This window comes from Roseobacter sp. AzwK-3b, from assembly GCF_000170875.1.
In the GTDB taxonomy this organism is placed as follows: Bacteria; Pseudomonadota; Alphaproteobacteria; order Rhodobacterales; family Rhodobacteraceae; genus Roseovarius; species Roseovarius litoreus.
Map to the genome: position 1 here is coordinate 55535 of NZ_ABCR01000008.1, position 110875 is coordinate 166409.

The following is a 110875-nucleotide window of genomic DNA, read 5'->3' on the forward strand; positions in this document are numbered from 1 at the left end:
CCTGAGCGTCACATGGCCCAGGTCGAGCGGTGCGAGAAGGTGGCTATAGTCAGTCATGGGGGCCTCCGGTCATTCGGGGGCAGGATGACCTGCGCGCTGCGTCTTGTCATCTGGAACGCTGCGTTAAGCGGTCAGCCCGACTGTGTCAGGCCGCATCGCTCGCGGCCCAGTCCCAATACATCTCTAGAACACGGCGTGTCACCGGGCCGACCTGATAGCTTGTATCATCGAAGGCCGTCACAGGGGTGACCTTCATCATGTTGCCCGACAAGAACACCTCGTCCGCGTCATGGAAATCCTGAAAGCTCATCACCGTCTCGTGCACTCGCACGCCATCTGCGCGAAGGTTCGTGATATGCCGCGCGCGGGTGATGCCCGCCAGAAACGTGCCGTTGGCCACCGGGGTGAACACCTCGCCGTCCTTGACCGCAAACACATTGGCCGTGGCGGTTTCGGCCACGTTGCCAAGCGCATCGGCAACGAGCGCGTTGTCGAAGCCTTTGGCGCGGGCTTCAGCGATCATCCGGGCGTTGTTGGGATAAAGACAGCCGGCCTTGGCGTTGACAACCGCATCCTCCAGCACAGGCCGGCGAAAGCGTGTCCGCGTCAGCCGCGCCGAGGCGCCGGGTGGGGCCATCGGCACCTCTTCGAGGCAGATGGCAAAGCCTGTTTCGCCGCCAACCTTGGGCATGACCCCGAGCGGTCCGCCCTCGATCGCCCAATACATGGGGCGGATATAGACGGCCGCATCGCGCGCATAGGCGCCGAGACCTTCGTGGATGATATCGACCATGTCCGAGGCGTCCATGGTGGGGGTGATCATCAGCGCCTCGGCCGAGGCGTTGGCCCGCGCGCAATGGCGGTCGAGATCGGGCGTTAGCCCATGGGCGAAACGCGCCCCGTCGAACACCGTGGTTCCCAACCACGAGCCGTGATCCGCCGCCCGCATGATCGGCAGGTCCCCGTCATGCCAGGCGCCTTGAAAATAGGTTCGAATATTGGTGCCGACCGCCATATGTCCCTCCAGATATATGCCCGCAGGTTAGGCGGGTTGCGCGACAGGGTCCAGAGGGGGCGGGGTGGCTTGTGTTGCGAGGGCGAGGGGCCAGCCCCTCGCGCTCCCCGGGATATTTGAGGCCAGAAGAAACGATCACGGGGCCTCGGCCAGAAGGGCCGCAATATCGAGCGGCGCATTCGTCATGGCGAGGGCGCCTGAGGCATCGCGCGGCCAGTCTTCGGGCGCGCGGTCGCGATAGAGTTCCACCCCGTTGCCGTCCGGATCGCTGATATAGATCGCCTCGCTGACGCCGTGATCGGCGGCCCCCTCGATCTTGATGTCGGCGGCCATCACCCGGCGCAAGGCATCGGCGAGCTGTGCGCGATCGGGATAGAGAAAGGCCGTATGATAAAGGCCGGTATGGCCGCGCGGTGCTGCCGTGCCGCCGAGACTGTCCCAGGTGTTCAGCCCGATATGGTGGTGATAGCCGCCCGCGCCGAGAAAGGCGGCACTGTCTCCCCAACGCTGCTGAAGGGTGAAGCCGAGCACCCCGGAATAGAACGCGATCGCCCGGTCGAGATCGCCGACCTTGAGATGCACGTGCCCGATCCGGGCCTGCGGATGGATGGGTTGGGTCAAGGCGGCTCCTTTCGCTCAGGGTGGAGCAAAGCTAAGGGTGCCATGGACCTTCCGGCAATTGGGCAGAAACGGGCAGGTTATGTGCGGTGATGCGCGAGTGGTCAGTAAGGATTGCGCGGCGCGCGGTCGGCGGACAGCGATTGCTGCCTGCGCTGCACCAGACGTTCGAGCGCGTCGGCGAGGTGGATTTCCGCGATGTTGTAATCGCCGCGTTCCACGCGGATGCGGTGCGCCTCGATCATCACATCGGCATGTGAGCAGCCGAAGGGCGGCTCGAACCGATAGCAGGCCAGTTCGATCAGAAGCCCGAGCGGATCCTTGAAATAGATCGAGTCCATGAACCCGCGATCCTTGGGCCCGGAATGGCCGATGCCACGCTCGTTCAGGCGTTCGACCACCTGGGAGAATGTCGCGTGGCTCACGTTGAAGGCGACATGATGCACGCAGCCCGGGTCCGTCGGCGTGCGGTTGTGAACGGGTTTGCGGGTCTCGTTGGTGAAAATGGTGATCAGCCGCCCGTCACCGGGATCGAAATAGAGATGGCCCTCGTCAGGATCATCGAGATTGGGCTGATCGAAGATGAAGGGCATTCCCAGAACCCCCTCCCAGAAATCGATCGAGGTCTGCCTGTCGGCGCCGGTCAGCGTGATATGGTGCACGCCTTGTGTCTGCAGCTTGCGCATCGGTGTCTCCTTTTTTACGGGCGCCGCGAGGCCTTTGCAGAGGAGGCGATCGTCAGGGCATCGCGCCGACCATTCCCATGATCTGGTAGGTTTGCTGGAGGATCGGCTGGGCAATCGTGCGGGCGCGCGCGGCGCCATCTGTCAGAATGTGGTCGATTTCCGACACATCTTTCATCAGGCGGGCCATTTCATCGGAGATCGGTGCGATCCTGTCGACAGCAAGATCGGCGAGCATCGGCTTGAACTCGGAAAACGGTTTGCCGCCGACCTCACGCATCACATCAGCGACGCTTCGATCCGACAGGGCGGCGTAGATATTCACAAGGTTGCGGGCCTCGGGCCGGTCCTCCAGCCCCTCGGCGTCGGAGGGCAATGGCTCGGGGTCGGTCTTGGCCTTGCGGATCTTCTTGGCGATCGTATCGGCATCGTCGGTCAGATTGATGCGGCTCATGTCCGAAGGGTCGGATTTCGACATCTTCTTGGTGCCGTCGCGCAGGCTCATGACGCGGGTGGCTGCCCCTTCGATCACCGGCTGGGTTTCGGGAAAGAACGCCACACCGTAGTCGTGATTGAACTTGCGAGCGATTTCCTGGGTCAGCTCCAGATGCTGTTTCTGATCCTCGCCCACCGGGACATGGGTTGCGTGATAGACAAGGATATCGGCGGCCATCAGCGCAGGGTAACCGAAAAGCCCAAGGCTGGCCTGCTCGGCGTTCTTGCCGGCCTTGTCCTTGAATTGCGTCATGCGCTTCATCCAGCCCATGCGCGCGACGCAGTTGAAGACCCATGCCATCTGGGTGTGCTCGGGCACCTGGGACTGGTTGAACAGGATGGATTTCTGCGGATCCAGCCCCGATGCGATGAAGCCGGCGGCCAGTTCGCGTGTGGCATGGCGCAGTTTCGCGGGATCCTGCCACACAGTTATCGCGTGCAGATCGACCATGCAGAAGATCGACTCGACCCCCTCGTTCTGGCTGTTGGCGAACCGCTTGAGCGCGCCAAGGTAATTGCCAAGCGTGAGGTTGCCCGAAGGCTGGATGCCCGAAAAGACACGCGGGGTGAAGGCTGCCTCGGCCATGGCTGATCTCCGTTGTGGATTTCTGTGCCTGCCTCGCTTACCCATGGGCCAAAGCCCCGTCAAGGATACCCGGCATGAGCAGCGCCCCGCATGACCACCCCGTAAATCCCTTGCCACCCGTTATCGTCGCGCTTTTCCTGCTAATTGTCGGGATTGAGGCGATGTTCTTACTGGGCACACGCGGGATTCTGGGAGGGCCGGAGGCTGTCGGCTGGCGGCAGGCGGCGATACAGGATTACGGGTTCAATGCCGAGATCTTTGCCTGGATGCGTCAGCAAGGCCTGTGGCCGATGGAGCATCTCAAGCGGTTTGGGACGTATATTTTCATCCACGGCTCGTTCACTCATGCGCTGATTGGCGGTGTGATGCTGCTGGCGCTTGGCAAATTCGTGGCCGAGGTATTTGCGCAATGGGCGACGCTGGTGTTGTTCGTCGCGTCCGCCGTAGTGGGGGCGCTTGTGTTCGGGTTTGTCGGACCCGAGCGGCCCTGGCTCATGGGGACATTTCCGGGGGTTTATGGGCTGATTGGCGGGTTTACTTACCTGATGTGGCTCAAGCTGGGGCAGATGGGGGCCAAGCAATACCGGGCCTTCACCCTGATCGGGTTGCTGATGGCGTTGCAGCTGGTGTTCGGTTTGCTGTTCGGTGCGAACAGCACCTGGGTGGCGGATGTGGCGGGGTTCGCGTCAGGCTTCGTGCTGTCGTTTTTCCTGGCGCCGGGGGGCTGGGCCAAGATCCGCGCCAAGATCAGGCATCGCTGAATGCTCAGCGGCGGAACGCTTGCCGGAACTCGGACAGGCGGAACGCGCCGATCAGGTGGCCGATGCCGAAATAGCTGATGATCCCTGCGAGGATCATGAAAACAAGGGCGATCCAGCGCAAACCCGACATGCCGAACATCGGCAGTAGAAGCAGGTTTACCCCCCAGATCACTGCGCCCATCGCGACCGAGGCCAGCCCGATGCGCCAGACGCGGCGGCGGAAACGGTCGTCGACGCGGGCCACCTCGCCAAAGGGGTGCGCACCGCGAAACAAGAGCCAGACCATGACCCAGCCGGCGATCGTGGTGGCGATGGCGGCGGCGATCCAGCCGATCACGAAAGCAAGGCCAACGGCGAGAGCCGCGTTCACGATCATGGCCACAACGGCATAGCGGAAGGGGCTTTTGGTGTCTTCGCGGGCGAAGAAAAGCGGTTGCAGGATCTTTTGCAGAACGAAGGCCGGAAGCCCCAGCCCGTAGATCGCCACGGCAAGTGCGGTGGCGGCTGTGTCGTCGGTGGTAAAGGCGCCACGCTCGAACAGGACCGAGACCAGAGGCAGCGGCACAGCGACAAGGGCGACCGCGCAAGGCACTGTAAGGGCGAGGGAAATTTCGGCCGCGCGGGAATACGCCTCGCGCGCGCCGGACTGGTCATCGACCTTGAGACGGCGCGACAGATCGGGCAGCAGCACGATGCCCACGGCGATCCCCACCACGCCAAGCGGAAGCTGATAGAGCCGGTCCGCCGAGTAGAGCCAGCTGACCGCCTTGTCATAGTTCGAGGCGACCTGCTGGCCCACCAGAAGATTGACCTGCATGACCCCGCCGGCAAGGGCTGCCGGGATGGCGATCCGGACGAGGCGGGCCATGTCGGGCGTCCATCTGGGGCGGGTCGGCAGGATGCGGAACCCGGCGCGGCGGGCCGCGTTCCAGACCAGTGCAAGCTGAGCTATGCCGGCAAAAGGTATAGTCCAAACAAGGGCTTGCGCGACGGCGCCGCCGGTTTGAGCGGCGACAACCATGGCCGCCACCAGCATCACGTTCAGCAGCACGGGTGCCGCGGCGGCGGCGGCGAAGCGGCCTGCGGCGTTGAGCACGCCCGAGAACAGGGCGGCGAGAGAGATGAACAGGATATAAGGAAAGACGATGCGCCCGAACTCGACCGTGAGATCGAAGCGCGCGTCGCCTGCAAAGCCCTCGGCGGTGGCCCAGACCAGCGCGGGCATGAAGATCATCGACAGCCCGGTGAGCGTCAACAGCACAAGGGCAAGACCGGACAGCGCCTGCGAAGCAAACTGTTCATGATCTTCGTGGCCTTCGTATTTCTTTGAAAACATTGGAACAAATGCCGCGTTGAAGGCGCCTTCGGCAAAGAAGCGGCGGAACATGTTGGGCAGGCGGAAGGCGGCGACGAATGCATCCATCAGCGCGCCGGGGCCGAGATAGTTGGCGATCAGCACGTCGCGGACGAAGCCCAGAACCCGGCTCAGAAGGGTCCAGCCGCTGACGGTCAGGACACCGGAAAGCAGGCGGACGGGTTTCATGATGGCTGGCCTCGGGTTGGGGCGGGTGGGGCAAGGAGTAGCCCATCGCAGGAAGGGGGGGAAGGGGGAGACGCGGCGGAGACGGGCGAATCAGGGTTAATCGCCTGAAAAGGCGGCAAAAAGCCGGCTCAGTATCACGTCGGTATAACGTCGGTATCGCGTCGGTGCAGGATCGGTGCGAAGCGCCGGACGATCAATGATTAACGCATCGCGCGGCCCGAAGCGGGCCTGCGCGGAATGCAGGCCCGGTCGGGTCGGGTACACGCAAGCCCTGTCAGAGGATCTCGCAGAGTTTGCGGCGCTGGATCTTGCCCGAGGGTCCCTTGGGCAGTTCCGGCAGGAAATGCACCCGGTCGGGGGATTTGAAGCCCCCCAGCTTGCTGGTGCAGATCGCGATCAGATCGGTCTCGGAGAGGGTTGAGCCCTGACGGATCGCCACCGCCGCTTCGACGCGTTCGCCATAGCGGTCACAGGGGCGTGCGAAGGCGGCGGCCTCGATGATGTCGGGATGGGAATAGAGGGCCTCGTCGACTTCGCGGGGGGCGATGTTTTCGCCGCCCTTGATGATCAACTCCTTGAGGCGGCCAGTGACGAAGAAGTAGCCATCCTTGTCCTGCCGCCCCAGATCGCCGGTACGCAGCCAGCCATCGGGGGTGAAGGTATCGGCGGTGGCTTGCAGGTTCTTGAGGTATTCGAGCATCACATTCGGCCCGCGCACCGCGATCTCGCCTTCCTGACCGGGGGCGATAGGCTGCAGATCAGGGCCGAGGATCGCCGCCTCGTTGCCGAAAGCGATGCCCGGAGAGCCGATCTTGCGCACACCGGGAGGCAGGGGGTTCGACAGGATTTGCGCGGCGGTTTCCGTGAGGCCCATGGTTTCCACGATGGGCACATCGAAGCGGGTTTCGAACGCGGTCTGCACATCCGGGGCCAGAGGAGACGAGGCCGAGCGCCCGAAGCGCAGGCGCGTCTTGACCGAAGCGGGCGGGTCAATGTCGGAATGCAGCAGGTGGGAAATGATCGTCGGGACAACGGAAAACCATGTGGCTTTCGACTGTTCGGCCCAATCCCAGAAGCGGCTGGCCGAGAACCGCGAGCACAGCGCCAGCGAGCCGCCTGACACCAGAGATCCCATGACCGACACGCACAGCCCGTTGATATGGTAGATGGGCAGCACGCAAAGCCCCCGATCATCTGGCGAGAGATCATGGGCGATCGATGGCGTCCAGCCGCCCGCCAGAAGGCTGGCATGGGTATGGACCACGCCCTTGGGCCGTCCGGTGGTGCCCGAGGTATACATCAGCAGCGCATGATCGGAGGGCGACAGCGGCGGCAGGTCCGGGGCGGTGTCGGTGGCCGTATCGGGGACATTCGCCGGGGTGAGCCGGGTCACCGGGAGGCCTTGGGCCGCATCGGTGAAAAGCTCCATCGCGCTGTCATCGACGAAGGCGAAGCGCGCTTCGGAATGGTCGAGCGCATAGGCGATGGCATCGCGCCCGGCGGCGAGGTTAATCATCGTGGCGCGGAACCCTCCGACCAGCGTGCCGTAGAGCGCCTCGATGGCGGGGCGGCCATTGGGCATGACAATGGCGATGCTTTCGCCCTTCTGCGCGCCGCTCGAGAGCAGCAGACCGGCAATCCGGTGGGCGGTGGCGCGCAGCGTCGGCCAATCGAGCGTGTCGCCGGTTTCGGGAAAGACGAAGGCGGTGCCGCCTGTCTGTGCGCGGGCGTCGATCCAGTCTCGGACCGTGCCGGCGGGCGGAACGGTAGGGGACAGGATCATTTTCCCGCATCCGCCCAGTAACCGGAGAAGATGTCTTCGACCGAGGGTTCGACAGGGGGGATTTCGCGGACGATCTTGGTGGTCTGCATGAAATGCCGCCAGTTCAGATTGTCGTCGATGGAGTTGCCGCCCCAGCTTCCGCAGCCCATCGACAGGGAAAAGGGCATGCCGTTGTTGAAGGCGCCGCCGGTGGCGAAGCAATGCGCCTGATTGACGATGACGCGGCAGGTGGGGATCGTCTCGCCCAGATGGAGCGCGCGGTTTTCATCGGCGCTGTGCAGGCCGATGGAATGGCCGGCACCCTGATGTTCGAGGACGCGGCTGGCGATGTGGGCGGCGTCGGAGAAATCGGCGGCGCGATAGAGCGCGACCACACGGCTGAGCTTTTCGCCCGACAGGGGGTGGTCCGGGCCGATGCCCTTGGTTTCGACGGCGAGGAATTGCGTATCGGCGGGCACCTGCCCGGTCAGGCCAAGCGCTTCGATCATCACATCGGCGTCCTGAGCGATGACCGAGCGGTTGAGCTTGCCGTCGGGCCAGAGCCGTTCGACGATCTGCGCCTCGCCGCTTTCGGGGATCAGCGCGCCGCCATGCCGGGCCATTGCGGCCACAAAGGCGTCATAGATCGCGTCCACCACGACCAGAGCGTTTTCCGACGAACAGGAGGTGGCGTTGTCGAAGGTCTTGGAGGCGGCGATCTTTTGCGCGGCGGCGTCGAGATCGGCGGTGTCGTCGACGATCACGGTGACGTTGCCTGCGCCCACGCCGATCGCGGGGGTGCCGCAGGTATAGGCGCGGCGCACATTGTCCTGACTGCCGGTCACGACCACCAGATCGGATTGCTCCAGCATCCGCTGGGTTTTTTCCTTCGAGCCTGGGGGCGGAACCATCTGCACGAGGTCATGATCCAGCCCGATCTTGTCGAATTCCGCATGGATGAAGCCGAGAAGCATCTCGCAGGCGGCGATGCCCTTGGGCGAGGGCGACAGCACGATTGCGTTGCCGCATTTCAGGGCGTTGATGATGTTGTTGGCCGGGGTCGCGGCCGGATTGGTCGAGGGAACCACGGCGCCGATCACCCCGATGGGGCGGGCGATCTCGGTGATGCCGGTGGCGGGATCGTCCGAGACGATGCCATGGGTTTTGGCGGTGGCGATATCGCGCATCAGGCCAAGGGTCTTGCGGTGGTTCTTGGTGATCTTGTCGGGCACGTTGCCCAGGCCCGTGGTCTTGACCGACAGTTCCGCGAGGGCACGGTTGCGGCCCGGCTCCATGATCGCCCATGCGGAGGCCTGTGCGGCGCGGTCATAGCGGTCCTGGGTGGCGCCGTCCTCGAAGGTGGCCTGAGCGGCGCGGGCGCGATCCATGATGCGGTCCACGGCGGTGATGTCTTGATGCGCGTTCATAACGGTCTTTCCTTGGTAGGGTGGACAGGGCGGGCGGTCCGCCCTGTCCGGTGGGTTTTGCGTAAGTGCTGCGAGGGTCAGAGACCGGCGAGCAGTTTCTCCAGAGTGGCCTGACGGGCTTTCCACATCTCGATCACTTCATCGCGGCCCATGATCTTCATCGGCGAGCCGCCGGCTTCCATCTTGCTTTGGACGCGGCTGCTCTCGAACATGGCGGGGACGGTCGCGGCCAGTTTGTCGATCACCTCTTGCGGGGTACCCTTGGGCACCATGATGCCGCGGAAGTTCACGCTGGCGTTGTCGATGTCGTAGCCCTGTTCGATCATGGTCGGCACGTCGGGCAGGAACGAGCTGCGCTCGAGGTCGAACACGCCGAGGATCTTGACGTTGCCGGCCTGCGCGGCGCGGAACGCGTCGGAGAGGTTGTTGACCCCACCCAGCACGTCGCCCGCGATCACGGCTTTCATGGCGCCGGCGCCGCCCTGGTTGTTCGGGATATAGGCCAGTTTCACGCCTGCGGCCTGCTCAAGCTGCAGCGCTGCGATGTGGTGACCCACGAAGAGGCCCGCGCCCGAGAAGGTCAGCTTGCCGGGGTTTTCCTTGGCGTAGGCCACGACATCGGCCATCGAGTTGAAGTCGCTGTCGGCGCCGACGACGAAAACCGCCGGGTCAGCGCCCCAGTTGGCGATCGGCTCGAAGCTGTCGATGGAGTATTCCACGCCGCCTTCGATCGACTGGGCGATGAAATGGGGCACGTTGTAGGCGCCAAGAGTGTAGCCGTCGGCCTCGGCCTGCGTGGCCAGCCAGTTCCAGCCCACACGACCGCCCGCGCCGGGCTTGTTGACGATGGCGATGGGCTGCCCGAGGGCATCCTCGTTGCCCGCCGTCATGGTGGCGATGCGCGCCTGAAAATCGGTCGCGCCGCCTGCGCCGTAGCTGACCATCAGCATCAGCGGACGTTCGGGGTAATCCTGTGCCACTGCGGGTGCTGCGGCCAGTGCGAGGGCCGTTGCGACCCCTGTCAGTAGTTTTCTCATCTTGGTTTTCCTCCCTTGGATGACGTTTGAACCGGTTTCACCCGGCTTATTGAAACAGCGCTTCTTTTGGCGTGAATACGCTGAGCACATGGGCGAAGAGGCCATACATGACGGCCACGAAGCCCACGGTAATGATGATCCGCTTGATCCAGCTGCGCATCTCGGAATGAGGGTTGGGATCGTAGATCGACAGCAGGATGAAAAAGACGATGGCTGAGGCGGTGTAGAATCCGAGCGCCTTGGCCGCCCAGAACACGTAGATCAGCGTAACGATCAGCCCCGGCAGGATGTTCACCATGATCCTGCGGCTGATGCCGTCGCCCGCCCGGGACCAGCCCAACACGGCCTTTGCGAAGGTCCACAGCGCAAGGGCCACGAACACGGTGGAGATCAGGCGCGGGAACAAGAACGCCTGAGCGGGTTGCTGGGTGTAGCTGATAAAGCAGATCCAGATACCGGCCAGAGCGACGAGCCCCGAGGGAATGATGTGTTGCCAACGGCTCATGCGCGGGCCTCCTTGTCGTTGCGATCGAGCTTGCGCTGCCGGATTTCCATCCAGACCGAGTAGACGACCGATGCCGCGACGATGAAGATCAGCGTGAGGTTCAGGGCGCCCGAGAAGAAATAGGGCAGGCGGCCGGTGGTGGCGTCGGCGATCATCGCGCCCTGGATGAAGTTGGCTTCCGCGATCGGGCCGAGGATCAGGCCGAGCACCAGGGGTGCTGCCACGAAGCCGAACCTTTCGAGGAAATACATCCCCACACCGAGGGCCGCCATCACATAGACATCACCCATCGAGTTCTGCACCGAATAGGAGCCGAATACCGCCAGCCCCAGCACGATCGCGGCCATGACTGATTGCGGCACCTGCGCCACGCGGGCCGCGAAGCCCGCGACATAGAGACCGAAGATGCACATCAGGATCTGACCGATCAGCATCGAGTTGATGAAGGTCCAGGCCACGTCGGGGTGGTTGTCGAACAGATCCGATCCCGGGAAGATTCCGTGGATCAAAAGCCCGCCCAGAAGCACGGCGGCGGTCGGGCTGCCGGGCACGGACAGGGTCAGAAGCGGCACCAGCGAGGGTCCGACCATGGCGTTGTTCGCGCTTTCGGCGGCGATCACGCCTTCGGAATGGCCGGTGCCGAATTTCTTGCGGTCAGGGCTGAATTTCTTGGCCTGATCATAGGCCACAAGCCCTGCGATCTGCCCGCCCACACCGGGGATCAGGCCGATGAAGGCGCCGATGCCCGTGCCGATGGTAAGCGACCGGCTGCGGCGAAAGGTTTCGCGGATCGCGGCGCCGATCGGGTGGCGCTGAACCTTCAGCACCTCTGCGTCAGGGGCTTTGCGCCCTTGCGCGAACATGGTCATCACCTGCGGAATGGCAAAGAGGCCGATCAGCGCCGGGATGATGTTGATGCCGCCCGAAAGCTCAGGGTGGAAGATGAAGCGCTGTGCGCCCATGATGTCGTCAAAGCCGATGGTGGCGAGCCACATGCCGATGCAGCCCGACAGAAGCCCCTTGACCACCGAGTTGCTGTCCAGCGTGCCGATCACTGTCACACCGAGGATCGCCAGCCAGAACAGATGCGACGGCCCGAAGGCCAGCGCCCATTGCGACAGCGCCGGGGTCAGGAAAATCAGCAGCAGCACCCCGAACACCCCGCCGATGGCCGACGCGATGAACGACAGTTGCAGCGCCTCGGCGCCACGGCCCTGCGTGGCCATGGTATGCCCGTCGAGCGTGGTGGCGATATTGGCCGGCGCACCGGGGATCTTGAGCAGGATTGCACTGACCGCGCCGCCGGCGACGGTGGATGTATAGGCCGCACCCAGAAGGATCAGGCCCTGTGCCGGTTCCAGTTGAAAGGTGAACGGAATGAGCAGCGCCACCGCCATGGTGGGCGACAGGCCCGGCGTGGCCCCGAGGATGAGACCGCCGATTGTTCCGATCAACAAGAGCATGAACGAGATCGGCTGAAAGACCTCGTCGAAATATCCGATGAATTCCAAGAAGTGCCCCTCCCTTGGCTCTTCCCGCCGCGATGGGCGTTTGACAATTTAGGCTAGAAGATGAAAATAGTAATGCAAATGTTTTCATAAAATGCCGGAAAATACGCATTAAATGACTGATATAAAAATAAAAAAGGCAGATATTGTGGCTGTGGCGAACGCGGCGAAAGTGTCGCCTTCGACCGTGTCGCGTGCGTTCAACCACCCTGATCTGGTCAACCCTGCGACCCGCAAGAGAATCAATCGCGCGGTCGAAAAACTGGGCTATATCCGCAACCGTGCGGCACAGGCGATTCACGGGCGCCGGAATGCCACGATCGGGCTGATCGTGCCGACGATCAACCATGCGATCTTTGCCGAGGTGATCCAGAGTTTCTCGGATGCGATCGACGAGGCGGGGTTCACCTTGCTGATCGCGTCGCATGGCTATTCGCTGGAGCGGGAATACGACATGATCCGCAAGCTGATGGAACATCGCGTGGATGGAATCGCCCTTGTGGGGCTGGAGCATTCCGAGGCCACGTTCCGCCTGTTGCGCCAGCAAGACACGCCCTGCATCGCGATCTGGAACTATTCGGGGACGTCGGACATGCCCTGTGTCGGCGCCGATAATCGCGAGGCGGGGCGGTTGGCGGCACGGCATCTGCTGCAGGCGGGGCATCGCGATATCGGGCTGATCTTTCCCAGCATCGAGGGCAATGACCGCGCCCGTCAGAGGCTTGAGGGCGCGATGGAGGAGATCCGCGCTCATGGCGTCGAGGTGCGCGATGGCTGGCGGCAGGAATCGCCCTACAGCATCACGCTGGCCAAACAGGCGGTGCGCGGCATGATGGACAGTGACCAGCGGCCCACGGCACTGGTCTGCGGCAATGACGTGATTGCGCAGGGCGCGATCTTCGGGGTGCAGAGCCGGGGGCTGTCGGTGCCGGGGGACGTGTCGGTGATCGGGATCGGGGATTTCAATGGCTCGCTCGACATGGAGCCGGGGCTGACCACGGTGCGCATCCCGGCCGAGGATATCGGCAAGGTGGCGGGCCAGAGACTGACCTCGCTGATCGTTTCGGAGACGCGCGAGATGTTCCGCTATCGCTGCGATTTGCAATGCATCGTGAGGGGCACGACCCGGCCGCTGACATAGGCGGCCGGGCTTCTTGGCTCAGGTTTCGGCGCGGACGGCGCCTTCGGAGATCGCGGTGCGCAGTTTCTTTTCGAGGGCTTTCTGCTTGGCCTCGGAATGGAATTTCAGGCCGAACATGTCCTTGACATAGAAGGTATCGACCACCTGCTCCCCATAGGTCGCGATCACGGCGGAGTTGATGTAGACATTGGCGTTGGCCAGTGTCCGCGTCAGATCATAGAGCAAGCCGGGGCGGTCGCGTGTGTCGACCTCGATGATGGTGTAGATTTCGGAGCCTTCGTTGTCGAAGGTGATATGGGTCGGCACCTTGAAGGCGCGTTCGCGTTTCTTGAGCTTGTCGCGCGAGCGGATCGCTTCGCCGGCGACCACATCGCCCTTGAGGGTCTTGCGGATCATGTCGCGCAGGCGTTGCAGGCGTTCGGCCTCGTAGGGGCTGCCTTCGGCGTCCTGAATCCAGAAGGCGGCGGTGGCGAATCCGTCCTTGGAGGTATAGGTGCGCGCGTCCACCACATTGGCGCCGACGAGCGCCAGAGCACCGGCCAACCGCGAGAAGATGCCGGGATGATCGGCCAGCGCGAAACAGGCGCGGGTGGCGTCGCGGTCTTCGTCGATGGCAAGGTCGATGGCGATGTCATCTTCGTGCAGGTCTCGCAGAAGGCGTGCGAAGACGACATGCGCCGTCACATGAAGGCCCTGCCAGTAGGGCGGGTAATGGCGCGCGGTTTCACGCTTGAGATCCTTGGCGGGCCAGTCATCGAGGGCGTCACGCAGATTGCGCTTGGCATCCGAGCCGCGCTGTTCGCGGTTGAGATCCTCGAGCCCGCCTTCCATGGCGCGGCGGGTTTGCCGATAGAGCGCCCGGATCAGCGAGGCTTTCCAGTTGTTCCAGGTGTTGGGCCCGACACCGCGAATGTCGCACACGGTCAGCACACAGAGCAGATCGAGCCGTTCCTTGGTCTGCACCGCCTTGGCGAAGTCGCGCACGGTGCGCGGATCGGCGATGTCGCGCTTCTGGGCCATGTCGGACATCAGCAGGTGGTAGCGCACCAGCCATTCGACGGTATCGACCTCCTTGGGCTTCAGGCCCAGACGGGGCGCCACCTTGCGGGCGATCTGTGCGCCGACGATCGAATGATCCTCGTCCCGGCCCTTGCCGATGTCATGCAGCAGAAGCGCCACATAGAGCACCTTGCGGTTGACGCCTTCCTTGAGGATCGAGGAGGACAGGGGCAGATCTTCGACCAGCTCGCCCCGTTCGATCTGCGCGAGGTTCGAGATGCACTGGATGGTGTGCTCGTCCACCGTATAGCTGTGATACATGTTGAACTGCATCAGGGCGACGATGGGTTCGAATTCGGGGATGAAGGCCGACAGAACATCCAGCTCGTTCATCCGCCGCAGCGCGCGTTCGGGATTGCCTTGCTTGAGCAGCAGGTCGAGGAACAGTTTCTGCGCGCCGGGATCGTTGCGCATATCCTCGTCGATCAGCTGAATATTGGCCGAGACGAGGCGCATGGCGTCGGGATGGATCAGAAGGCCGGTGCGCAGACCTTCCTCGAACAGCCGCAGGATGTTGAGAGGGTCCGACAGAAACTGTTTGTCGTCGCTGATGGCCAGGCGACCATGCACCTCTTCATAGCCATCCTTGAGCTTGCGCTTGCGCCGGAACAGGCGCTGCAGGATCGGTTCGGATTTGACATGTGCCGCTTCCAGCTTGGTCAGGAAGATGCGCGTCAGATCGCCCACGGCGGTGGCGTGGCGGAAATAATCCTGCATGAACACTTCGACGGCGCGGCGCCCGGAGGTGTCGCAATAGCCCATGCGTTCGGCCACCTCGACCTGCAGATCGAATGTCAGCTGATCGGTGGGGCGGCGGGTGATCAGATGGATGTGGCAGCGCACCGCCCAGAGAAAGTTCTCGGCCTTGGCGAAGGTGTCCAGCTCCTCGGTGGTGAACATGCCCACGTCGACAAGTTCGGCCACACTGTCGACCCGGTGCAGATACTTGGCGATCCAGAACAGCGATTGCAGGTCGCGCAGACCGCCCTTGCCCTCTTTCACATTGGGTTCGACCATGTAGCGCTGGCCACCCTGCTTGCGGTGCCTCTCGTCGCGTTCCTCGAGTTTGGCTTCGATGAACTCACGCTCGGTGCCGTCGAAGAGCTCGTGCCAAAGGCGTTTGCGGAAGTGATCGGCCATCTGGCGATCCCCGGCCAGAAACCGGTTTTCGAGAAGCGCCGTACGGATCGTGAAATCCTCGGCTCCGAGGCGCAGGCAGTCGCGGATCGTGCGGCTGGAATGACCGACCTTCAGCTTGAGGTCCCACAGGATGTAGAGCATCGATTCGATGACGCTTTCGGCCCAGGGGGTGATCTTGTAGGGGGTCAGGAACAGCAGATCGACATCGGATTGTGGGGCCATCTCGCCGCGGCCATAGCCGCCGACCGCGAAGACGGTGATGCGTTCGGAATTGGTGGGGGTCGCCAGCGGGTGCATATGGTTGATCGCCACGTCCAGCGCGGTCAGGATCACGCAATCGGTGAGCCAGCTATAGGCGTGCACGGTGGGACGCGCCGAAAACGGATGTTCCGCGAAGGCATCGGCGATCACCTGGCGGCCATGACCGAGGGCTTGCGACAGGACGGAGACCACGGCCTTGCGCACGGCCATGTGATCGGAGCCTGCCGAGGCCAGCGCCTCGGTCAGACGGGCGTCGACCGAGGCGGTGTCGAAAATGTCCCGGGCCGGGCAAATCAGGTTGTCCGGCGTGGATACTGCGTCCTTCATGGTATCCTTTCGGCTGGCCCCTGGCCGGTCCTAGAAGCCCGCCCCACCGAAGCTGCGCGGTGCGGGGTCGATGACGACAACCTGATTTTGCCGAATGGTGGCCACGGCCAGCCCGCGTTCGTTGGTTCCGTCAGGGCGGAACCGGAAGACGCCGTTGACGCCCTGGAAGCCTGCGCTTTGGGTCAGAGCCTCGCGCGTCAGCGCATCGCGCTGGCGGGTCTGGGCAAGGGCGCCCACGGCTGCGATCCCGTCATAGGAGAGCCCCGCCAGATCATGCGGGCGCTCGCCATAGGCCGCTTCGAAGCGCTGGCGGAACTGGGCGCTGCGCTGTGGGTCGGGCAGGGCGAACCAGCCGCCCTGAACACCCGGAAGCTCCAGCGTCTGGGGCGGCGTGTCCCACCGGCTGAGACCCATGTATTGAACCGTGTCGGGGCTGAGACCGGCTTCGGGCAGCATCTGCGAGAAGAGCGGCAAGGCGCCGGCAGTGTTGGCGGTGAGGAAGATCGCGTCGGCCCCATTCTGGGTGGCGGCCATTCTGATCTGCGGGACGGCGGCGACCACGCCGTCTTGCGAAAATTCATATCCGACGCTGCCTGCTTGTGTCCCCCCGTGCCGCGCGATCGCCTGCTCGATGGCCTGACGGCCAAGCTGCCCGGAGAGGTTGTCCGAATAGACCGACATGATCCGGGACTTGCCTTGCCGGGTGGCGAAGGAGACGAGCCTGTCGGCGGTGTTGTCGAAGGTCTGTCCCAGAACGAACAGGTTTCCGCCTGCGATCGTCGGATTGTTCGAGAAAGTGAGCACGTTCACGTTGCTACCCGCAACAGCGACCGCAACTGCGTTGGCGGATTCCGCATGCAACGGGCCGATGATGATCCTGGCCCCGTCCGCCACGGCGTTCATGGCGGCGGTCCTAGCCTGAGCGGCCTGCCCGGCGGTCCCGTAGACGCGAAGGTCGATCTGAACCCCGCCGAGATCGGCGACAGCCAGTCGGGCCGCGTTTTCCATGTCACGGGCGAGTTTCTGCTCCTGAGGCACACCCGACCCATGTGGCAGCAGCAGCGCCACAGGCACCGGCGCCGATGGGGCAATCGGTTGCCCGCCGCCGGTGGTCGTCGCCACGGGTTGGCAGGCGGCCAGCCAGACAAAGGCGAAAAGGGCGGCAATCCGTGTGGCTGGCTTGCGGACGAGGGACAAAACGGCGAACATGGCTACGGTCACTCCTTGATTTCCGGTGGGGCCGTAGCCCGATGCGGTCTCGGGTCCGATAATAAACGTCATGCGAGGCGGGTCCAGTGGTGAATCCAAAACGGCAGGCTCTGGCGCCAGGGCTGTATCTGGTGGCGACGCCGATCGGAACGGCGCGCGATATTACCTTGCGGACGCTGGATATCCTGGCCTCGGCGGATGTGATCGCCGCCGAGGATACCCGGAGCTTGAGAAAGCTGATGGATATTCACGGCATTGCCCTGGCCGACAGGCCGCTCGTGTCCTACCACGATCATAACGGGGAACGGGTGCGCCCGCGCCTCATGCGTGCGCTCGAGGAGGGTAAATCGGTGGTCTATGCCTCGGAGGCGGGCACGCCCATGGTGGCCGATCCGGGGTTCGATCTGGCGCGGGCCGCGGTGGAGGCGGGGTACCACCTGATTTCGGCGCCGGGGCCATCGGCGGTGATCACGGCCCTCACTGTGGCGGGGCTGCCGACGGATCATTTCTTTTTCGCGGGGTTCCTGCCCAATGCCTCGGGCAAGCGGAAAACCGCGCTCGAGACGCTGGCAGAGGTTCCTGGCACGCTGGTGTTCTACGAATCGCCCAAACGCGTGGCGGCGATGCTGCGTGATGCCGCCACCGTGCTTGGCGGGGAGCGGCAGGCGGCTGTGTGTCGGGAACTGACCAAGAAATTCGAGGAGGTGCTTCGCGGAACGTTGAACGATCTCGCAACGCTGTGCTCGGAGCGACCTCTTAAGGGTGAAATCGTGGTCTTGGTGGATCGTGGGCGTTTACCGAAAATTCGGGAATTTGATTTAGACGAAAGACTGATGGCGGTCCTGTCGGAGCATTCGGTGCGTGATGCGGCGGATATGGTTGCGGCGGAACTGGGGCTGAAACGGCGGCAGGTCTATCAGCGGGCGCTGGAGCTGGACCGGAAGCAAAAGGATGATGCGGGATGACGGGCGATCTTCTTGGGGATCTGGATGTGTTTGAAACGGACCTGTTCGGCTATGCCGCGACACTAGAGTGCAACGAGGCATTGCCCGAGTTGCCGGTGGCCCTTGGGGGCGATGCCCGCGATACCCGCAAGGTTGGCGATGCGGGTCCTGCGAAGACTGCACGGCGCGATCGTGGGCTGCGGTCCTGGCTGGCAGGTGCGGCTGCTGAAAAGATCGTGGCGCTGGCCTATGACAAAAGGGGTATCGACTTGCTCGAGACGCGGTGGCGTGGGCGTGGCGGTGAGATCGACCTGATCCTGCGCGATGGGTCTGAGATCGTGTTCTGCGAGGTCAAGGCGGCGCGCAGCACGCAAGAGGCGATCCAGCGGCTGCGTCCGGCCCAGATGCGGCGCATTCATGCCGCTGCCTCCGAATATCTTGGCCGGGTGCCCGAAGGACAATTGGCGCAGGTGCGGTTCGACCTGGCGGTTGTCGATGGAACGGGGCGCGCGGACATCCTCGAGAATGCGTTTGGCCATTTCTGATTTGCGCTTGCCGGCGGCTTGGCCCATTTAGGGTGGGCAATGCCACCTTGGGGGAGCCCAATGAAGATCGCTTTTCAGATGGATCCGATCGCGCCGGTCAATATCGACGCAGACAGTACATTCCGCATCGCCGAAGAGGCGCAAGCGCGCGCGCATAGCCTGTTCTATTACACACCGGATCACCTGGCCTATGTGGAGGGGCGCGTCACGGCCCGGGGGTGCGATCTGGAGGTCAGGCGGGTCAAGGGTGACCACTTCAGCCTTGGCGAGGAATATGAGGCCGATCTTGCGGATTTCGATGTTGTCTGGCTGCGTCAGGATCCGCCCTTTGATATGCATTACATCACCACCACGCATCTGTTGCAGCGGGTGATGCCGGGGACACTCGTGGTGAACGATCCGTTCTGGGTGCGCAATTTTCCCGAAAAACTGCTGGTGCTGGATTTCCCGCAATTGATGCCGCCGACCGCCATCGCACGTGATCTGGCCACGATCCGCGCGTTCAAGGCGCGGCATGGGGATGTCATCCTTAAACCGCTTTACGGCAATGGCGGGGCCGGGGTCTTCCATCTTGCGGAATCGGACCGCAATCTGAGTTCCCTGCATGAGCTGTTCACCGGGTTCAGCCGTGAGCCGCTGATCGTCCAGAAATATCTGCCGGAGATCAAGCATGGCGACAAGCGCGTGATTCTGGTGGATGGCGCCCCGGTTGGTGCGATCAATCGCGTGCCGGCGCAGGGCGAGACGCGGTCGAACATGCATGTCGGTGGGCGGCCCGAGAAAATCGGGCTGACGGCACGGGATATCGAAATCTGCGAAACGATCGGCCCGATCCTGAAGGAAAAGGGTCAGGTCTTTGTCGGCATCGATGTCATTGGTGATTACCTGACCGAAATCAACGTTACCTCGCCTACGGGCATTCAGGAGCTCGAGCGTTTCGACGGCATCAACGTGGCTGCGATGATCTGGGAGGTGATCGAGGCCAAGCGCGGATGAGCCTGTGCCGTCCGCTTCTCAATCTGGCGCTGAGGCTTCGCGAAAAGCGATTTCTCGCGAAGGTCGAAGACCCGCAGCAGCTGCGGGACAGGTTCGAGCAGGTGGCGCGTTGGCTGTTCTGGCCGCCCAAGGGCTGCCATTTCTCGACCGCGGTGTTGGACGGGGTGCCGGTGACATGGGCGCGCGGCGCTGGCGCGTCGGAGGATGGCCCCGCGATGCTTTTCCTGCATGGTGGCGCTTTTGTCTTTGGATCGCCGCGCACCCATCGTGCCATGCTGGCGCGATTGTCCGAGCGCACGGGGCTGCCCGCCTGTCTGCCGTCGTATCGGCTGGCGCCTGAGCATCGCTTTCCCGCGGCGCTGGAGGACGCACTGTCGGCTTATATCGCGCTGAGCGCACAGCGCGACGTCATTTTAGGCGGGGACAGTGCGGGGGGTGGTCTGGCCTTGGCGCTATTGGCGGAAATCCTCAAGCATGGATTGCGAAAACCACTGGCGGTATTCTGTTTTTCACCACTGACTGACCTGACATTTTCCGGCGCCAGTATCAAAACCAACGCAAAAGCCGAAGTCGTGTTGCCCGCCGCCCGGACCGGAGAGCTGGCGACGATGTACCTGGGAGATGCCAATCCTAGCGATCCGCGTGCCTCGCCGCTCTTTGCCCGGTTCGCCGGAGCGCCGCCCGTGTGGATGACCGTTGGCGATACCGAGATCCTGCAGGATGACACACGCCGCATGGCGGAGCGGCTGCGCGAGGACGGGGGGCAGGTGACCGAGGTGATCGCGCGCGATCTGCCGCATGTCTGGCCGATTTTCAGCCCGCTTCTGCCCGAGGCCACAGGAACCCTAGATACGCTGGCCGACTGGATCAAGTGTCGGCTGCCGAAGACAGGCGGTAGCTGACCACTTCGGCCACATGGCGGCGCAGCACGGCATCGGAGCCATCCAGATCCGCGATGGTGCGCGCGACACGCAGGACGCGGTGATATCCGCGCGCGGTCAGCCCGAATCGTTCCGCCACCTTGTTGATCAGGGTGCGCCCTTCGGCGTCGGGGGTGGCGACGCGGTCCAGCACCTCGCCCTCGGCATCGGCATTCAGCAAAGTTTCGGGTTGGTCGGAAAAGCGCTCTGCCTGCACGTCGCGCGCCGCCGAGACCCGGGCGGCGACGGTGGCGGAGCTGTCGCCCGATGCGGGCAGGTCGAGATCGGTGAAGGCGACGGGCGGCACCTCGATCCGCAGGTCGAAGCGGTCCATGAGCGGTCCCGAGATCCGGCCCATGTAATCCTCGCCACAGACCGGCGCGCGGCTGCAGGCGCGGGCGGGATCGGTCAGATAGCCGCATTTGCAAGGGTTGGCCGCCGCCACCAGCATGAAGCGGCAGGGATATTTCACATGGGCATTGGCACGCGCGATCATCACGGTGCCGGTTTCGATCGGTTGTCGGAGGGTTTCGAGAACCGTCCGGGGGAATTCGGGGAATTCATCCATGAAAAGAACGCCGTTATGGGCAAGGCTGATCTCGCCGGGCGAAGCGCGGCGCCCGCCGCCGACGATGGCGGCCATTGAGGCGGTGTGATGCGGTTCGCGAAAGGGGCGGGTGCGGTTGATCCCGCCTTCGTCCAGCAGACCGGCAAGCGAATGGATCATCGAGGTTTCAAGCGCCTCGGGCGCGGTCAATGGCGGAAGGATCCCCGGAAGCCGCGCCGCCAGCATCGATTTGCCCGATCCCGGCGTGCCCACCATGATGAGGTGATGCCGCCCGGCGGCGGCGATTTCCATGGCGCGCTTGGCCCGTTCCTGACCTTTCACATCCCGCAGGCACCGCCCCGAGACATCGGCAATCACCTCGCCGGGTTCGGAGGGAGAGAGCGGCGCTTGTCCGGTGTAATGCCGCACCACATCCGACAGGCTGCCCGCACCGATGACACGGGCTGCGCCGACCCAAGCCGCTTCCGCCCCCGAGGCCTTGGGGCACAGCAATGCGCGGTCTTCGCGCGCGGCGGCCATCGCGGCGGGCAGAGCGCCGATGACCGGGATCAAAGAGCCGTCCAGCGACAACTCGCCCAGAGAACAGGTGCATTCGACGGCGTCGGAGGGGATGATTTCAAGTGCCGCGAGCAGGGCAAGGGCAATGGGCAGGTCGAAATGGCTGCCTTCCTTGGGCATGTCGGCGGGCGACAGGTTGATGGTGATCCGCTTGGAGGGCAGGGCGATCGCCATGGAACTGAGTGCAGTACGTACCCGGTCACGGGCTTCGGACACGGCCTTGTCGGGCAGACCCACCAGCGAAAAGGCCGGCATTCCCGGTGTGATCGCGCATTGCACTTCGACATCCCGGGCCTCGACCCCTTCGAAGGCGACCGTGTAGGTGCGCGTGACCATGGGAAGGCGTCCTCGCCGTTAAACAGGGTTAACGGATAGCGCAGTGATGGTTACCGAAGGATTAACGCCTGTTCTTCAAAGCCTCTGATTTCAGGGCAGGTGGTTGATCCGCAGGGCCTGCCAGCTTGCGTTCCGCAAGTGCAATTCGGTGACGGAGAGATTGTCGATCTTGTGGGCAAAGGCCTCGAACGGGGTGACGCCGAGGGCTTGCTGGACCTGGGTGAGGATCGCGCCGAAATGAGCGACAGCGATGATGTCGCGCCCCGGATGGGCGTCGAGCAGGCGCTTGATGGCACGGTTCACACGGGCGGTGATCTCGTTCCAGCTTTCGCCGCCGGGGGGGCGGATATCGCCGGGCTGATCCCAGAAAGCGCGCAGGTGATCCTGATCGGGGATGGCATCGAAGGCCTGCAATTCCCAGTCACCGAAGTGAATTTCGCGCAAGTCACTGTCATGGGGCAGCCGGGTGCGGTTGGCGGATATGGCGTCGGCGGTCGCGCTGGCGCGGATCAGGTCCGACGATATGACGAGCGCCTCTTGGGGCAAATGCGCCGAGAGGCGGGCGATCCGGTCGGCATCGCTCAGGTCGGCGGGAAGATCCGACCAGCCCACCATGGAGCGCGCATGGGTCGGCCCATGCCGGACCCAGAACACGCGGCTCATGGCAGGTCGCCCTTGAGCACTTGCGGCAGCCCGGCGATGACATTGACCAACAGCCCGGCCTTGGCGGCAAGTTTCTGGTTCAGTTCGCCCTGTGCCTGACGGAACCGTCGGGCCAGCGCGTTTTCGGGCACGACAGACAGCCCCACCTCGTTCGAGACGATCACCACGGGCGCGCTGCACAGGGCAAGCCCGGCCATCAATTCGGCCTCGGCCTGCGACAGATCATTTTCGGCGAGCATCTGGTTGGACAGCCACATGGTCGCGCAATCGAGCAGCACGGCTTGATCGCCGCTGATCGCGGCCAGCGCCCGGCCGAGATCGAGAGGCGCCTCGATCGTGCGCCACCCCTGGCCACGCATCTGCTGATGGCGGTCGATCTTGTCGCGCATCTCGTCGTCGAAGGCTTGCGCGGTCGCCAGATAGACCCGTTCGCGACCGGTCCGTGTGACAAGTGTTTCGGCAAAGGCTGACTTGCCCGAAGCGGCCCCGCCTAGAACCAAGGTAAGTCCCGGCAACATTTTTTTATCTTCCCGAATTGATCCGGATGGAGATGCCTTTCGTAACACCTCGTGAAAGACCGCAAAAGGAACAAAACACAGACCGGCAGGTCGGGGGGGCCGAAATGGCACTTGATGCACCGCAGACCAGCAGCATGTCACGCACAGCGATGCGCGCAGAGCTTCTGGATGCAGAAACAGAGTTGAAACTGGCCTATGCGTGGCGCGACCAGCGCGACGAAGAGGCGCTGCACCGTCTTATCACCGCCTATATGCGGCTTGCGATCTCGATGGCGTCCAAGTTCCGACGCTATGGGGCACCAATGAACGATCTGATCCAGGAGGCCGGTCTGGGCCTGATGAAGGCGGCGGACAAGTTCGATCCGGATCGGGGTGTGCGTTTTTCGACCTATGCGGTGTGGTGGATCAAGGCCTCGATCCAGGATTACGTGATGCGCAACTGGTCGATGGTGCGCACCGGGTCGACCTCGTCGCAGAAGTCGCTGTTCTTCAACATGCGTCGGGTCCAAGCGCGGATCGAGCGTGAAGCCATGGCCAAGGGCGAACAGCTTGACGGTCATCAGCTGCGCGAGATGATCGCGCATGAGGTTGGCGTGCCGCTGCGCGATGTCGAGATGATGGAAGGCCGTCTCTCGGGCACGGATTTTTCGTTGAACGCAACGCAATCGGTCGAAGATGAAGGCCGCGAGTGGATCGATACGATCGAAGATGAGGGTCCGCGCGGCGATCAGCTGGTCGAGCAGGATCATGACCTCATGGCGCTGCGCGAGTGGCTGGGGGACGCGATGAGCAAGCTCAACGATCGCGAACGCTTCATCGTGCGCGAACGCAAGCTGCGCGATGTGCCCCGGACGCTGGAAAGCCTTGGGGAGGAGTTGAACCTGTCCAAGGAACGGGTACGCCAGCTTGAGGCGGCGGCGTTTCAGAAGATGCGGAAGCATCTTGAACGTCATGGCTCAGAGGTGCAAAACCTTCTCGCATGAAGAGTGTGATTGCTGCCTTTGCGGTGTTGACCATGGCAAGCTCGGTATCGGCACAGGATGTGCTGATACTGGGCGAAGTTCATGACAATCCGGCCCACCATATCCTGCAGGCTGACCGGGTTACCGCCTTTGCGCCTGCGGCTTTGGTGTTTGAGATGCTGACGCCGGAACAGGCGGACCTGGTAACACCGGACAATCGCGATGATCCCGACCTGCTTGCGACAGTCTTGAAATGGGCCAAGTCCGGCTGGCCCGATTTCGCAATGTACCATCCGATTTTCACGGCAGCGCCGGAGGCCCGCATTTTCGGGGCGCAGGTGCCGCGTGATGCGGCGCGTGCTGCCTTCGAAACCGGGATCGAACAGGCGTTCAGCGGCGATCCGGCGGTTTACGGGCTGGACGCTCCATTGTCCGAAGACGAACAGAAGACCCGCGAGGCCCTGCAGATGTCGGCGCATTGCAACGCCTTGCCCGAGGATATCCTGCCGGGAATGGTGCAGATCCAAAGGTTGCGCGATGCCGAACTGGCCCATGCCGTTCTGCAGGCCATTGCGGAAACGGGCGGGCCGGTGGCGGTAATCACCGGCAATGGGCATGCGCGCCGGGATTGGGGGCTTCCGGTTTATCTTGCGCATGCGGCCCCCGAGCTCGATCTGCATGTGGTGGGCCAGACCGAAGACGATGCGCCCTTGCAGGGCGTCTTCGACGAAGTGGTTTCGGCGCCTGCCGTGGATCGTCCGGATCCTTGCGCGGCGTTCAAGTAAACCCCGCAGTTGCGCACCGGAATATCTTTTGCCGATCACGCCGATCCTTGCCCCCGCAACCTCGCGGGCCATTGGGCCATCCGGTGCAAGGGTGCATGACAGGTCCTGCTGTGCGCTTGCCTCAGACCGGGCAGGCGCCTAAGACTTGGGACGCGCGACACAAGCCTGCAGGTGGTTATCTGTTCTGCTGGATGCGCAACCGGGAAAGGACCGCGGCCCATGCTGGCATCGAAACGCATTCTCTTGATCATTGGTGGCGGGATCGCGGCCTTCAAATCGCTGGAGTTGATCCGGCGATTGCGGGAGCGCGGCGCCGAGGTGACGCCAGTTCTGACCCGCGCTGGAGAGGAATTCGTCACGCCGCTGTCGGTCTCGGCGCTGGCGGGGCAAAAGGTGTTTCGTGATCTCTTCGATCTGACCGATGAGGCCGAAATGGGCCATATCGAGCTGAGCCGCAGCGCCGATCTGATCGTGGTGGCCCCGGCGACGGCGGATCTGATGGCGAAGATGGCGGGAGGGCTGGCGAATGATCTGGCCTCGACCCTGTTGCTGGCCACCGATACCCCCGTTCTGATTGCGCCGGCGATGAATGTGCGGATGTGGCAGCACCCGGCGACGCAACGCAATATCGCCACCCTGCAGGCAGATGGGATCGGGTTTGTCGGGCCTGAGCATGGCGATATGGCCTGTGGCGAGCATGGGCCGGGGCGCATGTCCGAACCGCTCGAGATCGTGGCGGCGGTGGACAGGGCGCTGATGGCGGGCCCCTTGGCGGGCAAGCGCGTGCTGGTCACCTCTGGTCCGACGCATGAGCCGATTGATCCGGTGCGCTATATCGCCAATCGCTCGTCCGGGGCGCAGGGCACCGCGATTGCGCGGGCGGTCGCAGCGCTTGGCGCGCATGTGGTGTTCGTTACCGGCCCGGCCGATGTGCCCCCGCCCGAAGGTGTCGAAGTGGTCCGCGTGCGCACAGCGCGCGAGATGCTGCAGGCTGTCGAAACGGCTTTGCCCGCCGATGCCGCCATCTTTGCCGCTGCGGTGGCTGACTGGCATGTGACGGGTGCAAGTGCGAGCAAGATCAAGAAAACCAAGGGTGGGTTGCCAAGCCTGCAATTTGCGGAAAACCCCGATATCCTCGCCACGGTCAGCGCGATGAAGGCTGGGCGGCCGGGGCTGGTGGTGGGCTTTGCCGCCGAGACCGATGACGTGATCGCCCATGCCACCGCCAAGCGTGAGCGCAAGGGCTGTGACTGGATCGTGGCCAATGATGTCAGCGAAAGCACCGGAATCATGGGCGGGACGGAAAACGACATTACATTAATTACCCAAGACGGTGCCGAGGACTGGCCGCGCATGTCAAAGACTGATGTTGCCGCAAGGCTCGCCGACCGGATCGCACAGGCGCTGGCCTGAGAACGTTAGACCTTTTACCAAGACGAAGGGGCGCACATGGTCCTGATACATATGGTGTGGGAGGATTGGGCCGACACTGCGCTTGGGCTTCCCGAATATGCGACGCAGGGCGCTGCGGGGGCCGATCTGCGGGCGAATTTCGCGCCTGATGCGCGGGGCGGCCTGTGCCTTGCGCCCGGAGAGCGGGCCCTAGTGCCGACCGGTTTGAAGCTGGGCATTCCCGAAGGCTACGAGGTGCAGGTGAGGCCGCGGTCCGGCCTTGCCTTGAAGCATGGGATCACCTTGCCCAACAGCCCCGGCACGATCGACAGTGATTATCGTGGTCCTTTGGGGGTGATCGTCATGAATTCCGGAACCGAGCCGTTCGAGATCACACATGGGATGCGGATCGCGCAGATGGTCGTGGCGCCGGTGCTGCGGGCGGATTTCGCATTGGTGGACAGGCTGCACGAGACCGCACGCGGTGTGGGTGGATTCGGCTCTACGGGGCAAAGCTGATGCTGTTGGTGCTGGTGATGGCTGGCGCGCTGTGGGGCGTAGGCGCGATGCTGGATACGCCCAAGGCGCTGCGCTGGCGGATGATCGGGTTTTTGTGGCTGGGCGTTGTCACGCTGCATCTGATCCTGCCTCAAGGGCATCCTTTGAGATTGGCGACGGGAGAAAGTGCGGCGCTTTGGTTGTTGATCGGGGCGTTCGCGGCCATCGTTCTGGTTTATCGTTGGGGGTTGAAGCGCTTGCGCGGGCAGGCCGAGGCGCGTGAGGCCTCGCAACCCAAGCGCAAGGGCCTGTTTTCCGAGGTCGAGTTGGAGCGTTACGCGCGCCATATCGTTCTGCGCGAGATTGGCGGGCCGGGGCAGAAGGCCTTGAAAGAAGCCAAGATTCTGGTGATCGGAGCCGGTGGGCTTGGCTCGCCCGCGTTGATGTATCTGGCGGCGGCCGGGGTTGGGACGATCGGGGTGATCGACGAGGACACGGTCGACAATTCCAACCTGCAGCGGCAGGTGATCCACCGGGATGCCGATATCGGTCTGCCCAAGGTGCAATCCGCCATGGCGGCGATGCAGGCGCAAAATCCTTATGTCGAGGTGCGGCCCTATCAGCGTCGGCTGACGGACGAGATCGCGGAGGATCTGTTTGCGGAATACGATGTCATTCTGGACGGGACGGACAATTTCGACACCCGCTACATGGCGAACGCGGCGGCGGTGATGCAGGGTAAGCCTCTGATTTCCGGAGCCCTTTCGCAGTGGGAGGGGCAGATCAGCGTCTTTCATCCCCTGCAGGGTGGGCCTTGTTATCAATGTGTCTTTCCCGAACGGCCCGCGCCGGGGCTGGCGCCGTCTTGTGCCGAGGCTGGCGTTCTTGGGCCATTGCCCGGTGTGCTGGGGTCGATGATGGCGGTCGAGGCGGTCAAGCTGATCGCGGGGGCGGGGCAGCCCTTGTCGGGAGAGATGCTGATCTATGATGCCTTGTGGGGCGAGACCCGCAAGATCGCGGTGAAGCCGCGCGAAGACTGCCCTATCTGCATGAAAACAAAATAAAAAGGATCACAGGCATGAGCAATCCCTTACTGTCGGACTGGGCAACGCCCTTCGAGATCGCGCCCTTCGACCTGATTGACGATGCACATTTCGCACCGGCGTTCGACGAGGCGTTGCAGATGGCCCGGCAGGATGTGCGAGAGATTGCCGAACAACCGGAAAAGCCAAGCTTTGCCAATACGATAGAGGCGCTTGAGGCAAGTGGGGATCGGTTGGACAAGGTCCTGTCGGTGTTTTTCACGGTGGCTGGGGCGGACAGCAATGCAGAGCGGCAGAAATTGCAGCGGGAATTTGGGCCGAAGCTGGCGGCCTATTCCTCGGAAGTCACTGGAAACAAATCCCTTTTCCAGCGTGTGCAAAGCCTTTGGGAGGCGCGAGACACACTTGATCTGACCGATGAAGAGGCGCGGTTGTTGATGTTGACGCATCGGCGTTTCGTTCGGGCCGGGGCGGCACTCGAGGGGCAGGCGGAGGCCCGGATGCGCGAGATCATGTCGCGGCTGGCCGAGCTTGGCACGCAGTTCAGCCAGAACCTGCTGGCGGACGAGGCAGAATGGTTCATGGAATTGGATGAGCAAGCCCTTGAAAACCTTCCTGATTTTTTGGTCGATGCGGCGAGATCGGCAGGTCGGGAGAAGGGCGTGGAGGCGCCGGTCATCACCTTGTCGCGGTCGCTGGTGGTGCCGTTTCTTCAGTTCTCCGAGCGGCGGGATCTGCGCGAGCGGGCCTTTCGGGCGTGGGAGGCCCGGGGTGCGATGGGCGGGGAGACTGATAATCGCGCGATTACAGCCGAGATATTGCGGTTGCGGCAAGAGCGGGCGCAACTTCTGGGGTATGAAAGCTTTGCCGCCTATAAGCTGGAAACCGAGATGGCCAAGACGCCGGAGCGGGTGCGCGACTTGCTGATGCAGGTCTGGGAGCCGGCCTGCGCGCAGGCGGAAAAGGATGCGGCGATCCTGACTGAAATGATGCAAGCCGATGGAATCAATGGAGAATTACGTCCCTGGGATTGGCGCTACTATGCCGAGAAACGGCGCCTTGCGGAGCACGATCTGGATGAGGCGGCGCTGAAGCCTTACCTGACGCTCGACAATATGATCGCGGCGGCGTTCGGGGTGGCAAACCGGCTGTTCGGATTGGAGTTTCAGCCGCTTGATATCGCGCTCTATCACCCGGATTGCAGGGCCTGGGAAGTCACGCGAAACGGGCGGCATGTTGCTGTTTTCATTGGAGATTATTTCGCGCGCGCCTCCAAGCGTTCGGGGGCGTGGTGCTCGGCGATGCGGGGTCAGGCGAAGCAACCGAAGGTGCAGGGGCCGGTGGTGATCAATGTGTGCAATTTTGCCAAGGGGGAGCCGGCCTTGTTGGGGTATGATGATGCGCGGACGTTGTTTCACGAGTTCGGGCATGCGCTGCATCATCTGCTGTCGGACGTAAATTATGAAAGCATTTCAGGGACTTCCGTGGCGAGGGACTTTGTGGAGCTGCCAAGCCAGCTGTATGAACACTGGCTGGAGGTGCCGGAGGTGTTGGAGACCTATGCCCGGCATTACCGCACCGGAGAGGCTATGCCACGGGAATTGCTGGATAAAATGCTGAAGGCGGCGAATTTCGACCAGGGGTTCCAGACGGTGGAATATGTCGCCTCGGCGATGGTCGATCTGGCGTTCCACGAGGGCGACGCGCCCGATGATCCAATGACCAAGCAACGGGAAACATTGGAGAAAATGGGCATGCCGAGCGCAATCACCATGCGTCACGCAACGCCCCATTTCGCGCATGTCTTTTCCGGCGACGGGTATTCGAGCGGATATTACAGCTATATGTGGTCAGAGGTGATGGATGCGGATGCCTTTGCCGCCTTCGAGGCCGGCCCGTTTGATGAGGATGCTGCCAAGTCATTGGAAACGCACATTCTTTCGCGCGGTGGATCGGAGGATCCAGAGGCGCTTTATACCGCGTTCCGGGGGCGGTTGCCCGGTGTCGAGGCGCTGCTGAAGGGGCGCGGGCTGGCGGCGTGAGTTTCGTACGATTCGTACGAAACCTACGCGGCTTTGGGACGAAACAGGGAGGGAGGAGCGCGATTTGTGTCCATCCCGTACACAAACGCGCCCCAAACCCGGATTTCAGATCGTCTGGTCGTAGTCACCCACCAAGGGCTCGGTCCGGATGACGGCATCAAGATCGGCGAAGATCGCGCGCATCTCGGCGTCGCTGTCGCTGCTTTCGCAGACCACCACGAGATTGGGGGTGTTGGAGGAGGCGCGCACCAGCCCCCATGAGCCGTTGTCGAGGATCACGCGGGCGCCGTTGACGGTGACCACCTCCTTGATGGGGCGACCGGCGAGCGTGTCGCCGGCATCGGCCTTGGCGACGAGCTTGGCCACGATCCGGTCCAGCACCGCGTATTTCTCGGTGTCGGCGCAATAGGGCGACATGGTGGGGGTCGACCATGTCTGCGGCAGGGCGCGGCGCAGGTCGGACATGGACATGTCGGGATTGCGGTCCATCAGTTTGCAAATCTCGACCGCGACACGCATGCCGCAATCATAGCCCCGGCCCACCGGTTCGGCGAGGAAGTAGTGGCCGGATTTTTCGAACCCGGCGAGGGCGCCGATCTCTTTGACCCGGCGCTTCATGTGGCTGTGGCCGGTTTTCCAGTAATCGGCCTTGGCGCCGTGTTTGTGCAATTCGGGATCGCTGGCGAAAAGGCCGGTGGATTTCACATCGGCCACGAAGGTGGAGCCGGGATAGAGGCGCGACAGGTCGCGGGCCATGATGACGCCGACCTTGTCGGCGAAGATTTCCTCGCCCTCGTCATCGACGACGCCGCAGCGGTCGCCGTCCCCATCGAAGCCAAGCGCGAAATCGGCGCCGGTGGCGCGCACGCTGTCGGCCATGTCGTGCAGCATTTCCATGGCTTCGGGGTTGGGGTTGTAGTTGGGGAAGGTGTAATCAAGCTCGTTATGGGAGGCGATCACCTCGACCCCGATACGCTTGAACAGCTCGGGCGCGAAGGCCGAGGCGGTGCCGTTGCCGGTGGCGCAGACCACGCGCAGTTTGCGGGTCATGCGGAAATCGCCGACCAGATCATCGAGATAGGCCTCGCGCACGCCATCGACGCATTCATAGGACCCGCCGGGTGCGGGCTGACCCTCGCCGCTCAGCACGATGTCGCGCAGTTCGGCCATTTCATCGGGACCGTGGGTCAGGGGACGGTCGAAGCCCATCTTGACGCCGGTCCAGCCGTTTGGGTTGTGGCTGGCGGTGACCATCGCCACGGCGGGCGCATCGAGGTGGAACTGGGCGAAATAGGCCATCGGCGACAGGGCCGGGCCGATGTCGCGCACCCGGATGCCAGCCTGCATCAGGCCGATGATGAGCGCGTGCTTGATGGCCAGAGAATAGTCGCGGTAATCGTTGCCGACGGCGATTTCGGGGCGGATGCCACGGCGCTGCATCTGGGTGCCGAGGCCGAGGCCAAGCGCGGTCATGCCGGGCAGGTTGATTTCGTCGGGGTATTTCCAGCGCGCGTCATATTCGCGAAAGCCCGTGGGTGCGATCATGGCATCGCGCAGGAATTCCCATGTGTTGGGGGTGACGGTGGGCAAGGGTTTGGTCATTGCGAAATCTCTTTGTCAGGCGTGGTCAGATGCTGAGCGGGTTGGCCTTGGCCACTGTGTCGAGCGCCTTGAGGACACGCAACAGCCCGTCCATCTGGGCGAGCGGGATCATGTTCGGCCCGTCCGAGGGGGCTGTGTCGGGCGCTTCGTGGGTTTCGATGAACACCGCCGCCACGCCAAGGGCCACGGCGGCGCGGGCCATCACGGGGGCGAATTCCCGCTGGCCGCCGCTGCTGCCGCCCTGACCGCCGGGTTGCTGCACGGAATGGGTGGCGTCCATCACCACGGGATAGCCGGTGGCGGCCATCTGAGGCAGGGCGCGCATGTCGGCGACAAGGGTGTTGTAGCCGAACGAGGTGCCCCGTTCGGTCAGCAGGATGCGGGTGTTGCCGGTGCTTTCGATCTTGGAGATCACATTGGGCATGTCCCAAGGGGCGAGGAACTGCCCCTTCTTGACGTTGATTGCGGCACCCGTCTCGCCGGCGGCGATCAGCAGATCGGTTTGCCGGCACAGGAAGGCGGGGATTTGCAGCACATCGGCCACCTGCGCCACGGGGGCGCATTGATCGGGCAGGTGAATGTCGGTGAGCACGGGCACGCCGAGCGCGTCCTTGACCGATTGCAGCACCTTGAGCCCCTCCTCCAGACCAAGGCCGCGCCTGCCGGACAGCGAGGTGCGGTTGGCCTTGTCGAAGCTGCCCTTGAAGATGAATTGCAGCCCATGCGCGGCACAGGCCGCCTGCATGGTGCCGGCGATCATCTGGGCGTGATCGGCGGATTCCAGTTGGCAGGGGCCTGCGATGAGGGTCAGGGGCTGGTCGTTGCCGACATGCAGCCCTTTGATGTCGACCTGTCGCTGCGTCATTGAGATACCTGTTCGCGGAGGATGGATGCGGTGAGTGACAGCATCAGGTAGATACCGGCGAAGATCAGGAACGCAAGGATCGTATTTTCGAAGGACCGCGGATAGGAGGGATCCTGAGACGCGACAGGGCGCACGCTGACGGTGAGGTAGCGGACCTGTTTGTTGGCCTCGATCTCGGACTGGCGCTTGGCTTCGAGGGCGGCCTGCAACACCATGTCGGAGGTGGCCAGATCGGCCTGTGCCATCTGGATCGCGGCGGCCTGAGAGGCGAGCGAGGCGTTGCCGGCGGAGGCTTCGGTCAGGCGGGCCTTCTGTTTGGCAAGCTCGACTGTGAGCACCTCGACCTCGCTGCGCAGGGCGTCGACGCGGGCCTCGTTGGGGCGCGGGTTGTTGAGCTGCGTGTTGAGAGCCAGTTGTTTTTCCTGCAGCTGCATTTCGGCGCTGCCGATCAGCTGGCGGATATTGGCCACCTCGCCTTCGGGGTCGAGAATGGTGCCTTCCTGCAGGCTGACCAGCCTCTCCTGTGCGTCGCGGCGTTCGACCTTGGCCTGTTCCAGGCTTTCGACCGCGGTGCGCACCGCGTCCTGACGTTTTTCGACGCTGAGCTCATCGACGCGTTCCTCCGCATAGTCGATGAGCTGCTCGGAGAAGCGCGCGGACAGTTCGGGATCGGCGGTGGACAGCTCCATGCGGATCACGCCTTCGGTGGGGTCGTAGCCCAGCTTGACGTATTTCTTGTAGAGCTTGTACGCATCCTCGTTCGAGGCGTCGGGGGCGAGGCGCTGGATCGGGTCGATCCAAGGCTGGCTGAAATGGTCGCGGAAGCCCAGATCCTCGTCGAGGCGCAGCATGGCGTCCTTGGATTGCAGATAGGATTGGGTGGCGATGGAATCCTGTCCGGTGGCGAACTGGCTGGGCAGAAGGCCGCCAAGCCCGCCTCCGCCACCGCCGCTGCCATCGGCGGTGAGGATCAGGAATTCGGACTTGGTGGAATACATCGGTGTCGCGACGGCATAGAAATAGTAGCCGGCGATCAGGGTGGGCAGGAAGACGAAGGCCATAAGCCGGGTGAAGAGCAGCGCCATCTTGCGGCGGCGGCGGCGGGCGATGTCGCGCTGGATGCTGGTGATCTCGGCGGCGCGGCGATCCGCGGGGCTGAGGCCGGGGGCGGGCAGGGTCTGTTTTGCGGTCTGGGGCAGCTGGACGCGGCCGCTGTCGCCCGGTTCGCTGTCGGGATGGCCGCTCAGAAGTTGCGCGCCGCCGTCGTCATTGCCGCCGCCGCCGCTGCCGCCCAGACCAACCTTGGCGGAGACCAGTTCCAGCATGGAGCCGCGTTGAAACGGGTCGATGCCGCGCGCGCGCAGGAGGCGCACCGCGTCGAAATCCGAGGTGGGCGCCAGCCCGTGTTTCTGGGCGAGGCGACGGGCCATGCGAAGCTCGCGCCCGGTGAGGCCCTGCTTGCGGATGTCTTCGATGGTTTCTTCGGATGACAGTTCGGCGCTGGAGAGCAGCTCACCCTGGCGAAGGGTATCATCGGGCGTGTTGGCGGCGGCCGGCGCCGTAACCGGGGTGTTGTCGCCATGCGCGTCGACCATGCCCGGCTGGGGGCTGCGGCGGATACGGAACTTTCTAGCCTTGGGTTTCGTAGTCATAGAGTTCTTTTGCCTCTTCCAAGGTGTCAAACATATACAATTTGCCGTTCATCAGAACCGCCGCCGAGCGCGCGAATTTCTCGAGGATATCGGGGCTGTGGGAGACGATGATGACGGTGGTGGTGGCCAGCCGCTCGCGCAGGATTTCGCCGGCCTTGCGGTTGAATTCTACATCGGTGGAGCCGGGCATCCCTTCGTCGATCAGGTAGATGTCGAAATCGAGCGCCAGCATCAGCGCGAATGAAAAGCGCGCACGCATCCCCGAGGAATAGGTGCCGAGGGGCTGGTCGAAATATTCGCCCAGATTGCACAGCCAGCGGCAGAAGGCTTCGATGTAGTCGGGATCGAGGCCGTAAAGCCGCGCGATGTAGCGCGCGTTTTCCATCGCGGAAATCTTGGGAACGACGCCGCCCATGAAGCCGAGCGGAAAGCTGATCCGGCAGCCGCGCCGTATTTCGCCCTCGTCGGGTTTTTCCAGACCGGCCATCATGTTGATGAGGGTCGTCTTGCCGGTGCCGTTGGGGGCGAGGATGCCGAGAGAATGGCCGAGCTCGACACGAAAAGACACGCGGTCAAGGATCACCTTGCGCTGCGTGCCCGTCCAGAAGGACTTGCTCACCATGTCGAATTCGAGCATCCACTTGCTCCGATGCTGCTCCTGCCTCACCCTCTTGAGCGGGGTTTGGTTAAGGCGTAACTCATGACTCAACGGCTATTATGCCGGATAGATCAGTTATATTACAGTAAAACAGGGCTTTTTTATGCCCATTATCGCAAAAAAATACGCGCAGCAGGTGGCGTAGGCCTGTTTCAGGGGGGCGCCTGTCAGGTTTCCGAGGCGCGGGTGAGCGACAGGCGCGCGGTTTCCAGATGCTCTTTCATGATGTTCGCGGCGCGTTCGGGCTCGCGGGTGCGGACCGCGTTGAGGATTTGGCGGTGCTGCACGTTGTAGATCCCGATGGTGCGCGAATCGAGCGTGAGATGGCGCATCCGGGTCCAGTCGTCTTCAGAGCGGACATTGGCGATCTGGTCCAGAATCCAGATCAGCAGGCCGTTGCGGGTGCATTCGGCGAGCGCGCGGTGGAAATCGGTGTCGGCTTCGGAAAAGCCCACGGGATCGTCGAGGCACTCTTCCATGCGGTTGCAGAGATCTTCCATCCGGTCGAAATCGGCATGTCGTCCGTGCAGGACGGCGAGACGGCAGATATGCGGCTCGAGCGCGAATCGGGTGTCCATCAATTCGAGGGGGGTGGCGTTGCGGATCGCGTTGGTCGAGGTCTCGTCGGGCTTGTGAACGACATAGGTTCCGCTGCCGGCGCGGGTTTCGACGAAGCCCTCTTTTTCCAGATGCATCAAGGCTTTGCGGATCGTGCCACGGGCGGCGCCGTAGGTCTCGGAGAGGACGCGTTCGGGGGGCAGGCGATCATGAAGTTGCAGACTGCCCTTGGAAATCTCGCGTCGGATCAAAGCCGCGATATCCGCGGCCCCGAGTTTCTGATCTGCTAAAGCGTTCATCATTTCCCCTCGATTTTGAACCAATAATATACCAGAGTCTTGGAAATTTCACCTACTCATTTGGCATTGGATCAAAAGTGGTTGACTTTTGGATCGGCCATCGGAAACACTTTACCTATCCGCGCTCCACCGACCGGCGTGACACATAGGGCGTCACGGCAGGCAGGCAAAGACTGGGACAAACACAAATGGTGTTTCCTGATACCGTAAAACGACAGTTTGCCAAAGCCGTGGCCCTTTGGGCCGCATCGGGCGGGTCTGCGCGGGCACTGACCAAAACTGGACCAGGTGCGGGCCGTCTGTCCCGCCGAGGACCTTATCCCGCGGGTCCGGCATGGGGGGCTCCACCCCGGCCCGAGCCGCTTCTACCCATCAGCGTGGAGCGACCATCACAGAGCCGTAAAGCGGGCGTCAGACCCGGCATCGGCGGAACCATCAGGGAGACTGAAAGTGGCTGAGACAGATCTGGAAAGATTCGTAGAGGCGCCGGGGCGCGACGAGAAGATCAAGCAAGTACGCAAGAAGATCGACGAGCTGGGGATCGAGTATCTCTACCTGCAATTCGTGTCGGTCACCGGCAAGATCATGGGCAAGGGCATTCCGGCGGATCACTGGGAAAGTGTCGCCAAGAAGGGGTTCCAGCTGGTCTATGGCGCCACCATGAACCTGTTCACCAACCGCGCGGGCGATTACATGGGCTATGGTCCTGAGGCTGCCGAACTCATTGGCATCCCCGAGCCGGAAACCTTCATGCAGCTGCCCTGGGCGCCCGAGATCGGCCGCTTCTATTGCACGCTCTTCCGCAACCGCGAGGAAAAGGTAAATCCCGGTGGCTATCTGACGGCGGATTGCCGGGGCAATCTGCGTCGTCTGCATGATGAATTCACCAAGAAGCACGGCACCAAGCTGCGGATCGGCACCGAGCCCGAGATGATGTGGCTGAAGTTCGACGAGAACGGCAAGCCGCGCGACGGGTATTCGAAGCCCTATTGCTATCATATCGACCAGTTCGAAAGCCTGCGGCCCGTGTCGCTGCAGGTGATCCGCTATGCGCGCAAGATGGGTCTGGACATGATTCAGGGCGATCACGAGGACGCGCCGGGGCAGCTTGAGCTGAACTGGATGTTCGACGATGTGCTGCGCAATGCGGACCGGTTGACCACCTATCGCCAGATCTGTGCGCAGGTGGCGCGGGAGAACGGGATTTTCGCCTGTTTCATGACCAAGCCGTTCATGGGGGTGTCGGCGTCGGGCTGCCACCACAACATGAGCCTGTGGTATGGCGGCGAGGATGAGTTCGTCAAATGCGGCAACGACCCGGACAACCTGCCGGGGATGGCCGACAACTATATGTATGTGAAGGGCGGCGAGAACACGTTCATGCCCGATACGGACGATCCGCAGATGCCGGGCAAGGAAGGGCTGAAGGCGATCGGGGGCGTGGTGCATCACCTGCAGGCGCTGACCGCGATCGGCTGTTCGACGGTGAATTCCTATCGCCGGCTGTGGGATACGGGCTTCTGGGCGCCGGTCTTCAGTGACTGGGGCTTCCAGAACCGGACCACGGGTCTGCGCGTGTCGGCGCCGGGGCGGTTCGAGTATCGGTCGGTGGATTCGATGGTGAACCCCTATCTGATGGGCACGACCCTGCTGGCGGCGATGGATGACGGGCTGGAGAACAATCTCGATCCCGGCGAGCCCGAAGAGCGCAACATCTATGCGGCGATGGCCGAGGGCAAGGACGTCAAGAAGTTGCCGATGTCGCTGGGTGAGGCGCTGGACAAGCTGGCGGCGGACGAGGCCGTGCAGCGCGGCCTGCCCGGCGAGATGTACCGGCTTTACGACGAATACAAGCGCGACGAGGTCGCGAGATTCATGTCCACCGTCACCGAGTGGGACAAAGAGATGTACATGGAGTGTCTGCCCTGAGGCATTCGATGTCTTGGGCGGCAGGCGATTATGCCTGCCGCCCCCCTGAACGACGCAAACTGAGGAGGCGCATTCAAGATGTGCGGAATTGCTGGATTGATCCACAAGGGCAAGAGCGCGAATGTCGGGTCCGAGATGACCGCGATGCTTCAAGCCCTGAAACACCGGGGGCCGGACAGCACCGGATATGCTGTCTACGGCGAACCGAAGGATGGCGACTATATCCTGCGGCTGAAGGTGGCCGAGGCCGAGGATATGGCCAAGGGCCGGGGGATCACGCAGATCCTCGAGACGCGCGTGCGCGAGGTCGAAGAGATCATGTCCGAGTGCGGAGCCACCGTGAAGGACCGCCAGAGCGCCACGAAATACGCCCATCGCTATGTGCTGGGCCATGGTGGTGACGAGGCGAGCATCGGCGAGATGGCCAAGATGATCGAAGAGGTCGACGGCGTCGAGATCCTGTCGATCGGCCGGGGTCTGGAACTGATCAAGGATCTGGGCGATGCATCGGTCGTGTCGGGGCTTTACGGGCTGAACGATTTCGTGGGCACCCACGGTATCGGGCACACGCGGATGGCGACGGAATCGGATGTCGACATCAAATCGGCGCATCCCTATTGGGCGTTTCCCTATAACGACGTGAGCGTGGTGCATAACGGCCAGATCACCAATTACTGGATCATGCGCCGCGAGATGGAGCGCAAGGGTCACCGGTTCATGTCGAATTGCGACAGCGAGTTGCTGGCGGTCTATACCGCGCATAACCTGGCCAATGGCATCTCGCTCGAGGACAGCCTGCGAAAGTCCATCGGCGAGATCGACGGGGTGTTCACCTATCTGGTGGCGACCAAGGATCAGCTGGGCATGGCCAAGGACACGATGGCGGCGAAGCCGCTGGTTCTTTATGAATCCGACGATCTGATCGCGATGGCCTCGGAAGAGGTGGCGATCCGCGCGATCCTTCCGGAAGAAATCGACACTTATGACCCTTACGACGAGGAGGTCCGGGTATGGCAAGCGTAACCGACGCAGAATTGAAACAGATGAGTCAGGACGAGCGCGCCAAGGCGCTTGGAATGACCACGGAGCAGCTGACGGGGAAATCGCTCTATATCGAGTTCGATCCCGAGGCCACCGATCGCTACACCTATCCGTGGGCGTATGATGTCGATTTCAACAAGCGCACCGAGATCGACACCGACAACCTGACCACGACCGAGGTGAATATCGCGATCCGCGACAAGATGAAGGAAGGCTATGGCACGATCGTGCTGCAGAATCCGCGCGGCAAGCACAGCCTTGGCGTCGGCATTCTGAACAAGCTGAATCTCATCATCGAGGGGTCGTGCGGCTATTTCGGCGTCGGTCTGATCGACGGGCCGAACGTGCGGATCACCGGGCGCGTGGGCTGGTCCTGCGGCGAGAACATGATGTCCGGCACCATCGTCATCGAGAAGAACGCAGGCTCCACCTTTGGCGCGGCGATGCGCGGCGGCGATCTGGTGTGCCGTGGCTCGGTCGGGTCGCGCACGGGCATCGACCAGAAGGGCGGCACGATTATCGTGGGTGGCGACACCGGCGCGCTGTCGGGCTTCATGATGCAGCGCGGACGCATGGTGGTGTGCGGCAATGCCGGCAAGAACCTTGGCGATTCGATGTATGACGGGATGATCTTCGTGGGTGGTGAGATCAAGTCGCTGGGCGTTGACGCGGTCGAGGCCGAGTTGACCGATCTGGACCGGCACTGGCTGACCCGGAAGCTCACGCAATACGGGCTTATGCCCGACAAGGGCGTGGATCATTTCACCAAGATCGTGGCTGGCAAGCAGTTGTGGAACTACGACAACCTCGAGCCGTCCGAGAAGAAACTCATTCTGTAATGGAACGGCGCCCGGCGCCTTCCATTACCCGCAAAAAGGAACAGACACATGGCTGATGGCGATCTGCCCACCAAGAAGCCCCTTGCGCGCGACACCTACAGGCTGGGAGATTCCTTTATCTTCCCGCCGCGCGTCATGGATGACATCCACATCAAGTCCGAGCTTGGACGCTACCGGATGCGGGGGTTTTCCCTTTTCAAGAAGATCCCGCATTGGGATGACCTGACCTTCCTTCCCGGCACGCTGACGCGTTTCGTGATCGAGGGCTATCGCGAGAAATGCGAAACCCGCACCGTGATCGGACCGCGCGCGAAAAAGCCGCTGGTTCTGGATATCCCGGTCTATATCACGGGCATGAGCTTTGGCGCGCTGAGCTATGAGGCCAAGACCGCGCTGGCGCGTGGCGCCACGATGGCAGGCACGGCGACCTGTTCGGGCGAGGGCGGCATGATCCCCGATGAGCGGCGCTACAGCTCGAAATGGTTCTATCAGTGCATCCAGTCGCGCTATGGCTTCAACCCGCATCACCTGGTTCTGGCGGATGGCTGCGAGTTCTTCATTGGCCAAGGCTGCAAGGTGGGTCTTGGCGGGCATCTGATGGGTCAGAAAGTGACCGACCAGGTGGCCGAGATGCGCAGTCTGCCCGCAGGTATCGACCAGCGCTCGCCCGCCCGTCACCCCGACTGGCTGGGGCCGGATGACCTTGCGCTGAAGATCCAGGAGATCCGCGAAGCGACCGATTGGCAGATCCCGATCCAGCTCAAGCTGGGGGCGGCACGGGTTTATGACGATGTGCGCATGGCCGTGAAATGCGACCCGGATTCGATCTATATCGACGGGATGGAAGGCGGCACGGGCGCCGGCCCGCACCTTGCCACCGAGGATACCGGTGTGCCGGGCATGGCGGCGATCCGTCAGGCGCGCAAGGCCATCGACGATCTGGGCAAGCGCGGCGAGATCAGCCTTGTCTATGCGGGCGGTATCCGCAACGGTGCCGATGTGGCCAAGGCGATCGCGCTGGGCGCGGATGCCATCGCCATCGGTCATTCGGCGATGATGGCGCTGAACTGCAACAAGGACATCCCCGAGGCCAATTACCAGGAAGAGATGGGCGTCGAGCCGGGCTATTGCTACCATTGCCATACGGGCCGTTGCCCGGTGGGTGTGGCCACGCAAGACCCCAAGCTGCGCGAACGTCTGGACCCGGATGCGGCGGCGGAGCGTGTCTACAACTTCCTGCACACGCTCACCATCGAGGCGCAGCTCTTCGCCCGCGCCTGCGGCAAGACCTATATCCATTCGTTGGAGCCCGAGGATCTGGCCGCGTTGACGATGGAGGCGTCGGCGATGGCCGGGGTGCCGCTGGCCGGGACCAACTATACGGTCGGCGTCGAGGATTATCACCACTTTTAAGGTGGGCCGCCCCTGCGCCGCGTGATCCGTGGCGCAGGGCACCACCCCGCCAAAGGAGGACTAAACCATGGCTGGAACACAGTATCGCGGCTCCGAGATCAAGGATGTCGACCAGTTCCTGAAGGATGCCGCCGGACTTGAATCCGAGCGCGAAAAGGAAATCGGCCAGCATATCGGCTATCGCTATGACGTGAACCTTGTGCCGGATTACGACCGGATCACCCCCTTCCTGACGAAATACATGGAGGTGATGGGCTGGGACGATCTGAACTGGCTGGAAGATGTGCATATGGGCTACGAAGAGGGCGCGCCCGCCGTCTTTGACCGCAACAACAACGGCTGGGTGCGGGTGCCCGACAGTATCGAGCTGCCCGACAACCAGCAGGACAGGGACATGATCGCACGCGAGATGCTCATCAAGTTCCAGATGTCGGACCGGCATCCGCTGGTCACGTTGCGCAAGGCTTATATGAAGTTCTGACGCATATGCCGCGCCCGCTTGATATCGCCTGTCTGCAGACACGGCCCCGGCCCGATTTCGCCGGGGCTGTTGATGAGGCGTTGCCGCTGGCCGAGGCCGCGGTCAAGGCGGGCGCGGATATCCTGTTTCTGCCGGAATATTGTGGCGGTCTGCGCACCGAAGATGGTGCGCTGGCCCCGCCAAGCGCGCCCGAGGAAAGCCATCCGTTTCTGGCGGCGATGCGGGATTTAGCGGCCAAACGTCAGGTGTGGATCAATATCGGGTCGATCGCGGTGGACGGGCCGGACGGGCGGATCATCAATCGCGGCCTGATGCTGGATGATCGCGGTCAGATCCGGGGACGCTATGACAAGATCCACCTCTTTGACGTGCAGCTGTCCGAGGCCGAGGTCTACCGCGAAAGCGCGCGTGTCAGCCCCGGTCATCGTGCGGTGATCCATGACACGCCGTTCGGCAGGATCGGCCATACGATTTGTTATGACCTGCGGTTTGCACACCTCTTCCGCAGTCTGGCGCAGGGCGGGGCGGATATCCTGCTGTGCCCTGCCGCCTTTACCCGCAAGACCGGAGAGGCGCATTGGCATGTGCTGAACCGTGCGCGGACGATCGAGACCACGCGCTTCGTCGTCTCGGCCTGTGCCATAGGGCCGGTGCCGGGGGGCGGAGAAAGCTATGGTCATTCGCTGGTCGTCAGCCCGTGGGGCGAGGTGGTCTGCGATGGCGGCACGCTGCCCGGTGTGGTGCAGGCGCGCATCGATCTGGACGAGATCGCACGCGCGCAAGGGCGCATCCCCAGCCTGACCGCTGACCGGCCATTCACCCCGATTCAACCCAGAAGGAGCGTCGCATGAGTTCGTTGGCGGCACAGTTCGGACAGAGTTTTTCGGACCATCCCCTGCGCAAGGCCTTCATGAAGTGGCAATGCCGCGTCAGGCAGATGTCGATGCGCGATGAAGATGGGCGCCCCGGTGATCCGATCATGCCGGCGGTGCTGTTGCCGGATCAGGCCGAGCCGCTTGGCCATATCATCACGGTGATGAACAAGGCGCCGGGCTATTCGGTGACGCCCGAGTTGCAGCATATGGCGGCCAAGACGAACGATCCCGCGCAGATCCGCGATCAGGCGATCCGGTTCCTGTCATCGGCCTATTACCAGAAGCCCGAGGAGTTTTCGGATATCCTGACGGCGACCTTTCCGCCGGGATCACCGGGGGCGGCGCAGATCCATGCGGCGGGGCAGTGCCGGTTGATTTTCGACGCCTACGCGCAGCGGTTCGATCTGTCGTGCAAGGTCTGGAGGCTGGCGCCGCACAACCTTCTGCATCAGGCGACGGTGGCGCATAACAAGCTGTTCAATCCGGCGCTGCCGCCGGATACGGAGGTCTTGGGGTTCGAGCCGGACTGGGCGCAGAGCAGCGCCGATCCGGCCATCCGCTGACCCGGCGCGCTGCGCGGTCAGCCGGTCAGTGGGAGCGGTCGATATCTCCCACGGCCAGCACTGGGGAGGCGTCGATATCCTTGGCGTCGAGCATGGTTGATACACGCTCCAGAACGGCGACGATCATCGCCTGTTCCCAATCGTCGAGCGCCTCGAACTGCTTGACGTAGCGCTGTTGCAGCGCATCGGGGGCGGCGCGCACCTTGGCGATGCCTTCGGGGGTGATGCCAAGCCGGGTCTGGCGGCGATCCTGTTCGGATTGCTGCCGCGTCAGTAGGCCCTTTGATTCCAGTTTCTTGATGAGCACCGAAATCGTGGCCTGCGTCACGCCCATACGCTGCGAAAGCTCGGTGGGCGTTGCGTAGCCTTTTTCCGACACGATCTGCAGCACGCGCAGCTGCACCGCGGTCAGGCCCGCCTCGCGTGCGAGATCGCGCGAATACATTTCGGTGGCGCGCAGGATGCGGCGCAGGGCGATGAGGCTGATATCTGTCCGGTCCACATCGATCTCCGTGAGGGGCCGGGACAGATTACTTTTTTTACCCAGATGCGCAATCCGTGACGTCGTTTGGTTCATTTTTCTAACTGTTTGTACCATGCATCCTATATAAGGCTAAGGGGTTTTCAGTTCAATATGCGCAAATTTCCGCGTATGGCGCATAAAAATACTTAGACACTTGAAAATAGATGCGGCGTGAATATACTTAGTCATGCTAACAACAAGGGATCAGAGCCGTGCATACAATCGAAGGATCGAAACAAAAACCGAAGATCACGTTCCGCAAGCCATGCCGTGAGGATGGGGCGGCGATCTGGGAGTTGATCGCGTCCTGTCATCCGCTGGATGAGAATTCGATGTATTGCAATCTGATCCAGTGCGACCATTTCCGCGACACCTGTATCCTTGCAGAGATGGACGGCGTGCCGGTGGGCTGGATCTCGGCCTATGTGATGCCGTCGGACGAGGAGACGCTGTTCGTGTGGCAAGTTGCCGTGTCTGAGCAGGCGCGCGGCCAAGGGCTTGGTTCGCGGATGCTGAAGACGCTGACCGATCGCGAGGAATGCGAGACGGTCAACCGTCTGCAGACCACGATCACGCTGAGCAATGATGCGTCGTGGGCGCTGTTCGGGAAATTCTCGAAGGCAATCGGCGGCAAGCTGAAGAGCCAGCCGCATTACACCCGCGAGGACCATTTCGACGGACGCCATGCCACCGAGCATATGGTCACGATCGACTTCGCCGAAGCGCTGAAGCGCGCCGCCTGATCGCGGCCTGCGCCAGCCTTCAACCCACCAGACATAAAGGAAACGCCATGCCGACTGACATGTCAGCCGAGTTTGAAATCTTTACACGCCGTGAATCGGAAGCGCGCAGCTATTGCCGCAGCTTCGAGACGGTATTCACCAAGGCCAAGGGCGCCGAAATGACCGCCGCCGACGGCACCACCTATATCGACTTTCTGGCCGGGTGCTCGTCCTTGAATTACGGGCATAACGATCCGGACATGAAAGAGGCGCTGGTTGCGCATATCGCCGGTGACGGGATCGCGCATGGGCTGGATATGTATACGCAGGAAAAGGCCCGGTTCCTGGAGGCCTATGAGGAGAATATCCTCAAGCCGCGGGGTATGGACTATAAGGTGATGATGACCGGGCCGACCGGCACGAACGCCGTGGAAGCGGCGATGAAGCTGGCGCGCAAGGTCACGGGACGCCGCAATATCGTGGCTTTCACCAACGGCTTTCACGGCATGACCATGGGCGCGCTGTCGCTGACCGGTAATGCGGGCAAGCGGGCCGGTGCGGGCTGTGGATCGCTGTGTGGCGTGACGCGGATGCCGTTCGATGGCGCCTTTGGCGACGAGATGGACACGCTGCGCCAGATGGAAATGATGTTCGACAACCCGTCATCGGGTGTCGATGCGCCTGCGGCGTTCATCTTTGAGCCGGTGCAGGGCGAAGGCGGGCTGAATGCCGCATCCGATGAATGGATGCAGGGTGTCGCCCGTCTGGCCAAGAAGCTGGGCGCGCTGCTCATCGTCGATGACATCCAGTCGGGGTGCGGGCGCACGGGCACCTATTTCGCCTTTGAAAGCGCCGGGATCGAGCCGGATATGGTGACACAGGCGAAATCGTTGTCGGGCTTCGGCCTGCCGTTCGCCGCGTTGCTCATCAAGCGCGAGCATGACATCTGGAAGCCCGCCGAGCATAACGGCACGTTCCGTGGCAATACCCATGCCTTTGTCACCGGGCGCGTCGCGCTCGAGAAGTTCTGGGCCGATGATACGTTCCAGAACGAGGTGCAGCACAAGTCGGCGATCCTGACGGCTGGGCTGCAGGCGATTGCCGATGAGGTGCCGGGTGCGCGTCTGAAAGGACGTGGCATGATGCAGGGTGTCGATGTAGGCTCGGGCGAGTTGGCGGGCGATATCTGTGCGCGCGCCTTCGACAACGGCCTGATTATCGAGACATCGGGCGCCGAAGATGAAGTGGTCAAGGTGCTGGCACCGCTGACCATCCCCGAAGAGACGTTGCGCAAGGGACTGGACATCCTGCTGGATGCCGCCCGAAATGCGACGGTGCAAAACAAGATCGCAGCGGAGTGACAACAAGATGATCGTCAGACATTTCGATGATGTGGTGAAGGCCGGAAACTCGGTTTCCGATGCGCGCTGGACATCCGTGAGGATGCTGCTGGCCGATGATGGAATGGGGTTTTCGTTTCACATCACGTTCCTGGAAGCGGGCAGCGAACACACGTTCGAATACAAGAACCACTTCGAAAGCGTGTATTGCGTGCAGGGCAAAGGCTCGATCACCGATCTGAAGACGGGGGAGACCCATCAGATCAAGCCGGGCACCATGTATGCCCTGAACGAGCATGACCGCCACACGCTGCGCGCCGAAGAAGAGCTGGTGATGGCTTGCGTGTTCAACCCGCCGGTGACCGGTCGGGAAGTGCACCGCGAGGACGGCTCTTACGCGGCGCCCGAAGACGTATCCTGAACTCAGAGGCGCCCCTGGGCGCAAGCCCGGGGGTGAGCAAAGATGACCCAATCGACCCATACAGTCGAAAAGATCGGCGGCACATCGATGTCGCGGCTGGACGAATTGATCGGAACGCTGTTCCAGCGCGACGATCCCACGAAAATCTACAACCGGATGTTCGTTGTTTCGGCCTTTGGCGGCATTACCGATCTGCTGCTGGAGCACAAGAAATCCGGAGAGGCGGGTGTCTATGCGCGCTTTGCCAATGACGAGGACGATCACGGCTGGCTCGATGCGCTGTCCGGTGTCGCGAAGGGCATGCGCGAGGCGCATGGCGCGGTTCTGGGCAATCCCGCCGATCTAAGCGATGCGGATGATTTCGTGCGTGACCGTGTGGAAGGCGCACGCAACTGCCTGATCGATTTGCAGCGCCTGTGTTCCTACGGGCATTTCCGTCTGAGCCAGCACATGATGCTGACGCGCGAATTGCTGTCGGGTCTGGGCGAGGCGCATTCGGCCTATGTGGCCACGCTGGCGCTGCGCCGGGCGGGCATCAATGCGCGGTTCGTCGATCTGTCGGGCTGGCGCGACGAGCGGGAAATGACGCTGGATGAGCGCATCCACGACGGGTTGGACGATGTGGACGTAACCGAAGAGCTGCCCATCGTCACCGGCTATGCGCAATGCCGCGAAGGGCTGATGGCCGAGTTCGATCGCGGCTATTCCGAGGTGACGTTCAGCCGGATCGCGGCGCTGACCGGCGCGCATGAGGCGATCATTCACAAGGAGTTCCACCTGTCCTCGGCCGATCCGAAGCTGGTCAAGGGCAAGGTGCGCAAGCTGGGCCACACGAATTACGACGTGGCCGATCAGCTGTCGAACATGGGGATGGAGGCGATCCACCCCAAGGCCGCCAAGACCCTGCGTCAGGCGGATGTCGCGCTGCGGGTGACCAACGCGTTCGAGCCGCATGATCCCGGCACGCTGATCGACGATCAGCCCGCCGGCACGCCGGGCGCCGAGATCGTCACCGGACTTGAAGCGCATGCGCTGGAGTTGTTCGAACAGGATATGGTTGGCGTGAAGGGCTATGACGCCAAGATCCTCGAATTGCTGACGCGGCACGGGATCCGGATCGTCTCGAAAACCTCGAACGCCAACACGATCACGCATTACGTGGATGCGCCCCTGCGCGAGTTGCGCAAGGTCGAAAGGGATCTGAACAAGGTCTATCCAAGCGCCGAGTTGACGATCCAGCCGCTGGCCATCGCCGCGGTGATCGGGCGCGATCTGTCGGGATTGAACGTGCTGGGCGAGGGGCTCAAGGCGCTGGCGGAGGACGGTGTCGAGGTGCTGGCCGCGCATCAAACGACCCGCTCGGTCGATGTGCAATTCGTTGTTCCCAGAGAATCGCTGGCGGCTTCAATCGGTGCGCTGCACGGCGCGCTCCTGCCCGCTGCCGAGGTGGCGGAGCTGAAGCCGAAGAAGAAAGCCGCCTGAAAGGCGGCGACATAAACCCATAAAATTCAGCGACTTGCCCCGTCCGGCCTTCCCTTGGTCCGGCGGGGCTTTTTCATGGGATGAGGACAGTTCTCAGCATGGGGACAGTTGCTGATAGGGGAGGCATGCTGCGTTCAGGCTGTTTGGCTTTCTGGGGTGCGGAGAATGGTGGAGCTTAGGCCAAATTGACCGGCGCGGCACGAGCGACCTTGTTGTTTACATTCCCCCGGATTTCGGTGTCACTGAAGCTCAACGGATTGCACCACCAAAGGGAGACGACCATGGGCCTTTACCAACAGCTTCAGGAACGCGAAGAACAGAACATGCCCGTCCGCGTCGGCGTCGTCGGGGCGGGAAAGTTCGGCACGATGTTTCTGGCACAGGCCTTGCGCATTCCCGGTGTTCATGTGGTCGGCGTTGCCGATTTGCGGATTGATGTCGCCAAATCCAACATGGTCTATGCCGGATGGTCCGCAGAACAGATCGAGGCCGCGTCCCTGGACGCAGCGCTTCAGTCCGGCACAACCCATGTGGGCGAAGATGCGATGGCGATGATCGACCATCCCGGCGTCGAGATCGTTGTCGAATGTACCGGCAACCCGGTGATCGCAGTCGACCACGCCCTTGCGGCTTTCGCGGCGGGCAAACACGTCATCTCGGCCACGGTGGAGGCCGATGCCGTCTGTGGCGCGGCCCTTGTGGCAAGGGCCGAGGCGGCGGGCGTGATCTATAGCCAGGCCTACGGCGATCAGCCCGCCATGACGGTGGAGTTGGTCGATTGGGCCCGCACCTGCGGTTTCGAGGTCGCTGCCGCGGGACGGGGCCACAAGTGGAAACCCGAATACCGTTTTTCCACCCCCGACACGATCTGGGACTTCTGGGGCGTGACCCCGGAACAGGCCGAGCGCGGACGGCTGAACCCCAAGATGTTCAATAGCTTTCTGGACGGCACCAAACCCGCCATCGAAAGTGCCGCGATTTCCAACGCCACCGGGCTGAATGCGCCCACCCATGGTCTGAGCTATCCGCCCGGCGCGATCGACGATATCGCCACCCTGATGCGGCCCCGAAGTGAGGGCGGCGTGTTGGAAGAGGCTGGCATGGTCGAAGTGGTCTCGAGCTTTGCAGAAGACGGCACCATGATCCCCAATGACATCCGGCAGGGTGTCTGGGTGGTGGTCAAGGCGACCTCGGACTATGTGAAGAACTGCTTTGAGGAATACATGGTCTCGACCGATGACAGCGGGCTTTATTATTGCAACTTCAAACGCTTTCACCTGATCGGTTTGGAATTGGGTCTGTCCGTCGGCTCGGTCGGCATCCGCAAAGAAGCGACCGGCACCAGCAAGGAGTTCCGCTCGGACGTGGTGGCCGTGGCAAAGAGGGACCTGAAAGCGGGCGAGATGCTGGACGGCGAAGGCGGCTACTGTGTCGCGGGTCAATTGCGCCCGACACGAATTTCAGTGCCGATGCGGGCTTTGCCCCTGGGCCTGACGGGCGACATCAAGCTGCTGCGCGATGTGCCAGTCGATACGATCCTGACCTATGACGACGTTGAAATCGACGAAAGCCTGAACGCCGTGAAACTGCGCCGCGAATGCGAGGCGATGGTTTAGGGGAAAACCCATGTCGTGGAAGGTATGTTGCTGGATGAAAAGCGGCTTTGTCCGCTCTGCCGATTTTCACTGTCCCAACTGAATTTTTGTCTGTGGCGGCCAAGGGAAGAGATCAGGCCAAGCTGATCCGCGGCTATGTAGACCGGGGAGAGCGTGATACGTTCGAGCGCGGTGTGTTGAACGAGGATACGTCATGACCGACGGCTTGCCCTATCTGGATCTGAGCGATCCTGCCCTCTCGACACGGGGACCCGAAGTCGTGGCGGCGAGGGAGGCGCATTGGTGCGCGCGCACGCCTTATGGGCTGGCGGTGCTGCGCTACACGGAGGTGGGGCGCATCCTGCGCGACCGGCGGTTTCGGCAAGGCAGTCACAATTGGCCCGCGACCGTGGGGATCGAGGGGCGGTTCGCGGAGTTCTGGCGGCAGTCGGTGATCGGGCGCGAGGGCGAGGATCACAAGCGGCTGCGCGCGCTGGCGGTGCCGGCGCTGTCGGAGGGCTATGTCGAAAGCCTGATCCCGGCGTTCGATCGCATCGCCGAGGATCTGTGCGCGACGCTGCGCGAGACCGAGAGCTGCGAATTTCAGGAGGCGTTCTGCACGCCGTTCGCGGGTCAGGCGATCACCACGCTTCTGGGTATGGAGCGCGAGGCCTGGCCACTGGTGGCACATAATGCCGCCGATCTGGGGCTGGCGATGGGGATCGAGGCCAAGCGCCATGAAGCCCGGTTCAACGCGGCCTGCGAGACGCTGTTTCAATTGGCCGATCAGCTGGTGACACGGGTGCGGCGCGGCGAGGATGACGCAAGCTATGTGGCGCGGATGGTGGCGGAATTCGATGCCAATGGCGATTGCACCCATGAGGAGCTGCTGAACACCATCGTGATTTCGATCTTTGGCGGGGTCGATACGACGCGGGCGCTTCTGGGGCTTGGGCTGTCGCTGTTCATCGAGAACCCTGCGCAATGGCAGGCGTTACGCGAGGATGAGGGGCTGATCCCGGCGGCGATCGAGGAATTCATCCGCGCCCGGCCCACCACCACATGGGCGACGCGCGAGGCGGTGGAGGATGTCGAGGTGAACGGGCAGAAGATCAAGGCGGGCACGGTGCTGCATCTGCTGGTCCATGCCTCGGCCCGCGATCCTCTGGTCTGTGACGATCCCGGCTTCGACATCACCGCCAAGCGCAAGCTGCATTTCGGGTTCGGCGGCGGCGCGCATCATTGCATCGGGCATTTCGTGGCGCGCACCGATATGGCCGAGGCTCTGCGCGCATTGCGGCGGACATTCAAGACGGTGACGTATGGTTCAGAGCCGGAATGGCTTCCCGATAGTGGCAATACGGGTGCTGTGCGGCTTCCCATACGCTACAGTCTGGTTGAGTAAGGGCCGCCCATGCCGGGGATGTGGGCGGGTACTCGTCAGGCCCTGACGTGCCGGCCTCGTGACCGGATGTGCACGCTCAGCCCTTGGCGAGATCCTTGAGGATGGGGCAATCGGGGCGGTTGTCGCCGGCGCATTCTCGGACCAGATGGGTGAGCGTGTCGCGCATGGATTGAAGCTGCAGGATCTTGTCCTCGATCTGGGCAAGGTGATCCTGGGCGATGCGCTTGACATCGGCGCTGGCGCGGGTGTCGTCCTTGTAGAGGGCAAGGAGCGTGCGACACTCCTCGATCGGGAAGCCGAGCGCACGGGCCCGCGCCAGAAAGGTCAGGCGGTGCATGTCCTTGTCGTCGAAGACACGGTAGCCATTGGCTTCGCGATGGGGGGTGACAAGGCCGATTTCCTCGTAATAGCGGATGGTCTTGGCGGGCAGGCCGGTGCGTTGGGCGATATCCCCGATATTCATGGCGGACCTCATTGATGCAAGGGCATGGGCTGTGTCGATGGTGTGGGCGGATGCGAGGCGCCGGGGCGGTCCATGGCAGCGCCGACGCGGCGCAGACGCAGCGCGTTCGACAGCACGAAGACCGAGCTGAGGGCCATGGCGCCTGCGGCCAGCATCGGTGACAGCATGAGACCGGCGACGGGATAGAGCGCCCCGGCGGCGACCGGAATGAGCGCGGTGTTATAGGCGAAGGCCCAGAACAGGTTCTGGCGGATGTTGCGCATGGTGGCCCGCGACAGGTGCAGCGCGTTGACCACGCCCGACAGGTCGCCAGAGATCAGCACGATGTCAGCGGCCTCGATCGCGACATCGGTGCCGCTGCCGACGGCGATGCCGGTATCGGCGGCGGCGAGGGCCGGGGCGTCGTTGATGCCGTCGCCGACGAAAGCCACACTGCCGAAGCGCGCGCGCAGCGTGTCGATTGCGGCGACCTTGCCATCGGGCAGGGTTTCGGCCTCGATATGGTCGATGCCCAGTTCGGCGGCGATGGCCTGTGCGGTGGCCTGCGTGTCGCCGGTGATCATCGCCACCTTGAGGCCACTGGCATGCAGGCTGTCGATCACCGCGCGGCTGGTGGGCTTGACCGGGTCGGCCACGGCGAGAAGGGCGGCAAGCCGCCCGTCGATGGCCGCGAAGACCGGGGTTTGGCCGTCGGCGGCGATCCGCGACAGGGCGTCTTGCAAGGGCATGGTGTCGATCCCCTCGCGGCGCATCAGGCGTTCGGCGCCGATCAGAACGTCATGGCCGTCAACGTGTGCCTGCAGACCGAAGCCGGTGATTGCCTTGACCTGGCGGGCCTGCGGCAGGGTCAGGCCACGGTCGCGGGCGGCCTGTTCGATGCTGCGGGCGATGGGATGTTCGGACTGGCTTTCGACGGCGGCGATCAAGGCGAGTGTCGCGTCCTGCGCGTGGCCATTGGCGGTGTCGATCCGGGTGAGGCGGGGGCGGCCCTCGGTCAGGGTGCCGGTCTTGTCGAAGGCGACGACCTTGGCCTCATCCAGTTTTTGCAGGGCATCGCCCTTGCGGAAAAGCACGCCCAGTTCCGCCGCGCGCCCGGTGCCCACCATGATCGAGGTGGGCGTGGCGAGACCCATGGCGCAGGGGCAGGCGATGATGAGCACCGACACACCCGCCACCAACGCGAAGGTCAGCGCGGGATCGGGGCCGAAGAACAGCCAGGCGGCAATGGCTGTCAGCGCCACGGCGATCACCGCCGGCACGAAGATGCGCACCACGCGATCCGCGAGCGACTGGATCGGCAGCTTGGCGCCCTGAGCTTCTTCGACCATCGAGATGATCTGCGACAGCATCGTGTCGCGGCCCACCTTGGTGGTGCGGAAGATGAGCGCGCCTTCGCCGTTGATCGTGCCGCCGATCACGCTGTCGCCGGGGGCCTTGCCGACCGGGATCGGCTCGCCCGAGATCATGCTTTCATCGACATGGCTGTGGCCCGAGGTGATCTCGCCATCGATGGCGATCTTCTCGCCGGGGCGGACATGGACGAGATCGCCGACGCCGAGCGTGTCTATGGCGACTTCGGTCACCTTGCCCTTGCGCTCGACGCGGGCGGTATGGGCCTGAAGGCCGATGAGTTTCTGGATCGCGGCACCGGTGCGGCCCTTGGCACGCGCTTCGAGCCAGCGGCCCAGAAGGATCAGGGTGACGATGACGGCGGCCGCTTCGAAATAGACGGCGCGCGCGCCCGAGGGCAAGAGGCCGGGGGCAAAGAGGGCGATGGTCGAAAAGCCCCATGCCGCCGAGGTGCCGAGCGCGACAAGGCTGTTCATGTCCGGCGCCCCCTTGAGAAGGGCTGGCACGCCACGGGCGAAAAAGCCGCGACCGGGCCAGACAAGCACCAGCGTCGTCAGTGCGAACTGGATCATCCACGAGCTTTGGTGGCCGATCGTCTGATGCACGAGGGTGTGAAAGCCCGGGATCACATGCCCGCCCATTTCAAGAATGAATACCGGCAGGGTCAGGAGGCCCGCGACAAGGGTCAGCCGACGGGCATGGTCGATCTCGGCAGCGCGGCGGGTCGCCTGATCGTCGGAGAGGTCTTCGGCGGGGCGCGCGGGATACCCGGTTTCGGTCACGGCGCGGGCAAGCTCGGTGGGACCGGTGGCGCCGGGCAGGTAGCGGACCTGCGCCTGTTCGGTGGCAAGGTTGACCGACGCCTCCAGCACGCCGGGGCGCGCGCGCAGCGCGTCTTCGACCCTGCCCACGCAGGAGGCACAGGTCATGCCGGACACGGCGAGCGTCAGCGTCGCTTCGCGGGCCGGGTAGTTGGCGGCCTGCAGGGCCTTGGTGATGTCCTGCAGATCGGCGCCATGGGTCTGCATCTGGGCGGTGCCGGTCGCAAAATTGACCGACACGTCAGAGACACCCGGCACATCCTGCAGCGCGCGTTCGGCGCGACCGGCGCAGCCGGCGCAGGACAGGTTCTGAACTTCGATGCGGAGTTTGTCTTGTGCCATGGTGTTTCCCTTCGCACCTTCACATAAGGCTTCCAGTGACGGGAAGGTCAAGGGCTGGGTTTTTTGGCGGCGCGAAAGCTCAGTCGACGATTTCGATCAGCGTCTTGTCCACGCCATAAGACTGTACGAGGTCATAGAGCGTTCTTGCTTCATCCGGATGCAGGCGGACGCAGCCGGCAGAGGCGGGCGTGCCAAGCTGGTCGGTCTGGGTGGTGCCATGAATGGCGAAGTTGCCGGAAAAGAAGATCGACCACGGCATCGGCGCATTGTCATAAAGCGTCGAGTAGTGCATCGGCACCATGGACTGCACCGAGTAAAGCCCCGTCGGCGTGAATTTCCCGGCCCGCGCGGTGGATACGGGCCAGCTATGGGCCGGGGCATGGTCGAGCAGCACCGTCATTTCCTGATCCGACAGGTCGATGCGCACCAAAAGCTCGGTGGCATGCGCGGCACAGCCCCACAGCAAAAGCAAGAAGGCGGCAGCCTGCCGGAGCATTACACCGTCATGTGGCGCGCGCGCGCACCGCGTTCAATGGCGGCGGCGTGGAGGCGATCCAGCTCGAGCTCGTAGCGGATTTCTTCGAGCAGGCGCAGTTCGGTGTGCTGGATCGAGCCATCGGCGGCGGCCACGTCGCAGGCCAGCGCATAGGCGGTTTCATAAAGCCGTTCGGGCAGGTTGGCGCGCACCAGACCGAACAGCGCGTCAAGCCCGTCTTCCTCGCTGAAGAGGTCGAACACGGTCTGGGCCACGATTTGAACGCGGTCCACATCGTAATCGCCAAAGATCGGCAGATTGTTGACCGCCGACTCGATCTTGACCAGTTCGGCGGTGCGGATGTTTTCATCCGAAGCCGAGATCGCGATCATGACCGCCACAAGGCAGTCCTGAGGGGTCATGGGATGGGGGATCGCGTCGGGCATTTGGGTGGCCTTTCAAAGGGGCGTGTTGCAGCGCAGAATATTGACTGTCCCGCCCCTCGGCAATAGGAAGCGGGCGACCCATGGTCGCGTTCCGCGCCGGGGCTAACAGAGGAAATTATCATGTCCGAGATGCGCGACGCCGCGATGAATTCGAAAGCCTGGCCTTTTGAAGAAGCCCGCCGCGTTCTCAAACGGTATGAAAAGGCGCCGCCGGAAAAGGGATATGTGCTGTTCCAGACCGGCTATGGCCCGTCGGGCCTGCCGCATATCGGGACATTCGGAGAGGTGGCGCGCACCACGATGGTGCGCCGCGCCTTCGAGATGCTGAGCGATATTCCCACCAAGCTGCTTTGTTTTTCGGACGATATGGACGGGCTGCGCAAGGTGCCGGGCAATGTTCCCAATCAGGAGCAGATGCGCGAAGACCTGAACCTGCCGCTGACCAAGGTGCGCGATCCGTTCGGCACCCACGAGGGTTTCGCGCAGCACAACAATGCAAGGCTGTGTGCGTTTCTTGACAGTTTCGGGTTCGAGTATGACTTCGCCTCGGCCACCGAGTATTACACCTCGGGCAAGTTCGACGAGATGCTGTTGGTGGCGCTGGAGCGGTTCGACAAGATCATGGAGATCATGCTGCCGACGCTTGGCGCAGAGCGTCAGCAGACCTATTCGCCCTTCCTGCCGGTCAGCCCCAAGACCGGGCATGTGCTGCAGGTGCCGACGCTGGAGCGCAATGTCGCGAAAGGCACCATCGTCTATGAAGAGCCCGATGGCGAGCGCGTCGAGGTTCCGGTGACGGGCGGTCATGTCAAGATGCAGTGGAAGCCCGACTGGGCGCTGCGGTGGGCCGCGCTTGGCGTGGATTACGAGATGTCGGGCAAGGATCTGATCGACAGCGTGCGGCAATCCACCCGGATCTGTCAGGCGCTTGGCAAACTCCCGCCCGAGTCGCTGTCCTATGAGTTGTTCAACGACGAGCTTGGGCAGAAGATCTCGAAGTCGAAGGGTAATGGCCTGAGCATGGAAGAATGGCTGCGCTATGCCGCGCCGGAAAGCCTGTCGTATTTCATGTATCTTAAGCCGAAAACCGCCAAGCGGCTCTATTTCGATGTGATCCCCAAGGCGGTGGACGAGTATCATCAGCAATTGCGCGCCTATCCCGATCAAGATGTGACGCAGCAATTGAACAACCCGGTGTTCCATGTGCATGGCGGCGATGTGCCCGAAAGCCGGATGGTGGTGCCGTTCTCGATGCTGCTCAATCTTGCGTCGGTCGCGGGGGCCGAGGAAAAGGATACGCTGTGGGGCTTCATCCGCCGTTATGCGCCCGAGGCCACGCCCGAGACCCATGCCGATCTTGATGGCGCCGCCGAATTCGCGGTGCGCTATTACAATGACTTCGTGAAGCCCGAAAAGACCTATCGCGCGCCCACCGATCTGGAGCGCGAGGCGCTGGAGGCCCTGCGCGACGGGTTGAAGGCATGGGACGGGCCGGCCGATGCGGAAGAGTTGCAGGGCCTTGTCTTTGCCTGCGGGCGCGAGCGGTTCGATCCGATGCGCGACTGGTTCAAGGCGCTTTACGAAGTGCTTCTGGGTGCCAGCCAGGGGCCGCGTTTCGGCGGGTTCATCGCGCTTTACGGGGTCGATGAGACGATCGCGCTGATCGACGAGGCGTTGGCGGGCAAGCTGGCGTGATCTGCGCAGTTGCGGCGGCGGGGGGCGCTTGTTAGGCTAAGTGAAACAAGGGGCAAACGCATGACACGTAGCGCGCTGATTTCACTTGGTCTTCTTGGGTTTTTCGGGCTTGTTGTCGCCTGTGCCGAAGTCTCCATGCCAGAACCGCCCGAGGGCCGCGCGATCTATGACGCCAATTGCGCGCAGTGCCACGGGGCTTCTGGCGAGGGGGGCGGCCCGTGGGCCGAGGGGCTGTCGCCCGCTCCGGCGGATCTCACGGCGCTGAGTGAGAATGGCGCCTTTCCGCGTGCCCGCGTTCTGAGCGTGATCGACGGCTATGACCGCACCGGCCTGCCGGGACAGGAGATGCCCGAGTTCGGCCTTCTTCTGGAGGGGGAGACCGTGCCGGTCGATGTGGGCGACGGGGTTCTGACCCCGACGCCACGGCCCTTGGCGGCATTGCTCTATTATCTCGAAAGCATTCAGGACTGACACGCGGCTCAGATCCGGCAAATCCCCTTCACCTCGGCGTCCTTCCACGGGAGCAGCACGGTGGCAGGCTTTGGCATGTCTCCTATCGGGAACGTGCCTTCCAGCATCTCGCGCAGGCGGGCGGTGCGTGGTGCATCCGGGTCCAGTGCGGCGCAGCAGACATATTCCTCGACGATGGAGGCCTGCTGTTCGAAGCCGTAGTCCAGGAAATCGTGATTGGTCGAGATATCGAAGAGGTAAGGGTCATCGCTGACGCGGTGTTCGCTGGCGGCGCGCAGCGGGGAATAGCCGGTCAGGTGGCGGTTCTGCCATTGCCAGACATGGGTCATCTCATGAGCGAAGATCATGGCATGTACCAGTGACATGAACTCGGGATAGCGCGGCATGAAATCCGGCTCGTACCAATCGCGCGCATAGAACACCTTGTTGTGAACCACCACGGCTGCCGGGGCGACGGTGACGGTCGGGGTTGTCGGCTCGGGCAGGATACGTTCGCGGCAGGTGAGGCGCGGGCGCGTGGCGCGCGGATAGGTGACCTTGCCGATCAGCGCGCCATCCACCAGCCGGATGCGCGAGGTGTCGATGCTGTCGCCGTGGATTTGCGTGGCGAAAGCGGATTCGGTCGGCGTCAGGGGACGACCGCAGGACAAGAGAAACAAGGGCAGCAGAAGACATAACCAGCGCATGGGGCAGATCCTAACACCGGCGGCTGTGCTGCGCGAGAGGGCAGCGCCTCAGTCGGCGCGCAGGACGACGCGGAAGGATCGGGGGTCTTCGAACAGCTCGGTCATGGTGCCTGCGTCCAGCACGCGGGCCAGGGGCTCGGGGCGGCGGCGCAGGTAGCGTTTGCGCAGGTCGAGGCACACGACACCGCCGTCGGTGATCGTCTGGACCATCAGATCGGCATAATCATCGACCGGGTAATGAAACCCGCAGGAATAGAAGCTGATGAGCATGTCCGCCTTGAGACCCTCCATCGCGGCGGGGTCCTTGAGGGGGTTGATCGCGGTGACCTTGGACTTGGCGGCGCCGTTGTCATGCAGCAGGGCCTTGGCGCAGTCGAGACTGGCATAGCCGCTGCCCTGACCGGCCCAGTTGTGATAGAGGTCGTCGGTCTGTTCGATGTCCACCAGGGTGAAGCGCGGCTTGTAATCGCGCTGGAAAAACAGGTCGGGGATGGCCTGTCCACAGCCGATGTCGATCATGGATTTCGGTCTTAAACCAATGTCTTTCAGATACGCCTTGACGGGCTGGTGCTCGCAGGCGGCCTCGCGCAGGGCGCCGGTCAGGATCGCCTCGCGGCGCTCGCTCACCTCTTGCAGAAGGGGCGCCGGATCGCCCGCCATATAGCTCTTGCGGGAGCGGGGGCTGATTGTCTTGGTGCGCTGGAAGCCGATCAGGGCAACGGCCCTGTCGGACAGGCTGCGGGTCTTGAAGCCGAGCGCGGTGATGTCGGCGTCGGTCAGGAACTCGTCAATTGCAATTCGATCCAACATGGTCAGTCCATACAATGTTACCGCTGACATGATAGCACGACACGGGGCCTGAGCCATGCGCCAAGATGTGGTCCGGGCCGGAGTGAGGCGCGGGCTGTGGCCGTCTGGTCGCACCTTGGTGCGAATCGGGGGGCAAGGCGTTGGTTAATAGGGAGAAACCGGGATCGGTATCGCGTCGGTATCTGGGGCGGTATCGGGCCGGGTTAACGCGGCGTGCGGTGGGGCGAGGTGAAAACCTTGCGGTTTCGTCAACCTTTGCGCTAGAACACGTGCAGTACGCAAGAGTATGGTCAGGGGTGTGACGTGTCGGGTGAGTGGTTGAAAACAGCGGTGCTGCTGCTTAGGTTTCTGGTGGATATCGCCGTGGGGATCTTCTTTTTGGTCCTGATCGGGATCGCGGCGCTTTTGATCGGAAAATTCGTCAAATGGTTGGACTCTTTCGACGTGGTCCCGGCGCCGGTTATCAAAGGCTTAACCTTTCTGGAATATGGTCTGTTTGCGGTAGACGTGGTATGCTTTGCTTTTCTGGTGGTCATGGCGGGTTACAAATTGATGGTCGAAATCTGGAGAGAGTACAAATGAGCACGGGTCAGAAAAACACGGCCAGACGGCGTTTCTGGCAATTGCTCGACTCGGAATTCGTCTTTGCCCGCGACATGTTCTTTGCGCCGGTGAATTTCCTGTTCGCGGCGGTTCAGGACTCGGTCAAACGCGCCAATTCCGAGGCGCGGCTGGCGGTGGCGTGGTCGCTGAGCGACGAGGAGAACGGCAAGAAGCGGTGAGCGGTGAGGTGCCGGGAGGGCGGAGCGTTTGTTGGATGCAACGCTTCGCACCTGTGGAGGCATGAAACAATCTTACAAAGTTGTCTAATTGCCGCTTATCATCCTTTGGTGCGCGATTTGGCTATTTCATAGACAATGATAAACGATAACAAACCAATGGCATTAAGCTTCCGAGAAGTAGATTATTTCTTTATTTCAGCCTGTATCCAGTCGCTATCCTTTCCCCGTATCAGTTCAAGCGATGACGGATTATCATTTCCAACAATTTCGAAAATAGACGCGATATCGGAGAGTTGTACTATATTGCAAAACTTCGATTTGTCTTTGTCGGAAGCGACCAGAAATGACCAACCTGTTGAGCGCTCATATTGGATTTCAAGTATATACGAGTGCACAAACTGATTGGCTAAGTAACCGAGGCTAGTAATGGTCTTATGTGTCCGGCTAAAATCGTAAAACAGGTCAACTTGGTGTCGAGTAAATTTGTCAGGCGTTCGATTGGAATTCTTTGCGTCATCCAATATTGCGGCGCGTTTGAACGACACAGAATAGGTGTAAGTCTCTGGTGAGAGCTTAGTTCCGGCTTCCAACAACTTTCGGACTGAGAAAAACCCAGTAAGTACTTTGTACTCAATCAAACCAATTTGGTCGTCCGTGAGTTTAGTTGCTTGGGAGAGTGAAAGGATAACTCTAGCCGCTTCGAGGAGTGGCTCTTTCCAATAAGCGCTTTCCCAAATCATTCCCTAAACATCCAACTCCTCCACGAACCGAGCGTTCTCGGAGATATACTGGAACCGCAGTTCCGGCTTCTTGCCCATCAGACGTTCCACCAGATCGCCGGTTTCGCCGGGCTCGTCCTCGTCGATGGTGACGCGGATGAGCTTGCGGGTTTTGGGGTCCATCGTGGTTTCCTTGAGGTCCTTGGCGTCCATTTCGCCCAGGCCCTTGAAGCGGCTCACGTCGATCTTGCCCTTGCCGCCGAGACCCTTTTTCATCCAGGCGTCGCGCTCGGCCTGATCGAGGCAATAGACGCGTTTCGCCCCTTGGGTCAGGCGATAGAGCGGCGGGCAGGCGAGATACAGGTGGCCCGCGTCGATCATCGGGCGCATCTGGGTAAAGAAGAACGTCATCAAGAGCGAGGCGATATGCGCGCCGTCGACATCGGCATCGGTCATGATGATGATCTTGTCATAGCGCAGATCGTCGATGTTGAACTTGCTGCCAAGCCCGACGCCAAGCGCCTGTGTCAGATCGGCGATTTCCTGATTGGAGCCGAGTTTTGAACTGGCCGCGCCCAACACGTTGAGGATCTTGCCGCGTAGCGGCAAGAGCGCTTGGGTCTTGCGGTCGCGGCCCATCTTGGCCGAGCCACCGGCGCTGTCGCCCTCGACGATGAACAGCTCGGTGCCGTCGCGCACATTCGATGAGCAATCCACCAGCTTGCCGGGCAGGCGCAGTTTCTTGGTGGCGGTCTTGCGCTGCGTTTCCTTTTCCTGACGGCGGCGCAGCCGTTCTTCGGCGCGCAGCACCAGAAAATCGAGGATTGCGCCTGCGGATTTCGTATCGGCGGCGAGCCAGTTGTCGAAATGGTCGCGCACGGCGTTTTCCACCAGCCGCTGTGCCTCGGTGGTGGCAAGACGGTCCTTGGTCTGGCCCACGAATTCCGGCTCGCGGATGAAGCACGACACAAGCGCGCAGCCCCCCGCCATCAGATCCTCGCGGGTGATGTTGGTGGCCTTGCGGTTGTTCACCAGCTCGCCATAGCCCTTGATCCCCTTGAGGATCGCGGCCCAGAACCCGGCCACATGGGTGCCGCCTTCGGGGGTGGGAACGGTGTTGCAGTAGCTTTGCAGCGAGCCGTCGCGCGAGGGCGTCCAGTTGATCGCCCATTCCACCTTGCCGGGCATGCCGAAGCGTTCCTGAAAATCGACGGTGCCGGCAAAGGGCTGGTCGGCATAGGTGGAGGCGCCGTTCATGGTTTCGCGAAGGTAATCCGACAGGCCGCCGGGGAAATGGAACGTGGCTTCGGTGGGGGTGTCGCCATCGGTGATCGCGGATTTCCAGCGGATCTCGACGCCCGAGAAAAGATAGGCCTTGGAGCGGATCGAATTGAAGAGCCGCGCGGGCTTGAACCGGTGCGAGCCGAAGATCTGTTCATCGGCGTGAAAGGTGATCGTGGTGCCGCGCCGGTTGGGGGCCTGTCCGATCTTCTGGATCGGGCCAAGCGGCACGCCACGCGAAAAGCGCTGTTCGTAAAGCTCTTTGTTGCGGGCCACCTGTACCACCATGGAATCCGACAGCGCGTTGACCACCGAAGCGCCCACGCCATGCAGGCCACCGGAGGTCTGATAGGCCTTGCCGCCGAACTTGCCGCCGGCATGCAGGGTGCACAGGATCACCTCGAGCGCGGATTTGTCGGGAAACTTGGGGTGCGGGTCGATCGGGATGCCGCGGCCATTGTCGCGCACGGTGAGCGCGTAATCCTCGTGAAGTTCCACCTCGATCCGGTTGGCATGGCCGGCGACGGCCTCGTCCATGGAGTTGTCGAGGATTTCCGCCACAAGGTGATGCAGCGCACGCTCGTCGGTGCCGCCGATATACATGCCGGGGCGTTTGCGGACGGGTTCCAGCCCTTCGAGCACCTCGATCGAGGAGGCGTCGTAGTCGGAACTGTCGGTGGCGGAGAGAAGATCGTCGGCCATGGGGTGCTGCTCATTTTTGTGGTTGTCGCACAGTATGCCAGAGGCGCCGGGGCGGGGGAAGGCGATCTGTTCCCTGACGGGACGATTTGAACAAAACAGACGTATTAGAGGGCGACCAGCAGATAGCCCCATGTAACGGCAAAGATCAGCGGTACCACGATTGGCAAGAAGAAACCGAATACCGAAGCGAACAACTTGCCGCCGCCTGTGAGTTCGGGAAGGGTTTTGTCGTTGACGAATACGTTGTCATCAGTGCGCAAGATGTCCCATCGGCTGCGCAAGCCATCGATAGAATTAAGCGCCGCCAGAACTGCGCCACAGGTGGCCAAGCCGACCGCAATGCCGAGCCAGGCGATTGTGTTCAGGAATATATAGATCTTTTCGGCGGCGACAGGATCACTGTCCGAGAGACGACCGACAGCCAGCGCAAAGGAGGTGAAGAAGAATGATTGCGAGAGGACCAACCACGTCATGCGATTGTTGATCAAATTGTCTTCATGCTTGACGTAATCGCGATAGACTTCGAAACGGTCGCGGCAATCATTCCTGTTGTTCATTCCGATAACCTTTAAAACACGTCCTCGGTCGGGAGAGTGCATGATTGGCCCATCACGCGTCAACCGTGACAATTCCTGCCTCGTCGCGGATGGAACCTGTGGAAGAGCACTCCAGCAGGTGCAGATCAGCCATCGCGCCAGCGGGCCATGGTGGCGCGGGCGGTCTGGGCCAGCATCACCACGTCGATCCCCACGGCGAGGAACTGCGCGCCCCAGTCGCGATAGCTGAGCGCGGTGTCATGGTCGAGCGACAGGATGCCCGCGGCCTTGTCGGAGGCGGCGATGCGCGCCAGCGCGTCGCGGATCACGGCGCGGACCTGCGGCTGATCGCTGTCGCCCAGATACCCCATATCGGCGGCCAGATCGGAGGGACCGATGAACACGCCGTCCACGCCCTCCACCTTGAGGATGTCGTCCAGTGCGTCGATCCCGGCGCGGGTTTCCACCTGCACCAGCAGGCAGATCTGTGCGTTGGCGGTCGAGATGTAGTCAGGGATGGCCGAGAACTGCGTGGCCCGCGCCAGCGCCGCGCCCGACCCCCGGATGCCCTCGGGGGGGTAGCGGGTGGCGCGCACCAGCGCGCGCGCCTGATCGGCGCTGTCGACCATCGGGATGAGCAGGGTCTGCGCGCCCGCGTCGAGCACCTGCTTGATCGCCCAAGCCTCGCCCATGGGAAGGCGCACCACGGGCGCGCTGTGGCGGGTTTCGAGCACCTGCAGCTGGCGCATGATGCTGGGCAGATCGTTGGGCGCATGTTCGCCGTCGATTACCAGCCAGTCGAACCCGGCTGTGGCCAGCATTTCCGTGGCATAGGCATCGGCAAAGCCCGCCCAGCATCCATAGAGCATGTCGCCGCGTGCCAGTGCGGATTTGAAGCGGTTTTCGGGGGCGGGCATGGGCTGTCTCCTGCGTGATTTGGCCCGAGATTAGACCGGCAGCGGGGCAAGGTGAAAGCGTTTCGCGGCCCGCGACATGCGCCGCCGGTCTCAGGCGTCGCTATCCTCGCGGTCAAGCCGGCGCAGCGCCCGGTAGCTTAGCACCGCCGTGCCGCCGAAAAACGCGCCGCCGATCAGGATGATCTCGAAAAACGCGGGCCCGGTGGGCATGCCGCGCCAGGCCACCACCCCGACAAGCCCGAGCAGTCCGAGAATGCCCACGGCCAGACGGAATTTCAGCTCGCCGGGACCGGGTCCGTATTTGCTCATGCGATGGCTCCTTTATCGCGTGGACAGCTGCGGGACGCTGTGCTGTGCTGGTGGCATGATCCGCGACGCCCGCCTGCCCTATCTTGTCACAGGGATGATGATCCTGACCACTGCCATATGCCTTCTGGCGATGGGTCGGGTGATGATCTGCCCTTGTGGGCATATAGATCTGTGGGGGGCGGTGGGCAGTGCCGAGGCCAATATGCAACTGGCCGACTGGTATACGCCCAGCCACCTGCTGCATGGGCTGTTGTTTTATGCCGGGCTTTGGGCGGTTCTGCCGCGGCTTTCGGTGGGCTGGCGGCTGGTGCTGGCGACGGCTTTGGAATGTGCCTGGGAGCTTGTGGAAAACACCGATGCGGTGATCGGCTATTATCGGGCCAATACCGTGTCGGGCGACTATATCGGCGACAGCGTGGTCAATTCGCTGTCGGATATCGCGGTCATGCTGTTGGGGTTTGGACTGGCGCGGGTGCTGCCGGTCTGGGCCTGCGTCCTGCTGGTGGTGGGGTTCGAAATTCTGACCGCGCTTGTCATCCGCGACGGTCTGGCGCTCAACATCCTGATGTTCGTCTGGCCGCTCGATGTGGTGCTGGAGTGGCAGCAGGCGGGGTAGGCACGCGGCGCTCAGGGCTTGGCGAGGGGCTTTACTTTCGCCGTGAAACCACCCAGAGCTTGGGTATGAACGATCAAGTCAAAGGCCTTCTCATCACGGCGATCGGCGTGCTTTTCGTGGTGCCGGATTCACTCTTTATCCGGCTGATCGACGCTTCCGCCCCCACGATCACCTTCTGGCGCGGGTTGACCTCGGGGTCGTTCATCCTTCTGGGGGTGATTGCGGTCATGGGCCTGCGCGGGTTCCGCGAAGTGGCGCGCACCGGCCTTCCGGGGCTGCTTTATACGGTACTGATCGGGGCCACGGCGCCGGGTTTCGTGCTGGCGGTGAAATGGACCAGCGTGGCCAATGTGGTGTTCATCATCGCCTCGATGCCGGTATTCGCGGCGATCTTCAGCCGGATCTTTCTGGGCGAGGCGATCAGCAAGCGCATGGTGCTGACCATGGCGGGCGTGTTCGTGGGCCTTGGCATCATCGCCTGGGGATCGGGCGAGACGGAAGGGGCGTCATGGCAAGGGGATCTGGTGGCGCTTGGCGTCTCGGCCAGTTTCGCGGGCGCCATGACGACGGCGCGCAAGCTCAAGGCGACGTCGATGATCCCGGCGATACCGCTGGCCTATCTTGGGGCGTCCGTGCTGATCTGGCCCTTGGCCGATCCGGTGGCGCCGGTTGCCGAGCAATGGCATCTCCTGCTGGGGCATGGGGCGTTCATCACCGTGTCCACCTGTCTTCTGACGCTCGGGCCGCGCTATATCGGCTCGGCCGAGGTGGCGCTACTGATCCTGCTCGAGTCTGTTCTGGCGCCGCTCTTGGTCTGGGCGGTGATCGGCGAGGATCCGGGGCCATGGGCGTTGGCAGGGGGCGTGGTGGTGATCGGTGTGCTCTTTGCCTCGAACCTCTGGGCGCTGCGGGCCCGCCACCGAATGCGCAACGCGCCTCAGCCGCGTGTCGGGCCGCCTGTGCCCTAAGACGGCTCAGAAATCGGCGTTCACACCGGGCAAGTTGAGCGCCTTGATCAGATCGCGCAATTCCTGCCTTGCGGCGATGTTCGAGATATTGAGCTGCTTGACGCCCACATCCTTGAGATCCAGCAGCGTCAGCCCGCGCGGAAACAGCTCGCGGAAGATGACCCTTTCGTTGAAGCCGGGGGCCGTGCGAAATCCGATGCGGCGCGCCAGCGTTTCCAGCGCCGTGCCCATCTTCTGCTTGTTGACCATCTGTTGCGCGCCCAAGCGGTTGCGCACCACCACCCAGTCGATCGGCTTCAGCCCGGCCTGCGCGCGCAACTGCCGCGCATTCCACACCATTTCCGAATAGACCGACGGCCCGATGATCCGCTTCCCGTCGCTGTCCACATGGGCCAACAGGTCGAAATCCACGAAACTGTCGTTCAACGGCGTGATGAGCGTGTCGGCAAGGCTATGGGCGACCTGGCTCAGACGGGTATGCGATCCGGGGCAGTCGATCACGATGAAGTCGCTGTCAGGCTCAAGCTGCGCCACGGCGGCCGAGAGGCGGCGATCATAGAGATTCTCGCCGGGGTTGAGACTGGACTGGTCGATGTCGGGCAGGTCGTGATACCGCGGACCGGGCAGCGCCAGCCCGGCCTTGTCCAGAAAGGTCTTGCGATTGCTGGCATAGCGCCCGAAGGTCTTTTGCCGCAGGTCCAGATCCAGCGCGCTGACCTTGTGGCCCATGCGCGCAAGCGCGGTGGCCACATGCATCGAGACGGTCGATTTGCCGGCGCCCCCCTTCTCGTTGCCGACGACGATGATATGGGCCATGACCTGTTCCCCTGTCCCTGTTCCGGGCTGTTTTTCTTGTGTCACACCTTAGCCTCGGGGCCCGCGGTTGGAAAGATTCCGTTGCGTTGCAGCGATGCTTTGCGCCCCCTGTTGCAGTGGGGCCGCTCCTCATGAAAAACGCCGCCCCGGAGGGCGGCGCCAAGGCCTTCGGGCTGTGTCCGGCAATCAGAAGCCGAGACCTGCGTATTTGTTCTTGAACTTCGACACGCGGCCGCCGGTATCCATCAGGCGGGTGCCGCCACCGGTCCAGGCCGGGTGCACGGAGGGATCGACGTCGAGCGACAGGCTGTCGCCCTCGGCGCCATAGGTCGAGCGCATCTGAATAACGGTGCCATCGGTCAGCTTGACGTCGATGACGTGATAATCGGGGTGGATCTCTTTTCTCATCGTGCCGCTCCTTATGCCGACTTGCCGGATTGGGGTTTGTAGGTGGCGTCCTCGGCGATCCGGGCCGACTTGCCGCGACGCGAGCGCAGATAATACAGCTTGGCGCGGCGCACGCGACCACGGCGCACGACGGTGATGCTGTCGATATTGGTCGAGTGCAGCGGGAACACACGTTCGACGCCTTCCCCAAAGGAAATCTTGCGGACCGTGAAGCTCCCGGCGATGCCCGAGCCGTTCTTGCGGCTGATGCAGACGCCTTCGAAATTCTGCACGCGCGAGCGGGTGCCCTCGGTCACCTTGTAGCCGACGCGCAGCGTGTCCCCGGCCTTGAAATCCGGGATGGTCTTGCCGAGCTCTGCAACCTGCTCGGCGTCCAGTTGAGCGATAATGTCCATCGCTTCTTCTCCTATATGCTTGCGGTTCGTTCCGCAAAGATTGATGCCGCCTCAGAGCTCTTGGTCTTCGTCCGGGTCCCTACCATGCGCCGCACAGTAAGCCCGCCAGAGATCAGGTCGTCGTTCCTTCGTCAGCCGTTCGGCCTCGGCCCGCCGCCAGGAAGTGATATGGCCATGATGCCCGGAAAGAAGAATTTCAGGGATCGCAAGGCCGTTCCAGATGGCAGGTCTCGTGTACTGGGGATGTTCAAGCAGGCCTTCGGAAAAGGACTCCTCCTCCGTCGACGCCTGATTCCCAAGCACGCGCGGTATAAGTCGGACAGCCGCATCAATCAAGGCCTGAGCGGCGATCTCGCCTCCGGAGAGCACGAAATCCCCGATCGAGACCTCCTGAATGCCGTAATGCGCGATCACGCGCTCGTCGAGCCCCTCGAAGCGGCCGCAGATCAGGGTGACGCCCTCACCTTCCGACAGACGCTGTGCCATGGCCTGATCGAGCCGCTTGCCGCGCGGGCTGAGATAGATCAGCGGCGCCTCCTTTGGCATGCGCGCGCGCGCATGATCGATGGCGCGTCCCATCACGTCCGCGCGCAGAACCATGCCCGCGCCACCGCCCGCGGGCGTGTCATCGACATTGCGATGCCGCCCCTCGCCGAACAGGCGCAGATCGACCGTGTCCAGCTGCCATAGCCCGTCCTTCAGCGCCCGCCCGGTCAGGCTTTCTCCCAGCACACCGGGAAACGCCTCCGGCAGAAGGGTGATCACCTGCGCGGTCCAGGCCCTCGCGAGACGTGGATTATGCGTCATCAGCTCCTGCGGTTTCAGGCTGACCGTGATGGTCTTGCGACCGTGGGATTTGGGTGCGTCCGTCATGGTTCGAGGCCTTAGCTCCCGCGCCCTCCCGAGGCAAGAGGCGCTGACATCCGCGCGCGGTGCCCGGGGCGGGCTGCGGGATGCCTCCGGCGGGAGTATTTGTGGAACGATGAAAGACGCGCCGCGCGTGCCGTTTCTTCTGGCTGGAAATATCCCGGGGGTCTGGGGGCAGGGCCCCCAGTCGCGGGCGGGGTCAGAACAGGCCTTCGGGCGGGTCGGCGACGATGCGGCCCGCGGCGAGGTCCACGGTCGGCACGGCCTGGCGCGTGAAGGGCAAAAGCACGGTCGAGGTCAGCCCTTGGCCATGCAGTTCGAGGATATCGCCCGCGCCGTGGTTGAGCACCGCCTTTACCCGTCCGAGCAGGGTGCCGCCGGTGTCATAGACCTCCAGGCCGATCAGGTCGGCGTGGTAATATTCCTCGTCGGGAAGGGCGGGCAGGCGGTCGCGTTCGGTATAAAGGCGCACACCGCGCAGCGCGTCGGCCTGTTCCTTCGTGGTCACGCCTGACAGGCGCGCGATCAGCCCGCCTTTGGCGCTTTGTCCGCTCAGCGTGATCTCGAAGCTGCGGGCGCCATCCTCGGTTTCCAGCGGGCCATAGGCGGCGATGTCCTCGGGGGTGGCGGTGAAGCTCTTGAGGCGCAATTCGCCGTGCACGCCGAACGCGCCGGCGATCGCGCCGAGGCAAATGCGGGTGTCGTCGGTCATTCGGTCTCTCCGCGGCAAAGGCCATTCTCCACCGTGCCGCCTGCGGCGGCGCAGCGCTCCTGATGCTGGTGACGTTCGAAGAACAGCCCCACGAGGAAGATGACGGCCATCAGGATGAGGGTGCGAACGGGTCGGAACATGCGCGTCACCGCTCCTCGATCGTCAGCGAGGCGCTGCGATCTTCCCAGCCGGCGCGCTCGAGTTCCGGGGTGTCGTCTGCGGTTTCGGGGTAGCCGACGCAGAGATAGCCGACCAGCTCCCAGCCGTGCGGCACATCGAGATCACGCGACAGGCGGTCAGGGTCGAGGATCGACACCCAGCCCACCCCGAGGCCATGACTGCGCGCCATCAGCCAGAATTGCGTGATCGCGCCCACCACCGAATAGCGGCGCATTTCGGGCATGGTGCCGGCGCCAAGGCCTGCGCCCTTGCCGGTCGTCTCGTCGCAGAAGATGGCCAGCTGCACCGGCGCGTCGGTCATGCCCGAGAGTTTCAGGCCGCTGTAAAGCTGCGCGCGGTCGCCGTCATAGCCCGAGAGGGCCGCGGCGTTGGCACGGGTGTAATTGTCGAGCGCCGCCCGGCGCGCGGCCGGGCTGGTGACGCGGATCACGCGCCAGGGTTCGCTCAGGCCCACGGAGGGGGCCAGCAGGAAGGTGTCGAGGCAGGCGCGCAGCACCGCCTCGTCCACCGGATCGCTGCGGAAGCGGCGCACGTCGCGCCGCCACCGCATCAGATCGGTCAGGTCGGACCGGAAGTCCGGGGTGAAACGCGACATGATCCGCGCCCCGCCCGTGCTCAGCCCTGAGCGGCGTCCTCGGCGGGCGCCTCTTCGGTGGCCTCGGCGACCGGGGCCTCTTCGGCGGGGGCTGCGGCGGCTTCGGCGGCTGCAGCGGCCTTGGCGGCTTTTTCCTCGACGCGTTCCTTGGCCTTGGCGCCCGGCTCGCCCTTCTTGAGGTTCGCGCGGTCCTTCTTGGCCAGAACGCCGGCGGCTTCGAGCATGCGGCTCACGCGGTCCGACGGCTGTGCGCCCTGGTCCAGCCAGTATTGCACGCGCTCCATCTTCATCTTGACGCGCTCTTCGCTGTCTTTCGGCAGAAGCGGGTTGTAGGTGCCCAGCTTCTCGATGAAGCGGCCGTCGCGCGGCATGCGGCTGTCGGCGGCAACGATGCTGTAATGGGGGCGTTTCTTGCTGCCGCCACGGGCGAGACGAATTTTCATGGCCATCGGTTAGGTCTCCTTTTCGAATGGCGTTTTGTCGGTGCGATGAATGCGCACCGTCACGACTGGTGCTGTTTGTGGTGCTGAATCACTTCAGCGATGATGAAGTTGAGGAACTTCTTGGCGAATTCCGGGTCGAGATCGGCCTGGTGCGCCAGGTCTTCGAGACGTGCGATCTGCTGCGCTTCGCGGGCAGGATCGGACGGGGGAAGGTCGTGTTCGGCTTTCAGGCGGCCCACCGCCTGCGTGTGCTTGAAGCGTTCGCCAAGCGTATAGACAAGGATCGCGTCGAGCCGGTCGATGCTCTCGCGGTGCTCTTTGAGCAGCCTTGCGGCGCGGGTGGGGGCGTCTTCAGTCAAGCGGAAACCCTTTCGGTTTGAACAGCGGGTCGCAATAGTGGCTGATCTCCAGCTCGATCCCGTCGGCCAGCTGGCCGGATTTCAGAACGGCGGGCGAGGGGTGGCGGTAGACCGCGTCATTGCCATCGATGGTGGCGGCGCCGTGATCCTTTTTGGCGCCCAGCCGTTCGGCAAGCCGGATCGAATCCAGGTTCTTGGGGTCGATATAGCTGACTGCGCCGTCCCAGCCGCCGGGGCCATAGAGATGGGCGCGCGCGGCATGGGTGGCCTCGAGCGCGAAGCCGTGCCCCGCCTTGTCGGGCCAGATGATCCAGGCGATCTCGCGTTCGGGCCAGCCGGCGGGAAACCAGCCGCCCGCCATGCCATAGGTGGCATCGGTCACCTTGTCGTGGATCATCCACATGCCGAAGCCGCGGATGTTCCAATGGCCGATCTCGGCGGCATAGAGCATCCATGCCTCGTAGCGGTTCAATGGCCCACCCATGAAACGCGACCGGTAAGAGCTGAACGTTGCCTTGAAATCGGGATAATCCTCGGGTTCGGGCGCGCGCAGCACAAGGCGGCGGGTCTCGATCACGGGAATGTCGCGGGTGGCCATGTCAGACAGCTCCCCGCACCACGTCACCGGCGCCTTGCCCTGCGGTCAGATGATCGGTCAGCATCGGCATCATTTCTTCTTGCCAAATCCCGACAGGCCCGAGGGCAGGCCCTTGCCGCCGCCCAATCCGCCGAGGCCACCAAGCCCACCCAGACCACCGGGCAGGCCGCCGCCCATCTGTTTGGCCGCCTGTTCCAGCGCCTTGGGGTCCATGCCCTGCAGATCCTCGGGGCTGGGGCCGCCCTTGCCGAACATGCCTTTCATGGCCTGTTTCAGCATGCCGCCTTTGCCCATCTTGCCCATCTGCTTCATCATGTCCGACATTTGGCGCTGCATCTTGAGCAGCTTGTTCAACTCGGACACTTCAAGGCCCGCGCCGCGCGCGATGCGCTTCTTGCGGCTGGCCTGCAGGATCTTGGGGTTTGCGCGCTCGGTCTTGGTCATCGACTGGATCAGCGCGACCTGCCGCGACAGAACCTTGTCGTCGATCCCGGCGGTTTCCATCTGCTTGGCCATCTTGCCCATGCCGGGCATCATGCCCATCACGCCTTCCATGCCGCCCATCTTCTGCATCTGTTCCAGCTGCATCTTGAGGTCGTTCATGTTGAACTGACCCTTCTGGAAGCGGCGCATCATGCGTTCGGCCTGTTCGGCCTCGATGGTTTGCTGGGCCTTTTCCACAAGGCTGACGATGTCGCCCATGCCAAGGATGCGGCCGGCGATACGCTCGGGTTCGAAGGTTTCGAGCGCGTCCATCTTCTCGCCAAGGCCGACGAACTTGATCGGCTTGCCGGTGACCGCGCGCATCGACAGCGCCGCACCGCCGCGCCCGTCGCCATCCATCCGCGTCAGCACGACACCGGAGACGCCGATCTTGTCGTCGAATTCCTCGGCCACGTTGACCGCGTCTTGACCGGTCAGGCCATCGACGACCAGCAGCGTTTCGCGCGGGTTGGCCACGTCGCGCACGGCGGCGGCCTGCGCGATCAGGTCGGCGTCGATATGCAGCCGGCCCGCTGTGTCCAGCAGGTAGACATCATAGCCGCCAAGGCTGGCCTGGGTCTTGGCGCGCTTGGCGATGGTCACCGGGTCTTCGCCCTTGACGATCGGCAGCGTGTCGACGCCGATCTGGCGGCCAAGGATCTCAAGCTGTTCCATGGCGGCGGGGCGGTTCACGTCGAGCGAGGCCATCAGCACCCGCTTGCCGTCGCGATCCTTGAGGCGCTTGGCCAGTTTCGCGGTCGTGGTCGTCTTGCCCGAGCCTTGCAGGCCCACCATCAGGATCGGCGCGGGCGGGTTGTCGATCTTGAGAGCGCCGGGCTCGCCTTCGCCGGTCAGGGTCTCGACCAGCGCGTCATGCACGATCTTGACCACCTGCTGGCCCGGCGTGACCGAACGGGTCACCGCCTGACCGGTGGCCTGATCCTGCACCTTCTTGATGAAGTCGCGCGCCACCGGCAGCGAGACATCGGCCTCGAGCAGGGCGACACGCACCTCGCGCAGAGCGGTCTTGACGTCGTCGTCGCTCAGCGCGCCCTGTTTGGTCAGGCGATCGAGAACGCCGGACAGGCGGTCTGACAGATTTTCAAACATCCCAAGCGCTCCTTCTTTCGCCCGTTTCGTTCTGATCCTTCAGATAAGAAGAACCGCCTCAAATGCCAATCTCCCCCGTGGGCGCAACGCGCTGACGGGGGGCGATCCCGGCCAAAGGCCATGGGACCGGAAGCTTGACGCACTTCCGGATTGATGCGCGCTGTTACTGCGCGCGCCCGGCCCTGTCAAGACCGGGCGCCGCGGTCGGTGGCTCAGGCGGCCTGCAGCTCGCCGATCTGATCCAGCGCGCGGGCAAGGCTTGCATCGGCGTCCAGCGCCAGTTGATCGGCGGCCACCACCGTCACGTCAGTGATCCCGACAAAGCCGAGGATATGGCGCATATAGGTCGAGGCGTAGTCGATCTCGGCGCCCGCCTGCGTGCCGCCCGAGGCCATTGCAAGGATCGCGCGCTTGCCGGTCAACAGACCTTCGGGGCCGGTTTCGGTATAGCGGAAGGTGACACCGGCGCGCGCCACATGGTCGATCCATGCCTTCAGCGCCGAAGGCACGCCGAAATTGTAGACCGGCAGCCCGATCACCAGCGTGTCGGCGGCGCGCAGCTCGTCGATCAGGCTGTCGGACAGCGCAAGCGCCTTCTCTTGTGCGGCGGTGCGGTTGGCGTGCGGAGTGAAATTGGCGCTCACCCAGTCCTCGGTCAGATGCGGCAGGGGGTTCGCGGCCAGATCGCGATGCAGCACATGCGCGGCCGGCCAAAGGGCGGTGATGCGCCCGGTCAGATCGCGGGTGACAGAGCCTTGGGCGCGCGCCGAGGCGTCGATACGAAGAATGCGATGGGTCATCAGTGTGGTCCTGTGCGGTTGGAGGTGTATTTCGTCACCGCGTTAATTAACCTGTGCCTTTTCAAACGCAATCTTTCATGAGAAACATTGAGTGTTGAGATTTGCACATTGGTTATCGGAGCCTTCATGGACAACTGGGATGAGATTCGCACCGCCTTTAACGTGGCCCGCATCGGCACGGTCAGTGGTGCCGCCGAGGTGCTTGGCGTGCATCACGCCACGGTCATCCGCCATATCGACGCGCTGGAGCAGCGCCTAGGGGTCAAGCTGTTTCAACGGCACGCGCGCGGCTATACCCCGACCGAGGCAGGCGAGGATCTGTTGCGCGTGGCGCAGGCCACCGATGACCAGTTCTCGCAGCTTGTCGGGCGCATCAAGGGGCGTGGCAACGATGTCTCGGGCGAGCTGGTGGTCACCTCGCTTGGCGGGCTCAGTCATCTTCTGGTTCCGGTCCTGACCGAGTTTCAGGCCGAATTCCCCGATATCATCGTGCGCTACCTGACCGGCGACAGGCTCTTTCGGCTGGAATATGGCGAGGCGCATGTGGCGATCCGCGCCGGGGCTGTGCCCGATCAGCCCGACAACGTGGTGCAACCCTTTTTCGAGCAGAAGATCACGCTTTTCGCCTCCGACGCCTATGCCGCGCGCCATGGTCTGCCGCAGTCCGAGGCCGAGATGTCCGGGCACCGGTTCGTCGGGGCCGATGACCCCAATTCCCGCGCGCCGTTTTTTCGCTGGATGCGCGAGACGATCCCGGCGGCCAATATCGTGTTCCGCAGCGGCGATGTGCATGCGCAGCGCCGCGCGATCAAGCAGGGCGCGGGGATCGGTTTCGTGTCGCGGTTGCAAGCGCGCGAGATGGGCGGCCTGATCGAGGTGGTCCCCCCGCGCGAGGACTGGGCCGCACCCCTGTGGCTGGTGACCCATATGGACCTGCACCGCACCACCAAGGTGCAATCCTTCCTGTCCTTTCTCAAGAATCGCGCCCGCGATTGGGACGACGCATGAGCGACCGGCTTCGCGGCCATCTTGCGATGCTCACCTTCTCGGCGCTGATCGCGGGGTCTTTCGCGCTTGGCTCCATGGCGGCGAACGAGATCGCGCCGACAGCGCTCAATGCCGTGCGCTTCGTGATCGCGGCCTGCATTCTGGGGGCGGCGGCGCATGCCACGCATGGCCTGTCGCGGCCCGCGTTCCGGGCGCCGTGGCGCTATCTGATCCTTGGCGGGTCGATGGGGCTGTACTTCCTGCTGATGTTCGAGGGGCTGAAAACCGCGCGCCCCGTGTCGGCGGCGGCGGTGTTCACCCTGACGCCGATGATCGCGGGGCTCTTCGGCTATCTGCTGCTGCGTCAGGCGATGACCCGGCGCATGGCGCTTGCGCTCAGCGTCGGGGGCGCGGGCGCGCTCTGGGTGATCTTCGAGGCGGATTGGGCGGCTCTGGCGGCCTTTCAGGTGGGACGTGGCGAGGCGATCTATTTCCTCGGCTGTGTGGCCCATGCCTTTTATACGCCGATGGTGCGCAAGCTGAACCGGGGCGAGCCGCCGGTGGTCTTCTCCTTTGGCGCCATGGTTGCCGCGGCCCTTCTGGTGACGGGTGCGGGCTGGCCCGCGCTGCGTGCGACCGACTGGGGCGCCTTGCCGCCGATCGTCTGGATCACGCTGGCCTATGTGACGGTGGCGGCGACGGCGATCACCTTTGTCTTGCTGCAATACGCGTCGCTCAGGCTGCCAAGCGCCAAGGTGATGGCCTATACCTATCTCACCCCGGTCTGGGTGATCTGCTGGGAAGCGGCATTGGGAAATGGCGTGCCGCCGGTGATGGTGATGATCGGCGTGGCGATGATCCTGACGGCGCTTGTGCTGCTGCTCAAGGACGAGCACCCGGCCTAGTCAGTCCTCGTTGGGCAGGGCCGCGTCACCGCCGGACAGCTCTGATGCCAGAAACTTCTCGAACGCATCGAGGTTCACCGCCTCGAACTGCCCGAAGCTCTGCATCCAGATGCTCGCGTCGCGCAGGGCGTCGGGTTCCAGCTTGCACCATTTCACCCGCCCGCGCCGTTCCTGGCTGATAAGCCCCGCGCGGCTGAGAATCCCCAGATGCTTGGAAATCGCGGTCAGCGACATCTCGAAAGGTTCGGCCACGTCGGTCACGGCCATGTCATCCTCGAGAAGCATCGACAGGATCGCCCGTCTGGTGGGGTCGGCCAAGGCCTGAAAGGTGATATCGAGCTGTTCGGACATGCAGGCCGTATCGCGCGGCGCCTGACATTCGTCAACCATTTGGTTGAATATGCCGAAACGACCGGAACGACGCTGTGGTTGGCTGCGGCACAATACCCCGGCTCTTGTGGCGCTGATCTTTATCACAATTTTTCAGATACTTAACGCTGCTCATGCGGGTCTTCACGCGCGCTTGACTCACTGCCATCCGCCGCATAGCAAAGGCACAACCGTTCCAAGGGGTAAACCATCGTGACAGATCCCGACCAAAGCGAGCGCCTGGCGCAGCTTGAGGACAGGATCGCGGCTCTGAAAAAGAAGAAGGAGCCGCGTCACCATTCCGAGGAACACTACAGTCAGGCGCAGGTCGCCTGGCGGATGGTAACGGAACTTGTGGCCGGTCTGATGATCGGTTTCGGCATGGGATACGGGCTTGATAGCCTGTTCGGGACGATCCCGATCTTCCTCGTGCTGTTCACATTGCTGGGTCTGGCCGCGGGCATCAAGACGATGATGCGCAGCGCAGACGAAATCCAGCGCAAGAAGCTGGCCGAAGAGGCCGAAGACATTGCGCCCGGGTCGGGCGACGACAAGAGGACGAAAGATGGCGACTGAAGCGAAGGGCGAAGCAGGCGGTCTGGTGTTCCACCCGATGGATCAGTTCATCGTGAGCCCGCTGTTCGGAGACGGCCCGGTGGGTCTTTTCACGATCACCAATGTGACACTCTGGATGGCACTGACCATCATCGCCGTCATCGCGCTGATGGTTCTGGGCACCTCCGGGCGCTCGACCATTCCGGGTCGGATGCAGTCGATCGGCGAGCTGGCTTACGGCTTTGTCTACAAGATGGTCGAGGATGTCGCCGGCAAGGACGCCGTGGGCTTCTTCCCGTATATCATGACGCTGTTCATGTTCATCGTCTTCGCCAACTTCCTTGGCCTGATCCCCGGCTCGTTCACCACCACGTCGCATTTCGCCGTGACGGTCGTGCTCGCGCTGCTGGTGTTCATCACCGTCACCGTCGTGGGCTTCGTCAAGAACGGCGCGGCCTTCCTTGGCCTCTTCTGGGTCAGCAGCGCGCCTTTGCCGCTGCGCCCGATCCTCGCCATCATCGAGGTGATTTCCTACTTCGTGCGTCCCGTCAGCCACTCGATCCGTCTTGCCGGCAACCTGATGGCCGGTCACGCGGTGATCAAGGTGTTCGCCGGCTTCGCCGCGATCGCGGCGGTCAGCCCGCTGGCGATCCTCGGTGTGACCGCGATGTACGGGCTCGAAATCCTGGTGTCGTTCATCCAGGCCTATGTCTTCACGATCCTGACCTGCGTGTATCTCAAGGATGCGCTGCATCCCTCGCACTAAGGTCGAACCGCTCAAACATACCTACAACTTCCAATCGTAAGGAGAATACATCATGGAAGGTGAACTCGCACATATCGGCGCAGGTCTCGCAGCAATCGGTTCCGGCGCAGCCGCAATCGGTGTGGGCAACGTGGCAGGCAACTTCCTGTCCGGCGCTCTGCGCAACCCCTCGGCAGCGGCCGGTCAGACCGCGACCCTGTTCATCGGCATCGCATTCGCAGAAGCACTGGGCATCTTCTCGTTCCTGGTCGCTCTGCTGCTGATGTTCGCCGTCTAAGCCTTACGGAACCTTTCCTTACGTGCGGGCGGCTGGCACGACTGGCCGCCCGATAGTGAGACCAAGTTCCGACGGAGGACGCAATGGCGACCGAAACAACCGGGCAGACTGTAAGCACCTGTGTCGTTGACGGCTCTGCCGTCGGCATGCCCCAGCTGTGCTTCGACTGGTGGCCCAACCAGATCTTTTGGCTCACGGTCACGCTGGTCGTGATCTTCTTCTTCCTGTCGCGCGTGGCCCTTCCGCGCATCGCGGCCGTTCTGGCCGAGCGTCAGGGAACCATCACCAACGATCTCGCCGCAGCCGAGGATCTCAAGGTCAAGGCCGTCGAGGCCGAAGAGGCGTATAACAAGGCGCTGGCCAATGCCCGCGCCGAGGCGCAGAAGATCATCGCTCAGGCCAAGGCCGAAATCCAGGCAGACCTGGATGATGCGACCGCCAAGGCCGACGCTGAAATCTCAGCCAAGCTGGCCGAAAGCGAAAAGACGATCGCTGCGATCCGCGAAGGGGCGATGGACAGCGTCAAGGAGGTGGCCAAGGACACCGCCAAGGAACTCGTCGCCGCTTTGGGTGGCAGCGCCGATGCGCGGTCGATCACCTCGGCTGTCACTGCAAAGATGAAGGGATAAGCGCCATGAGAGGATCTTCCATGCTGATCGCGCTTGCCGCCACGGTCTCTGCCAGCCCCGCGCTGGCAGCTGCGGGCAAGCCCTTCTTCTCGCTCGAGAATACCGATTTTGTCGTCACGCTCGGCTTTCTGGTGTTCATCGGCATCCTGCTCTACTTCAAGGTGCCGTCGCTTCTGGGTGGGCTTCTCGACAAGCGCGCCGAGGGTATCAAGTCCGAGCTCGACGAGGCGCGCGCGCTTCGCGATGAGGCACAGACCCTGCTTGCGGGCTACGAGCGCAAGCAAAAGGAAGTGCAGGAACAGTCCGAGCGCATCATCGCTGCCGCCAAGCAGGAGGCCGCCGAGGCCGCCGAGCAGGCCAAGCAGGACCTCAAGGCATCGATCAAGCGCCGCCTGAAAGCGGCCGAGGATCAGATCGCATCGGCCGAAGCCAACGCGATCCGCGATGTTCGCAACGAAGCGATCCGCATCGCCGTGGCCGCCGCCACCGATGTGATCGCCAAGAACATGACCGCCGCCGACGGCAACAAGCTGATCGACGACGCCATCGGACAGGTCGACGCCAAGCTGCACTGACGCTTGCCGCAGTCTAGGAATGAACAAGCCCGGTCCTGAGTGACCGGGCTTTTTCTTTTGGGACGGGGGGTGAGCGGTGAGCTGGGGCTCATTTATCCGGCGCCGAAAAATGAAAGGGGGCCGTTGGTTCGGCCCCTCGATCATTCCTGCCACGTTGACACTGAACACCTTGTGATACGCGAGAGGGCATGTTCTGAGCGCTGCCCGGTCGTCCCGTATCGGAACCGTTGCAAAGATATTGGCGACTCAGATCGAATCGGTCAACGCCTAGTGATTCGATTGCACGAAATTTCCTGCATCAGCGCGAAAGTGACCCGTGAAACGCTCTCGAGAGAGGCGTGATCGTGACCGGCAGGCGCGTTGCCGGTCCGCTGTCAGCCGTTCTCGCGCAGGACGCCGCCCGCCAGATAGAGCGAGCCGCAAATCAGGATGCGCGCCTTGGGGTCCGCGGACGTGATCCGCTTCACCGCGTCCAGCACGGTGTTTGCCACATGCGCCTCCATCCCGGCGGCGCGGGCGGCGGTGGCGGTCGTCTCGGCGGGCAGGGTATTGGCCTCGCCGGGGATCGACACAGCGGTCAGGCTAGCGGCCTGTGCCGCCAGTGGCGCCAGGTAGCCCGCGATATCCTTGGTGTTCAGCATCCCGCAGATCAGATGCGTGGGCCGCGCGGGCAGGGTGCCCAGATGCCGCCCGAGCGCCTGACCCGCCGCCGCGTTATGCCCGCCATCAAGCCATAGCTCGGCCTCGGGTGCGGCCTCGATCAGCGGGCCGTGCCGCAGCTTCTGCATCCGGGCGGGCCATTTGGCGCGGGTGACCGCAGCCTCTTGTGCCTTCTCTCCAAGACCCAGATGGCGCAGCGCCGCCAATGCGGCACCGGCATTGTCGATCTGATGCGCGCCCGGCAGATTGGGCAACGGCAGATCGGCCAGCCCGGTTTCGTCCTGAAACACCAGCCGCCCGTGATCCTCGCTGACATGCCAATGCTGCCCCTGCGCGATCAAGGGCGCGCCAAGCGCCTGCGCGCGGGCCTCGATCGCGGCCTCCGCCGCCTCTTCCTGCGGGCCGACGACGCAAGGAACGCCGCGCTTGAGGATCCCGGCCTTTTCGCCTGCGATCTTGGCGATTGTGTCGCCCAGATATTGCTCGTGATCCATCGACACCGGAGTGATGACAGTAAGCGCAGGGGCGGGGATCACGTTGGTCGCATCCAGCCTCCCGCCAAGACCCACCTCCAGCAGGGTGTAATCGACTTCGATGCGCGACATCGCCAGGAACGCGGCACAGGTGGTGATCTCGAAATAGGTGATCGGCTCGCCGCCATTGGCGGCATAGCATTCATCCAGAACGGCGCTCAGATCGGGTTCCGAAATCAGCTCTCCGGCCAGCCGGATACGTTCGTGAAACCGCGCCAGATGCGGCGAGGTATAGGCATGCGCGCGCAGTCCCGCCCCCTCGATCCCGGCGCGGATCATCGCCAGCGTCGAGCCCTTGCCGTTGGTGCCCGCGATATGGATCACCGGCGGCAGGCGGTCCTGCGGGTTGTCCAGCCGCTCCAGCAGACGCCAGACGCGGTCCAGCGTGAGGTCGATGATCTTGGGGTGCAGCGCCATCATCCGTTCGAGGATGGCGTCGGAATGAAGGACGCTCATTCGGTGGCGTTTGGCTTGTTGGTCTGCGCGCCAGCCGTCTGCGTCTCGGCGCCGCCAGTTGCGGCCTCGTTCCCGGCATCGGCTTCGGGCGCTGGCAACTCGCCCCTGACAGCAGGGGGCAGGGCCAGAAGCATCCGGGTGATGGTGATGAGCTCGTCGCGCATCTGGCCGCGCGGCGTCACCCGGTCCAGCATCCCGTGATCCAGCAGGTATTCGGCGCGCTGGAACCCTTCGGGCAGTTTCTCGCGGATGGTCTGCTCGATCACGCGCGGCCCGGCAAAGCAGATCAGCGCATTGGGTTCGGCGATATGCACATCGCCCAGCATCGCGTAGGACGCGGTGACGCCCCCTGTCGTGGGATGGGTCAGCACCACGATATACGGCAGCCCCGCCTCCTTGAGCATCTGGATCGCCACCGTGCTGCGCGGCATCTGCATCAGGCTCAGGATCCCTTCCTGCATCCGGGCGCCGCCTGCGGCGGAAAACAGGATCAGCGGGCGTTTCATCTTCACCGCTTCCTGCGCGGCGGCGATGATGGCATTGCCCACATACATCCCCATCGAGCCGCCCATGAAGCTGAAATCCTGCGCCGCCGCCACGATCGGCGTGCGGCCCATCTCGCCATGGGCGACCAGCATGGCCTCTTTCTCGCCGGTGGCTTTCTGCGCGGCTTTCATGCGGTCGGGATATTTCTTCTGGTCGCGGAACTGCAGCGGATCGACCACAGGCGCAGGCACCGCGATCTCCGAGAAAATCCCGCCGTCGAACAGCGCCTTGAACCGATCACGCGGGGTGATCGGCATGTGATGGCCACAATTCGTGCAGACATTCAGGTTATCGCTCAACTCGCGGTGAAACAGCATGGTGCCGCATTCATCGCATTTGGACCACAGGTTCTCGGGCATCTCGCGCCGCGAGAAGATCGAGTTGATGCGCGGGCGCACGTAATTCGTGATCCAGTTCATGCGGCGTGATCCCTTGTTGCCTCGCTGCCTTCAGATAATGGGCTGATGCGCGGAATGCAATCAGCAGCGCATCGCGACCCGCGCCGCCAGCCAGCTGCACGCCAGCATCATCAGGTCGATGGGAAACCACTGCCACAGCACGTCGTCATCGCCCAACGAGAACGGATAGACATACAGCGCCAGCCCATCGAAATTGCCCCCCGGCGCCGCGATCAGCACTGCGCCGAAATTGTTCACCAGATGTAGCGCGATCGCCGGTCCAAGCGTGCCGGACCGCGCCGTGAGATCCGCCGCCGCCAGCCCGAAACCAAAGGCCCAGCCCACCACCAGCCATGTGTTCGTCCCGTTCGTCACCGGATCGTAATGCAGCATCGCGAAAAGCGCCGAAGGCACCCCCATCCAGACCGCCGGATGGCTGACCCATGCCGCAAGCTGGCTTTGCAGATAGCCGCGAAAGGCAATCTCTTCGGCGCTGGTCTGGATCATCAGTCCGATCAGCCCCAGCGGCAGCAACAGCAGCCAGCGCCCGAAGGGCATGTTGGGCTGGGGGGCGGTGCTGGCATCGCCCGGCAGCAGCATGACCACCGCGAACAGCATCAGCAGCGCCACAGTCACTTGCCGGAACTGCCGCAGCGCCAGCGCGGGCGGCCCGATCAGCTCGCGCAGGCGGCGCCGGTGCAGCACCGTCAGGGTGATCGCCAGCGCCACGATCAGCAGCCCGAACAGGAACAGGTTGATGAGCACACCCGCCGGCGTTGCGCCCCGCATCATCCCATCGGCCAGCTTGTCCCAGGCCTCGGGGCCGATCACCGCACGATAGAGCCGCGACCAAAGCTGGCTGAAGCTGATGAACAGCACCGCCGTCAGCACGACCCCGGCCAAAAGCCGCAAGGGATGCGCCGAGGGTCGCGCCGGGGCGACCAGCTGTTCATGGGGCTCATAGCTCATGCGTGGACGCTAAAGCATCGCGGGGCCGCGCGAAACAGTCATAGCGCCACGCGCCAAGTCGCCCTTGTCCAGCGATGCCGCGTCACTTAAACCGGGTTGCAACATTGTCCGGGAGGCCCTGATGACCAAATTCGACAAATCCAAACTGCCCAGCCGTTACGTGACCGAAGGACCGGCCCGCGCGCCGCATCGGTCCTATTACTATGCCATGGGCATGACCGAGGCCGAGATCCATCAGCCGCTGGTCGGCGTGGCGACCTGCTGGAACGAGGCGGCGCCGTGCAACATCGCGCTCAACCGTCAGGCGCAGGCCGTCAAGGGCGGCGTCAAGGAAGCGCATGGCAGCCCGCGTGAATTCACCACGATCACCGTGACCGACGGGATCGCCATGGGCCATGAAGGCATGCGCAGCTCGCTTGCCAGCCGCGAGGCGATTGCCGACACTGTCGAGCTGACCATGCGGGGCCATTGCTATGACGCGCTTGTGGGTCTTGCGGGCTGTGACAAGTCGCTGCCGGGCATGATGATGGCGATGGTGCGGCTCAATGTGCCGTCAGTGTTCATCTATGGCGGGTCGATCCTGCCGGGCAAGGCGCCTCAGGTGAACGAAATCCCCGAAGAATTCCGCAACCGCGACCTGACGGTGCAGGATATGTTCGAAGCGGTCGGCTGGCACCAGAACGAGCAGATGTCCGACAAGGCGCTCGATATGCTCGAACGCGTCGCCTGCCCCTCGGCGGGCGCTTGCGGCGGGCAGTTCACCGCCAACACAATGGCCTGCGTCTCCGAGGCGATCGGCCTTGCGCTGATGAACAGCTCGGGCATGCCCGCGCCCTACGAATCCCGCGACCAATATGCCGAGGCGTCGGGCCGCGCGGTCATGACCCTTCTGGAAAAGAACATCCGTGCGCGGGACGTGGTCACCCTCCAAAGCCTGCAGAACGCCGCGCGCGTCGTGGCCTGCACCGGCGGCTCCACCAATGCGGGCCTGCACCTTCCGGCCATCGCCCATGAGGCGGGGATCGACTTCTTCCTCGAAGATGTCTGCGAGATTTTCCGCGACACGCCCTATTTCGTCGATCTCAAGCCCGGTGGTCAGTATGTGGCCAAGGATCTCTATGATGCGGGCGGGATTCCCGTCGTGATGAAAGAGCTGCGCAAGGCGGGGCTGATCCACGAGGATTGCATCACCGCCTCGGGCCGCTCCATCGGCGAAGAGCTTGACCTGATCGAACGCGAGGCCGATGGCCGCGTGATCTATCCGATCGAAAAGCCGATCACCAAGACCGGCGGTGTCGTCGGCCTCAAGGGCAATCTTGCGCCGCAAGGCGCCATCGTGAAGGTCGCGGGCATCGCCCCCGAGCATCAGGTCTTCACCGGCCCGGCGCGCGTGTTCGAATGCGAAGAGGACGCGTTCGAGGCGGTCAAGGCGCGCCAATACAAGGAAGGCGAGGTCATCGTGATCCGCAACGAAGGCCCCGCAGGCGGCCCCGGCATGCGCGAGATGCTGTCCACGACCGCCGCGCTGTCCGGGCAGGGCATGGGCAAGAAGGTTGCGCTTATCACCGATGGGCGCTTTTCGGGCGCCACACGCGGGTTCTGTGTGGGCCATGTCGGCCCCGAGGCGGCGCATGGTGGCCCGATCGCCCTGATCCAGACCGGCGATGTGGTCACCATCGACGCGATCAAGGGCGAACTGAGCGTCGATCTATCGGACGAGGAGCTGGCCAAGCGCAAGGAAAACTGGGCCGGCCCGCGCGAGACGATCTATGCCACCGGTGCGATCTGGAAATTCGCCAAGCTTGTGGGCGAGACCTACAAGGGGGCTGTCACCCATCCCGGCGGCAAGGCCGAGCGGCATGTCTACATGGACCTCTGACGGGCCAGCGGCCCGGCGCATGGTGCGCCGGGCCTTTGTGCTTGGTGTGTGTCTGTCCCTTGCGGGTTGCGTGATCGCGCCTCAGACCCGGTCGCAGTCGGATGTGGTGCAGCAGGTGGCGCTTTATGATGGCGAAGTGGTGGTCTCCGGGCCGCCGGGCTATTGCATCGATGGCGCGCATATCCGGCGCGGTGCCTCGGGGGCCTTCGTTCCGATGGCCAGTTGCGAAAGTCTGACAGGCACGCCGGGCGTGCCCGTGCAGGCGGCTCTGATGACCGTGTCGGTGCTGCCGCGCACAGGCGCCCCCGCCCAACGTCCTACCGCGCAAGAGATTGCCGCCTCGATGGCGCCCATCGAAGCGCTTGACGTGATCGACGGCCCGGATCTGTCGATGGTCCGCTTCGCCATGGGCGGCGGGCAGCTCCTGCCGGGCGGCGATCCGCGCTATTGGCGGGGCGGCATGGTCATCAACGGGCATCTTCTGGGCCTGTCGGTCTATGGACCTGCGGGCAGCTCTCTTGCTGGTGCTGACGGGCGGCGCCTTCTGTCGGATCTGGCTCAGGCGCTGCAGGCGGGCAGCCCCGATCTGGTCCTCGTGTCGGCCTCCGAGAGCGCGACATCAGAGCCTCCCAGCCAAACCCCGGATGCCGCTCCCGAGCCTTCGAATGACACAGGCGCGGACACATCCTCCACCGATCCCGATACCGAACCGCGCCCAACCGGGTTGCGCTCGCTATTGAGTGGATTGTTTCGGAATTCAGGTTAGTGCTATGACAGATCGTGTCGGGACAAGTTGGGCGGGTCGAGCCGGGATGACATCTGCATGATAGACAAGGGCACTGCCGTTCTGGACTGGCTCATGCATCGGCGCAATTTGCGTCGCTGGCGCAAGGTGGCCCGCAAGGCTCATGGTCTCAGCCTGTCGCAATTGCGCATCGAGCGTGGCCGCGCCCGTCACCTGCGGCACAGTCTGAACGAGGTGATCTCGGTGGCCGACAACCGTCTGGCCTTGCCGATGATCGGCTCGAACATCTTTCACAAGCCGCATGGCACCGACTGGTCATGGCGCCCGAACCTCTGGTGTCAGCCTCTGGCGATGCCCGGCATGTCCACCGTGGCCAGCAAGACCCGCCTCGGCGATGTGGTGACATTGTATCACGATTGCGAACAATCCGAACTGACCCTGCGGCAGGTCCGAAACCAGAGCGAGGCCGATCTTGCCCCCTTCGGTCTGCGCATGGATGTGTTCCGCTTCGACGGCTCTTTCCTGTCGCTGTTGCTGGATCTGCCCGAGCAGGCGATGATGGGCCTCCAACGCCGCCACCTGATCCGGCTCGACACGATCATCGAACTGGAAAAGCCGATCGAGATCTTCATTCGTCTCAACATCAAGCACGGCCCGAACACCGAACAGCTCGTGCGCGAATTGCCCCTCCACGAAGACGAGATCGCCGTCGAATTCGATCTGGCCTATTCCAACATCAACGAAAAGCGGGTCGAGCGCGCATGGGTCGATCTGATCTTCGAGAACCCGCAGATGAGTCAGGTGATCATCCGCGACCTGACCTTCTGCCGTCACCCCCGCGCCGAGTTCTGATCCAGAGGTTTCGCATGTCCAAGCTCACACTGACCAAGACACGGCTTCTCGAAGGCGTCTGGCAAGGCGTTCTGACCTGCGAGGGGGAGGGCAATTATCAGCCCGATATTCAGGTGACCCATCTGCAAGAGGATATCCCCGGCGTCGAGATCGTGGAAAACCCCGAGCAGAAGCTCTGGACCCTCCGCATCCCGATCCCCCCGGAAAAGATCTCCGACGGGGTGCAGACCTTCCTGATCCTCGATCGCAAGACCGGCGAGACTCTGGACAGCTTCACGCTGATCGCCGGCGACGCGCTCAGCGATGACATCCGCGCCGAGGTGACGCTCCTGCGCGAGGAACTCGACATGCTCAAACGCGCCTTCCGCCGGCATTGCCTCGAGACGATGTAAGGCCCGTCCGGGGCCAGTGCCGGATCGGGGGGGGCTACGCCGCCCCCTTCCATGTCAGCGGCGTGAGATACACCATGCCGTCCCCGACACTGACCATCACCTCGCCGTCCTGGATATTGACCTGAAGCTTCATCGCGCGGCTGGCAAGCTTCGCCAAGGCGCCGGTCTCCGCTTCGGAAAACCCGATCACCTGCAGATTGTCGAAGCGCGCGGTGCTGCCCTTGAGCTTGTCCCACCAGATCTCGGCGGTCCTGCCGCCATAAGGATAAAGGACCACCCGCCCCGCCTTGGCACAGGATTGCCGCACCACCTTGTCACTGGGCAGCCCCAGCGTGACCCAGACATCCAGCTCCCCGCTCAGGCTTTTTTGCCAGATATCCGGCTCGTCATCGGTGGACAGCCCCTTGGTCATCTCCAGATGCTCATGGGCATTGAGCGCGAAGGCCACGATGCGCAGCATCATCCGCTCATCGGTTTCCGAAGGGTGCCTGGCGATGGTCAGCTTGTGGGTCTCGTAATAGTGACGATCCATGTCACTGACCGACAGCTCGACTTTATAAATGGTAGCATTCTGCGCCATGCGATGTCCCGACCCTGCAAAGATCGCAATGCCTACAGCGTCTTGGGGGATTGTGAAAGGGGGGAGTGGGTTGGGGGGGTGATCGGCCCGAAGGAGACTTTCAAAGGAAATACTGCGAATGTCCGGAGACAACCGACAAAGAGCATTCAGTCAGTTAAAGAAAAGAGGCCCATCGATTACACCATTCCTGCCTTTCCTGTGTGAATATGATCAATCTTCTGTGACGATCGAAGGTAAAACATGAAGTAGGGGTTGGTGACCTCAAGTTTGTCGTCGTCCCATTCTAGGACGGGAGTGTCTTTTTTGATATCTTTTGCGATACCATCCATTTGTTTGAGGGCGAGCTGGACGCTGGAACCTACAGGGGGTTCTTCAATGCAGACGCCTTTTATTCTGTCCATGATCTCATCGTAATCATAGCTTAGCCTTGGTGGGTTTTCGATGAGAGCAAGAAGGATTGTGCGGTATACGTCGCCTTTAGATCCATCTTTTAGATTGAACTCTTTCCGCTGCGTTCCGCGCTCCTTCGCACCTGTGTGTAATTTTTCAACCGTCCTTGAATAATCAGTTTGAAGCGTAGTTCGCTCCAAGGCGGCCCTATATTCTTCGTCAGAAATTTCAGTTCTTCTTTCCAGAACTTGTTTATTCCTGATGCCTTTCTCAAGGCACAAATTCAAGCACAGAGACTGCATTAGCTGTGGCGAGCCAAGTGCTTCGGTTGCGAGTTTCTTGATTATTGCGGGCGCTATATCAACGCCGAGAGTCGAAAATCCATTTTTGGCAATAAGCTCCAATTCTTGAACAGTCCAGTAGTCAAAGAGGATTGAGATTATCCGACCTGTCAACTCATCATTGGCGCGAACCATATCATCGGATTTGTGAGGCACCGAAGCAATGCAAACGCGAACGCCGCGTTCAGCAATCGCCTTGATGGACTTGGCAATGTCGACCTGCGCCTCTTCTGCAATATAGTGAAAGTCATCCAAGAATACGACAAAATCGCTTCCGCTGAGTTCGTTCACAACAGCCTCAAAGAACTCAATGCCATGTTTCTCTGACGTCGCTGTCGTGAATTCAATGCCACCGTTTAATTGCCCCTCAGCCTTTCCTTTGGCGAAGATGATTCCCGCTTCGGCACTTGTTTTGCCTGCAGCGCCTGCTTTAAGGACCCTCTCTTTGATCTTTTCGATTTCCTCCGGGCCACCGATCCATCGCATAACTGATTGCCAGAGGTCGTTTGAGGAGCGCAGCGAGTGGCCCGTCACGGGGATTATCCGGTCTGCTGTTAGGAGAGTGTCGACCAAGGCAGTCTTACCTGTCTTGGATGGGCCAGATATGGAGATCACCATTTTCGGCATGTCGAGAGCAGCAGTAAGCTTTTCTTCGTTCTTTTCTTCGCCTCTCGTAACGTAAGTATGCGTAGGTGTTCCATTTGGGACAAAAACATCGAAAACAAAATCAACCATCTATCGCCTCCCGAAGTGAAACATGAAGAAATGGGCGCCGTTGCTGGGCTGGTAGCACCTCGATGTCTTCACTAAGTCAGAAGATACCGGATGGAACAAGAGGCATCACAGTGTTAGGTCCTTGGCTTTGTCTAGTCATAATTGCGCATCGCGGTCACGTCGTTTCGCACCCGAAACTCTCCGCTTAGCCGCTCTTTGTGCCGATCGCACCCGGCCATCCACTCCCCACCCACCTCTGCCATCAGTACCCCCGCCAAATCACCCCCCCTTGGGCAGGGAAACGATCGTCGGGTCTGTCTCGGGGGCCAACTCCTCGAAGTCGAAATTGTCCAGGTGGCGGGCGCGGCGGCCGGCCTTGTCGGCCGAGATCTTGATCTCGCTGATATCCTTGGCGGCCTGGCTGAAATGCCGGTCGAGGTTCTCCACCCGCGTCCCCAGCCGTTCCACATCCCCGAAAAGCAGCCCCAATTCGCGCCGGATCGCCCCGGCCTGTTCGCGCATCCGCGCGTCCTTGAGGATCGCGCGCATCGTGTTCAGCGTCGCCATGCAGGTGGTCGGCGACACGATCCACACCCGCTTGTCAAAGCCCTCGCGCACCAGTTCGGGGAAATTGGCGTGCAACTCGGCATAGACCGCCTCGGAGGGCAGGAACATCAGCGCCCCATCCGCCGTCTCGCCATCGAGGATGTATTTCTCGGCAATGTCCCGCAGGTGCTTGCGCACCGAGACGCGCAGGAACTTGGCGGCCTCGTTCACCTCCCAATCGGTCTTGGCCCGGCGCAGCGCCTCATAGGCCTCCAGCGGGAACTTGCTGTCGATGCAGATCGGCCCCGGCGGGTTGGGCAGATGGATCAGGCAATCCGCCCGCCGCCCGTTGCTCAATGTCGCCTGCAACGTGTAGCTGTCCGAGGGCAGCGCCTTGGTCACGATGTCATGCAGCTGGATTTCCCCGAACGCGCCGCGCGTCTGCTTGTTCGACAGGATATCCTGCAGGCTCAGCACATCGCCCGACAGCTTGGTGATGTTCTCCTGCGCCTTGTCGATCGCCATCAGCCGTTGCTGCAGATCCCCCAGCGATTGCGCCGTGCGCCGCGCCGAGCCTTGCAGGTTCTCGGCCATCTGCCCCGACACGTCCGACAACCGCTTTTCCATCAGCTGCAGCAGATGCGACTGCGCCGCCGCCTGTGCCTCGGACACATGGTTCAACCCGCCCGCAAGCTGCTGTTGCCCCTGGCTCAGCATCTGCACGTTCTGCCCCAGCTGGCCCACTTGCTGCGCCAGCGGTTCGGTCATCCGTGCCGTGCGCGCCGCCGTTCGGACGGCCATCATCAGCAGGATCAGCACCAGCCCGATCAGCCCGGCCGCCGCCATAGCCGCCAGCACCACGGGATCATCGAAAGCATAGCGTGTCTCGCCGATCTGGATCATGTGCGTCCGAACAGCCTCTCGATATCGGCCAGCTTGAGATCCACATAGGTGGGCCGGCCATGGTTGCACTGTCCCGAATGGGGCGTTGCTTCCATCTCGCGCAGCAGGGCGTTCATCTCCTCGGCCCGCAGCCGCCGCCCGCTGCGCACCGATCCGTGACAGGCGACCCGGCTCAGGATCGCCTCGATCCGGGCCTGCACCGATCCGCTGTCGCCCTGATCGGCCAGCTCATCGAGGATATCCAGCAGCATCGCCCGCGCATCGCAGGCCCCAAGGATCGCGGGCGTTTCGCGCACCGCCACCGCCCCGCCGCCGAACGGCTCGATCACCAGCCCCAGACGCGCCAGATCCTCGGCCAGCTCCAGCAGGCTCGCGGCATCCTCGGCCGACATCTCGACGATCTCGGGGATCAAGAGCGCCTGACTGGCCACGCCGGTCTCGGCCATCTGCCGCTTGAGCTTTTCATAGACGATCCGCTCATGCGCGGCATGGGCATCGACGATCACGATCCCGTCCGTCGTCTGCGCAAGGATGTAATTTTCATGCAGCTGCGCGCGCGCCGCGCCAAGCGGCAGCGCCTCGGGGGGCACGTCATCGGTCGCGGTCTCGTCGGCGGGATCGCTCAATGGCTCGACCCGCGCGCTGAATGCGCCCGCCATCTCGGCAAAGCCCGGCGCTTGCGCCTGATAGGCCGCGACGCGCGCCTGTGCCGACGGGCGGTCCATCTGATAGACCCGCGCCGGCCCTGCGGGTTCGGGCCGCATCGCGCCAAGCGTGGCGCCCGCCACCGTGCTCGAGGCGCGATGCCCTGCTTCTGCCAGCGCATGACGCAGCCCCGACACGATCAGCCCGCGCGCCAGACCCGGATCGCGGAACCGTACCTCGGATTTCGCAGGATGCACGTTCACATCCACCAGCATCGGATCGCACTCGACAAACAGCGCCGCCGCCGGGTGCCGATCCCGGCTCAGCACATCCATATACGCCGCGCGCAGCGCGCCGATCATCATCCGGTCGCGCACCGGCCTGCCATTCACGAACAGGTATTGCGCCACCGCCGATCCCCGCGAATAGGTGGGCAGCGCGGCATAGCCCGTCATCCGCAGCCCGTCGCGCGTGGCGTCGATCCTCAGAGCGTTATCCGCGAAATCGCTGCCCAATATCCGCCCCAGCCGGCCATGCAGCGCATCGAACATATCGCCCGTTTCGGCATCGGCGCGAAACACCATCCGCCCCTCGCCGCCGCCCGACACATCGCGCAGGGTAAAGCCCACGAAGGGCTCGGCCATCGCCAGCCGTCTCACGATATCGCCGATGGCCTGGGCCTCGGCCCGATCCGAGCGCATGAATTTCAGCCGCGCAGGCGTGGCATGAAACAGATCGCGCAGCGTGACGATCGTGCCGCCATTCAACGCCGCGGGCTTCACCTTGCCCATCTGTCCGCCGCTGACGGCGATCTCGGCGGCCTCGTGACCCCGCGCGCGCGAGGTGATCGTCAGGCGCCCCACCGCCCCAAGGCTGGGCAGCGCTTCGCCGCGAAACCCGAACGTGTGGATGTTGAGCAGGTCCGAGCCGTCGATCTTCGATGTGGCGTGCCGCGACAGCGCAAGCGCCAGACTGTCAGGCGCGATTCCGCAGCCATCATCTGTCACCCGGATCAGTGTCTTGCCACCATCCGCATAGGCCACGTCGATTCGCCGCGCGCCTGCGTCCAGCGCGTTTTCCACCAGTTCCTTGACCGCCGAGGCCGGTCTTTCCACAACCTCGCCCGCCGCGATGCGGTTGATCGCCGCGTCGTCCAGCTGCCGGATCACCGGCTGCGATTGGCTCATATTGGGGCTGACTGTGTTCATGCCCCAATACCTAGCATGGGTGGCGCCGATTCTGCCAGATCACTCTTGGGTCTGCCGCGGTGGTCGAAAAAGACCCACGTTGCGGGTTGGAATGCTATTGTATTCAATTATGTGAATGCAAAGTTGTTTGATGACCATTCAGTCAACCAAATGGAGGACATGCCGATGTTCAGCCGCACCAGCCCGGGCACGGGCGCACAGTCACCCACCGTGACCGGGTTTCACGATCCCGCCACCGGATCGATCCAGTATGTCGTTGCGGATGACAGCACCAAGAAGGCCGCCCTGATCGACGTGGTGCTTGATTTCGACCCGGCCGAGGCCCGCACGCGCCACGACTCGGCGCAGGAGATCGTGGATTTCGTCCGCAGCGAAGGGCTGGAGGTCGAGTGGATTCTCGATACGCACCCGCATGCCGATCACCTCATGGCTTCGGCCTGGCTCAAGGAACAGCTTGGCGCGCCCGCCGCCATCGGCGCACGTGTGCGCGACATCGCCCGGCTTTGGGGAAAGATCTACAACACCCCCGGCGCTTTCGATCCCGACCGCGATTTCGACCGCCTGTTCGAGGATGGCGACACCTTCAAGCTGGGCAATCTGGATGTGCGGGTGATGCTCTCGCCGGGGCATACGCTTGGCTCGATCACCTATGTGGTGGGCGATGACGCGGCTTTCGTGCATGACACGCTGATGCATGTGGATGTCGGCACCTCTCGTGCGGATTTCCCCGGCGGATCGTCGAACGAGCTTTACGACAGCCTGCAGGCGATCCTGGCGCTGCCCGATCAGACACGGCTCTTCATCGGCCATGATTACCCGCCCGTCGGGATCGCACAGAGCCTGCCTGGGAAGCGACCGTGGCCAGCCACAAGGCCGAAAATCCGCATGTCGGGGGCAAGGCAACGCGTGAAGCCTTCACCCGGCTTCGCAATGATCGCGACGCCACGCTCGGCCTGCCGGACAGGATGCTCTACGCCTTGCAGGTCAACCTGCGCGGCGGTCGCCTGCCCGATCCCGAAGGCGACGGGTATCGCTACTTCAAGATCCCCGCAAACCGTTTCTGAGACCCGAAAGGACCAAGAATGAAAACCGAAACCATAGGTTCCGCCGAATTGCAGGTTTGGACCGTCGACGAGGTGGCGCAGGCCTGGGTGCGCAACGAGATCGTGCTGATTGATGTGCGCACGCCGCAGGAATACATGTTCGAGCATATCGAAGGCGCGCTGCTTCTGCCCTTGCCGTTCTTCAACGCCGACAAGCTGCCGGGACAGAGCGACAAGAAGATCGTGTTTCACTGTGGCTCGGGCATACGCTCGGACAAGGTGGCGCGGGCGGCTCTCGGCGCCGGGATCGACCGGATCGCCCATATGGAAGGCGGGTTCGCCGCTTGGAAACAGGCGGGGCTGCCCTTCATCGGCACCAACATGGCCACCGGCGCGCCACAGCGCGTCAACGGCTGATCGCTTCGTCGTCAGACAACGAAAAATCCCGGGCGCTGACGCCCGGGATCTCTCTCTCGCAAGTCGCTGATCGGAAGGATATCAGCCTTTCGAGAATTCGGGATAGGCTTCCATCCCCAGTTCGTCCTTGTCCAGACCGTTGATCTCGGCTTCTTCGGTGACGCGAATGCCCATCACGGCCTTGAGGATGAACCACAGGATCAGGCTGCCGACGAAGGTGAACACACCATAGGCGATGATGCCCATCAGCTGCGTGCCAAGGCTCGCGTCGCCGTAGAAGATCACCGCGATCGTGCCCCAGATACCTGCGAACAGGTGCACCGGGATCGCGCCGACAACGTCGTCGATCTTCAGCTTGTCCAGCAGCGGCACCGTGAAGACCACGATCACACCACCGATGGCACCGATCCACAGCGCACCGAACAGGGTGGGCGCCAGAGGCTCGGCCGTGATCGACACCAGACCAGCCAGCGCGCCGTTGAGCACCATGGTGAGGTCGGGCTTCTTGTAGAGAACCTGCGTCAGGATCAGCGCGGTCACCGCACCGGCCGCAGCCGCCATGTTGGTGTTGGCGAAGATGCGCGACACGTCGGACACGTCACCCACGGTGCCCATGGCAAGCTGCGAGCCGCCATTGAACCCGAACCAGCCCAGCCACAGGATGAACGTGCCCAGAGTGGCCAGCGCGAGGTTGGAACCCGGCATCGGGTTGACCTTGCCGTCCTTGCTGTACTTGCCAAGACGCGGTCCCAGCACGATGGCGCCCGCCAGAGCGGCCCAGCCACCCACCGAGTGCACGACAGTCGAGCCTGCGAAGTCCGAGAACCCGGCTTCCGACAGCCAGCCGCCGCCCCACTGCCACGAGCCCGAGATCGGGTACATCACGCCGGTCAGCAGGATCACGAAGATCAGGAAAGGCCACAGCTTGATCCGCTCGGCCAGCGCGCCCGACACGATCGAGGCGGTGGCGGCGACGAACACCAGCTGGAAGAAGAAATCCGACCCGACCGAGGCATAGTCCAGCGCCGCATCGGCAGCCGCGACACCCACCGGATCCAGAACCGTGGTCGAGAAGAACGGCCCGACCCAGCCTGCAACCATCCAGCCATCGCCCGGATACATCAGGTTGAAGCCGATGAGCCAGTACATGATCGCCGCAAAGGAATAGAGCGCGATGTTCTTCGTCATCTGCATGGTGACGTTCTTCGACCGCACCAGCCCGCCTTCGAGCATCGCAAAGCCCGCGGCCATGAAGAAGACCAGAAAGCCCGCCATGCAGAACAGCAGGGTTGTCATGATGTAGGGGCCGATCTCGTCGAAGCTGGGTGCCGCGTCCTGCGCAAGCGCCAGCGACGGCAGTACGGTCAAAGCCGCAGCCGCAAGGCCGGCCTTCGTATATCGTTTCATGTCCATTATCCTTTCCCCCACGCGTCTCAAAGCGCGTCTTCGTTGGTTTCGCCGGTGCGCACGCGCACGGCCTGCTGGATGTCGAGAACGAAAATCTTGCCGTCGCCGATCTTGCCGGTCCGGGCCGTATTCGTGATCGTCTCGATCACCTGATCCGCCATCGACGCCGAGACCGCGATTTCAAGTTTGACCTTGGGCACGAAATTCACGGCGTATTCGGCGCCGCGATAGATTTCCGTATGACCCGACTGCGAGCCGAAGCCCTTGATTTCCGTCACCATCATCCCGCGTACGCCGATCTCGGTCAGCGCCTCGCGGACCTCCTCCAGCTTGAACGGTTTGATTGTCGCAATGATGAGTTTCACTGGTGTCCCTTTCGGTTACGTTCACCCTGTGCGGTTTGCACTTGCAGCAAATGCCGTGAATCTCGAATCCGGAAGGCGACTCTGCGGAAAGATCGTTACTTCTCAGGGGTAATTGATTAAATAATGTGCAATAATATTAAAATGCTCAAAATATAATCATACATGGAAGACGGCACCGCTGTTCGGCAGGGGTCTACTTTTGTTTTGCAACGGTATAATATCCCCAAAACAGACAAGTCCCGGGCAGGACCCACATGAGTAATTCAGGTCGCAAGAAACCCCGTCTCGTGGCGGACAAGCGCTATGGCGCGCCCAAGGCGTCCTCGGGCGCCAAGCCGCGCAAACCCTCGCCCAAGCGCGTGGCGCGGCCCCGCAAATCGCGGTCGCGCAATCCGATCGTGCGCTTTGTCTCGGGCGTTTTTTCCTGGGTGTTCCGGCTGGTCTGGGGCATCGGCTGGCGGCTTGGCGCCGTTGTTTTGCTGATTGTCGGCCTCGCCGTGGGCTATACCTACACCACCTTGCCCGAGGTCGATGAATTCCTCGACGGGCGTGCGCGCGGCTCGGTCACGCTTCTGGACCGCGAAGGCGATGTCTTTGCGTGGCGGGGCGATCAGTTCGGTGGCGTGGTCACTGCCGACACCGTCAGCTCGCATCTCAAGAATGCCGTCATCGCCACCGAGGACAAGCGCTTCTACATGCATCCCGGCGTCGATCCCATCGGCATTGCCAGCGCCATCCGAATCAACCTGAGCGAAGGGCGCGGCCCGCTTCAGGGCCATGGCGGCTCGACCATCACGCAACAGGCCGCGAAACTGCTTTGCTTCGGGGTCAAATACGACCGCACCCAATGGGAAAGCGAAGCCGCCTATATCCGCGACTGCCGCCGCACCTCGCTTGCGCGCAAGCTCAAGGAAGCGGTCTATGCGATGGCGATGGAGGCCAAGTATACCAAGGACGAGATCCTCTCGATCTATCTCAACCGGGCCTATCTGGGCGGCGGGGCTTACGGCGCCGAGGCCGCGTCCCAGAGGTTTTTCGGCAAGGGCGCGGCGCAATTGTCGATTTCCGAAGGCGCGATGCTGGCGGGTCTTCTGACCGCGCCCTCCACCCTTGCGCCGACCGCCAATCTGGAGCGCTCGCAGAACCGCGCCTCGGTCGTGGTGCGGCTGATGCGCGATCAGGGGTATATCTCGGCCTCTGACGCGGCCACTGCGCTGGCCCAACCCGCCGAACTCAGCGAAGCCGCCGAACGGCAGGCGGGCGGCTATTTCGCCGATTGGGTAATGTCGTCAGGGCCGGAATTCTTCACCCGCGACACCACCGAAGACGTGATTATCCGCACCACGCTCGATCAACGCATGCAGACCGCCGCCGAAGAGGCGCTCAGCTACATCTTCGAAAACAAGGTGCGCGAAGGCTCCAAGGCGCAGGCCGCGATCGTGGTGATGTCTGCCGATGGCGCGGTGCGGGCCATGGTGGGCGGCCGCAAGACCCGCGTCACCGGCGCCTTCAACCGCGCCACGCAAGCCAAGCGCCAGACCGGCTCGGCTTTCAAGCCCTTCATCTATGCCACAGCGCTCGAATTGGGCTACACGCATGATTCGACGGTGGTGGATGAACCCTTCTGCCTCGATGTCCCCGGCTCAGGTCGCTGGTGCCCGGCAAACTACACCCGCAACTATTACGGCCGCGTCACGCTGACTGACGCGCTCAAGAACTCGCTCAACATTCCCGCGGTCAAAATCTCGGAAAGTGTGGGGCGCGATCTGGTGCGCAAGGTGGCCAGCGATTTCGGGATCGAAAGCGATCTGGACGCAGGTCCGGCACTCGCGCTCGGCACGTCGGAAAGCACGTTGATCGAAATGACCGGCGCCTATGCTGGCATCCTGAACGGCGGCTCGTCGGTCACGCCCTATGGTCTGGTCGACTTGCGCCTACTGGGCGACGAGGAATCGCTGATGGGAACCACGGGCGGCATCCGCGAGCGCGTCATTCAGGAAGACGCCGCCCGCGAACTGATCTGGATGATGCATCAGGTGGTCCAAAGCGGCACCGGCGGGCGCGCAAAACTTCCCGACCGCGAAGTGGCGGGCAAGACGGGCACGACCCAGGCCGCGCGCGACGCCTGGTTCCTTGGCTTCACCGCAGATTATGTCGCTGGGGTCTGGATGGGCTATGACGACAACACGCCGCTGACCGGTGTCACCGGAAGCGGGCTTCCGGCTGAAATCTGGCACGAGACGATGCTGCGGGTCCACGAGGGGGTCGAACCGCGCCCGCTGCCCATGCTGCGCCCCGCTCCCAAACCGGTCCCCTCCCAGCCGGTCCGCCGAGAGCCTCAAGGCGGCAACGCGATCGAAAATCTGCTGCGCGGTCTGTTCGGCGCGCAATGAATCTGGTGTCTCTACAGCCCGGATAATCCGGCGCTGAAGGACTTGTGGACACAAATTCGGGTTTCGGAGCGGTTCTTCGTCCTAAACGCGCGTAGGTTTGGTACGGTTCGTACGGACCTATCCGGCGCTGCGCAGGTCTTGAATTAGCCCGTCGATATCGCCCCGGCGGCGGTCCAGCATCGCGCCGATCTCGGTCCGTTCGCTCAGACGCAGGCTGATCCCTTCGATCACCATATCGAAGAAAAGATCTTGTCCAGACCGGTCCGACACCAGGAAACGTACCTCGAAAGGCGCCTCGCCACGCAGATAGACGGTCGAGGCGACCTCGTGCCAGGACTTGACCTGACGCACGCCCTTGACCTCGATCCGGCCCCCGACGAACTCATTGAAACGCTTGCCATATTTCCGCGCAATGTAGCCGCGGAAGGCATCCACGAACGCCCGCATCTGCCCCGAGCTCAGCCGCCGCGAATCCGGTCCGAGCGTCGATTGCGCGATGATGTTCACATCCGCATAGCGCGAGAAAATGCGCTCGAAGTCGCTGATCATCGCGCCCACAGGCTTGCCCGAGCTGATCACGCGGTTGATCTCGTTGACCACCTGATCCACCAGCGCCTTGGCCTTGGCGTCGGTCAGCGCAAGCGCCGCGCCGGGTGCGGTCACAAGCCCCGTAAGTGCAAGACCTGAAACGATAAAATCGCGTCTCGATAGATCATTCATCATAAGGGTCCCCATAACTTCCGGTCGGCAGGTCGTACGGATCATCCGCTGTTCCGTATGTTGCATCATAGGGGTCCAGATAAGAACCCTCCCGGCCCTGGCCCAGTTCGAACCTTCGATTCTGAAGATAAAGTGATCGGGCCTGTGCGTAGCTGTCCGCACTCTCGTAAAGAATGGAATCGATCGTATCCGAGAACCGCCCCCGGTCACTCAGCCGCGACGATACCGAAGCCACTGTTCCGTAATAGTTTTCTGGGGAGTCCAGTGCATAGGTCAGGGGGTTGGTGAAGACATCCACGACCTTGCCCCATGCCGCCCGTTCGGTCGATGGACCAAGCAGCGGCAACTCCACATAGCCGCCTTCGCGCACGCCCCAGACATACAGCGTCTCGCCGAAATCGGCGTCTGTCGCTTCGGGCATGCCAATTTCGGTTGCTGGATCGAAGAACCCGCCAAGCCCCATGGTCGAGTTCACCACGAACCGATAGGTGTCCTCGGTCGCGCCCCGGCCATTGCCCTGCAAGATATTGTTAACAATGGATCCCGGCAGCGAAAGATTGAAGGCGAAACGCCCGATCAGCGTTTCGATATCGTCCGGAAGAAAGTTGGAATACCCCCGCCCCGCCGGACGGATCACCGCGCGGTCGAGCGATCTGTTGAATTCATGGATCTTGCGATTCGTCGGTTCATAAGGATCGAACGGCTCTTCGGGTGAATGTCCGGGGCCAGGTGCCGCGCAAGCAGCCATAAGCAGCAAAGCTCCCAGTGCGGGAGCCAGTCGGAAAGGACGGGATATCAGGGTCAGGGCAGCAGACAAGGATAAGACCAATTCAAATGCAACGTAGGGCGTACATAACGCATCCAAGCATGATGCCCATAAAGCAGTAAAGCGAGTCATTTTTGTTGTTGCAATCAAGTGACAACATCCTGTCTCGGATTGAGCGGTATTTCCGCTGGCTGCGCCCTTTTTGAGGGCATTTTTTTGATTTCCTTCCTGCGGTTCACGGGCTAGCGTCCGGCGAAACCTGAACAAGCGAGGACATGACTATGGGAACATTCGAAGCGAAACTGGCCGAGCTTGGCGTGACATTGCCAGACGCTCCGGCGCCGGCGGCCAATTATGTCCCTTATGTGCAGGTGGGCGACATGCTGTTCGTGTCCGGCCAGATTTCCAAGGACGGTGACATGTTGATCACCGGAAAGCTCGGGCAGGACATGGACACGGCAGCAGGCGCCGAGGCTGCCAAGGTTTGCGCCATCGCGCTGCTGGCGCAGGTCAAGGCGGCGTGCGGTGGTGATCTGGACCGGTTGAAGCGGGTGGTCAAACTCACCGGTTTCGTCAACTCCACCCCGGAGTACACCGAACAGTCGCAGGTCATCAACGGTGCCTCGGATTTCATTGGTGCAGCGCTTGGGGATGCGGGCAAGCATTCACGTTCGGCGGTGTCGGCAGCGGCTCTGCCTTTTGGCGTAGCTGTTGAAATCGAAGGGATATTCCAGATCGGATGAGCACTCTTCCCGAACTTTTCCGCCGCCTGCCCATGGCCCATCGCGGATTGCATGATGTGCGATCCGGGCGGCCGGAAAACTCGGTCGAGGCTGTCAGTGCCGCGATTGAGGCCGGCTACGGGATCGAGATCGACCTGCAGCTTTCCTCCGATGCCCGTGCCATGGTCTTTCATGATTACGACCTGACCCGGCTGACTGGCACCAAGGGGCCGATCCGCCAAAGAACAGCGCAGGACCTGACCGCCATGCCGCTGCTTGGCGGTACTGCGGGCATTCCGACATTCTCAAGCCTGCTCGATCATGTCGCGGGGCGGGTGCCTTTGCTGGTGGAACTCAAGGATCAGCATGGTCAGATGGGTGAAACCGATGGGCAGCTTGAGCAGGCTGTTGCAAGAGACCTGCAGGGATATGAAGGGCCTGTTGCGCTGATGTCGTTCAATCCGCATTGTGTGGCCCTGCTGCGCGATCTGGTGCCCGATGTGCCGCGTGGGCTGGTCACCTGCCGGTATCGCCGTATCGACTGGCCCCTGCTCAGGCGCGGGGTGCGGCACCGGCTGCGCGATATCCCGGACTATGACCGCGTGGACGCCAGCTTCATCAGCCATTCCGCGAAAGGTCTGGATCAGCCGAGGGTGGCGGAGCTCAAGGCGGCGGGCGCGGCTGTCCTGTGCTGGACCGTTCGTTCCGGCGCCGAAGAAACACAGGCGCGCAAGGTGGCCGACAACATCACGTTTGAGGGCTATTTGCCTGAAATTCCATCTTGATCCGCAACGCGCCGGCCACAGATTGCAGACAAGGGTCACAGAGCGAACGGTCATGGCAGAGCATCAGGTCGAGATCACAATCCACCATAGCCTTGCGCAGATCGATGCCGAGGTCTGGGATGCCTGCGCCTGTCCCGAAGCGGCGGATGGCGGCAGGCCCTTTGATCCGTTCACCACATATCGCTTCCTCAAGGCGCTCGAAGACAGCCGGTCGGTGGGTACGGGAACCGGCTGGACGCCCCATTACATGACCGCCGATAGCGACGGCCAAACCATTGGAGTTGCGCCACTATTTCTCAAGTCCCACAGTCAGGGCGAATATATCTTCGACCATAATTGGGGCCATGCCTATGAACGGGCGGGCGGGCGCTATTACCCCAAGCTGCAAATCGCGGTTCCGTTTACCCCGGTCACCGGTCGGCGCTTCCTGACCCGGCCCGGTTTCGAGCAGCAGGGCCGTGCCGCGCTGGTGCAGGGGGCCGTGCAACTTGCGGAAAACAATGGGCTTTCCTCGCTTCACGTGACCTTTTGCAACCAAGAGGAACTCGACGCCGGCGCCGCCATGGGCCTGATGCCCCGGCGCACGCAGCAATACCACTGGGTCAACCGCACCTACCCGGATTTCGAAGGGTTTCTGGACTCGCTCAGCTCGCGCAAGCGCAAGACCATCCGAAAAGAGCGGCGCGTTGCGCAGGAATTCGGAGGTGAAATCAAACAGTTGACCGGGGATGCCATCGAAAGGCACCATTGGGACGCGATCTGGCAATTCTATCAGGACACCGGCGCGCGCAAATGGGGGATGCCCTATCTCACGCGGGCCTTCTTTGATATCGCCCACCGGGATTTGCGCGATGACATCCTTCTGGTGCTGGCTGAACGCGATGGAAGGCCGGTAGCAGGGGCGATGAACCTCATCGGTCGGGACCGGCTTTATGGGCGGTACTGGGGCTGTTCCGAGCATCACCCCTGCCTGCATTTCGAGCTATGTTATTATCAGGCAATGGATTTTTCGATTGCCCATGGCTTGAAAACCGTCGAGGCCGGAGCCCAGGGGGAACACAAGCTGGCCCGCGGCTACCTGCCGACGCCGACCCATTCGCTGCACTGGATCAACGATCCCGGATTGCGCGCGGCGATTGACCGTTACCTTGAGGCGGAACGCGCCGCTGTCGAGGAAGACATTGAAATTCTTACGAGTTTTGGACCATTCAAGAAAACCGAAGTGGAGGAGCACCAATGACAGAGAAACTCAGCGAGACGGCTCGAGACACCACCCTGCGCCCCCTTCTGGAGGCGGGCTGGAGCCTGGATGATACCCGGGATGCCATGACAAAAACCTATAAATTCAGTGACTTCACCGAAGCGTTCGGTTTCATGACCCGCGCCGCCATCTGGGCCGAGAAGTGGAATCACCATCCCGAATGGTTCAATGTCTACAACAAGGTCGACGTTACCCTGACGACGCATGATGTGGGCGGTCTGAGCGCGCTGGATGTCAAGCTGGCGCGCAAGTTCGACCTGCTGGCTGGCCAGGGGTGAGATCGGTACGATCCGTACGAAACCTACGCGGGTTTTGTACAAATCTCGCAAGCGTCACATGGATTTGTGTCCATTCCGTACACAACTAACGCCTTGGGCGGCAAAAACGAAACCGGCGGCCCAAGAGCCGCCGGTCGACACCATCGGGTTTTGACAGCCCGGTCTTACAGCGCCGCAAGCATCGCTTCGCCGCCGCTGACCTCACAGGTGCCGGGGCTTTCTTCTTGATGCAGCACGGTCACGGTCCCATCCTCGACCAGCATCGCGTAGCGCTTCGAGCGCGCCACGAGGCCTGCGGGCGGCGCGTCGAAATCCATGCCGACGGCTTTGGTGAAGGCCGAATCGGGATCGCCCAGCATGGTGATCCCGGCATCCGCCGCGCCGGTGTCCTTGCCCCAGGCGCGCATCACGAACGGGTCATTGACCGAAATGCAGATGATCTCGTCCACGCCCTTTTCGGCGAACTGGTCCTTGGTGCGCATGAAGCTGGGCACATGCGCGGAATGGCATGTCGGCGTAAAGGCGCCCGGCACGGCGAAGATCACCACCTTGCGGCCCGCGGTCTTGTCGGACAGCGTCACGCTCTCGGGGCCGTTCTCGCCCATCTGAAGAAGTGTCGCGTCGGGGAGTTTGTCGCCTTTGGAAATTGTCATGGTTCGTCCCTGTCTGTGAATTGCGTTTCGACTGAAGCTGGTTATAGGGTAGCAGGATCGGGTGACCATGAAAAATCAGGAGATTCAAGATGGCCGGTATCGTTGTGATCGGGGCAGGGCAGGCGGGGGCGTCCTGTGCGGCTAAACTGCGCGCCCTTGGGCATGACGGCCCGATCACCCTGATCGGCGAGGAAGCCGTGCCGCCCTATCAGCGCCCACCGCTCAGCAAGAAATACCTGCTGGGCGAGATGGCGCTCGAGCGGCTCTTTCTGCGACCCGAGAGCTATTACGCCGAGGCGGATATCGCCTTGCATCTCAATTGCAGCGTGACGGCGATCGACCGCAAGGACCGGGTGGTGATCGCAGGTGGGCAGACCATAGGCTATGATGATCTGGTGCTCACGACAGGCTCGGTGCCGCGCCGCCTGCCGGGCCGTATCGGCGGGGATCTCGAAGGGGTCCATGTGGTGCGCGATCTCAAGGATGTCGACAGCATGGCGCCCGAATTCGTGGCAGGCCGCCACGTGCTGATCGTCGGTGGCGGCTATATCGGGCTCGAGGCGGCTGCGGTGGCGGCGAGTCGGGGCCTGAAGGTGACGCTGGTTGAAATGGGCGCGCGCATCCTGCAACGGGTGGCCGCGCCGGAAACCTCGGAGTATTTCCGCGCGCTGCACCGCGCGCACGGGGTCGATCTCCGCGAAGGGATCGGGCTTGAGACCTTGCTGGGCGAAACCCGTGTGACCGCGGCGCGGCTGAGCGACGGCAGCGAGCTTGACGTGGATTTCGTGATCGTGGGGGTGGGCATCACGCCAGCAACGGAACTGGCCGAAATGGCGGGGCTCGAGATCGAGAACGGCATCCGCACCGATGCGTTCGGGCGCAGCAGCGATCCGCATATCTGGGCGGCGGGCGATTGCGCGTCGTTCCCGCATGAGGGCGGGCGCCTCCGGCTGGAAAGCGTGCCAAATGCGATCGACATGGCCGAATGCGTCGCGGCCAACATCCTTGGCGCCGAGACGCCCTATGTGCCGCAGCCGTGGTTCTGGTCGGATCAGTATGACGTCAAGCTGCAGATCGCCGGGCTGAACACCGGCTATGACCGGATCGTCACGCGGCCGGGCGATGGCGCGGGGCATGTGTCGTTCTGGTATTACAAGGGCGACCGGCTTTTGGCGGTCGACGCGATGAACGAGCCGCGCGCCTATATGGTGGGCAAGCGGCTGATCGATGCGGGCAAATCGGCCGATCCTGCGCGCGTGGCCGATCCTGCCACCGACCTCAAGGCGTTGCTGAGCGCGTGAGGATCATCGCGGGCGCATTCCGGGGCCGACGGCTGGCCAGTGTGGGCAAGGGCGACGCGGGCGCGCATCTGCGCCCTACGGCCGACAGGGTCCGCGAAAGCCTGTTCAACGTGCTCACCAGCCGGTTCGACGATCCCTGCTCGGGAGCGGTTGTGCTCGATCTTTTTGCCGGGACCGGGGCTCTGGGGCTAGAGGCGCTGTCGCGCGGCGCGGCAAGCGCTGTCTTCGTGGAAAACGGGCGCACGGCGCTGGGCCTCTTGCGCCAGAATATCGCGCTGTGCGATGTCGCGGACCGGGCGCGCATCCTGCAGCGCGACGCGCGCAAGATCGGCACCTGTCCGGATCAGGCGGCGACGCTGGTGTTTCTCGATCCGCCCTATGGCAAGGCTCTGGGCGAGGCGGCGCTTGCAGCGGCGCTGGAGGCGGGCTGGATCGCGCCGGGCGCGTTGATCGTCTGGGAGGAAAGTGCCGCCATCACGCCGCCCGCTGGCCTTGCTCTGCAGGACGAGCGGCGCCATGGCGATACGGTGATCCGCATCTTCACGCTCATGCGCGACTGAGCCTGTCGCTTCTTCTGGCCTGAAATATCCTATCCGGATTTCAACGGCGGGGGCTTGCCCCCGCCGCCGGTTGCCCTTCAGCCTTTCATCAGGTCCGGCAGATCGCCGGTCAGCCCCGCGGCCTCGCGGATGAAGCCGCGGCGCAGTTTGGGCCATGCGTTGAGCGCGCCCATGCCCAGATCGCGCCCCAGACGCAGGAGCGGGTTGTCGTTGGAAAACAGCCGGTTGGTGGCATCGGTCACCAGCGCCAGTGTCGCGGTGTCAAAGCGGCGCCATTGCTGGTAGCGGGCCAGCACGTCAGGGGCGGCGAAATCCTCGCCCCTGTGGCGCGCGTCGGCGATCACCTGCGCCAAGGCGCCGACATCGCGCAGCCCCGCGTTCAGCCCCTGACCGGCGATCGGGTGCAACCCATGGGCCGCGTCACCGATCAGCGCCACGCGCGGGGCCACGAGGCTGTTGGCCAGCGTCAGGTTCAGAGGATAGGTGTAGCGTTTGCCGCGCAGGCGGATGTCGCCCAGAAAATCGCCGAAGCGCGGGCGCAGCACCTTGAGGAAATCCGCGTCATCCAGGGCGAGGAACTCGCGGGCGGTCTGGTCGCTCTCGCTCCAGACGATGGAACTGACATTGCCCGGCAGCGGCAGGATGGCCAGCGGGCCGGGGGGCATGAAGAACTGATGTGCTATGCCGTTATGGGGCAGCTCGTGCTCGATGGCGGCCACAAGAGCGGTCTGACCATAGCCCCAGCCGGTGCGCCTGATGCCTGCGCGCCGCGCCGTGCCCGAGGCGCGCCCGTCCGAGCCGACGATCAGCCGCGTGCGGACCGTATCGCCCGAGGCCAGCGTCAGGCTGGCGCCCTGCGCTTCGGCCTGCTGCGCCACGACGGTGTCGCGGATCTGGGTGATGCCGGGGTGGTCGGCCATGGCCTCGAGAAAGGCGCGGCGCAGGAAGCGATCCTCGAGCATATGGCCCATCGGGCCTTCCTCGATCTCGGCATGGTCGAAATGCATAAAGAACGGCGACGGGCCTTCGCCGGCGCGCCCGTCGCTCACCTTGATCTCGAGCATCGGCTGGGCGTTGTCGCGGACCCGGTCCCAGATGCCGATGGCGGCCAGAAGCCGGGTCGAGGCCAGCGCCAGCGCATAGGACCGCCCGTCGAAGGCGGCGTTCTTGCGGACGGTTTCGGGCAGCGCGTCGATCACGGTCACAGACAGGCCTGTGCGCGCCAAGGCAAGGGCGAGGGCCGGGCCGTTCAGCCCGCCGCCGACGATCGCGATATCGGTGTCATGCATCATGAGGCGCAATATGGCGGTTCGCGCGGGATTGTCCATGCGCCGCGGTGCCGCTACCGTCGCGGCGCAGGGATAGACCACAAGAATGCGGGGAGCATCAGGATGACCGAGTGGCTGAGCATGAGTGCGGCGGAATTGGGGCGCGGTATCGGCAAGGGGGATATCGATCCGGTGGCACTGACCGAGACCTATCTCGATGCCATCGAGGGCCATGCCGCGCGCGACCGCATCTATTCGGTCGTGACCGCCGAGCGCGCCCGGGCAGAGGCCCGCGCAGCGTCCGATCGGGCGAGGGCAGGCCTGCGGCTGGGGCCGCTCGACGGGGTGCCGATCAGCTGGAAGGACCTTTTTGACACGGCAGGCGTGGCCACCGAGGCGGGCACGCGCCTGCTGGCGGGCCGTGTTCCGGAGCGCGATGCGCGGGTGCTGCGCAACGCCACGAGGGCCGGGCTGGTCTGTCTGGGCAAGACGCATATGAGCGAGCTGGCCTTTTCGGGGCTGGGGCTCAACCCGATGACGGCGACGCCGCCTTGCGTGAACGATGCAGAGGCGGTGCCCGGCGGCTCAAGCTCGGGGGCCGCGGCCAGCGTCGCCTTCGGGCTTGCGGCCTGTGGCATCGGCAGCGACACGGGCGGGTCGGTGCGCATTCCCGCCGCATGGAACGATCTTGTGGGGCTCAAGACCACCGCTGGCCGGGTGTCCTTGGACGGGGTCGTGCCGCTGGCTGAAAAGTTCGACACGGTGGGGCCGCTTGCGCGCACGGTCGAGGACGCGGCGCTGATGCTGGCGGCGCTGGAGGGGCACGGGCGTGCTGCCGATCTGCGGGGCGCGAGCCTCAAGGGGCGGCGGCTGGCGGCGCTGCGGACCGTGGTGCTGGACGACATCCGCCCCGAGCCGCTGGCGGCCTATGAGGCGGCGGTTGCCCGGCTGGAGGCGGCAGGTGCGATCATCGAGCCGGTGGAGGCGCCGGAGCTGCTCGAGGCGATGCCGATGTCAGGGGTCCTGTACACGGCGGAGGCCTATGGCACATGGTCGGAGGTGATCGAGGCCGCCCCGGACAAGATGTTCGCGCCGATCCTTGAGCGGTTCAGGGGCGGACGAGATGTGCCGGCGGCGGCGTATGTGGCCGCGTGGCGCAGGCTCGAGGAACTGCGGAGCGTATGGCACGCGCGGATGGCGGGATATGATGCGGTCATCATGCCCACGGCGCCCAACCTGCCGCCCGATGCGGCTAAGCTGATGCAGGACGATGCCTATTACGTTACCGAGAACCTGTTGACATTGCGCAACACCCGAGTGGGCAACCTGATGGGGCTTCCGGCGGTGAGCCTGCCTGCGGGGCGGCCCTCCTGCGGGGTGATGCTGTGCGGCGCACCGATGCGCGAAGAGCGGCTTTTGCGCCTGTGCAAGGCGGCAGAGGCGGCTTTGGGCTGAACCGGAGCGGGGTGGGGGCTCTGCCCCCGCAGGTCAAATCCGTGGGATTTGACCGCCCCCCCGGGATATTTGCGGCCAGAAGAAACCCGGATGCCTGTGCAGGCGTCTGCGAAAATGCCACAATCACGCTGTCAAGGCATTGGTTTTGCTGGACGCAAGCCGGGTGCTTGGGTAGATTCAGGTCAAACGGGACAAAACGATCCCGAACCTTGAGGCAGTCACAGATGTTTCCCGAGCGGTTTTCGAACCTACCGGCCTATGCGTTTCCGCGCCTGCGGAGCTTGGTCGACGCCCATGCGCCGGGCGGCGCGGTCTTGCATATGACCATCGGCGAGCCGACGCATCCCTTTCCCGACTGGGTGGGCGATGTGGTGGCCGAGCACGCGCATGAGTTCGGCCGCTACCCGCCCAACGAGGGCACGATCGAGCTGCGGCAGGCGATCTGTGACTGGACGCAGCGGCGCTATGGCGTGACGCTGGAGCCCGAGCGGCATGTCATGGCGCTGAACGGCACGCGCGAGGGGCTTTACAATGCCATGATGGCGCTGTGCCCCGAGGAGAAGGCGGGCGGGCGGCCCGTGGTCTTGTTGCCCAACCCGTTCTACCAGGTCTACATGGTGGCGGCGCTGAGTGTTGGCGCGGAGCCTGTGTTGCTGCCGGCCACGCCCGAGACCGGGCATCTGCCGGATTTCGGAGCGGTGCCCGAGGCAGTGCTGGAGCGCACGGCGGTCGTTTATCTGTGTTCGCCCTCGAACCCGCAGGGGGCTGTGGCGAGCGACGCCTATTGGCGCGATCTGATCGGGTTGGCGGAGCGGTATGATTTCCGCATTTTCGCCGATGAATGCTATTCGGAAATCTATCGAGGCACGCCGCCTGCGGGGGCGCTGAACGTGGCCCATGTGATGGGTGCCGACCCCGAGCGTGTGGCGATCTTTCACAGCCTGTCGAAACGCTCGAACCTGCCGGGGCTGCGGTCGGGCTTCGTGGCGGCGGGGCCGCAGAGCATGGCCCGCATCAAGCAGTTGCGCAATTACGCGGGCGCGCCCTTGCCCCTGCCGTTGCAGCGTGTGGCCGAGCGGGTCTGGGCCGATGAGGCGCATGTCGAGGAAAACCGCCGGCTTTATGCCGAGAAATACGCGCTGGCGGACAGTATCCTGGGCGATGTGCCCGGCTATGTCAGCCCGGAGGCGGGGTTTTTCCTGTGGTTGCCGGTCGAGGATGGCGAGGCGGCGGCGCTGAAGCTGTGGTGCGAGACCGGCGTGAGGGTTCTGCCCGGTGCCTATCTGAGCCGGGAGGTTGCAGGGCACAATCCGGGACAGGGATTCATCCGGGTCGCGCTTGTGGCCCCGAAAGACGAGATGGCGCGCGGGCTTGGTGCCTTGCGCGACTGTCTTTACGCATGAAGTGAGGACGAGGGACAAGATGGCATATCAGACACGTGGGCGCGACCCGCTGCTTGACAGCACCATGGCCGAGGCGATCGAGAAGCGCGGCAAGGAATTGCTGGGGCTTGCCTTGTTGGTGCTGGGGGCCATGGCAGCGGCGATGATCGCCTCGTATCACCCCGACGATCCGAGCTGGATGTCGGCCACAGATGCGCCGGTGCAGAACTGGATGGGGCGGATGGGCGCCTCGGTCGCGGCGCCGCTTTTCATGATCGTGGGCTGGGGGGCCTGGGGGCTGGCGATCGTGCTGGGCGTCTGGGGGCTGAGATTCGTGCTGCATCGCGGGCAGGAGCGCGCGGTGGGCCGTCTGATCTTTGCGCCGATCTGGATTGCGCTGTTGTCGCTTTATGCCGCGTCGCTGGCGCCGGGCGACGCCTGGGCCACGACCCATAGTTTCGGGCTTGGCGGCTTGTTCGGGGATACGATCCTTGGGGCCATGCTGGGCATTCTGCCGCTGGGGGCGAGCCTTGGGTTGAAGCTTCTGTCAGTGGTGCTGGGGCTTGGGATGCTCATGCTGGGCGCTTTCGTGCTGGGCTTCACGCGGGGCGAATTGATGCGGCTGGCGCGGTTTTTGATGGTGGGGGTCATCATGACCTATGCCTGGCTGATGACGCTGGCGGGGCGCGGCGCCACGGGGGCGCTTGGTGCGGCGCAGGGTTTGAAGGACAAGGCCGCGGATGCGCGTGCGCGCCGTGCGACCGAGCAGGCGGAGGCCGATGCCTATGCCCGCGCCGAGGCCGCCATTCCGGTTCAGCCGGTGGTGCGCCGCCCGGCGGCCGCATATGCCGCCGAGCCGCCATTGAGCGCGAGGACAGCCGCGCCCGAGGAGAAATCGGGGGGCTTGCTGTCGCGTTTGCCGTCGCTGACGCGGCGTGCCGATCCCGAGCCGGAACTGATCGAGAGTTACGGGCCGGAGGGCGATGTGGACGCGCCGGGGGATGATCGCATCCGCGCCAAGATCGCGGATGTCATCAAGACCCGCGTGCGTCAGAGCCCTGCGGTGCAGGTGCCATCGGTGGCGCCGCTCACCAAGGGGCGGGGCCGGGGGCCGGAACCTTTGGTGCTGAACACCGCGCGCAGCGCGGGAGGATTGCCGCCCGAGCCGCCGCTGACCGCCGCCCATGCCGCGATGCCGACCGATCCCTATCCGCAGGCCGATCCGTATGTGATGGCGGATGATCCCTATGGGCCGGACGATGCATATGATGGTTACGATGCCTATGATGCCTATGGGGCGGAGATGGAGTTGCCCGAGCCCGAGCGCGGCTATCAGGCCGCGGAGGCGCCGAGGATTCCGGTGGCCGAGCCGAAAAAGGTCGTGCAGCACGCGCCGCGCCGCGCGCCGCAGCCCTCGACGCGGGCCTTGGCCGAGGCGCAGCCCCGGTTGCAATTCGAGGAGCGCGCGCAGGCCGATTACGACCTGCCGCCGCTGAGCCTTCTGTCCAGTCCCGAGAACATCACGCGGCATCATCTGAGCGATGATGCGCTCGAGGAAAACGCGCGGATGCTGGAGAACGTGCTGGACGATTACGGCGTCAAGGGCGAGATCGTCAGTGTGCGGCCCGGACCGGTGGTGACCATGTACGAGCTGGAGCCTGCACCGGGTCTGAAGGCGAGCCGGGTGATCGGGCTGGCGGATGATATCGCGCGCTCGATGTCGGCGCTGTCGGCGCGGGTTTCGACGGTGCCGGGGCGCAGCGTGATCGGGATCGAACTGCCCAACGATCACCGCGAGATGGTGAGTTTCCGCGAAATCCTGTCGAGCCGGGATTATGGCGATGGCAACCACAAGCTGCCGCTGGCGCTTGGCAAGGATATCGGCGGCGATCCGGTGGTGCAGAACCTGGCCAAGATGCCCCATCTGCTGATCGCGGGCACGACGGGGTCGGGCAAGTCGGTGGCGATCAACACGATGATCCTGAGCTTGCTTTACAAGCTGACGCCGGATGAATGCCGGCTGATCATGATCGACCCCAAGATGCTGGAACTGAGCGTTTATGACGGCATTCCGCATCTTCTGAGCCCGGTCGTGACCGATCCCAAGAAAGCGGTCGTCGCCCTGAAATGGGTCGTGGCCGAGATGGAGGAGCGGTATCGCAAGATGTCCAAGATGGGGGTCCGCAATATCGACGGCTATAATGGCCGGGTGGCGGATGCGCAGCGCAAGGGCGAATTGTTCAGCCGCACGGTGCAGACGGGCTTTGATGACGAGACCGGGGAGCCCGTTTTCGAGACCGAGGAATTCGCGCCCGAAAAGATGCCCTATATCGTCGTGATCGTCGACGAGATGGCCGATCTGATGATGGTCGCGGGCAAGGAGATCGAGGCCTGCATCCAGCGTCTGGCACAGATGGCCCGCGCCAGCGGCATTCACCTTATCATGGCGACGCAGCGCCCGTCGGTGGATGTCATCACCGGTACGATCAAGGCGAACTTCCCGACGCGGATCAGTTTCCAGGTCACCAGCAAGATCGACAGCCGCACCATCCTTGGTGAGATGGGGGCCGAGCAGCTGCTGGGGATGGGCGACATGCTTTATATGGCGGGCGGTGGCAAGATCACCCGCTGCCACGGGCCGTTCGTCAGCGATGAAGAGGTCGAGGAGGTGGTCAACCATCTGAAAGCCTATGGCCCGCCGACCTATGTGAACGGTGTGCAGGATGGACCCGACGAGGATCGCGCCGACAGTATCGACGCGGTGCTGGGGCTGAACACCGGCGGCAACACGGATGGCGAGGATGCGCTTTACGATCAGGCGGTCGGCATCGTCATCAAGGATCGCAAATGTTCCACCTCGTATATCCAGCGCAAGCTGGCGATCGGCTATAACAAGGCGGCAAGGCTGGTCGAGCAGATGGAGGAGCAGGGCGTCGTGACACCTGCCAACCATGTGGGCAAGCGCGAAATCCTTGTCCCCGAGCAGTAACCTTCCGGGGTGCGGCTGCGTCTGACGGCAAGTTGATGCCGTCGGACGCGTTGACGGGGCCTTGCGGGCTTGATTACGGTCTTTACCGGCCAGATATCCTTGGTCAGGGGCGCCTGATATCGCATAGCAGGCTGTGATAGGGCATGAAGGTGCTCGAAATGCCCCGTCTGATCGAGAGGAACGTGATCGCATGAAAGCCTTGGCCATACTGACATCCATCGCGCTGAGCGTGGCGATGGCGCTGCCTGCGGCGGCGGAAAAGCTGTCTTTGGGGGCGATCTCGGGCTATCTGAACGGATTGCAGACGGCGCAGGGCGCGTTCACGCAGATCAATGATGACGGCACGATCAGCACCGGGCGCATCTATATCAAGCGGCCCGGACGGGTGCGGTTCGAATATGATCCGCCCGATCAGACGCTGGTGGTGGCGGATGGCGATACGGTGGGTATCGTCGATCCCAAGTCGAACACGGGGCCGGAAGCCTATCCGCTGCATCGCACGCCGCTGAAGATCATTCTGGCGCGGAATGTCGATCTGACGCGGGAGCGCATGGTCACCGGGCATGCGAGCGACGGCACAAGCACCACGATCCGTGCACAAGACCCCGACAATCCCGAATATGGCAGTATCGATCTGGTGTTTACCGCCGACCCGATAGAGCTGCGCCAATGGGTCATCAACGACAGCGGCGGCGGGCGCACCACGGTCGTGCTGGGCGATTTGCGGACGGGCATGCAGTTGGCGAATGATCGGTTCGTCATTCCCGGCAAAGGCCCGGAAATCCGTCAGGACAGATAAACGCCGCGCCGGGCAGAGCCGGCACGGCGGTCATGAGGGCAACGGGCCGGGGGGCGTTGTCAGAAGACGCCGAAGCCCCGACCATTGCAGGCCCGCAATTGCGCTTCGTACATGCGGGAGCGATCCTCGACCCGGTCGGCCACGCGCAACAGCCATGGTTTGCTGTTATAGGTGCCGCGCGCAAAGCCGGTCCGGCCTTCGTGATAGGCGAGATACTGGTTGCGCG

114 protein-coding genes and 1 pseudogene (2 of these 115 cut by a window edge) are annotated in these 110875 nt (G+C 63.0%); 55 read left to right on the forward strand and 60 right to left on the reverse strand.

Annotated features, from left to right (window positions below):
- The 5 genes from RAZWK3B_RS14165 to trpS form a co-directional block, all read right to left on the reverse strand.
- On the reverse strand, positions 1–57 hold the 5' portion of the coding sequence (locus tag RAZWK3B_RS14165; RefSeq protein WP_037295923.1) for an NADPH-dependent 2,4-dienoyl-CoA reductase. Its footprint begins 1971 nt before the window's first position; the window shows 57 of its 2028 coding nt (coding positions 1–57); it begins with the start codon at positions 55–57; the stop codon falls past the left edge of the window.
- An 88-nt stretch (positions 58–145) separates the two neighbouring features.
- Positions 146–1015 carry a branched-chain amino acid aminotransferase gene (locus tag RAZWK3B_RS14170; protein ID WP_007816302.1) on the reverse strand — a complete coding sequence of 290 codons (870 nt, stop codon included), beginning with the start codon at positions 1013–1015 and terminating at the stop codon, positions 146–148.
- 135 nt (positions 1016–1150) lie between these two features.
- Positions 1151–1636, reverse strand: a complete 486-nt coding sequence (locus RAZWK3B_RS14175; RefSeq protein ID WP_007816304.1) for a VOC family protein — start codon at positions 1634–1636, stop codon at positions 1151–1153.
- Positions 1637–1737: 101 nt separating this feature from the next.
- A complete protein-coding gene (locus RAZWK3B_RS14180; RefSeq protein WP_007816306.1) occupies positions 1738–2319 on the reverse strand; it encodes a VOC family protein in 582 nt (193 codons plus the stop codon).
- A gap of 52 nt (positions 2320–2371) precedes the next feature.
- Positions 2372–3397 carry a tryptophan--tRNA ligase gene (trpS, locus tag RAZWK3B_RS14185; protein ID WP_007816307.1) on the reverse strand — a complete coding sequence of 342 codons (1026 nt, stop codon included), beginning with the start codon at positions 3395–3397 and terminating at the stop codon, positions 2372–2374.
- Positions 3398–3471: 74 nt separating this feature from the next.
- Between trpS and RAZWK3B_RS14190 the strand changes: the two genes are divergently transcribed.
- The gene (locus tag RAZWK3B_RS14190; RefSeq protein WP_007816308.1) at positions 3472–4158 is read left to right on the forward strand and encodes a rhomboid family intramembrane serine protease; all 687 of its coding nucleotides are present in this window, start codon (positions 3472–3474) and stop codon (positions 4156–4158) included.
- Between the two features lie 4 nt (positions 4159–4162).
- On the opposite strand, the gene murJ is transcribed toward RAZWK3B_RS14190, so the two are convergent.
- The 6 genes from murJ to RAZWK3B_RS14220 form a co-directional block, all read right to left on the reverse strand.
- Positions 4163–5701, reverse strand: coding sequence for a murein biosynthesis integral membrane protein MurJ (gene murJ / locus RAZWK3B_RS14195; RefSeq protein ID WP_007816309.1), 1539 nt, complete (start codon positions 5699–5701; stop codon positions 4163–4165).
- A gap of 274 nt (positions 5702–5975) precedes the next feature.
- Positions 5976–7484: an AMP-binding protein gene (locus tag RAZWK3B_RS14200; RefSeq protein WP_007816310.1), complete on the reverse strand. Its 1509-nt coding sequence runs from the start codon at positions 7482–7484 to the stop codon at positions 5976–5978.
- Positions 7481–8890, reverse strand: a complete 1410-nt coding sequence (sauS, locus tag RAZWK3B_RS14205) for an acylating sulfoacetaldehyde dehydrogenase (RefSeq protein ID WP_007816312.1) — start codon at positions 8888–8890, stop codon at positions 7481–7483. The genes RAZWK3B_RS14200 and sauS overlap by 4 nt, the downstream gene beginning before the upstream one ends.
- Positions 8891–8967: 77 nt before the next feature.
- Positions 8968–9927: a tripartite tricarboxylate transporter substrate binding protein gene (locus RAZWK3B_RS14210; RefSeq protein ID WP_007816314.1), complete on the reverse strand. Its 960-nt coding sequence runs from the start codon at positions 9925–9927 to the stop codon at positions 8968–8970.
- 46 nt (positions 9928–9973) lie between these two features.
- Positions 9974–10432: a tripartite tricarboxylate transporter TctB family protein gene (locus RAZWK3B_RS14215; protein ID WP_007816317.1), complete on the reverse strand. Its 459-nt coding sequence runs from the start codon at positions 10430–10432 to the stop codon at positions 9974–9976.
- Entirely contained in the window at positions 10429–11943 is a 1515-nt protein-coding gene (locus tag RAZWK3B_RS14220; protein WP_007816320.1) for a tripartite tricarboxylate transporter permease, read from the reverse strand. The genes RAZWK3B_RS14215 and RAZWK3B_RS14220 overlap by 4 nt, the downstream gene beginning before the upstream one ends.
- 112 nt (positions 11944–12055) lie before the next feature.
- On the opposite strand from RAZWK3B_RS14220, the gene RAZWK3B_RS14225 reads away from it, so the two are divergent.
- On the forward strand, positions 12056–13081 hold the full coding sequence (locus tag RAZWK3B_RS14225; protein WP_007816322.1) for a LacI family DNA-binding transcriptional regulator: 1026 nt from the start codon (positions 12056–12058) through the stop codon (positions 13079–13081).
- An 18-nt stretch (positions 13082–13099) separates the two neighbouring features.
- Here the strand turns inward: RAZWK3B_RS14225 and RAZWK3B_RS14230 are convergent, their stop codons facing one another.
- Both RAZWK3B_RS14230 and RAZWK3B_RS14235 read right to left on the reverse strand, forming a co-directional pair.
- The gene (locus tag RAZWK3B_RS14230; RefSeq protein WP_007816328.1) at positions 13100–15868 is read right to left on the reverse strand and encodes a [protein-PII] uridylyltransferase; all 2769 of its coding nucleotides are present in this window, start codon (positions 15866–15868) and stop codon (positions 13100–13102) included.
- A gap of 30 nt (positions 15869–15898) precedes the next feature.
- A complete protein-coding gene (locus RAZWK3B_RS14235) occupies positions 15899–17077 on the reverse strand; it encodes a penicillin-binding protein activator (RefSeq protein ID WP_007816329.1) in 1179 nt (392 codons plus the stop codon).
- Positions 17078–17163: 86 nt separating this feature from the next.
- On the opposite strand from RAZWK3B_RS14235, the gene rsmI reads away from it, so the two are divergent.
- From rsmI to RAZWK3B_RS14255, 4 genes are read left to right on the forward strand one after another with little or no spacing between them, the layout of a single operon-like run.
- Positions 17164–18042 carry a 16S rRNA (cytidine(1402)-2'-O)-methyltransferase gene (gene rsmI / locus RAZWK3B_RS14240; protein WP_007816330.1) on the forward strand — a complete coding sequence of 293 codons (879 nt, stop codon included), beginning with the start codon at positions 17164–17166 and terminating at the stop codon, positions 18040–18042.
- Positions 18039–18566 carry a YraN family protein gene (locus tag RAZWK3B_RS14245; RefSeq protein WP_007816331.1) on the forward strand — a complete coding sequence of 176 codons (528 nt, stop codon included), beginning with the start codon at positions 18039–18041 and terminating at the stop codon, positions 18564–18566. The genes rsmI and RAZWK3B_RS14245 overlap by 4 nt, the downstream gene beginning before the upstream one ends.
- Before the next feature lie 60 nt (positions 18567–18626).
- Positions 18627–19562, forward strand: coding sequence for a glutathione synthase (gene gshB, locus RAZWK3B_RS14250; protein ID WP_007816332.1), 936 nt, complete (start codon positions 18627–18629; stop codon positions 19560–19562).
- Positions 19559–20464, forward strand: a complete 906-nt coding sequence (locus tag RAZWK3B_RS14255; RefSeq protein ID WP_007816333.1) for an alpha/beta hydrolase — start codon at positions 19559–19561, stop codon at positions 20462–20464. The genes gshB and RAZWK3B_RS14255 overlap by 4 nt, the downstream gene beginning before the upstream one ends.
- Here the strand turns inward: RAZWK3B_RS14255 and RAZWK3B_RS14260 are convergent.
- The 3 genes from RAZWK3B_RS14260 to cobU all read right to left on the reverse strand — a co-directional run bounded on the left by RAZWK3B_RS14260 (position 20430) and on the right by cobU (position 23125).
- Positions 20430–21944 (reverse strand): YifB family Mg chelatase-like AAA ATPase, encoded by a 1515-nt coding sequence (locus RAZWK3B_RS14260; RefSeq protein ID WP_007816334.1) that lies wholly within the window; start codon positions 21942–21944, stop codon positions 20430–20432. The two genes, RAZWK3B_RS14255 and RAZWK3B_RS14260, sit on opposite strands and share 35 nt — an antisense overlap.
- A gap of 90 nt (positions 21945–22034) precedes the next feature.
- Positions 22035–22607 carry a histidine phosphatase family protein gene (locus tag RAZWK3B_RS14265; protein WP_007816335.1) on the reverse strand — a complete coding sequence of 191 codons (573 nt, stop codon included), beginning with the start codon at positions 22605–22607 and terminating at the stop codon, positions 22035–22037.
- A complete protein-coding gene (gene cobU, locus RAZWK3B_RS14270) occupies positions 22604–23125 on the reverse strand; it encodes a bifunctional adenosylcobinamide kinase/adenosylcobinamide-phosphate guanylyltransferase (RefSeq protein ID WP_007816336.1) in 522 nt (173 codons plus the stop codon). The genes RAZWK3B_RS14265 and cobU overlap by 4 nt, the downstream gene beginning before the upstream one ends.
- 104 nt (positions 23126–23229) lie before the next feature.
- Here cobU and RAZWK3B_RS14275 point away from each other — a divergent pair, with 104 nt between their 5' ends.
- The 6 genes from RAZWK3B_RS14275 to RAZWK3B_RS14300 all read left to right on the forward strand — a co-directional run bounded on the left by RAZWK3B_RS14275 (position 23230) and on the right by RAZWK3B_RS14300 (position 29847).
- Positions 23230–24108, forward strand: a complete 879-nt coding sequence (locus RAZWK3B_RS14275; RefSeq protein ID WP_007816337.1) for an RNA polymerase factor sigma-32 — start codon at positions 23230–23232, stop codon at positions 24106–24108.
- Positions 24105–24872, forward strand: a complete 768-nt coding sequence (locus RAZWK3B_RS14280) for a ChaN family lipoprotein (protein ID WP_007816338.1) — start codon at positions 24105–24107, stop codon at positions 24870–24872. The genes RAZWK3B_RS14275 and RAZWK3B_RS14280 overlap by 4 nt, the downstream gene beginning before the upstream one ends.
- Before the next feature lie 219 nt (positions 24873–25091).
- A complete protein-coding gene (gene coaBC / locus RAZWK3B_RS14285; protein ID WP_007816339.1) occupies positions 25092–26285 on the forward strand; it encodes a bifunctional phosphopantothenoylcysteine decarboxylase/phosphopantothenate--cysteine ligase CoaBC in 1194 nt (397 codons plus the stop codon).
- 36 nt (positions 26286–26321) lie between these two features.
- Positions 26322–26783 carry a dUTP diphosphatase gene (gene dut, locus RAZWK3B_RS14290; RefSeq protein ID WP_007816340.1) on the forward strand — a complete coding sequence of 154 codons (462 nt, stop codon included), beginning with the start codon at positions 26322–26324 and terminating at the stop codon, positions 26781–26783.
- Positions 26783–27826 carry a HesA/MoeB/ThiF family protein gene (locus tag RAZWK3B_RS14295; protein WP_007816341.1) on the forward strand — a complete coding sequence of 348 codons (1044 nt, stop codon included), beginning with the start codon at positions 26783–26785 and terminating at the stop codon, positions 27824–27826. The genes dut and RAZWK3B_RS14295 overlap by 1 nt, the downstream gene beginning before the upstream one ends.
- Positions 27827–27840: 14 nt before the next feature.
- Positions 27841–29847: a M3 family metallopeptidase gene (locus tag RAZWK3B_RS14300; RefSeq protein WP_007816343.1), complete on the forward strand. Its 2007-nt coding sequence runs from the start codon at positions 27841–27843 to the stop codon at positions 29845–29847.
- 105 nt (positions 29848–29952) lie between these two features.
- Here RAZWK3B_RS14300 and RAZWK3B_RS14305 read toward each other — a convergent pair whose 3' ends face one another.
- From RAZWK3B_RS14305 to RAZWK3B_RS14325, 5 genes are all read right to left on the reverse strand, one after another.
- Complete coding sequence (locus RAZWK3B_RS14305; RefSeq protein WP_007816345.1) at positions 29953–31449, reverse strand: phosphomannomutase/phosphoglucomutase; 1497 nt, start codon at positions 31447–31449, stop codon at positions 29953–29955.
- Positions 31450–31474: 25 nt separating this feature from the next.
- The gene (kdsA, locus tag RAZWK3B_RS14310; protein WP_007816348.1) at positions 31475–32314 is read right to left on the reverse strand and encodes a 3-deoxy-8-phosphooctulonate synthase; all 840 of its coding nucleotides are present in this window, start codon (positions 32312–32314) and stop codon (positions 31475–31477) included.
- Entirely contained in the window at positions 32311–33966 is a 1656-nt protein-coding gene (locus tag RAZWK3B_RS14315) for a KpsE/RkpR family capsule polysaccharide export protein (protein WP_037295930.1), read from the reverse strand. The genes kdsA and RAZWK3B_RS14315 overlap by 4 nt, the downstream gene beginning before the upstream one ends.
- On the reverse strand, positions 33944–34603 hold the full coding sequence (locus RAZWK3B_RS14320) for an ABC transporter ATP-binding protein (protein ID WP_007816352.1): 660 nt from the start codon (positions 34601–34603) through the stop codon (positions 33944–33946). Before RAZWK3B_RS14320 ends, RAZWK3B_RS14315 begins: the two co-directional genes overlap by 23 nt.
- Before the next feature lie 188 nt (positions 34604–34791).
- Positions 34792–35481: a FadR/GntR family transcriptional regulator gene (locus RAZWK3B_RS14325; RefSeq protein ID WP_007816354.1), complete on the reverse strand. Its 690-nt coding sequence runs from the start codon at positions 35479–35481 to the stop codon at positions 34792–34794.
- Positions 35482–35931: 450 nt separating this feature from the next.
- Between RAZWK3B_RS14325 and RAZWK3B_RS14330 the strand changes: the two genes are divergently transcribed.
- The 7 genes from RAZWK3B_RS14330 (at position 35932) to RAZWK3B_RS14360 (ending at position 42622) form a co-directional block, all read left to right on the forward strand.
- Complete coding sequence (locus tag RAZWK3B_RS14330) at positions 35932–37410, forward strand: glutamine synthetase family protein (protein ID WP_007816356.1); 1479 nt, start codon at positions 35932–35934, stop codon at positions 37408–37410.
- A gap of 78 nt (positions 37411–37488) precedes the next feature.
- On the forward strand, positions 37489–38433 hold the full coding sequence (locus tag RAZWK3B_RS14335) for a class II glutamine amidotransferase domain-containing protein (RefSeq protein ID WP_007816357.1): 945 nt from the start codon (positions 37489–37491) through the stop codon (positions 38431–38433).
- Positions 38421–39290, forward strand: a complete 870-nt coding sequence (locus RAZWK3B_RS14340; RefSeq protein WP_007816358.1) for a GltB/FmdC/FwdC-like GXGXG domain-containing protein — start codon at positions 38421–38423, stop codon at positions 39288–39290. Before RAZWK3B_RS14335 ends, RAZWK3B_RS14340 begins: the two co-directional genes overlap by 13 nt.
- Positions 39291–39338: 48 nt before the next feature.
- Positions 39339–40703, forward strand: coding sequence for an FMN-binding glutamate synthase family protein (locus tag RAZWK3B_RS14345; RefSeq protein WP_007816359.1), 1365 nt, complete (start codon positions 39339–39341; stop codon positions 40701–40703).
- A gap of 67 nt (positions 40704–40770) precedes the next feature.
- On the forward strand, positions 40771–41184 hold the full coding sequence (locus tag RAZWK3B_RS14350; RefSeq protein ID WP_007816360.1) for a hypothetical protein: 414 nt from the start codon (positions 40771–40773) through the stop codon (positions 41182–41184).
- Between the two features lie 5 nt (positions 41185–41189).
- Positions 41190–42035 carry a carbon-nitrogen hydrolase family protein gene (locus RAZWK3B_RS14355; protein ID WP_007816362.1) on the forward strand — a complete coding sequence of 282 codons (846 nt, stop codon included), beginning with the start codon at positions 41190–41192 and terminating at the stop codon, positions 42033–42035.
- Entirely contained in the window at positions 42032–42622 is a 591-nt protein-coding gene (locus RAZWK3B_RS14360) for a hypothetical protein (protein WP_007816363.1), read from the forward strand. Before RAZWK3B_RS14355 ends, RAZWK3B_RS14360 begins: the two co-directional genes overlap by 4 nt.
- Positions 42623–42647: 25 nt before the next feature.
- Here the strand turns inward: RAZWK3B_RS14360 and RAZWK3B_RS14365 are convergent, their stop codons facing one another.
- A complete protein-coding gene (locus tag RAZWK3B_RS14365; protein ID WP_037295970.1) occupies positions 42648–43124 on the reverse strand; it encodes a MarR family winged helix-turn-helix transcriptional regulator in 477 nt (158 codons plus the stop codon).
- A gap of 233 nt (positions 43125–43357) precedes the next feature.
- Between RAZWK3B_RS14365 and ectA the strand changes: the two genes are divergently transcribed.
- The 6 genes from ectA (at position 43358) to RAZWK3B_RS14395 (ending at position 50110) form a co-directional block, all read left to right on the forward strand.
- Positions 43358–43888, forward strand: coding sequence for a diaminobutyrate acetyltransferase (gene ectA / locus RAZWK3B_RS14370; protein ID WP_007816365.1), 531 nt, complete (start codon positions 43358–43360; stop codon positions 43886–43888).
- 47 nt (positions 43889–43935) lie between these two features.
- The gene (ectB, locus tag RAZWK3B_RS14375; RefSeq protein ID WP_083799174.1) at positions 43936–45228 is read left to right on the forward strand and encodes a diaminobutyrate--2-oxoglutarate transaminase; all 1293 of its coding nucleotides are present in this window, start codon (positions 43936–43938) and stop codon (positions 45226–45228) included.
- Positions 45229–45235: 7 nt separating this feature from the next.
- A complete protein-coding gene (locus tag RAZWK3B_RS14380) occupies positions 45236–45628 on the forward strand; it encodes an ectoine synthase (protein WP_007816367.1) in 393 nt (130 codons plus the stop codon).
- Positions 45629–45670: 42 nt separating this feature from the next.
- The gene (locus RAZWK3B_RS14385; protein WP_007816368.1) at positions 45671–47110 is read left to right on the forward strand and encodes an aspartate kinase; all 1440 of its coding nucleotides are present in this window, start codon (positions 45671–45673) and stop codon (positions 47108–47110) included.
- 281 nt (positions 47111–47391) lie between these two features.
- Positions 47392–48726: an NAD(P)H-dependent oxidoreductase gene (locus RAZWK3B_RS14390; RefSeq protein WP_007816370.1), complete on the forward strand. Its 1335-nt coding sequence runs from the start codon at positions 47392–47394 to the stop codon at positions 48724–48726.
- A 193-nt stretch (positions 48727–48919) separates the two neighbouring features.
- A complete protein-coding gene (locus RAZWK3B_RS14395) occupies positions 48920–50110 on the forward strand; it encodes a cytochrome P450 (RefSeq protein WP_007816373.1) in 1191 nt (396 codons plus the stop codon).
- 76 nt (positions 50111–50186) lie between these two features.
- Here the strand turns inward: RAZWK3B_RS14395 and cueR are convergent, their stop codons facing one another.
- From cueR to RAZWK3B_RS14415, 4 genes are all read right to left on the reverse strand, one after another.
- A complete protein-coding gene (gene cueR / locus RAZWK3B_RS14400; protein WP_007816374.1) occupies positions 50187–50573 on the reverse strand; it encodes a Cu(I)-responsive transcriptional regulator in 387 nt (128 codons plus the stop codon).
- 8 nt (positions 50574–50581) lie between these two features.
- Positions 50582–53086, reverse strand: a complete 2505-nt coding sequence (locus RAZWK3B_RS14405) for a heavy metal translocating P-type ATPase (protein WP_007816376.1) — start codon at positions 53084–53086, stop codon at positions 50582–50584.
- Positions 53087–53165: 79 nt separating this feature from the next.
- On the reverse strand, positions 53166–53582 hold the full coding sequence (locus RAZWK3B_RS14410; RefSeq protein WP_007816378.1) for a L,D-transpeptidase: 417 nt from the start codon (positions 53580–53582) through the stop codon (positions 53166–53168).
- Entirely contained in the window at positions 53582–54007 is a 426-nt protein-coding gene (locus tag RAZWK3B_RS14415) for a tellurite resistance TerB family protein (protein WP_007816380.1), read from the reverse strand. The genes RAZWK3B_RS14410 and RAZWK3B_RS14415 overlap by 1 nt, the downstream gene beginning before the upstream one ends.
- Positions 54008–54127: 120 nt before the next feature.
- Here RAZWK3B_RS14415 and RAZWK3B_RS14420 point away from each other — a divergent pair, with 120 nt between their 5' ends.
- Both RAZWK3B_RS14420 and RAZWK3B_RS14425 read left to right on the forward strand, forming a co-directional pair.
- Entirely contained in the window at positions 54128–55702 is a 1575-nt protein-coding gene (locus RAZWK3B_RS14420; protein ID WP_007816382.1) for a lysine--tRNA ligase, read from the forward strand.
- 60 nt (positions 55703–55762) lie between these two features.
- The gene (locus RAZWK3B_RS14425) at positions 55763–56173 is read left to right on the forward strand and encodes a c-type cytochrome (RefSeq protein WP_007816384.1); all 411 of its coding nucleotides are present in this window, start codon (positions 55763–55765) and stop codon (positions 56171–56173) included.
- 8 nt (positions 56174–56181) lie between these two features.
- Here the strand turns inward: RAZWK3B_RS14425 and RAZWK3B_RS14430 are convergent, their stop codons facing one another.
- Entirely contained in the window at positions 56182–56859 is a 678-nt protein-coding gene (locus RAZWK3B_RS14430) for a hypothetical protein (protein ID WP_007816386.1), read from the reverse strand.
- A gap of 48 nt (positions 56860–56907) precedes the next feature.
- Positions 56908–57669: a hypothetical protein gene (locus RAZWK3B_RS14435; RefSeq protein ID WP_007816388.1), complete on the reverse strand. Its 762-nt coding sequence runs from the start codon at positions 57667–57669 to the stop codon at positions 56908–56910.
- 303 nt (positions 57670–57972) lie between these two features.
- On the opposite strand from RAZWK3B_RS14435, the gene RAZWK3B_RS14440 reads away from it, so the two are divergent.
- Together RAZWK3B_RS14440 and RAZWK3B_RS14445 are read left to right on the forward strand one after the other, a co-directional pair.
- The gene (locus RAZWK3B_RS14440; protein WP_157132274.1) at positions 57973–58251 is read left to right on the forward strand and encodes a hypothetical protein; all 279 of its coding nucleotides are present in this window, start codon (positions 57973–57975) and stop codon (positions 58249–58251) included.
- Positions 58248–58451, forward strand: a complete 204-nt coding sequence (locus RAZWK3B_RS14445) for a hypothetical protein (RefSeq protein WP_007816398.1) — start codon at positions 58248–58250, stop codon at positions 58449–58451. Before RAZWK3B_RS14440 ends, RAZWK3B_RS14445 begins: the two co-directional genes overlap by 4 nt.
- A 182-nt stretch (positions 58452–58633) precedes the next feature.
- Here RAZWK3B_RS14445 and RAZWK3B_RS14450 read toward each other — a convergent pair whose 3' ends face one another.
- The 5 genes from RAZWK3B_RS14450 to RAZWK3B_RS14470 all read right to left on the reverse strand — a co-directional run bounded on the left by RAZWK3B_RS14450 (position 58634) and on the right by RAZWK3B_RS14470 (position 62915).
- Positions 58634–59191 (reverse strand): hypothetical protein, encoded by a 558-nt coding sequence (locus tag RAZWK3B_RS14450; protein ID WP_007816400.1) that lies wholly within the window; start codon positions 59189–59191, stop codon positions 58634–58636.
- A 3-nt stretch (positions 59192–59194) separates the two neighbouring features.
- Positions 59195–61153 (reverse strand): DNA topoisomerase IV subunit B, encoded by a 1959-nt coding sequence (parE, locus tag RAZWK3B_RS14455; RefSeq protein ID WP_007816403.1) that lies wholly within the window; start codon positions 61151–61153, stop codon positions 59195–59197.
- A gap of 104 nt (positions 61154–61257) precedes the next feature.
- Positions 61258–61710 carry a hypothetical protein gene (locus RAZWK3B_RS14460; protein ID WP_007816405.1) on the reverse strand — a complete coding sequence of 151 codons (453 nt, stop codon included), beginning with the start codon at positions 61708–61710 and terminating at the stop codon, positions 61258–61260.
- Between the two features lie 125 nt (positions 61711–61835).
- Complete coding sequence (locus RAZWK3B_RS14465) at positions 61836–62606, reverse strand: aldolase/citrate lyase family protein (RefSeq protein ID WP_007816407.1); 771 nt, start codon at positions 62604–62606, stop codon at positions 61836–61838.
- Between the two features lie 90 nt (positions 62607–62696).
- Positions 62697–62915, reverse strand: a complete 219-nt coding sequence (locus RAZWK3B_RS14470) for a hypothetical protein (protein ID WP_007816408.1) — start codon at positions 62913–62915, stop codon at positions 62697–62699.
- On the opposite strand from RAZWK3B_RS14470, the gene RAZWK3B_RS14475 reads away from it, so the two are divergent.
- Both RAZWK3B_RS14475 and RAZWK3B_RS14480 read left to right on the forward strand, forming a co-directional pair.
- Positions 62914–63531, forward strand: a complete 618-nt coding sequence (locus RAZWK3B_RS14475) for a DUF2585 family protein (protein WP_232279544.1) — start codon at positions 62914–62916, stop codon at positions 63529–63531. The genes RAZWK3B_RS14470 and RAZWK3B_RS14475 overlap by 2 nt on opposite strands.
- 65 nt (positions 63532–63596) lie before the next feature.
- The gene (locus RAZWK3B_RS14480; protein ID WP_007816412.1) at positions 63597–64499 is read left to right on the forward strand and encodes a DMT family transporter; all 903 of its coding nucleotides are present in this window, start codon (positions 63597–63599) and stop codon (positions 64497–64499) included.
- Between the two features lie 6 nt (positions 64500–64505).
- On the opposite strand, the gene RAZWK3B_RS14485 is transcribed toward RAZWK3B_RS14480, so the two are convergent.
- From RAZWK3B_RS14485 to RAZWK3B_RS14535, 12 genes are all read right to left on the reverse strand, one after another.
- Complete coding sequence (locus RAZWK3B_RS14485) at positions 64506–65315, reverse strand: division plane positioning ATPase MipZ (RefSeq protein ID WP_007816413.1); 810 nt, start codon at positions 65313–65315, stop codon at positions 64506–64508.
- A gap of 186 nt (positions 65316–65501) precedes the next feature.
- Positions 65502–65723, reverse strand: a complete 222-nt coding sequence (rpmE, locus tag RAZWK3B_RS14490) for a 50S ribosomal protein L31 (RefSeq protein WP_007816415.1) — start codon at positions 65721–65723, stop codon at positions 65502–65504.
- 11 nt (positions 65724–65734) lie between these two features.
- Entirely contained in the window at positions 65735–66118 is a 384-nt protein-coding gene (gene rplS, locus RAZWK3B_RS14495) for a 50S ribosomal protein L19 (protein ID WP_007816418.1), read from the reverse strand.
- Between the two features lie 51 nt (positions 66119–66169).
- Entirely contained in the window at positions 66170–66991 is an 822-nt protein-coding gene (trmD, locus tag RAZWK3B_RS14500) for a tRNA (guanosine(37)-N1)-methyltransferase TrmD (RefSeq protein WP_007816419.1), read from the reverse strand.
- 193 nt (positions 66992–67184) lie between these two features.
- The gene (rimM, locus tag RAZWK3B_RS14505) at positions 67185–67697 is read right to left on the reverse strand and encodes a ribosome maturation factor RimM (protein ID WP_007816421.1); all 513 of its coding nucleotides are present in this window, start codon (positions 67695–67697) and stop codon (positions 67185–67187) included.
- Positions 67694–67837 (reverse strand): hypothetical protein, encoded by a 144-nt coding sequence (locus RAZWK3B_RS21220; RefSeq protein WP_007816423.1) that lies wholly within the window; start codon positions 67835–67837, stop codon positions 67694–67696. Before RAZWK3B_RS21220 ends, rimM begins: the two co-directional genes overlap by 4 nt.
- A 5-nt stretch (positions 67838–67842) precedes the next feature.
- Positions 67843–68472, reverse strand: coding sequence for a 5,6-dimethylbenzimidazole synthase (gene bluB / locus RAZWK3B_RS14510; protein ID WP_007816428.1), 630 nt, complete (start codon positions 68470–68472; stop codon positions 67843–67845).
- Positions 68473–68492: 20 nt separating this feature from the next.
- Positions 68493–68921: a 30S ribosomal protein S16 gene (gene rpsP, locus RAZWK3B_RS14515; protein ID WP_007816429.1), complete on the reverse strand. Its 429-nt coding sequence runs from the start codon at positions 68919–68921 to the stop codon at positions 68493–68495.
- A 53-nt stretch (positions 68922–68974) separates the two neighbouring features.
- Positions 68975–69274, reverse strand: a complete 300-nt coding sequence (locus RAZWK3B_RS14520) for a chorismate mutase (RefSeq protein WP_007816430.1) — start codon at positions 69272–69274, stop codon at positions 68975–68977.
- Positions 69267–69872: a GNAT family N-acetyltransferase gene (locus RAZWK3B_RS14525; protein ID WP_007816431.1), complete on the reverse strand. Its 606-nt coding sequence runs from the start codon at positions 69870–69872 to the stop codon at positions 69267–69269. Before RAZWK3B_RS14525 ends, RAZWK3B_RS14520 begins: the two co-directional genes overlap by 8 nt.
- Before the next feature lie 69 nt (positions 69873–69941).
- Positions 69942–71465: a signal recognition particle protein gene (ffh, locus tag RAZWK3B_RS14530; RefSeq protein WP_007816441.1), complete on the reverse strand. Its 1524-nt coding sequence runs from the start codon at positions 71463–71465 to the stop codon at positions 69942–69944.
- 212 nt (positions 71466–71677) lie between these two features.
- Positions 71678–72265, reverse strand: coding sequence for an FMN-dependent NADH-azoreductase (locus RAZWK3B_RS14535; protein ID WP_007816443.1), 588 nt, complete (start codon positions 72263–72265; stop codon positions 71678–71680).
- A gap of 126 nt (positions 72266–72391) precedes the next feature.
- On the opposite strand from RAZWK3B_RS14535, the gene RAZWK3B_RS14540 reads away from it, so the two are divergent.
- Positions 72392–73273 (forward strand): LysR family transcriptional regulator, encoded by an 882-nt coding sequence (locus tag RAZWK3B_RS14540; RefSeq protein ID WP_007816444.1) that lies wholly within the window; start codon positions 72392–72394, stop codon positions 73271–73273.
- Positions 73270–74157, forward strand: coding sequence for a DMT family transporter (locus RAZWK3B_RS14545; protein ID WP_007816445.1), 888 nt, complete (start codon positions 73270–73272; stop codon positions 74155–74157). Before RAZWK3B_RS14540 ends, RAZWK3B_RS14545 begins: the two co-directional genes overlap by 4 nt.
- Here RAZWK3B_RS14545 and RAZWK3B_RS14550 read toward each other — a convergent pair whose 3' ends face one another.
- Complete coding sequence (locus tag RAZWK3B_RS14550) at positions 74158–74508, reverse strand: ArsR/SmtB family transcription factor (protein WP_037295973.1); 351 nt, start codon at positions 74506–74508, stop codon at positions 74158–74160.
- Between the two features lie 231 nt (positions 74509–74739).
- On the opposite strand from RAZWK3B_RS14550, the gene RAZWK3B_RS14555 reads away from it, so the two are divergent.
- The 5 genes from RAZWK3B_RS14555 to RAZWK3B_RS14575 all read left to right on the forward strand — a co-directional run bounded on the left by RAZWK3B_RS14555 (position 74740) and on the right by RAZWK3B_RS14575 (position 77328).
- Positions 74740–75102, forward strand: a complete 363-nt coding sequence (locus RAZWK3B_RS14555) for an AtpZ/AtpI family protein (RefSeq protein ID WP_007816447.1) — start codon at positions 74740–74742, stop codon at positions 75100–75102.
- Positions 75092–75847: a F0F1 ATP synthase subunit A gene (locus RAZWK3B_RS14560; RefSeq protein ID WP_007816448.1), complete on the forward strand. Its 756-nt coding sequence runs from the start codon at positions 75092–75094 to the stop codon at positions 75845–75847. The genes RAZWK3B_RS14555 and RAZWK3B_RS14560 overlap by 11 nt, the downstream gene beginning before the upstream one ends.
- 52 nt (positions 75848–75899) lie before the next feature.
- Positions 75900–76124 carry a F0F1 ATP synthase subunit C gene (locus RAZWK3B_RS14565; protein ID WP_007816449.1) on the forward strand — a complete coding sequence of 75 codons (225 nt, stop codon included), beginning with the start codon at positions 75900–75902 and terminating at the stop codon, positions 76122–76124.
- 83 nt (positions 76125–76207) lie between these two features.
- A complete protein-coding gene (locus RAZWK3B_RS14570; protein ID WP_007816450.1) occupies positions 76208–76753 on the forward strand; it encodes a F0F1 ATP synthase subunit B' in 546 nt (181 codons plus the stop codon).
- 5 nt (positions 76754–76758) lie between these two features.
- Positions 76759–77328 carry a F0F1 ATP synthase subunit B gene (locus tag RAZWK3B_RS14575; RefSeq protein ID WP_037295936.1) on the forward strand — a complete coding sequence of 190 codons (570 nt, stop codon included), beginning with the start codon at positions 76759–76761 and terminating at the stop codon, positions 77326–77328.
- Positions 77329–77702: 374 nt separating this feature from the next.
- On the opposite strand, the gene RAZWK3B_RS14580 is transcribed toward RAZWK3B_RS14575, so the two are convergent.
- The 3 genes from RAZWK3B_RS14580 to RAZWK3B_RS14590 are packed head-to-tail and all read right to left on the reverse strand — an operon-like array spanning position 77703 to position 80890.
- The gene (locus RAZWK3B_RS14580) at positions 77703–78977 is read right to left on the reverse strand and encodes a bifunctional folylpolyglutamate synthase/dihydrofolate synthase (RefSeq protein WP_007816452.1); all 1275 of its coding nucleotides are present in this window, start codon (positions 78975–78977) and stop codon (positions 77703–77705) included.
- The gene (gene accD / locus RAZWK3B_RS14585) at positions 78974–79942 is read right to left on the reverse strand and encodes an acetyl-CoA carboxylase, carboxyltransferase subunit beta (RefSeq protein WP_007816465.1); all 969 of its coding nucleotides are present in this window, start codon (positions 79940–79942) and stop codon (positions 78974–78976) included. The genes RAZWK3B_RS14580 and accD overlap by 4 nt, the downstream gene beginning before the upstream one ends.
- A 60-nt stretch (positions 79943–80002) precedes the next feature.
- A complete protein-coding gene (locus RAZWK3B_RS14590; RefSeq protein WP_007816467.1) occupies positions 80003–80890 on the reverse strand; it encodes a CPBP family intramembrane glutamic endopeptidase in 888 nt (295 codons plus the stop codon).
- A 121-nt stretch (positions 80891–81011) separates the two neighbouring features.
- Here RAZWK3B_RS14590 and ilvD point away from each other — a divergent pair, with 121 nt between their 5' ends.
- From ilvD to RAZWK3B_RS14610, 4 genes are read left to right on the forward strand one after another with little or no spacing between them, the layout of a single operon-like run.
- Entirely contained in the window at positions 81012–82769 is a 1758-nt protein-coding gene (gene ilvD, locus RAZWK3B_RS14595) for a dihydroxy-acid dehydratase (RefSeq protein WP_007816469.1), read from the forward strand.
- Positions 82750–83535 carry a hypothetical protein gene (locus tag RAZWK3B_RS14600; RefSeq protein WP_198133294.1) on the forward strand — a complete coding sequence of 262 codons (786 nt, stop codon included), beginning with the start codon at positions 82750–82752 and terminating at the stop codon, positions 83533–83535. Before ilvD ends, RAZWK3B_RS14600 begins: the two co-directional genes overlap by 20 nt.
- Positions 83536–83592: 57 nt before the next feature.
- Positions 83593–84366 (forward strand): DUF6478 family protein, encoded by a 774-nt coding sequence (locus tag RAZWK3B_RS14605; protein WP_007816474.1) that lies wholly within the window; start codon positions 83593–83595, stop codon positions 84364–84366.
- Positions 84367–84380: 14 nt separating this feature from the next.
- Entirely contained in the window at positions 84381–84758 is a 378-nt protein-coding gene (locus tag RAZWK3B_RS14610; protein WP_007816475.1) for a hypothetical protein, read from the forward strand.
- Between the two features lie 34 nt (positions 84759–84792).
- On the opposite strand, the gene RAZWK3B_RS14615 is transcribed toward RAZWK3B_RS14610, so the two are convergent.
- The 4 genes from RAZWK3B_RS14615 to mutL all read right to left on the reverse strand — a co-directional run bounded on the left by RAZWK3B_RS14615 (position 84793) and on the right by mutL (position 90085).
- Positions 84793–85338 carry a YaeQ family protein gene (locus tag RAZWK3B_RS14615; protein WP_007816476.1) on the reverse strand — a complete coding sequence of 182 codons (546 nt, stop codon included), beginning with the start codon at positions 85336–85338 and terminating at the stop codon, positions 84793–84795.
- A 176-nt stretch (positions 85339–85514) separates the two neighbouring features.
- A complete protein-coding gene (locus RAZWK3B_RS14620) occupies positions 85515–86804 on the reverse strand; it encodes a P-loop NTPase family protein (protein WP_007816477.1) in 1290 nt (429 codons plus the stop codon).
- Positions 86805–87062: 258 nt separating this feature from the next.
- Entirely contained in the window at positions 87063–88232 is a 1170-nt protein-coding gene (locus RAZWK3B_RS14625) for a DNA recombination protein RmuC (RefSeq protein WP_007816478.1), read from the reverse strand.
- Positions 88229–90085, reverse strand: coding sequence for a DNA mismatch repair endonuclease MutL (gene mutL, locus RAZWK3B_RS14630; RefSeq protein ID WP_037295938.1), 1857 nt, complete (start codon positions 90083–90085; stop codon positions 88229–88231). Before mutL ends, RAZWK3B_RS14625 begins: the two co-directional genes overlap by 4 nt.
- Before the next feature lie 159 nt (positions 90086–90244).
- Between mutL and RAZWK3B_RS14635 the strand changes: the two are divergent.
- Positions 90245–91149: pseudogene (locus RAZWK3B_RS14635) on the forward strand (MBL fold metallo-hydrolase).
- An 18-nt stretch (positions 91150–91167) separates the two neighbouring features.
- The gene (locus tag RAZWK3B_RS14640; RefSeq protein ID WP_007816486.1) at positions 91168–91545 is read left to right on the forward strand and encodes a rhodanese-like domain-containing protein; all 378 of its coding nucleotides are present in this window, start codon (positions 91168–91170) and stop codon (positions 91543–91545) included.
- Positions 91546–91626: 81 nt separating this feature from the next.
- Here the strand turns inward: RAZWK3B_RS14640 and RAZWK3B_RS14645 are convergent, their stop codons facing one another.
- Entirely contained in the window at positions 91627–92958 is a 1332-nt protein-coding gene (locus RAZWK3B_RS14645; protein WP_007816488.1) for an ammonium transporter AmtB, read from the reverse strand.
- 20 nt (positions 92959–92978) lie between these two features.
- On the reverse strand, positions 92979–93317 hold the full coding sequence (locus RAZWK3B_RS14650) for a P-II family nitrogen regulator (protein ID WP_007816490.1): 339 nt from the start codon (positions 93315–93317) through the stop codon (positions 92979–92981).
- Between the two features lie 254 nt (positions 93318–93571).
- Here RAZWK3B_RS14650 and RAZWK3B_RS14655 point away from each other — a divergent pair, with 254 nt between their 5' ends.
- Positions 93572–95710 carry a transglycosylase domain-containing protein gene (locus RAZWK3B_RS14655; protein ID WP_037295939.1) on the forward strand — a complete coding sequence of 713 codons (2139 nt, stop codon included), beginning with the start codon at positions 93572–93574 and terminating at the stop codon, positions 95708–95710.
- Between the two features lie 117 nt (positions 95711–95827).
- Here the strand turns inward: RAZWK3B_RS14655 and RAZWK3B_RS14660 are convergent, their stop codons facing one another.
- The gene (locus RAZWK3B_RS14660) at positions 95828–96433 is read right to left on the reverse strand and encodes an MlaC/ttg2D family ABC transporter substrate-binding protein (RefSeq protein ID WP_007816492.1); all 606 of its coding nucleotides are present in this window, start codon (positions 96431–96433) and stop codon (positions 95828–95830) included.
- Entirely contained in the window at positions 96423–97178 is a 756-nt protein-coding gene (locus RAZWK3B_RS14665; RefSeq protein WP_007816493.1) for an MlaA family lipoprotein, read from the reverse strand. The genes RAZWK3B_RS14660 and RAZWK3B_RS14665 overlap by 11 nt, the downstream gene beginning before the upstream one ends.
- A gap of 299 nt (positions 97179–97477) precedes the next feature.
- Here RAZWK3B_RS14665 and RAZWK3B_RS14670 point away from each other — a divergent pair, with 299 nt between their 5' ends.
- Genes RAZWK3B_RS14670 through RAZWK3B_RS14685 form a run of 4 tightly spaced genes read left to right on the forward strand, consistent with a single transcriptional unit; the run spans position 97478 to position 100242 of the window.
- Positions 97478–97939, forward strand: a complete 462-nt coding sequence (locus tag RAZWK3B_RS14670; protein ID WP_007816494.1) for a RidA family protein — start codon at positions 97478–97480, stop codon at positions 97937–97939.
- Complete coding sequence (locus tag RAZWK3B_RS14675) at positions 97936–98703, forward strand: glycerophosphodiester phosphodiesterase family protein (RefSeq protein ID WP_007816495.1); 768 nt, start codon at positions 97936–97938, stop codon at positions 98701–98703. Before RAZWK3B_RS14670 ends, RAZWK3B_RS14675 begins: the two co-directional genes overlap by 4 nt.
- 52 nt (positions 98704–98755) lie before the next feature.
- A complete protein-coding gene (locus RAZWK3B_RS14680) occupies positions 98756–99943 on the forward strand; it encodes a GNAT family N-acetyltransferase (RefSeq protein WP_007816496.1) in 1188 nt (395 codons plus the stop codon).
- A complete protein-coding gene (locus RAZWK3B_RS14685) occupies positions 99940–100242 on the forward strand; it encodes a 4a-hydroxytetrahydrobiopterin dehydratase (protein ID WP_007816497.1) in 303 nt (100 codons plus the stop codon). The genes RAZWK3B_RS14680 and RAZWK3B_RS14685 overlap by 4 nt, the downstream gene beginning before the upstream one ends.
- 164 nt (positions 100243–100406) lie before the next feature.
- Here RAZWK3B_RS14685 and RAZWK3B_RS14690 read toward each other — a convergent pair whose 3' ends face one another.
- A complete protein-coding gene (locus RAZWK3B_RS14690) occupies positions 100407–100895 on the reverse strand; it encodes a peroxiredoxin (RefSeq protein ID WP_007816499.1) in 489 nt (162 codons plus the stop codon).
- A gap of 89 nt (positions 100896–100984) precedes the next feature.
- Here RAZWK3B_RS14690 and RAZWK3B_RS14695 point away from each other — a divergent pair, with 89 nt between their 5' ends.
- Together RAZWK3B_RS14695 and rsmD are read left to right on the forward strand one after the other, a co-directional pair.
- Entirely contained in the window at positions 100985–102196 is a 1212-nt protein-coding gene (locus tag RAZWK3B_RS14695; RefSeq protein ID WP_007816500.1) for an NAD(P)/FAD-dependent oxidoreductase, read from the forward strand.
- The gene (rsmD, locus tag RAZWK3B_RS14700) at positions 102193–102756 is read left to right on the forward strand and encodes a 16S rRNA (guanine(966)-N(2))-methyltransferase RsmD (protein WP_007816501.1); all 564 of its coding nucleotides are present in this window, start codon (positions 102193–102195) and stop codon (positions 102754–102756) included. The genes RAZWK3B_RS14695 and rsmD overlap by 4 nt, the downstream gene beginning before the upstream one ends.
- A 77-nt stretch (positions 102757–102833) precedes the next feature.
- Here the strand turns inward: rsmD and RAZWK3B_RS14705 are convergent, their stop codons facing one another.
- Positions 102834–104084: a UbiH/UbiF/VisC/COQ6 family ubiquinone biosynthesis hydroxylase gene (locus RAZWK3B_RS14705; protein ID WP_007816502.1), complete on the reverse strand. Its 1251-nt coding sequence runs from the start codon at positions 104082–104084 to the stop codon at positions 102834–102836.
- 63 nt (positions 104085–104147) lie between these two features.
- Here RAZWK3B_RS14705 and RAZWK3B_RS14710 point away from each other — a divergent pair, with 63 nt between their 5' ends.
- From RAZWK3B_RS14710 to RAZWK3B_RS14725, 4 genes are all read left to right on the forward strand, one after another.
- Complete coding sequence (locus RAZWK3B_RS14710) at positions 104148–105479, forward strand: amidase (protein WP_007816504.1); 1332 nt, start codon at positions 104148–104150, stop codon at positions 105477–105479.
- A 224-nt stretch (positions 105480–105703) separates the two neighbouring features.
- Positions 105704–106882: an aminotransferase class I/II-fold pyridoxal phosphate-dependent enzyme gene (locus tag RAZWK3B_RS14715; RefSeq protein ID WP_007816507.1), complete on the forward strand. Its 1179-nt coding sequence runs from the start codon at positions 105704–105706 to the stop codon at positions 106880–106882.
- A 19-nt stretch (positions 106883–106901) separates the two neighbouring features.
- Positions 106902–109850, forward strand: coding sequence for a DNA translocase FtsK (locus RAZWK3B_RS14720; RefSeq protein ID WP_007816509.1), 2949 nt, complete (start codon positions 106902–106904; stop codon positions 109848–109850).
- A 190-nt stretch (positions 109851–110040) separates the two neighbouring features.
- Positions 110041–110649, forward strand: a complete 609-nt coding sequence (locus tag RAZWK3B_RS14725) for a LolA family protein (protein ID WP_007816511.1) — start codon at positions 110041–110043, stop codon at positions 110647–110649.
- A gap of 59 nt (positions 110650–110708) precedes the next feature.
- On the opposite strand, the gene RAZWK3B_RS14730 is transcribed toward RAZWK3B_RS14725, so the two are convergent.
- Positions 110709–110875, reverse strand: the end of a protein-coding gene (locus RAZWK3B_RS14730) for a transglycosylase SLT domain-containing protein (protein ID WP_037295945.1). Its footprint extends 433 nt past the window's final position; 167 of the gene's 600 nt are visible here — the last part of the coding sequence; the start codon falls outside the window, past its right edge; the stop codon is at positions 110709–110711.

Excerpts from the sequence above, each read along its gene's own strand:
- RAZWK3B_RS14170 (WP_007816302.1), bottom strand. The coding sequence starts at position 1,015 with ATGGCGGTCGGCACCAATATTCGAACCTATTTTCAAGGCGCCTGGCAT.
- RAZWK3B_RS14180 (WP_007816306.1), bottom strand. The coding sequence starts at position 2,319 with ATGCGCAAGCTGCAGACACAAGGCGTGCACCATATCACGCTGACCGGC.
- trpS (WP_007816307.1), bottom strand. The coding sequence starts at position 3,397 with ATGGCCGAGGCAGCCTTCACCCCGCGTGTCTTTTCGGGCATCCAGCCT.
- RAZWK3B_RS14190 (WP_007816308.1), top strand. The coding sequence starts at position 3,472 with ATGAGCAGCGCCCCGCATGACCACCCCGTAAATCCCTTGCCACCCGTT.
- murJ (WP_007816309.1), bottom strand. The coding sequence starts at position 5,701 with ATGAAACCCGTCCGCCTGCTTTCCGGTGTCCTGACCGTCAGCGGCTGG.
- RAZWK3B_RS14200 (WP_007816310.1), bottom strand. The coding sequence starts at position 7,484 with ATGATCCTGTCCCCTACCGTTCCGCCCGCCGGCACGGTCCGAGACTGG.
- sauS (WP_007816312.1), bottom strand. The coding sequence starts at position 8,890 with ATGAACGCGCATCAAGACATCACCGCCGTGGACCGCATCATGGATCGC.
- RAZWK3B_RS14210 (WP_007816314.1), bottom strand. The coding sequence starts at position 9,927 with ATGAGAAAACTACTGACAGGGGTCGCAACGGCCCTCGCACTGGCCGCA.
- RAZWK3B_RS14215 (WP_007816317.1), bottom strand. The coding sequence starts at position 10,432 with ATGAGCCGTTGGCAACACATCATTCCCTCGGGGCTCGTCGCTCTGGCC.
- RAZWK3B_RS14225 (WP_007816322.1), top strand. The coding sequence starts at position 12,056 with ATGACTGATATAAAAATAAAAAAGGCAGATATTGTGGCTGTGGCGAAC.
- RAZWK3B_RS14230 (WP_007816328.1), bottom strand. The coding sequence starts at position 15,868 with ATGAAGGACGCAGTATCCACGCCGGACAACCTGATTTGCCCGGCCCGG.
- RAZWK3B_RS14235 (WP_007816329.1), bottom strand. The coding sequence starts at position 17,077 with ATGTTCGCCGTTTTGTCCCTCGTCCGCAAGCCAGCCACACGGATTGCC.
- RAZWK3B_RS14245 (WP_007816331.1), top strand. The coding sequence starts at position 18,039 with ATGACGGGCGATCTTCTTGGGGATCTGGATGTGTTTGAAACGGACCTG.
- gshB (WP_007816332.1), top strand. The coding sequence starts at position 18,627 with ATGAAGATCGCTTTTCAGATGGATCCGATCGCGCCGGTCAATATCGAC.
- RAZWK3B_RS14255 (WP_007816333.1), top strand. The coding sequence starts at position 19,559 with ATGAGCCTGTGCCGTCCGCTTCTCAATCTGGCGCTGAGGCTTCGCGAA.
- RAZWK3B_RS14260 (WP_007816334.1), bottom strand. The coding sequence starts at position 21,944 with ATGGTCACGCGCACCTACACGGTCGCCTTCGAAGGGGTCGAGGCCCGG.
- RAZWK3B_RS14265 (WP_007816335.1), bottom strand. The coding sequence starts at position 22,607 with ATGAGCCGCGTGTTCTGGGTCCGGCATGGGCCGACCCATGCGCGCTCC.
- cobU (WP_007816336.1), bottom strand. The coding sequence starts at position 23,125 with ATGTTGCCGGGACTTACCTTGGTTCTAGGCGGGGCCGCTTCGGGCAAG.
- RAZWK3B_RS14275 (WP_007816337.1), top strand. The coding sequence starts at position 23,230 with ATGGCACTTGATGCACCGCAGACCAGCAGCATGTCACGCACAGCGATG.
- RAZWK3B_RS14280 (WP_007816338.1), top strand. The coding sequence starts at position 24,105 with ATGAAGAGTGTGATTGCTGCCTTTGCGGTGTTGACCATGGCAAGCTCG.
- coaBC (WP_007816339.1), top strand. The coding sequence starts at position 25,092 with ATGCTGGCATCGAAACGCATTCTCTTGATCATTGGTGGCGGGATCGCG.
- dut (WP_007816340.1), top strand. The coding sequence starts at position 26,322 with ATGGTCCTGATACATATGGTGTGGGAGGATTGGGCCGACACTGCGCTT.
- RAZWK3B_RS14295 (WP_007816341.1), top strand. The coding sequence starts at position 26,783 with ATGCTGTTGGTGCTGGTGATGGCTGGCGCGCTGTGGGGCGTAGGCGCG.
- RAZWK3B_RS14300 (WP_007816343.1), top strand. The coding sequence starts at position 27,841 with ATGAGCAATCCCTTACTGTCGGACTGGGCAACGCCCTTCGAGATCGCG.
- RAZWK3B_RS14305 (WP_007816345.1), bottom strand. The coding sequence starts at position 31,449 with ATGACCAAACCCTTGCCCACCGTCACCCCCAACACATGGGAATTCCTG.
- kdsA (WP_007816348.1), bottom strand. The coding sequence starts at position 32,314 with ATGACGCAGCGACAGGTCGACATCAAAGGGCTGCATGTCGGCAACGAC.
- RAZWK3B_RS14315 (WP_037295930.1), bottom strand. The coding sequence starts at position 33,966 with ATGACTACGAAACCCAAGGCTAGAAAGTTCCGTATCCGCCGCAGCCCC.
- RAZWK3B_RS14320 (WP_007816352.1), bottom strand. The coding sequence starts at position 34,603 with ATGCTCGAATTCGACATGGTGAGCAAGTCCTTCTGGACGGGCACGCAG.
- RAZWK3B_RS14325 (WP_007816354.1), bottom strand. The coding sequence starts at position 35,481 with ATGAACGCTTTAGCAGATCAGAAACTCGGGGCCGCGGATATCGCGGCT.
- RAZWK3B_RS14335 (WP_007816357.1), top strand. The coding sequence starts at position 37,489 with ATGTGCGGAATTGCTGGATTGATCCACAAGGGCAAGAGCGCGAATGTC.
- RAZWK3B_RS14340 (WP_007816358.1), top strand. The coding sequence starts at position 38,421 with ATGGCAAGCGTAACCGACGCAGAATTGAAACAGATGAGTCAGGACGAG.
- RAZWK3B_RS14345 (WP_007816359.1), top strand. The coding sequence starts at position 39,339 with ATGGCTGATGGCGATCTGCCCACCAAGAAGCCCCTTGCGCGCGACACC.
- RAZWK3B_RS14350 (WP_007816360.1), top strand. The coding sequence starts at position 40,771 with ATGGCTGGAACACAGTATCGCGGCTCCGAGATCAAGGATGTCGACCAG.
- RAZWK3B_RS14355 (WP_007816362.1), top strand. The coding sequence starts at position 41,190 with ATGCCGCGCCCGCTTGATATCGCCTGTCTGCAGACACGGCCCCGGCCC.
- RAZWK3B_RS14360 (WP_007816363.1), top strand. The coding sequence starts at position 42,032 with ATGAGTTCGTTGGCGGCACAGTTCGGACAGAGTTTTTCGGACCATCCC.
- ectB (WP_083799174.1), top strand. The coding sequence starts at position 43,936 with ATGCCGACTGACATGTCAGCCGAGTTTGAAATCTTTACACGCCGTGAA.
- RAZWK3B_RS14380 (WP_007816367.1), top strand. The coding sequence starts at position 45,236 with ATGATCGTCAGACATTTCGATGATGTGGTGAAGGCCGGAAACTCGGTT.
- RAZWK3B_RS14385 (WP_007816368.1), top strand. The coding sequence starts at position 45,671 with ATGACCCAATCGACCCATACAGTCGAAAAGATCGGCGGCACATCGATG.
- RAZWK3B_RS14390 (WP_007816370.1), top strand. The coding sequence starts at position 47,392 with ATGGGCCTTTACCAACAGCTTCAGGAACGCGAAGAACAGAACATGCCC.
- RAZWK3B_RS14395 (WP_007816373.1), top strand. The coding sequence starts at position 48,920 with ATGACCGACGGCTTGCCCTATCTGGATCTGAGCGATCCTGCCCTCTCG.
- cueR (WP_007816374.1), bottom strand. The coding sequence starts at position 50,573 with ATGAATATCGGGGATATCGCCCAACGCACCGGCCTGCCCGCCAAGACC.
- RAZWK3B_RS14405 (WP_007816376.1), bottom strand. The coding sequence starts at position 53,086 with ATGGCACAAGACAAACTCCGCATCGAAGTTCAGAACCTGTCCTGCGCC.
- RAZWK3B_RS14410 (WP_007816378.1), bottom strand. The coding sequence starts at position 53,582 with ATGCTCCGGCAGGCTGCCGCCTTCTTGCTTTTGCTGTGGGGCTGTGCC.
- RAZWK3B_RS14415 (WP_007816380.1), bottom strand. The coding sequence starts at position 54,007 with ATGCCCGACGCGATCCCCCATCCCATGACCCCTCAGGACTGCCTTGTG.
- RAZWK3B_RS14420 (WP_007816382.1), top strand. The coding sequence starts at position 54,128 with ATGTCCGAGATGCGCGACGCCGCGATGAATTCGAAAGCCTGGCCTTTT.
- RAZWK3B_RS14425 (WP_007816384.1), top strand. The coding sequence starts at position 55,763 with ATGACACGTAGCGCGCTGATTTCACTTGGTCTTCTTGGGTTTTTCGGG.
- RAZWK3B_RS14430 (WP_007816386.1), bottom strand. The coding sequence starts at position 56,859 with ATGCGCTGGTTATGTCTTCTGCTGCCCTTGTTTCTCTTGTCCTGCGGT.
- RAZWK3B_RS14435 (WP_007816388.1), bottom strand. The coding sequence starts at position 57,669 with ATGTTGGATCGAATTGCAATTGACGAGTTCCTGACCGACGCCGACATC.
- RAZWK3B_RS14445 (WP_007816398.1), top strand. The coding sequence starts at position 58,248 with ATGAGCACGGGTCAGAAAAACACGGCCAGACGGCGTTTCTGGCAATTG.
- RAZWK3B_RS14450 (WP_007816400.1), bottom strand. The coding sequence starts at position 59,191 with ATGATTTGGGAAAGCGCTTATTGGAAAGAGCCACTCCTCGAAGCGGCT.
- parE (WP_007816403.1), bottom strand. The coding sequence starts at position 61,153 with ATGGCCGACGATCTTCTCTCCGCCACCGACAGTTCCGACTACGACGCC.
- RAZWK3B_RS14460 (WP_007816405.1), bottom strand. The coding sequence starts at position 61,710 with ATGAACAACAGGAATGATTGCCGCGACCGTTTCGAAGTCTATCGCGAT.
- RAZWK3B_RS14465 (WP_007816407.1), bottom strand. The coding sequence starts at position 62,606 with ATGCCCGCCCCCGAAAACCGCTTCAAATCCGCACTGGCACGCGGCGAC.
- RAZWK3B_RS14475 (WP_232279544.1), top strand. The coding sequence starts at position 62,914 with ATGCGATGGCTCCTTTATCGCGTGGACAGCTGCGGGACGCTGTGCTGT.
- RAZWK3B_RS14470 (WP_007816408.1), bottom strand. The coding sequence starts at position 62,915 with ATGAGCAAATACGGACCCGGTCCCGGCGAGCTGAAATTCCGTCTGGCC.
- RAZWK3B_RS14480 (WP_007816412.1), top strand. The coding sequence starts at position 63,597 with ATGAACGATCAAGTCAAAGGCCTTCTCATCACGGCGATCGGCGTGCTT.
- RAZWK3B_RS14485 (WP_007816413.1), bottom strand. The coding sequence starts at position 65,315 with ATGGCCCATATCATCGTCGTCGGCAACGAGAAGGGGGGCGCCGGCAAA.
- rpmE (WP_007816415.1), bottom strand. The coding sequence starts at position 65,723 with ATGAGAAAAGAGATCCACCCCGATTATCACGTCATCGACGTCAAGCTG.
- rplS (WP_007816418.1), bottom strand. The coding sequence starts at position 66,118 with ATGGACATTATCGCTCAACTGGACGCCGAGCAGGTTGCAGAGCTCGGC.
- trmD (WP_007816419.1), bottom strand. The coding sequence starts at position 66,991 with ATGACGGACGCACCCAAATCCCACGGTCGCAAGACCATCACGGTCAGC.
- rimM (WP_007816421.1), bottom strand. The coding sequence starts at position 67,697 with ATGACCGACGACACCCGCATTTGCCTCGGCGCGATCGCCGGCGCGTTC.
- RAZWK3B_RS21220 (WP_007816423.1), bottom strand. The coding sequence starts at position 67,837 with ATGTTCCGACCCGTTCGCACCCTCATCCTGATGGCCGTCATCTTCCTC.
- bluB (WP_007816428.1), bottom strand. The coding sequence starts at position 68,472 with ATGTCGCGTTTCACCCCGGACTTCCGGTCCGACCTGACCGATCTGATG.
- rpsP (WP_007816429.1), bottom strand. The coding sequence starts at position 68,921 with ATGGCCATGAAAATTCGTCTCGCCCGTGGCGGCAGCAAGAAACGCCCC.
- RAZWK3B_RS14525 (WP_007816431.1), bottom strand. The coding sequence starts at position 69,872 with ATGGCCACCCGCGACATTCCCGTGATCGAGACCCGCCGCCTTGTGCTG.
- ffh (WP_007816441.1), bottom strand. The coding sequence starts at position 71,465 with ATGTTTGAAAATCTGTCAGACCGCCTGTCCGGCGTTCTCGATCGCCTG.
- RAZWK3B_RS14535 (WP_007816443.1), bottom strand. The coding sequence starts at position 72,265 with ATGACCCATCGCATTCTTCGTATCGACGCCTCGGCGCGCGCCCAAGGC.
- RAZWK3B_RS14540 (WP_007816444.1), top strand. The coding sequence starts at position 72,392 with ATGGACAACTGGGATGAGATTCGCACCGCCTTTAACGTGGCCCGCATC.
- RAZWK3B_RS14545 (WP_007816445.1), top strand. The coding sequence starts at position 73,270 with ATGAGCGACCGGCTTCGCGGCCATCTTGCGATGCTCACCTTCTCGGCG.
- RAZWK3B_RS14550 (WP_037295973.1), bottom strand. The coding sequence starts at position 74,508 with ATGTCCGAACAGCTCGATATCACCTTTCAGGCCTTGGCCGACCCCACC.
- RAZWK3B_RS14560 (WP_007816448.1), top strand. The coding sequence starts at position 75,092 with ATGGCGACTGAAGCGAAGGGCGAAGCAGGCGGTCTGGTGTTCCACCCG.
- RAZWK3B_RS14565 (WP_007816449.1), top strand. The coding sequence starts at position 75,900 with ATGGAAGGTGAACTCGCACATATCGGCGCAGGTCTCGCAGCAATCGGT.
- RAZWK3B_RS14570 (WP_007816450.1), top strand. The coding sequence starts at position 76,208 with ATGGCGACCGAAACAACCGGGCAGACTGTAAGCACCTGTGTCGTTGAC.
- RAZWK3B_RS14575 (WP_037295936.1), top strand. The coding sequence starts at position 76,759 with ATGAGAGGATCTTCCATGCTGATCGCGCTTGCCGCCACGGTCTCTGCC.
- RAZWK3B_RS14580 (WP_007816452.1), bottom strand. The coding sequence starts at position 78,977 with ATGAGCGTCCTTCATTCCGACGCCATCCTCGAACGGATGATGGCGCTG.
- accD (WP_007816465.1), bottom strand. The coding sequence starts at position 79,942 with ATGAACTGGATCACGAATTACGTGCGCCCGCGCATCAACTCGATCTTC.
- RAZWK3B_RS14590 (WP_007816467.1), bottom strand. The coding sequence starts at position 80,890 with ATGAGCTATGAGCCCCATGAACAGCTGGTCGCCCCGGCGCGACCCTCG.
- ilvD (WP_007816469.1), top strand. The coding sequence starts at position 81,012 with ATGACCAAATTCGACAAATCCAAACTGCCCAGCCGTTACGTGACCGAA.
- RAZWK3B_RS14600 (WP_198133294.1), top strand. The coding sequence starts at position 82,750 with ATGTCTACATGGACCTCTGACGGGCCAGCGGCCCGGCGCATGGTGCGC.
- RAZWK3B_RS14605 (WP_007816474.1), top strand. The coding sequence starts at position 83,593 with ATGATAGACAAGGGCACTGCCGTTCTGGACTGGCTCATGCATCGGCGC.
- RAZWK3B_RS14610 (WP_007816475.1), top strand. The coding sequence starts at position 84,381 with ATGTCCAAGCTCACACTGACCAAGACACGGCTTCTCGAAGGCGTCTGG.
- RAZWK3B_RS14615 (WP_007816476.1), bottom strand. The coding sequence starts at position 85,338 with ATGGCGCAGAATGCTACCATTTATAAAGTCGAGCTGTCGGTCAGTGAC.
- RAZWK3B_RS14620 (WP_007816477.1), bottom strand. The coding sequence starts at position 86,804 with ATGGTTGATTTTGTTTTCGATGTTTTTGTCCCAAATGGAACACCTACG.
- RAZWK3B_RS14625 (WP_007816478.1), bottom strand. The coding sequence starts at position 88,232 with ATGATCCAGATCGGCGAGACACGCTATGCTTTCGATGATCCCGTGGTG.
- mutL (WP_037295938.1), bottom strand. The coding sequence starts at position 90,085 with ATGAACACAGTCAGCCCCAATATGAGCCAATCGCAGCCGGTGATCCGG.
- RAZWK3B_RS14640 (WP_007816486.1), top strand. The coding sequence starts at position 91,168 with ATGAAAACCGAAACCATAGGTTCCGCCGAATTGCAGGTTTGGACCGTC.
- RAZWK3B_RS14645 (WP_007816488.1), bottom strand. The coding sequence starts at position 92,958 with ATGGACATGAAACGATATACGAAGGCCGGCCTTGCGGCTGCGGCTTTG.
- RAZWK3B_RS14655 (WP_037295939.1), top strand. The coding sequence starts at position 93,572 with ATGAGTAATTCAGGTCGCAAGAAACCCCGTCTCGTGGCGGACAAGCGC.
- RAZWK3B_RS14660 (WP_007816492.1), bottom strand. The coding sequence starts at position 96,433 with ATGATGAATGATCTATCGAGACGCGATTTTATCGTTTCAGGTCTTGCA.
- RAZWK3B_RS14665 (WP_007816493.1), bottom strand. The coding sequence starts at position 97,178 with ATGGCTGCTTGCGCGGCACCTGGCCCCGGACATTCACCCGAAGAGCCG.
- RAZWK3B_RS14670 (WP_007816494.1), top strand. The coding sequence starts at position 97,478 with ATGGGAACATTCGAAGCGAAACTGGCCGAGCTTGGCGTGACATTGCCA.
- RAZWK3B_RS14675 (WP_007816495.1), top strand. The coding sequence starts at position 97,936 with ATGAGCACTCTTCCCGAACTTTTCCGCCGCCTGCCCATGGCCCATCGC.
- RAZWK3B_RS14680 (WP_007816496.1), top strand. The coding sequence starts at position 98,756 with ATGGCAGAGCATCAGGTCGAGATCACAATCCACCATAGCCTTGCGCAG.
- RAZWK3B_RS14685 (WP_007816497.1), top strand. The coding sequence starts at position 99,940 with ATGACAGAGAAACTCAGCGAGACGGCTCGAGACACCACCCTGCGCCCC.
- RAZWK3B_RS14690 (WP_007816499.1), bottom strand. The coding sequence starts at position 100,895 with ATGACAATTTCCAAAGGCGACAAACTCCCCGACGCGACACTTCTTCAG.
- RAZWK3B_RS14695 (WP_007816500.1), top strand. The coding sequence starts at position 100,985 with ATGGCCGGTATCGTTGTGATCGGGGCAGGGCAGGCGGGGGCGTCCTGT.
- RAZWK3B_RS14705 (WP_007816502.1), bottom strand. The coding sequence starts at position 104,084 with ATGGACAATCCCGCGCGAACCGCCATATTGCGCCTCATGATGCATGAC.
- RAZWK3B_RS14710 (WP_007816504.1), top strand. The coding sequence starts at position 104,148 with ATGACCGAGTGGCTGAGCATGAGTGCGGCGGAATTGGGGCGCGGTATC.
- RAZWK3B_RS14715 (WP_007816507.1), top strand. The coding sequence starts at position 105,704 with ATGTTTCCCGAGCGGTTTTCGAACCTACCGGCCTATGCGTTTCCGCGC.
- RAZWK3B_RS14720 (WP_007816509.1), top strand. The coding sequence starts at position 106,902 with ATGGCATATCAGACACGTGGGCGCGACCCGCTGCTTGACAGCACCATG.
- RAZWK3B_RS14725 (WP_007816511.1), top strand. The coding sequence starts at position 110,041 with ATGAAAGCCTTGGCCATACTGACATCCATCGCGCTGAGCGTGGCGATG.